Genomic DNA, 115343 nt, shown 5'->3' with positions numbered 1-115343 from the left:
GTTCCCATGATTTTATTTACAGTAAAATACAGCACAACAGGTGCATCAAAAAGCTGATAATTTCTTAAATGTTGTGCCGCCATTTTTTCTTTTTCGCTTTTTTGAATCGCCAAAAGTCCATACAGCCCCCAACCATTTTCACGACGACGATCAATAAATGGAGAAATCCAAGTGGTTGGGTAGTATGAAAAGCTCGCAGTATGCTGTTCGGCAAGTTCTGGTCGGGTAAATAATTCGATTTGAGCAGCACATACACGGTCAATCATTTCTTGCCGTTTGTTACCAGTGACGACATATACTTTCCACGGCTGGGTATTTGCTCCTGATGGCGCACGACAGGCAACTTTTAAAATATCTTTAATAATAGATAAATCGATAGGTTTATCCAAAAATGCACGTACTGAATGACGGCTTGTAATTGCTTGATCTATCACTTGAACCTGTTCTAAAAACATAAAAGTCCTTTATTGGTCTAATTTTTCATCAAATAGACTATATACGATAGTCGTAGAGGCGTAATATTCATTTTTTGAAACTTTAGCTAAGCCCTAGATTATATAATGATTATAGAAATACTAATCTGAAAAAAGAATTGAAATTAAAGTATTATTCGATAAAACTGATTTAATAAAGGGGTTGAGTTACGCTAGATTACAAAGGTGTAAGAATTATACACAAATTGTTACTTTTGGGTTTTAACTTAGTTTCAACGCTTTCATAATTTAATAGCAAGCATATATGTGCAAAGTTTTTTTTATGTGGTGTTTGAGAAACTACTGAAGAAAACAAGAAAAATTGATTTTTTAGCAAAGTATTGGGGTTAAAAGATCAAATTGTACGGATGCACATCATAAATAAGGCTAGGAGTATTTCATGAGTCTATTCACAAATCGTAAGTCATTGATCGTCAAAAGTTTAGCATTAACAGTAACAGCTTTGATGGTAAATACAGCTCAAGCTGCTACTGACAGTCAAGAGATTCAACAATTACGCAATGAAGTTCAAGAATTAAAAGCACTTCTTCAACAGCAACAGCAGCAAGTAAGATTAGTTGAATCTAAAGTTCAAGCAGCGCCATCTTCTTCTTCAGTTGGCTTAAAGTCTAAGTCTGGTGCAGATATCAATATTTATGGTTTTGTTCGTGGTGATGCGAACTATATCATTGAAGGCGGTGATGACGACTTCAACAAAATCAGTTCAACCAATGGCGAAGCGAAAGATAAACTCCGTGCTACAGCAAAAACAACACGTATCGGTTTAGATTTTAATACACCAGTAGGCGATGCTAAAGTTGGTGGTAAAGTTGAAGTTGACTTTGCTGGTAATGGTGTAAATGAAAACCTTCGTATTCGTCATGCTTATTTAACCTATAACAACTGGTTATTTGGTCAAACAACATCTAACTTCCTATCTAGCCATGCGCCAGAAATGATTGACTTTGCAACTAACGCAGGTGGCGGTACTACACGTATTCCACAAGTACGTTATGCATACAATTTGGCACCGACTACAAAATTATTAGTTGCTGCTGAAGAGGGTAATAGTACTGGAGTTACAGGTACAGCAGTTAAATATAGTCTTCCTGTGTTAACAGGTAAAATTACACAATCATATGCTGATGGCAACGGTAATGCATCTGCACGTGTTTTAGTGGAAAACTATAAAGATAACAATGTTGGCAAAGACAAGACTGGTTGGGGTGTTGCAGTTGGTACAGACTTTAAAGTTGCTGATCCTTTAAAACTTTTTGCTGATGCATCTTATGTGGTTGGCAATAGCAACTACTTATACGGAAGTAACAATGCATATTCTGTGGTAAATGGTGATATTGAACAGAATGAATTCACTGCGCTTCAAGTGGGTGGGACATATAAAATCTTACCTAACTTACGTTCAACTTTAGCGTATGGTGCATTGTTTGCTGACAACGGTACAGATTTTGCCAAAGCAAACCAAACTGCAAATGAAAAAATTCAACAAGCTTGGTTAAACGTGATCTATTCTCCAGCGAAACCGATTGATTTAGGTATCGAGTATATCAACGGTAAGCGTGAAACTTTCGCGGGTCAATCTTATAAAGATAACCGTGTAGGTTTAATGGCGAAATACAATTTCTAATTCCAACTTAGAAATTTATTGATCCAAAAAGCCGAGGAATGATCCTCGGTTTTTTAATGTCTGAGTATTCATGTCAAAAATAATCATCAAATCAATATCATTTCAAATAATGAATAATATTGTAAAAACATAAGACATTTGCTTAAAAAAATGCATAATTAACCCACTTTTTTTCTATGTTCATATTATCGTATAAATAAATGACCTGTTTTGGCCTGTTCTTGTAAAGCGAATGACTTATGAGGACTGTATTTCTCATTGTTTGATGAAATGATCTTTTATCAATAATAGGAGTAACATCATGACCATTTTCTTTTCTAAATTTTTGCAGCATTGCAATTCTGTTTATATCTAATCGCTAATGTATTTATCGCGATAAGCCTTTTTGATTTTCAATGTTGAAAATCTGCGTTTTATTTTAATTTTTTGTTGTATATATCAGGCAATTAGGTAATCACTGAATCTGAGTGATTTTAAGTCTGATACTATGGAATAGCATTTCTATATCTATACAACAAAAAATCTAGCCAAAGAATGGACAATTACTTATGGAATTTTCTTTTAATGCCTTCTATACGTTGATTGCAGCGGTCATCGTATTGTTATTGGGTCGTTTCCTGGTCAATAAGATTGATTTTCTCCGTAAATATAATATTCCAGAACCTGTTGCTGGGGGACTTGTTGCCGCAATTTTATCTTTACTCATTCATAATTTCTGGGGCTATAGCATTACCACAAGTAGTGAATTGCAAACCAGTTTCATGTTGGTATTTTTCGCTTCAATTGGTTTAAGTGCAAATTTTGCAAAATTAAAAGAAGGCGGTTTTGGTTTAGTCGTTTTTTTAATTTGTGTTGCCTCATTTATTGTCGTACAAGACTTTGTTGGGATTGGGTTGGCAACAGCCATGGGTCTAGACCCGCTGATTGGTTTGATTGCAGGTTCAATTACCCTCACAGGTGGACATGGTACAGCAGGTGCTTGGGGTGAGATTTTAGAAACCCAGCATGGTATTCAAGGTGCATTAGCATTGGGTATGGCAAGTGCAACCTTTGGTTTAATTATTGGTGGGATCATCGGTGGTCCATTGGCCAAGCTACTGATTAACCGTTATCAGTTATCTAATCCAAAGACACAAAAAGAAGTGGATGAGACCAATCAGCAAGCTGTTTCTGATCTTGGTGAATATGTTCCCTTTGAATATCCACATCAAGTCCGTTTGATTACGGCAGATAATGCGATTACAACATTGGGGCTTTTTGCAGCATGTTTGGCTTTTGCTGAATTTATGACAGGTTACAGTAAAGGACAATGGTTTGAGCTGCCAACATTTGTTTGGGCGCTCGCTGGCGGTGTTATTCTTCGAAATGTGCTTGAAGGCATTTTAAGAGTTAAAATGTTTGATCGTGCGATCGATGTGTTTGGTAATGCAGCACTGTCACTTTATCTAGCAATGGCTTTACTTTCATTAAAACTTTGGCAGTTAGCAGATTTAGCCGGGCCATTGGTGATTATTTTGAGTGCACAAACATTAACGATGGCTTTATATGCTGCTTTCGTGACATTCCGTGTAATGGGGAAAAATTACGATGCAGCGGTATTGGCTGCAGGGCATTGTGGTTTTGGTATGGGTGCAACACCAACAGCTGTTGCAAATATGCAGGCCATTACCAATATGTACGGTCCTTCACATAAAGCATTTTTGATTGTTCCGCTTTGTGGTGCTTTTTTTGTCGACTTGATTAATGCAACAGTGATTCAATTAATTCTAAAATTTATCGCTTAATCTTTAGATTTAAAAAGCCAGTGATATCACTGGCTTTTTAAATGAAATTCAGCAAGGCATAATGAATAAATAAAAGACTAGGAATACTGATAAAAATTGAAATTTTAAGTTTTAAACTCAATAGCATTAAACAGGCTGTGAGAATATCTAATGGATTGCCCATGGTTTTTTGTAGCATGGGGACGATCACAGACAGGATAAATCCAACAACTACGGCATTGATGAGCATTACAGAATTTTCAATATAACGATTCTCAAGTTGCTTAGACCAGTAAGGCAAAGCTAAAAAAACAAAGAAAAAAGAAGGTAGAAAGATCAACAGTGTTGTTATGGCAGCATTAACAATGGGAAAAGCTGTAAGGGGTAAATATGCACCAAGATAACTGGCAAAGCTAAACAGTGGTCCTGGCATAAATTGCGCAAGTGTGTAGCCTAATTCAAAATCTTGTTTACTGATTAGCCCTGTATTGACAAGGTCTTGGTGCAGCATAGGAAGAACCACATGGCCACCACCAAAGACCAAAGCGCCTGTTTTATAAAAACTAAAACTGGCTTGAAAGAACAGCTTGTTGGAAAAAAGCATTGCCAAGCACAAGGCGAAAAAGATTGAAATAAAGCCAATCAACCAGATTGAATGAAGACGATGAGCGGTTGGTAAGGTATTAAAATTTATATGTTGTTTTTCGATAGCAAGATCATTTGAATCCTTTTGAATATATACAAATCGCGTCATTAAAACGGCTAAACAACCAGTACCGAGAATAATCACAAGTTGTATCCAAGCATTGGAAAACAGCAGGAGCAACCCAGTACTAACAAGCATTAAGGCAAAATGTAGTTTGGTTTTACAATAGCTTTTAAACATCTGTAAAAAAGCAAAGACAATAATTGCCAAGATGATTGAGTGGATTGTTGAAAATAAGGTTAAATTAAAAACTGGATGTTGCTGAATGAATCGTGCTAAGCCAAACATTAGCAAGGCTGAAGGAAAGGTAAACCCAATCCAAGCCACAATTGCACCTAAATGTCGATGTTGTAAATAGCCGATAGCCATACCCATTTGACTACTACTTGGGCCTGGGAGTAGTTGGGTAAGTGCAAGCAGTTGAGCATATTGCTGCTCATTTAACCAATGCTTTTTCTTTACAAAAACCTGTTTAAAGTACACTAAATGTGCGGCTGGACCACCAAAGCTGCTACAGCCTAATTTTAAAAAAATCCAAAAAATTTCAAAAAGTGTGGGCATATTTTTAGGATTATTTTAGACACTGATTTTTATAATCTAATCGAAAATCATGACAGAATAAATAAATACAACAGCAAATCATTGCAAATTATGCTTAGATACATGCGAATTTAGATTGTGTCATGATCTGAGAGTATATGTCATTGTTAAATAAAACCTTAGCTGCTTTGTTTTGTGGTTTATTGCTAACTGCATGCGCACATTCACCCGAAAAAAAATCTCAAGCCAGTAGCTTAGCAACCCAACAGGTTTTAGAAGCCACTTCACGATTGGACAATACTTTTTATCAATACAAACAATTGTCAAAGAAAAAGCCTGTGATTGCTTTGGTTTTAGGCAGTGGGGGCGCGCGTGGTTATGCCCACATTGGTGTAATCGAGGTGCTGGAACAACATGGTATTAAGCCTGATTTTATTGTTGGCACAAGTGCGGGAAGTATCGTTGGTTCAATTTATGCCAGTGGGAAATCGCCTGAACAATTACGTCAAATTGCACTCAATATGAAAGTGGGTGATGTACGCGATTTTAAAATTGGGATGAAAGGTTTTTTTGACGGGCAAAAAGTTGAGGATTATGTCAATAAGCAAATCGATCAAATGCCTTTGGAAAAGATGAAGATCCCGATGTATGTGGTCGCTACAGAATTACAAAATGGTGAAAAAACAATTTTTAATTATGGCAATACTGGGCAAGCTGTAAGAGCTTCTGTATCTATTCCAAGTATGTTTATTCCCACAAAAATTAAAGGTAAGGAATATGTTGACGGTGGCTTGGTTAGCCCAGTACCCGTGAATATCGCCAAAGAATTAGGTGCAGATATCGTGATTGCAGTGGATATATTGGCACAACCTGTTAATACTGAAACCACGAATGTCTGGGGGCTGTTTAACCAAAATATCAATATCATGCAAAATCGATTAGCAGCAGAAGAATTAAAAAATGCAGATATTGTGATTCAGCCAGATTTACGCGAAAAAGCGCATATTTTTGATGTAAAAGGCCGTCAGGATACCATGCAAGCCGGAATCGATGCTGCCAATCAACGTATGCATGATCTAGATGTAGTTATTGCCAGTAAGAAAAGTCTTGAAACTGCTCAGCAGCAATATCAAGTTCAAAACTAAGATCAATCGTAATAGATCCATTTAAAAATATTATACTTTTATCACTGTATGATTATTTGAATAAGGATGATGTGCTATAGCGGTCATCTGTTTATTTAAATCTATGATGATTAAATTTGTTATGGGTACAAAGTAAGAATTGTGACACTATCCCATACCATTCTTGGAATCATCCCTGTAAACATTGATCATTGTTATCAAATTCAACACCAATTATCGGATCAGCAAAGACTTAGATATGGCAAGATTGCAGCGCGAATATTGTAAAGAATAGAAAATGATTGATAAACCAATAAGATATACATCAAATAAATGACTATAGTCATAATCATAAATTGAGAGAATGGTCAATTGCCGAATTAAACATGTTTTTTAGCTGAAAAGATATATAATAATAGACTTAAATCTCCTGCCAAAATAGAGTCTAGAATACGATGTCTCCATTAGATCAAATGATCCCAGCTACAGATGACCAGTCAGAATTAACCATGTCCGTTTTGATGACCCCAGATATGGCCAACTTTTCAGGTAATGTACACGGTGGAACCATCCTTAAGTTGCTTGATCAAGTCGCTTATGCATGTGCAAGTCGTTATTCAGGTAGCTATGTTGTGACACTTTCAGTCGATAAAGTGAATTTCAAAGAGCCAATTCATGTGGGTGAAATGGTCAGCTTCCTTGCCAGTGTCAACCATGTTGGTCGTACCTCCATGGAAATCGGGATTCGTGTTGAAGCACAAAATATCCAAAAACGTACAGTACGCCATACCAACAGTTGCTATTTCACCATGGTGGCCGTAGATGAAAATGGTAAGCCACAGCAAATTCCAGCTTTAAATCTGGATAATGATTGGAAACGCTGTCGTTTTGAAGCGGCTGAACAACGTAAAGTGGCACGTTTACAAGAAAATCATCATCCTTCTTGCAGTATTTATAAAAAAGCTTCAAATGGTTAATTAATTGCATTGCCCCCTCGTTACCAATGAGGGGGCGCTTAAAGATAATCTCAAAATTTAAATGAAATGTAGTCAGCGTGATAGGACCTTTTTGACAGCACTAAGCTTAAGGTATAGACGCTTAAACATAAATTCAAACGATAAGAATTTGATAAAGACAGAGCAGTACTTTTAATTGACTTTGTTAAGAACACGTCCATCTACAGTCATGCTCCATGTCCCATTGGCAGTTTGTTGCGGTGCTTGAGAAACTTTAAACTCAGTTGAAAGTGGTCCAATGCCAGCACTAAAGTTATTGCCTTCAAATTTAGAAATTGGGGCAGATACAGATGAACTTGAATTAGGTTGTTTATTGCTATATTCAACGCGGCCTTCAGGTGTAATCATCAAATTTACACTGCCATCCTCACTTTGCCATGTGCCTGAGTAGTTTTGCTTATCTGTCGGTAACGGTTTGCTACATGCAACAAGTAGGTTGCTGATGACGCCTAAACCGATCAGTTTTTTTAACATTTTAAATTCCTCGTTAGTCTTGATATGTCAGGTTTTAATTATAAATTTATCAATTTTACAAACTGATTTAAGTGCAAAATAGTATAGCTGAATTATTCAATAATTCGAATTAGAAAAGCACTCAGGGGGCATAATGGGCGTATGTACGAGTTATCTTAAAGATTAAAGATCAGAAAAATAATGTTGTTATGATGATTTTAATTTTTTTTTAAAGTGCAATTTATATAAAAAATATTCTAAATTATTGGTTTGGATCAATCGCGATACTGTGGGTAACCACATATAATCTTTTCTGTAATTTAGCGCATTTATAAAAGGATGGAATTTATTTTTTAGAAAGGAAGCACTTTGCTTTTGCATATAAATTAATCATTCTTAGTGATATTTTGATTATACTCAAAGCACGATAAAAATGGATTTAAAAACAATGAAACTTTATACCAATGCTCATTCTCGTGGAAATACCATTTTACCTTTATTAAAAGAATTAGATATCGAAGATCAAGTCGAAATTATTCAAGTGGATTATAAAGACTTGAATCAGCCTGAATATTTGGTACTGAATCCGATGGCTAAGATTCCTTTTTTAGTGGATCAAGGTTCTGTCATTTCTGAGACGTCTGCAATCTTTGCGTATTTAGCAGACAAATATATTGAGAAAGGTTTAGCACCCGCATTGAATGATCCTAAGCGTGGAGAATATTTAAAATGGTTATTCTTTTGCCACGGACCTTTGACTGAGTTTATGGATATTAAAAGCTTAGGTATTTCAACAGAACAAATTCAGGAACGGAGAAGAAGTCTAGGCTTTGGTACAGAAGAAACAATTTATAACTTTATTAAAGTTGGGCTAAAGCAAGCAAATCCTTATTTGCTGGGGCATCAAATTTCTGCGGCAGATTTGTTTTTAGCATACTGGCTGATCTTCGCCATCTCTTTTAAAATTGTGCCATATCTAGACGAATTTAAGCCGTTTATTCAGTTGATTCAACAGCGTGATACCGTAAAAGGTGTCGCTTGGATTCAGGCAGTTTAGCGGAGTTTGTTCAAGGATGAATATGGTTTAAAAATGGATTTTAAATTTATCTAGATGATTCAGAATAGTGATAATTTAAATATTATTGGTTGTTTTACCGATAAAGTAGCTGCTGAAAAATACATTTATGATCATCAGCTTAAGTGAATAACATCAGAAAAAATAAAAAGACTAAATCGCAGCATGATCTAGTCTTTTTATTCAGATCGTCTTTTCAGACAACCCAATTGCTAACTCGGGAGGAGTATTAAATCTTATTGACCTGCTTGAGGAGCAGAAGTCGCTGGAGCTTCAGCAGCGCTTTCAGTCGCAGGTTGAGCTGAAGGTTGACCAGCAGCTTGAGTATCTTCAGCTGCAGCTGGTTGTTCTTGAGTTGATACAACAACTTGTTCAGCTTCTGTTGCAGCTGTATCAGTAGCAGCAAAAGTTGAGAAAGCAGTGAAAGCAAGTGTAGTAGCTAAAAGTGTTTTAACGAGTTTCATTTTGGCATCCTTAATTCATTGAATTGATCGTATAACGACCTGTGAGAGCGTCAGTTGTTAAATGCGTTGCTGATCACAGGGAGTAGTGTCATGCTAAGTGCAGATGAAAAAATGGGCAACCTAAGCAACAAAGCGTAACAGACAGGTTTACATGTTTAAAACAAATCATTGTATTATGTTGCTTTTTTGTGACTCATTGACTTTTACCAAGAGGTAAAAATGTATGTAAATATGAAAAGTTGATTAAAAAATACACTCTATTGTTACTTACAATTAACATTCACGATGCAATCTTTATGAATGTTGTATTGGAGTTTTGGATTGTTTTTGTAATTTTAATTTAAAAAATAGATTTAAAACCTGAAACTATTGGCACATTTTCAGTAATAATAAGAAGCGTCGCGATAACCATCAATTTCTTTCATTTAATCTGCTGAGTCGATCCTTTGAAGATTTTAAGCCAAAAAACAGTCAAAACTCATATTATTTCTGGTTTTTTAGGGGCTGGAAAGACCACCTTATTACAGCATTTGCTTCAACAGAAGCCAGAAAATGAAACGTGGGCGGTTCTGATGAATGAGTTTGGGCAGATTGGTGTAGATCAGCAATTGTTACCACAAGACTCAGGCTATGAAGTAAAAGAATTACTTGGTGGTTGTTTATGTTGCGCAGGACAATTGCCTATGCAAATTGCCTTGTCTCGATTGATTTATGATAAACAACCCGATCGACTATTTATAGAACCCACAGGCTTAGGTCATCCCGCTCAACTTTTGGCACAATTGACTGAACCGCAATGGCAAGCGCAAATTGATATGCGTGCATTGGTGACAGTAATTGATGGGAGTCGCTTACATGATTCTGAATGGGTGAATCAAGAGCTTTATCAAGATCAGTTAAAAGCTGCACAAATTGTTGTGGTTTCACATGCAGATACTATGTCTGCGTCTGATCATGAGGTATTAAACCAGTTTAAAAATGGGTGGTGTTTCAAAAAGTATGCTGACATTAAATGAAGCCATTATTGATGTAAAAAAAGGTTAAGTCGAAAGCTTTAAAATGGTTTTCAATCTTTTTTGAAAAATTACAACTCCTTCTAAAACCGCGCCTAATTCGATGCCTTATTTTGCAATTATTACCTTCAATACCTACAGTAAAAAATTTACCAATACTTTGCTTGCAGTTTTTAAAAGCAGTTATGAAACTGTCCCAATGATCACTTGCAATTCGGGTGTAGTGAATACCTAATTGTTTAAGCTTTGTCTTCAATCGTTGAACTGTAGCTAAGTCTCTTTTACCCCAAACATAAGCAACAATCTCACCTGTTTCTCGATGGTAGGCGTAAATAAGCCATTGTTTATTATTTTTATTTCCCACAAAAGTCCAAAACTCATCAACTTCAAGAGACTCATAATGACTTTGTTTAGGCTGAATTTGGTAGGTCGATTCGGTTAAAGTACGTAAAACTTTACCGATACTGATTCGCTCAACTTCAGCGATATCTCGTATACCACTACCTCTGACCATCAACTGTAATATTTTTCGAGTAATGCCTGAATTACATCCTAGATAGCTCAGAGCATGGTCACCAATAAACTGACGTTTACAGTCTTTGCACTGATAGTTTTGTTTCCCATCTACTTTGATGCCATTTTTCTTTATACTGTCACTGAGGCAGGTTGGACATTTGATTTCTAGAGTTATTCGCATTTCTCTATTTTATCAAAATTCAACCTGCTTTGTTTCAGCATACTTTTTGAAACACCACCTAAAAATGATTACTTTGCTTATATTCAAACTTGGGTATTGGCAGAGCAGGGTAATCTTGATATTCAACAGCTGGATCTATCCCATCAAGGGGTTGAGAGAAAAGTTGTACCGCTGATCCAAGTGCAAAAGCAATTTAACCCCGATGAAGTACTGCCTGTGGTTAAACAATTGCCTTATCACTATGTTGAAACGGCTAATGGATATACTGTGGCAGGTTGGAAATTTTCAAAGCGTTGGCTATTCGATTTTTATGACTTGTTAGATGTCTTGTGTGAGCAAAAAGACTGGTTGCGGATCAAAGGGATATTCAATACCAATCAAGGTTGGATGACATTTAATTTTAATCCCGAAAATTTGAATTATAAATCGGGTGAAGAAAGCTTGGATAATCGGATTGAACTCATTAGCCAGCACAATCGTGATTGGGAAAGTTTAGAAACGGCTTTGTTGAATTGTCGAATTGATCAGGCGGAAAAAACGCAGTAATCCTTTTGAAAATCTTATAGACTGTGCGCCATATTTAAGAACTTTTTGGAACTTTCATGGCATTAAAAGCAACAATTTATAAGGCTGATCTCAATATTGCCAATATGGATGTGCATCAATATGGTGATTATCAATTCACGATGGCATTACATCCGTCTGAAACGATTGAACGCTTAATGGTGCGTGTATTGGCATATGCTCGTTTTGCAGATGAACGTTTGGAATTTACCAAAGATTTATTTGAAACTGATGAACCTGCTTTATGGGAAAAGGATTTAACCGGACAGTTGATTAAATGGATTGAAGTTGGTTTGCCTGACGAAGACAAAGTTAAAAAAGCGGCAGCGCGTTGTAAAGAAGTGGCTGTCATCGCCTATGGTTCAGCCGTTGCAGAATGGTATAAAAGAAGTTCTAAACTCAAAACCTTGTCAAATGTTCAGGTATGGCAATTGTCTGAGGCGACGACAACTGCAATTCAAGCTTTATGTCAACGCACCATGCAATTGCAATTAAATGTTATGGATGGTGAGTGGACCTTGATTGGTGATGATGCTCAAGCTGTGATTGAATGGACTCAGTTACAGTAATCATTGTTGCTCAATAAAAATTGACAAGAAAAGCAAGCGAATCGCTTGCTTTTTTTTGCTCAAATTTCGTATACCTAGAGTGATAAAAATAGTTATGTAGAAAATCAATGAATAATGACATCTACCATTTACTGATGGCTTTGGCGATTGGTGCGATTATTGGTGCAGAGCGTGAGTATCGCAGTAAGTCCGCAGGGTTACGTACCATGATTATGGTAAGTTTAGCATCCTGCTTATTCACCATACTTTCAATTAAAATTGGGGTACAAAATCCTGATCGTTTGGCAGCAAATATTCTGACGGGTTTGGGGTTTTTAGGTGCTGGGGTTATTTTTAAAGATGATAACCGAATTTCAGGGATTACCACTGCAACAACAATTTGGATGGTGGCTGCATTAGGTATGGCCGCTGGTGCAGGTTATGAATATTTAGCATTTGTTGGAACGCTACTGGTACTGGTTGTTTTAGTATTTCTCGTCTATTTTCAAGAAAAAATTGAAGCGATTCATCAAGCGCGTAATTACAGGATTTTATGTGATTATCAGCAAGAGACCTTAGATAAATATGAAGAATTGTTTAAGCAATACAATATGAAAATTTTACGTGGTGTACAAAATAAAACTGAAAAACAGATTGTTGGGCGCTGGGTGTTAATTGGATCTGCACAAAATCATAAAAAACTCACAAACTATTTGCTTTTAGATCAAGAGATTAAAGAGTTAAGTTTCTAAAACAAGAAAAAAGTGTGGTTGATTTATTCAATCTTTTATTCATCAAATTTTCAGCTTAGCGATTTAATCTAAGCAATTGTATAAAGTATTGGAGTAAACCGATGCGAGATCCTTATGAACGTGTTATCCATTTTAATCAGTCGCGAGATGAGCGATTTCTAGCAATTAAATATAAATTAATGGCGAGTAGTGCTTTCCGTTTTTTCCGTGGTTCATGTCATTTATATTATGAAGATTTGGCAAGCCAGCAAACATGGAAAGATCAAACCATCACTTGGATTTGTGGTGATTTGCATGTCGAAAATTTTGGCAGTTATCGTAGTCGACATCAGGTGGTTTATTTTGATTTAAATGATTTTGACGAGGCGATTTTGGCCCATCCAACGTGGGATGTGTCGCGTTTTATTTGTAGTATATTTTTAGCTGGTAAAGAGCTGAATATCGGCGACGATGATTTAAAAACGATTGCAGCACAACTGCTAGATGAGTATTTAAATGCACTTCGTATAGGGAAAGCTTATGCAGTAGAAAAAGAAACCGTCGATGGTATTTTAAAGAAATATATTGCAACCGTTTCTGAACGTGATCCTGTGGCATTTATTGAAGCGCGTTGTTCTTTAGATAAAACAAGTGATCGACGCTATTTGGTGATTGATCAGAAAAAATATTTTAAAATAGAATCAAAAAGCTTATATACGGGGCTGATAAAAACATTTTCTGAGAATTTACAAAAACTCAATACGAAAAATCAATCAAATTTTCAAGTATTAGATGTCGCAGTACGCATTGCGGGAACAGGAAGTATCGGTTTAAATCGCTATGTATTTTTAGTTTATGATCGTGAAAATAAAACCTATACGTTATTCGATATGAAACAGGCCCAAGCTTGCTCTCTAAGCTTGTCTCCATTTCTAAAAATAGAGCAACCAGAATGGGATGATCAAGCGCAACGCATTCAATTCATCCAAACACTCATGCAGTACCAAATCCCGGCTCAGTTATCACGGCTAGACTTTCAAGGACAAGCGTATATTGTCAAAGCATTACAACCCGAACAAGATAAAATTGATTTTAAACAGTGTGTAGATAAACCTAAAAAATTTACCGATGCCTGCTATAACATGGCCCGATTAATTGCTTATGCTCAATTGCGTTCGGCAGGGCGTAAAGGTTCTTCAACAGCAGATGAATTAATCAATTTTGCAGAACAAGCAGAACTTTGGAAAACGCAATTGTTGAAATACACGTATAATTACGCCCAACAAGTTGAGCAAGATTATCAAAGTTTTTGTAAAAGTTATGCTGAATATCGTACTGAACAAAAGACAGTGATGAGTAAAGCTTTGCACAAACCCGAATGATGAATAGGAATAATGTATGTCAAATGAATTAGAAATTATCGACTTAAAAGTTGGTGAAGGTAAAGAAGCGGTAAAAGGTGCTTTGATTACAACTCATTATACTGGCTGGTTGGAAGACGGAACCAAATTCGATTCTTCAATTGATCGTGGCAATTACTTTGAAACAGTGATTGGAACAGGGCGTGTAATCAAGGGCTGGGATCAAGGCATTATGGGGATGAAGGTGGGCGGTAAACGTAAATTGATCGTTCCTGCACATTTGGCGTATGGCGAGCGTAAAATGGGCAAAATTATTCCAGCAAATTCTAATCTGATTTTTGAAATTGAACTTTTTGATGTCAAAACCCGTGATTAAATCTGCGAAATGTCTGAGCTAATTTAGCCCTCAACATGGACGCAAAAATAGAGATCAATTGATCTCTATTTTTTATGTCTAATGAAGCATCTATTGACTACACTGTCTTGTGTTAGTGATGTTGAGAGAGTCTTCTTGATTTCTGTATATATTACTCAGATAAAAGTATCATTCGAATCCGACTTTATGCGCTTATTATTTAGCTAATAGTGTGATTTTAAACACAATCGTTTTATTTTTTTGTTTATTATTTGCTCAATACTTAACAATCATCTACAATACTTTTGTCTTAAAAGTGTTTAAATGTCATAAATAAATAATTCTGCTCAGAGTTATTTTTTAAGGTTCGTTTCAGTTTTATTCTTTTAAATCATCGTTGTAAAACCTCTGGCTCAATTCGTCTTGAAAAAGGATTTTAGTATTTCAATATTGATGTACTACGGACGGATTCAGATTTAAAACAATGATGATCGAGTATTTAAATATATGCTAAGCCGTTACTTTTCTCCTTCAGCGATGATATGCGTAACACTATTGTTTTCGTCCTTTTATAATAGTGCAATGGCAGAAGTAGACCAAGTTGCTACTGAAACTCCAATCGAGCATGAATTACCTAAAATTGATTTAAATACGCTGACGATTATTGGTTATCATGAAATTACGCCGAACCATGATGCAGTGATTCCAGACTATGCTGTGACCACGAAACAGTTTGAGCTGCATTTAGATTGGCTACAAAAAAATGGCTATAATTTTGTCAATGTAGACCAGATTATTAAAGCCAACGAAGGTAAATATAAACTACCCACCAAACCTGTATTGTTGACTGTAGATGATGGTTATCAATCTTTTTATCAATATGCATATCCGGTCATTAAACAACGTAAAATTCCTGTTGTACTCGCTGTCGTTGGCTCATGGTTAGAACCTAAAGCCAACGAAATGGTCCAATTTGGAGATGAAAAATTAGCACGTAAAAAACTTTTGACTTGGGATGAACTTAAAACCATGCAAAAGAGTGGCTATGTAGAAATTGGTAGCCACAGTTATAATTTACATCGTGGTATTTTAGGCAATCCTCAGGGCAACTCTGAGCCTGCCGCTGTCACACGCGAATACGATCCAAAAAGTAAAACCTATGAATCTGACAAAGTCTATGCAGATCGTATTTTTAGTGATTTGAAAAAAAATAATAAATTATTGCAATCGCATGGTTTGAAAGCACCACGTGTGATGGTGTGGCCATATGGTCGTTATAATATGGAAGCAGTTGCTTTGGCTAAAAAAGTCGGTATGCCGATTACCATTAGCTTAGATGATGGTCCAGACCATATTGAAAAATCCTTAGGTCATTTGAACCGTATTCTTGTCGAAGGCAATATGACCACGGATTCATTGGCACAAGAAATTCAAAGCCGTCAGATGAACTTTACTGACAATAACCGCCCACAAAAAGTCATGCATGTGGATTTAGACTATATCTATGATCCAGATGAAGCACAGCAAGAGAAAAACTTAGGTCATCTGTTAGACCGTATTCGTGAAATGAATGTCACCACGGTATTCTTACAGGCGTTCGCTGATCCTGATGCCAATGGTTCTGCTGATATGGTGTATTTCCCAAATCGTTATCTGCCAATGCGTGCAGATTTGTTTAACCGTGTTGCATGGCAGATTCAAACGCGTACTCATGTGAGTCGTTTATATGCGTGGATGCCTTTGTTGGCTTGGGACTTACCTGCTTCAAATCCTGCGTCTAAAGATGTGGTGGTGACCCAGCAAGCCAAAGACAGCGATCATTTAAATATGGGATATCATCGTTTAAGCCCATATTCACCAGAAGCACGTAAAGTAATTGAAGGCCTATATCAGGATTTAGCAAAATCGACGACGTTTGATGGTATCTTGTTCCATGATGATGCAACACTTTCAGATTATGAAGATGCTAGTCCAGAAGCGATTAAAGCCTATCAAAAAATTGGTTTACCAGCCGATTTAGAAGAAATTCGTAATGATGATGCAAAATTGCAAAAATGGACTGATTTTAAAACCAAGACCATTGATAATTTTGCAATGGATTTGGCGCAAAAAGCACGTTATTACCAACCATTCTTACTGACTGCACGTAACTTATATGCTCAAGTTGCACTTTCAGCATATTCGGAAAACTGGTATGCCCAGTCTTTAGAACAATCGATTAAAAATTATGACTTTACTGCAATTATGGCAATGCCGTATATGGAACAGGCGCCAGATGCAACTAAGTTTTATAAAGATTTAGTACAAAACGTGAAGAAACAACCCAATGGGATTAAAAAGACGATTTTTGAGTTACAAGCAGTGAACTGGCGTAATAATCAAAAGATTCCAACCTCGGAAATTGCTCAAACAATTCAGTCTTTGTATCAACAAGGTGTGATGCATGTGGGTTACTACCCAGATGATCCAATAGAAGATCATCCAAATACTGCTGAAATGCGTAAAGTATTTGATTCTAAACCACAACGATTGGTTCCTTAAGGTCTGATATGAGTGCATTTCAACACCTGTGGCAATCCGTATTAAACTTTATCTTCTATTATCCATTATTTATGTCGTATCTATGGATGATAGGCGCTTTAATTTTCTATTGGAAAGAACGTAAAGAGCCGCCATATACTCAACCGCCAACATTGGAAGAATATCCTTTAGTTGCTGTGCTTGTGCCGTGTTTTAACGAACAAGACAATGCGGATGAGACCATTAGTCATGCATTGAAGTTGAATTATCCAAACTTTGAAGTCATTGCGATTAATGATGGGAGTTCTGACAATACTGCAGAAATCTTAAATGCGTTGGCATTGAAGTATGACAAGCTTCGCGTTGTACATTTGGCTGAAAACCAAGGTAAAGCCATGGCTTTACAAGCGGGTAGTTTGCTTACCGATGCTGAGTTTTTAATTGGTATTGACGGTGATGCGTTACTTGATCCATATGCTGCACAGTGGATGATTCGTCATTTTCTCAATAATCCTACCGTTGCAGCGGTGACAGGTAATCCGCGTATTCGTACTCGTTCGACTTTGCTTGGACGGATTCAAGTTGGCGAATTTTCTTCAATTGTCGGTATGATTAAACGTGCACAACGTACTTTTGGTCGTTTATTTACAGTTTCTGGTGTGATTACTGCATTTCGTAAAAGTGCTGTACATGAGGTGGGCTATTGGTCACCAAACATGTTGACAGAAGATATTGATATTACTTGGAAATTGCATCGCGCGGGTTGGGAAGTAAAGTTTGAACCGAATGCCTTGGTTTGGATTTTAATGCCAGAAACCTTTGATGGTCTATGGAAACAACGCTTACGTTGGGCTATGGGTGGCGCTCAAGTTTTAATTAAGAATTTTGATGTATTATTTAAACCGAAGCTGAATTTTCTATGGCCTTTGATTATTGAGCTGATCCTTACCTTAGTCTGGTCATATTTAATGCTGATTATGGTGATTTTCTGGATTTTGCATTTGCTGCTACCGTATGCAGGATTCCCTGCAATGAGTTCTCCATTATTACCGATGGGAACAGGTATTTTACTCGGTACAACTTGTTTACTGCAGTTCGCAATCAGTAAGTGGATGGATAGTCGTTACGAATCGAGTTTAGTGAAAAACTACTATTGGATGATTTGGTATCCCTTTGTATTTTGGTTGATTACAGTAACGGCAAGTATTGTTGCATTTCCAAAAGTTCTTTTACGTGGAGAAAGTAAAAGAGCACGTTGGGTTAGCCCAGATCGTGGTATGCGACATGATGACTAACATTTTAGTCAGAATAAGTTTTGAGATACGAATATGAAAACAAACTCTTTAATTATTGATGTACGTAAGCAGTTACCGTGGCATCGTCGTTATTTCTCCACGACAATGACGGCTATGCTGTGGGCATTTTGGTTACTGCTTTGGAGACCTATTGTCATCTTAGTGGGATATCTTTCACTTGAGAAACCGCAACTGGTACATTATTTCTTTAATGCTTTTGCAAAAGCCTTAGAAAGCGGATTATTTGCGTTGATTGCTTGTGCGATTTCTTTGTGGTTATGGAGTAACTTTGTTCCAGCGAAGACCAAAAAGGAAGCAGAAGCTAAATCTACACAAGAATATGCCGAGCATTTCAATCTGAATGTGGATGATCTTATACATTCTCGTCAGCAAAAAATCGCTACAGTTCATCATGATGCTGATGGTCGCATCACATATATTGACTAATGGCTTAGTCAGCAAAAGTCCCACAGGTTGGGGCTTTTGTTTTCACAGGGAAACATAGATGTCCGCAAAAATAAACTCGGCAGAAAGTATTCGAGGTTTAGCTTGTTTAGCTGTCGTATTTTCTCATCTTGCAATGAGTTTTTTTCCATTTTTACATCATTTTGATCCTAATGAGAAAACAGATTTGGCTTGGGTGTATGCCATACATCATTTGCCTTTTGGTTTTCTCTACTCAGGTGATGCAGCTGTTTTTGTATTTTTTGTCTTAAGTGGCTTTGTGCTCAGTTATGCGATTTTAAAAAGCCCTCAACAATTTCATGCAAAAATTAACAATATGATGATTAAACGCTATCCACGTTTAATGATTCCAGCACTGACGTCATGTGTCATCATTTGGTTGGTCCTTAAAGTCATCCATATTGATAGTAGTCATGTGGGGGCTTGGCTACATGCGTTTGCGATACAAGATTTTAGTTTTAGACATGCAGTATATGAAGGAACTATAGGCGCATTTTTATTCTCAGAAAGTGATATAAACTGGGTGTTATGGACGATGACGATTGAGCTTATGGGCTCATTTGCATTATTTTTTCTACTCTATTTGTATCATTATAAACATATTACTTTTTGGCTAGGCTCACTTTTAATTCCTTGTCTTGCATTTTTTTGGCGAGGGCAAGGCTTTAGTTTTGGGATTTCCAGTTTTATTATTGGTATCTATATTTATCTGTATGCCAAACCACTTTCAAATGTGGTAGCTATTCCTATGCTATTGATTGGCCTATATTTGGCGGGTGCACATAATACCAGTGCAGCCTATAGCTGGGTTCATCATATTTTAGGGGAGAATACTTATGATTATAGTAATTTCATCGCTGGGATTTTAATTGTTTATAGTGTATTGATGAGTCCATTACTGTCTAAAGGCTTAGATCACCCGATTTTAGTCTGGTTAGGAAAGTTATCTTTTTCTATTTATCTATTACATCTAATGATGCTGTATTTAATCTGTATTCCACTATTTAACTTATTTTTAAGTTGGCATTGGAGTTATTCTCTCGCTGTAATCTGCTCAGGGCTAACTGCGATTGCAGTCACTTTGGTTGCTGCAAATTTTTATAGTGATTATGTCGATCAGTTGGCTATTAAGGTCAGTAATAAAATTGCTGACAAGGTTTTAAATTAGTCCTTTAAAAACTCGCATACAATTTGCAAATATTGTTTACAATTTAAGATGTATTGAGTTGTTTTTTAGACATTAAAAAATTGATAAATATCGTGATTTAATCAAGTATGGGCGACTCATTTTTAGCATGGATCGCTTATATGCATCTGTTCAAATCCATTGTTATTTCATTGATCGCAATGAGCGTTCAATTTACTCAAGCAGCCCCATTAAATGCTCAGCAAGCATTGACTGATGCACCGCCAATGAGTTTGTTTGAATCGTGGAATACACCCATTGAGCCCTTTAAAATTTTTAATCATGTCTATTATGTCGGTACTGAAAATTTATCTTCGGTACTGTTTGATACGGGTGATGGTTTGGTTTTAATTGATAGTGGGATTGATCAGTCGGCAGTGCAGATTAAAGCCAATATTGAAAAATTGGGGTTTAAAATCACAGATGTAAAATACCTACTTAATAGTCATGCGCGTCTAGATCAAGCTGGTGGGTTTGCCAAATTAAAACAATGGAGTGGTGCTCAATTGGTCGCAAGTGCTGCCAATGCCGAAATGCTAGAAAATGGCGGCGTGACTGATTTCGCTTTAGGTAAGCAATTGCCTTTTCCATCTGTAGCTGTAGATATCATCATCAAAGATGGGCAACAGTTAAAGCTCGGTCGTCAAATTTTTACAGCACATGCGACGCCAGGCCATTTACCAGGTGCAACCTCTTGGACAACAGATATCCGTTATCACTTTAAAAATTATAAAGTCATCTATGCCGACAGTTTATTTACGGGCGGTTATTATTTGTTAAACAATAACAATTATCCAAATCTAGTTTCAGACATACGTCACACATTTAAAACTTTGGATGCAATCCATGCAGATATTTTTCTTGCCAATAAAGCGGATCGTTTCCATATGAAGCAGAAATTAGCCAAATTGAATGCGGGTGATAAAAAAGCATTTATTGATCAGACGGGTTTACAAAACTATGTAGCGAAGGGGAGAATTGAATTTGAACAACAATTACAGCAGCAACAACGCTTAGCGCAGTTTAAAACATTGCAATAATTACTTTAAAATAAAACATGCTATATGCGTTATATAGCGTGTTTTTTGCCGCTACGTGTTACCTTGCGAAACGATGTTTCTCATTATTTAGAATGACTAAATTTCATATTTCCTGCCTAGTATCGCCTAAAAAACACACGTAGTCGCAAACGTAGACGAATTGTCAACAGACCCTAGTAGAATTCAGATAAAACTGATCATTTATTTTTAAATGATATATAACAGATAACGGCTTATCCTAAAATATAGAAAATTGAAATGAAAATACAATATATCAAACAGTTATTATTCATTTGTAGTGTCGTGATCACGTCATCTATATATGCACAAGAATTTCAACAACTCAATATTCAAACGCAGCTTGCAAAACAATGCCATCAAGATGATGAAGACATATTTTCACCTCAAACTTATCAATTGCGCTCGACAAAAGTCGTATTAAAAACTTATTCCTGTGCCAGTAAAAAGCAAGATCGAGAACAATATTATTCGGCCTATGGGATACAATTGAGCGCTAAAAAATCATTATATTTAGTCGATCAACAGGTGGATGCAAGTGGTTATGTTGGTGTTAAATCTGAGCAAGTGGATGCAGATACCATTGTATTTGACAGTATGTATGAACGTGGCGGTGATTTAGTGATTGTGTGGATGCCAGATTTACAACAAATCTATCATGTGAAAGTTCATTATATGGCTTCAGATGAAGGTGGGGTAAAGCTGTATCGTAAAAATGATCAGATTTTTATTCAGAAAATTGCTTTAAAAGCGCTTAAAGATGATCAACCGATATATAAAAATATAGGAAAACCCGTAATACTCAAAAAGGTGCTAGGCAAAGGGATCGTATTTGCTTCAGGTGATCTAAAAGCATTACAAAATTAAAATAAGAGATCTGGTTGATCTATATAAAGAAAACAATTGTTACGTTTAAGCTGGGTATCTCTAGTGAGATAGTTATACAATTTACTGGGTAAACTATTAAAAAAACAATCAAAATACTCAGCTTTAAACTTAGCTCATGAGTCTGAACTGGGGCGTATTATATGCTTGAGATTACGCTATGTTGAAATTTATTCTGGTGCTATTATTTTTGATCACGCTATATGTGCTATGGCGATGGGTTGCTAAACAAAAAATTAATGCAGCTTTTGAAGAACAACGACAAGCATTATCTCAATTGGTTCAAAATCCTCAAGAAGAGCATGAACTGCCCGAAAAAACTAAGCTGATTAAACAGATGATTGCAGAAGAGCGACAAAAGGCGGGTTCAGCCCCAGTAAAAGAGGCAATAAGCACTACAGTTCAAGTAGAGCAGCCGACCGTACTTGAGGAGCAACATAGCCCCGCCAAGCCGGTCACTGATGAAGACCAACGTTTATTTGATGCAGCGGCGCAACTGTTTTTTGAACAAGCTTTACAGACCAAAGATTTTTCTCAAGCAGGGCATATTCAACATGATGTACTTAGTAAAATGCCAATGAATACCCAAAGTCAGATCGGTTCTTTTGATTTTGGCGAATGGTCTATTTTTTGGAGCTATCATGAACAATCACTTGAATACTATGTCGGACGTTATGGGGTGTTCTATGCGCATGTTGATCATCAAGGCATAGAACATAAAGCCGAATTTAAAGATCGTTATTGATTTTCAATTAGACTGCTGAACTCTTTTAGTCGAAATGTTGTGGAATTGATTTCACAATCTAAATGTGCAAATCCTGATGCCAATCCCAAAGCACCATAAGTAAGACTTCCCATGAGTTCATTACATTGAGCATCACGATAATTAAGCCAAGCTTTTTGTGATTTTTCTAGTAATAACTTGTTGTTATCATCGTATTGCAGATAAATGCGATCATATAGCTCAGGGTCTGTTGGCATTTCATAAACGGCTTGCGTTGTAGGTTAAAATTGAGCAGGCAAGGCATGAAACGAAGAGAATAGCGAGACTATTTTCAAGTTTCATAACGGAGGCTGAGATAATTTTACCCACAACCCTGAGCAAGAACAAAGCACTGCTTTGTTTGCAGCGCAAGGCGCAGCGGGGGACTAGCGTGTTTTTTGCCGCTACGTCGTTACCTTGCGAAACAGTGTTTCTCATCATTTAGAATGACTAAATTTCATATTTCGTGCCTAGTTCCGCCTAAAAAACACACGTAGTCGCAAACGTAGACGAATTGTCAACAGACCCTATTATTTTCGCTTTATCTGTTTTTAATTGCTGCTGCATACATTGATAAGCTTGTCGTTGATCTTGCTGATTGCATTGCGCATAAGCGGTATTGAATAGGCTCATAAAAAGCAAAGCTAAAAAACTATATTTGATCTTTTTTATCATTTAATATTCTCAAAGAAATTGCAAATCAGTCAAGTATTATAGGGCGAGTTGTTGAGAAATTCGCGCTTTGACTTGATTTAAATAGAACAGGTCATTATTCAGTCGATACATTAAAATCGCACCCTCATAATCGGCCACACTTATTTTTGCCAAAATTTGTGCATCGGCTTGATCCATTTTTTGTTGAAATAATTGATACAAGGCATTTTGCCAATCTTGGAAAATTTCACGGATTTTTTCCAAGACTTCTAAAGAAATATGGCTTGCCTCTAAGGACAATATCCCAACTAAACAGCCTTTTATTTCATAACTAAAAAAATGAACAGCTTTATCATGGATGATTTGAAATTGTTGATTTGCATCCACAACAGCAAAATCTTCGAGTTTAAACAAGGATTGATTTAAATAAAGATGGGTGTGCGCTAAGATCTGCATCAGTAAGGCTTGTTTGTTGGGATAATAATAATAAAACGATGCTTTACTGAGTCCACATGCTTTTGCCAACATCTCCATACTTGTCCCTGCATAACCATGTGCTTTAAATTGCAAAGCGCAGGTATTTAACATATGTTCAGGCGTAAGTTTTTGTGGGCGCATAGATGACCTTGCTGCTTATGGAGTTAAAATTAATCGTGGATGAATGTCTCGAAAGTATTTAACATTTTATCCCAAATTGGCTCCGAACCTTGACGAAAATAGCCCATATGTCCAATCTGTTTTAAACCAAACTCGTCTGCAGCTATGTTGATAAAGTGCATGGGCGCATTTTTATAATGTTGCATAAAAGCATAACGAGAATTTGGCAATGCCCAATCATCATCTAAAGCGGCCACTGCATAAATCGGCGTTTTAATCTGGGCATATTGTTCATGCAAATTTTGTTGCTCAGGATCTGCAAAAAAGTAAGTGGGATTTTTACACCATCTACGCCATTGTTGGTAGACCCCTCTAGGTAAATCTGCACCCATATTGAGTTTACTCCAAGGTAAGTAACCTGTAATCGCCACCATAGGTGGAAAGATAATGTTCCAAATTACCTGAACTTTAATTTTTTCTTTCAATGGCATATAGCCATGCCAGCCAGCACCTGTGCCAAAACAATACATTGCACTTACCTTGTCGTGATTCGGTGTCAAGCCTAAAGCTTGTCCGCCGTAAGAATGTCCAACTAAAAATAGGGGCGTGTCTTGTTTAAAACTGTAGTCAATTGCACCTGCTAAATCTAATTTTCCCCAATCCAGATATGACATTTTAAAACCTTTTAATTGCCGTGGCGCAGATTTGGCCACGCCACGATAATCAAAAGTGAGTACTTGATAACCCAATTGTGCAGCATATTCAGCGAAGCGGCGATAAAATGCTTGTGGGACACCTGTTGCACTAGAGACAACTATAGTTGCTTTGATTGTATTGACTGGCGTGTAAAGTACGCCAGCCAATACATAACCATCCAGTGCCTTAAAGCTGATGGCTTGGCTGGTAAAACTTTTGCCATTCAAGTGTTGGACTTCAGTTGAGTACTTTAAATTTTGCATGATTGTTCCCACAGTTATTAGATTATCGCCGTATATCACTATGATTGGTTTACTTGCCTTTAAACTGTGGTGCTCGACGTTCAATCATTGCTCTTACACCTTCTTGCGCATCTTCTGAGGCAAGTAAAGGGCTAAGTAGATTTTGTAGATTTGCAAATGCGACTTCAGGACTTTGTAAAAAGGCTTGATGTGCCGAATGCAGTGCCGCTTGGACGGCAAGTGGTGCAGCATTGGTAATACGTTCAGCCAGCTCTATGGCACGCGTTAACTGTTGGTTATCCTCAACAACCTCAGTGACTAAGTTCATTTCATAGGCTGTTTGTGCATAAAATAAATCACCAGTTAACACATATTTCATGGCTTTTGCCCAGCCAGCGGCTTGGACGAAACGTACTGTTGCACCACCAAACGGTAAGATACCGCGCTGTACTTCAATTTGGGTAAATTGAGTATTTTCATTGGCGACAACGATGTCAGAATTCAACATCAATTCAATACCAGCGGTATAACAATAGCCTTGTACTGCGGTCACCAATGGTTTAGTTCTTTGACGTCCAACAGTTCCCCAAGGATTCACAATATCATCGCTAAAATTAAAAACACCATCGGCTAATTTTGGTTGTAACTCAACCAAGTCCAATCCTGCGGTAAAATGATCGCCATGTGCAAAGACCACCGCACAGCGTAGTTCTGGATTATTTTCATATTCAGTTAAAGCCAGTGATAGGTCGTGAATCATATGACTATCAAAAGCATTGCGTTTATCTGCACGATCTAAGCCAATTAAAAAAATATGACCACGAATTTCACGACTGACTTTTCCTTGTAGATTTGACATTTGTTGTTCTCTCATTGGTTGTTTTATAGGTTTTTAAACGATCGTTAGAAAACTGTCAATCATTTTAGAATGACTGAACCGTTTACATTGGTATAGCATATTTAAGGCATTAAAGAATTGCTGCATTGTGTATGTTATTTGGCGCTATGGGGGAATGCCTATGCTTTTTATTATGAATTTAATAAGATTTAAAAATGTGCTCATACACTTAAATGCCCAGCTAAATTTATCACTGGGCATTTAATTTAAAGAGATTTAAACTTGAAGAATTACTTTTTAAATTTGGTTAAAAGCTTTTGCATCGGTAATTTATCACTGGCATACCCATAAATTGCAGCAAAAGGTAAGGCTGTGCGAGCAAGATAGGCGACACGCCATAAACCACCATGATTAGCGCCTTCCATCATTAATTCTAATGGATGACCCATCTCAGTTTCTGGATTTGCAACAGACTTCGGATTTCTTAAGTCATGAATCCAAAGCGCTGCCATAATTGAATTGGTGGTTTCAGGGCGGAATGCTTCTACATCAAACAAACTTGCACCGTTAAACGCAGCTTTAAGCAACGGATTCTTGGTGACCGAATGTGTCGTTGTGGATGGTGCAATATTGATACTGACATGTTGCCCTTGATGTCGTGCTAAAGTTGCACGCCACTGTTGGATACGTTTTGCCAAGGCATAATTAGGGCCTTGTTCAACCACCAGACAATCAGCAATCCCATAGAATTTACCATTGTCAGAGCGAATCAATTGTTGATCATGGTGCTTAAAGAATTGCTTTAAGGAAAGGGTTGCAATCCCTTTGCTGAGTACAGTTTCAAATTTTGATCTATGTTTGAACTTTTTGTTTGAACCTTCAATCACTTCTTCAGGTACTGCATAAACATCTGTAGGCGTACACATATACATCAGTGATGAATCATTCTTGTGTTCACTGACATGGCTCATAATCGTGTCCATTGCCATCGACACACGCACATGTTTTTCACCATCCAAATAAGCAATTGAGGCCAAATCTAACTTGTGTGGATTATCACAAAGCCATTGTGTAATTTCTGGAATTTGGGTCAGTAAATTTGCACCAAGTTTGCTTTTTAATTCGTCAATATCATGGGTGTTGAGGATTTTTTGAAAACTAGGTGCATACAGTGTGGCATTGCCATTTTCAATGATTTTAAGAATTCTCTCCCAAACGCGTTCATTGGGTAGATCAACGGCAACAATATTGGCTTTCCATTTCGATAACCATGTTAATGGGCCTGCCTCTGAAGCTGCGCCAAATAAAACTAAGGTACGATCCGATAAATCAAACCATTCGGGATGAGCAATCACTTCTCTGAGCGCATCTGCATGGCTGGCTTCAATAATGCCAGTATCTTGCCACTTTTGAATTTGCTGATATAGCGCTTCGCCTTGTAGTTTTTGCCCGTGATAGGGTACAAACCATTCAACGTCATCATTTGAATGACCTTTAAAACTAACACTTTGAATCTTGTCTAGTACTGGAACTGTACCAATATCTTTTAAAGAATAGCGTTGCCCATCTCTAAAGAAATCAAAGCTGTGTTGGGCTTTGTGCAAGCCTTGTTTGGCAATAGTGATGGCGTTATGACTTGAACGAATTCCATGTTCGACCAATGCCTTAAAATAAACTGGATAATTTTTACGCCAGTTTTTTTCATCTAAAGCTTGCTGTGCGCTGAGATGATCAACCAAGGAAAGTGCTTCCGCAATGATTTCTTTACCGACTTGCGAGCTGCTACTTTTTTGAGTCTTTGAATGAACTGGAAACTGTAAACCGTCAATTGAACTGGACATGCAAAATATCTCGTTTTATTTCATCATTAATATACAGATGTATACATTATCCATGCCATATTCAATATTTGGGTGGCATTTTCTGACAAAATTTAGATAAATTGGTCGTATAAATTGAATAAATTAGTGCTAAAAATGTCTTAAATTAAGCTTAGTATTTCATTTATAAAAAGTTTCATTGGTGTCATTTTGTGCGTTTTAAAGCGCGATTTGTTGATAAGCTAAAATGCAGTAAATATCAATTTGTGTATGATTTATATTCATTTATTACGCGAATATTTTATGTTGAAATTTGCGTAGGTTATATTTTTTACATCTTTTTAAGTTAATTCCGACAATTTTAGTTGATTTTCACTCATTCAGCCTCATCTTCAGTTAAAATACCGACTTCAGCTTGAGGATAGAGTTATGTCGACTGAGAACACCAATACTGCGGTTGCAGAAGAAATTCCAAATTTATTGATTACTCCCAATGCGCAAGAGTATTTAAAAGATCTTTTGGAGAAGCAAAATACTCCAGGAATTGGCGTTCGTGTATTTGTTGAAAATCCAGGTACTCCACGTGCTGAATGTTGTATGGCATACAGTGCACCTGATGAAATTGCTCCAACAGATTACAAACAAGATTATCCTGATTTTCCAGCATTTATTGATACACCGTCGATTCCATATTTGAAAGATGCGGTAATTGATTACAACAAAGACCGTTTTGGTGGACAGCTTACTTTCCGTGCACCTAACTCGAAAGTACCACGTGTTGGTCCAGATGCGTCTATGGAAGAACGAATTACTTATATTCTTCAGGCAGAGATCAATCCTGGATTGGCAGGGCATGGTGGAAACTGTGCACTGGTAGAAGTGGTTGAAGATGAAGAACATGGTTTAACTGCGGTATTAAAATTCGGTGGTGGCTGTCAAGGCTGTTCTGCGATTGATGTAACGTTAAAACAAGGTGTAGAAACTACACTTAAAGAGCATATTCCTGAACTCGGACGTGTGGTCGATCAGACTGACCATAGTCAAGCAGAAGGTGCGTACTTCAAATAATCTGTATATCAATGTAGATATTTGACTGTTCTTTAAAACCTCCGAATTTCGGAGGTTTTTTTATGGATATCGTATAACTAAACGTAAATTTTTAAATCTTAATAAACTTAAATGAAGCTTAAAAAATAGAATAAAAACTTAAAGATAGATCTAAAAATGCCTAAATATTAAACGAATGGTTAATAAAAATGAGAATAATTCTTAATATTGTTTATAATGCTGTGGTGTTTTTATTACACATTGTATCTAAATCTTCATTGTCTATTCATTCTTAGCCTCTTTGGAATACCTTATGTCAACTAACCGTATCATCCAATCTGCGTTATCTCTCTCCATTATCACCGTTATGATGGGAACTGCCTATGCCGCAGAATCACCAGAAAACTCGAATAAAACCAATCCACAGTCTACAGAGTCAACCAAATTAGAGACGATTGTTGTCACTGCAAGTGGCTTTGAGCAAGAGGTGAAACAAGCAGCAGCATCTATTTCAGTTTTAACGCAAGAAGACATTAATAAAAAAGCATATAGAGATATAACGGATGCACTTAAAGATGTTCCTGGGGTCGTCGTCACAGGTGGTGGAAGTTCAAGTGATATTAGTATCCGTGGTATGGGAAGTGCTTATACAGTTTTTTTGATTGATGGCAAGAAGTTGAATACACGTTCAGTTCGACCAAATAGTGATAACTCGGGTATTGAGCAAGGTTGGATGCCAAGTATTGAAAGTATTGAACGCATCGAAGTGATCCGTGGTCCGATGTCAGGCTTATATGGTTCAGATGCCATGGGCGGTGTGATTAATATTATTACTAAAAAAGTTGCAGATACTTGGACAAGCTCGGTTAAATTGGATACGACACTACAAGAAAATAGAGATTCTGGGGATATCCATCAAGCAAACCTATATGTTTCTGGTCCTTTAATCCGTAATTTACTTGGCTTAAAGGCGAATGGAACATTCTCACAACGCAATGAAGATGACATTATTGGTGGCTATAATAAGCAACGTATACGTGCAGGTGGCGCAACACTGAGCTTGACGCCAAGTTCTGAACATACCATTGATTTAGAATATCAGCGATCCATTCAAAACCGTGATCAAACGGTAGGTAAAACAATCGCCAATGTACCAGGGCGCAACACTGAGCTTGACGCCAAGTTCTGAACATACCATTGATTTAGAATATCAGCGATCCATTCAAAACCGTGATCAAACGGTAGGTAAAACAATCGCCAATGTACCAGGGCGCAATGGTAAACTCCCAACAGACTCATATACAGATTATTATCGTACCGAATATAGTTTGACTCATCGTGGTGAAATTGGCGATTTAAAGACACATTCTTATATTCAACGTGAGGAAAATGAAAATCCATCCCGTAGTATGGAAGCAATCAATACAACGTTTAATACTTTAAACCAAATCAATCTGGGTTCTCATGCTTTGAGCTTCGGCGGAAGTTATTTAAAAGAAGAGCTTGAGGATTTTGGCAATCAGTTAGTTGTTGGTGGCTCAAAATTAACCAACTTAGATCGTTATAGCTGGGCATTATTTGCTGAGGATGCATGGAATATTGTAGAGCCATTCACGGTAACGGCTTCATTACGCTATGACAAAGATGAAAAATTTGGTGATCATTTTAGCCCGAAAGTCTATGGTGTTTGGACCTTGAATGATAATTGGATTGTTAAAGGTGGGGTATCAACAGGTTATAAAACTCCAGCATTACGTGCCACTGTTGCAGGGTGGGGACAGGCAACAGGTGGTGGTCAGTCGAGTGGTATGATTGTCGGTAATCCAGATTTAAAACCAGAAACAAGTATCAATTATGAAGCATCGATTAACTGGGATAATAATGACAATTTAGATGCTGGTTTTACCGTATTTAATAGTGAGTTTAAAGATAAAATTACTGAAATTCGCACCTGTCAAGGTGACTCTGGAACTATGGGATGTCCTTGGTTAGGTCAACAATTCGATTTTGTCAGTCAACGTATCAATGTCGATAAAGCAAATATGCGTGGTATAGAGGCGACGCTGGGTTGGGCAATCACGCCAGATGTTCGTTGGGCAACAAATTATACATTTACGGATACTGAACAAAAGAGTGGTGCATTTAAAGGTAAGCCATTAAATGAAATGCCGAAACATATGTTTAATACCACATTCGATTGGCAAACAAATGATCAAGTTGGAATGTGGAGCCGTTTAAATGTAAGAAGTAAAACTTCTGACTATTTAAGCCGTACGTCGATGGGGAAAGGTAGACCAGCGTATGCAATGATTGATGTTGGTCTAAACTATAAACCTTCCAATGTGTTACAGTTCAATGCTGGTATTTATAACTTATTTGATAAAAGCATAGACACTGCGACTTATAATTATGTATTGGATGGCCGCCGTTACAATTTGGGTCTAATTTATAAATTCTAAAGCTTAATTAAATTGCATTAAATCTGTTTAATCATGAAAAAGGCGCTTTATGCGCCTTTTTCAATATTGAGAATATTTAACGTTTCATCTGAATAATAAAATTTTTCCAGATAAATCCGTGCACGGTTTTTTAAGTGTTGAGAAGCAATCATCTGTTGAATAACAGGTTCAAGTAACTGTTGTAATTCATTTTGAATCAATGCTTCATCAATATTGATATCACTTAAAATTAAATCAAAAGGGCGTTCTTCATTACGCACATACCAAGTCAGTACACCATCATGCACTTGTTTCTTTAAATAATCTGTTTGGCGAATATGTTCCCATATTTCATGACCCATAGCTACAGTTTTAGGTAGGTCGTTAATTTCAACATAATTACGCAACACAGCAATCGGTATTTTTTTAATTTTATGCCATAAATTGGCTTGAAAATGATAAAGCTTATTGTCATCAAACTGTTGGTTAATGACTTGTTCACTCAATTGACTAATTTTAATAATATTTTTTTGCAGATAATGCTTAACTGTATCGTCTAAATTCGTGTCGGTAACCGATTCTAAAACTGATTTTCCCATTTTCATAAAACGGCCCACACCGGGGACTTTTTTATTCATGACTGAATTATCAATATAGTCTTGAATAGAGTGATGGATCAGTTGGGTTAACATGCTTGAAAAGGCTGGATTATTGACAACACGTTTGATCAAGGCTTGGCGATGCCCCGATTTACTTGCGACATATTGTGCGATTTTATCAATCGTGGTGACTGGAATAATATCTTCAATTAACGTTTCATCATTACTTGGATGAATTAAAGCAAAACGAATATGTTCAGCAATTTGCTCAATGAGAAAGTTGTTTGCAGGTGTTGCTAAAATTTGCTTTGACAATAAATCATGAATTTGTGCAAAAGACCAAATTTGTTTTAAAGGCTGTTTTCTAAACCAGTGATAAAATTCAGTAAACTCAATTTTAATCGTATCAGCCTGTGAAAATTCTTGATCTAAAAAGCCAAGTTGGGCTTCGATCAATTGTTCAATAAGTTGATTTTTCATTTTTTGAACTCAATTTGTCCATGTGTTTGATCAGACAATGGGTTTTGCAAAGGTTGTACTTTGTTTAAAAAGCTTAAATAGTAATCCGCAACTCGTTCAGGTGCTTCAAGTAATGGCATGTGCCCAACACGTTGTAGAATAATTGGTGTTTCAGGGCGTTTTAATACCGATTTTAATTCATTTGCAACATCCGCATTTACAATCTGATCTTGTTCTCCCCAAAGGATCAGGGTGGGTGCTTCAATGTTTTTTAACATCGTGGTAAAAGTTGAAGGGGTATAGAGTCGATTGAGTGCGTCAATTTGATTGATGATTTTGGCTGTGTCTTGAGATTTTGCAATGAATAATTTTTCTTGTTCATCTTTAATCACACGGGCAGTAAAAGGGGGATTAAACATCACCTTTTTCATCACAAAATCTAAATCACCTTTTTGTGTGATTAATAATTGTTTGAGATAGATCGGATTTCTTAAATAATTGGTATTTGTTGATTTAAAAATACCCCCAGTGCTCATCAGAAATAAGCTTTTCGTATCAAATGGATACTGTGAGGCATAAAACATTGCGATGGTTCCACCTAATGAATGCCCTGCAATATTTAAATTATCTTGGATATGTGCAGCTTCAATAAAGCGTCTAAGTTGCTCAGTTACATTGGGTACAGATAAATCAAAATTGGCTGGAACTTGGGTACTTCCTGCTGAAGGCAAGTCTGGAATAATCACATGGTAATATGGGGTCAATGACTGCGCGATATCATTCCATGTATCACGGCTGCTGGCTAGACCATGAATCAGTAAAACAGTTGGCTTATCTTTAGAACCGCCTTCACTATAAGACCAAATAACATCACCCACACGCAATGTTTTAGACGTTAATCCTGCCCAAGCACGTTCTTCTTGTACAATTTTTAAATAATCCACATATTCTGGTGTGGCAGCAGTTGCATTGTTGTGACTACCTAAAAACAATACACCGATCGCAGTCAAACTTAACAATATGCTGTTTAAAAAATGAAGAATTTTTTTATGGGCCAGTTCAGACATGCATAGGGTTCCGAGTAAAAGACTAGGCATTATATAAAGTAAAAATATTATTCATGATCATAATTTTTTCAACATTTGCCGAGAAAGTCTTATTTGTAAGTTTTTTGCCATAGTTTCAGTGTTCAACTCAACTAATATAGAGATTATTTTGTATTTTAGTTAAACAATTTTAATTAAACTGTGAATTATATCTATGTATTTTTAAAAATTAGGCCCTTAACCGCTCCATAACAAAAATTGTAACAGAGTTTATTTTTAGTCAGTGACTTTCACATTTTGCGGCATTAAAATAATCACACTCTCCACACAATGGAACAAAGGACATGCTAACTGCTCAAGAAGCTTTAGAACGATTAAAACAGGGTAATGAACGTTTTGCACATGGTGAAACCAATCTGACTAAATTTTTGACGCATCAGCAACGATCTGAAATGATGGACAGCCAAGAGCCATTTGCCATTATTTTAGGTTGTTCAGACTCTCGTGTTCCGGCAGAAATGGTTTTTGACCAAGGTTTCGGTGATTTATTTGTGATTCGTGTTGCAGGTAATATTGTTGCACCGTCGCAAGTGGGCAGTGTGGAATTTGCCGCAGATAGTTTTGGCTGTCCCTTGGTTGTTGTTTTAGGGCATAGCCATTGTGGTGCGATTCATTCAACGATTGAAGCGTTGAAGAACCCGAATACACCACCTTCTGCAAATCTTATGTCAATTGTAAACCGTGTGCGTCCTTCAGTTGAAATTTTAATGCAAACTGAGTTGAAAGATGACTTAGAAAAGCTATCAATGCATGCAGTAAAATCAAATGTTTTTGCTTCAGTTAATCAATTACGCCATGGTTCAGCCGTATTAGAAAACTTAATTGCTAAAGGTAAATTAAAAGTTGTTGGTGCTGAATATTCTTTGGAAACGGGCGAAGTTTCTTTTTATGATTTTTAATGTTTGAAATTGTCATCATAAAAAAATCCCACTTTAAGTGGGATTTTTTTATCGGTATAGACTCTTAGAATCTATAACCAATTTTTAAACCATAAGCGATTGCATTGTTATCTTTAAACTCTGCAACATAAGTATCGCCACCTGATTGAGCACCTGTTTGTGCTTTTGCATCACCTAACCAGAAGTATTTAACACCACCAGCGATGAACGTTGCAGGCGTAGGGCTATATTGGACACCTAAGCCCACATTCCAATAACCTTCTGTAGGGCCTAAAGTTGAAACAGGGTTACCCGCACCAGAGTCCCAGCCTACTGCAACAGTTCCTGACCATAGGTCATTGATTTTACGACCAACACCCGCTGTCACTGTATATTGATCATCAGAATATTCAACTAGGTTAAAACCATTTGGACGGTTAACTAGACCACCGATTGCTTGAGAAACTTTACCAAATTTTAACGGTTGGATTGAGAAGTCTTTCCAATTTACCCAACGTAGGTTTGCAAAAGCAATGGTATTTGCCATGATCCCTGTTTGTAAATCGATGTTAACAGACTGTGGCGTTGTAATTGTCGTTTTACCGTTGGCAGCAGCAATTGCTTTTGCCGCAGCAGTACCAGTATCACCAAGTAATGCTAATGCACCAAGTGTAGGAATCGATTCATTAATATTCACATCATGATCAATTTCAGAACGATAAGTTACCGATGCTTTTAATGCAATATCTGGAATCTGATATGCAGCACCCGCTAACCAACCCACGCCGCCAGTTTCTTTGATATTTGCATCATAGCCATTATATAAGCTATATGCTTGACCACGCAGACTAACATTCCCTTTAATGGTTTGGTAAACACCACCACCATAGAAGTTTAAGTTAGCAATGGGTTGAAAACCAAAAATCATTGAAATATTTTGGGTATCGACTTTAACTTTGGTGTTGCCCTTACCGAGTGTACTATTTGCTCCTGCAATACCTTGATCAATTCTGCCTGTAACAACATTTTTTACTGCAGCATCAATACCTGCTTTATATGTAGCGTCAGTACCATATCTAGTCAATGAGTCTCGAAGTGCCTGTTGACCATTTGCCGTGGTTAAGTCAACACCTTGAGCTTGCAGGAATCCACCAACGCGTTGTTGTGCAGTCATTGCATTAAATGTGGAGTCAATCGTACTGTTGCGCAGAGCGGTTAATCGATCTAGAGGCAATACAGTATCGTGATCAGATGAAACGAAAGCATTTTCACCAGAATATGCAGCATCTGCACCAAATGGTTTGTCATATAAAAGACCAAATGAAACTTGATCTGTTAGTTGTAATTTAATCGCTGCTGATGGAAAGTAATAATCATCTCCCATATCATTGATTTCACGATATGGTTTAGGCGTATCTCCCGCTTCTCGACCTTCAACAGTTGGGTCTAAAACTGAAATACCAGCTTCAAAATAATTATTAGGTTGAAGGAATGCCGAAATAGATTGGCCTGAGCGATCCATTGCTGCGGCAAAAACACCAGTCATTGGCAAACTTGCAGCAATTATCGCGATTGATAAATGTTTTAATTTCATTTTAATTTTTCCCTAATATAATAAAATGAATACTTTGAAGTACTTAAGTTTTGAATGAGAAATAATTTTGATACTTAAATATACAACTCAAAGTTACTTCTATTTACAAAATAACATATAAAAAATAAGAGTAAATACTCTAGGGTATGAATTAGTGAAAAAAAAATGAACTATGTAGTTTAGTTTGCAGAGAGAGAATGTAGAAAAAAATATAAAGATGAGATTATTTATAGAGATATTGAAAAAAATTAAACTGAAAATAATAAAATATAGATATTTTAGGACTTGATGGGCTGCATAAAATATAACCAGATGGTCAAAATAAAGCTGATTTTATTCGGCAATATAAAGTGGTCAAGATTAAATCTTTGTAAAGATAAAAACTCACTTTTTATTCTTGTTCAATTGTGCGCCCTGCGGGACTTGAACCCACGTCTGTCGCTTAGGAGGCAACTGCTCTATCCAGTTAAGCTAAGGGCACAATAAGCAAATAATTTACCGTATATGCATATGAAAAAAAAGCTATTATCGAAATAATAGCTTTGTGTTAGATTTATTTTTCTTCAGTCTTTATTTCATTTGGATTTAAAATATCAAACAGGACTAACATCAGGGTAATCCATACAGGAATCATCAATACAGACTCTTTAAATCCTTGATCCCACATGATATATAAAACGATACCAATAAAAATAATCACCACAAAATTACTAACAGGTGCCCAAAGTGCAGGGTACTTACTGGTTTGATTGGTCAAACGTAGAGCACGCTTAAACTTCAAATGCGTGAGTGTAATCATTAACCAGTTTAAAACTAAAGCACCAACCACCACATACATCAAATGACTTAAGGCATCTTCTGGTAAATAATAATTTAAAGGTACACAACCCAAAATTAAAAATGCAGAAAGTAATACGGATGGAATTGGTACACCGTGTTTATTGGTTTTGGTAAAAATTTTAGGTGCATTGCCTTGCTTTGCTAAACCATAAAGCATACGGCTATTGGCATACATCCCACTGTTATAAACAGATAATGCAGCAGTTAAGATAATAAAGTTAACCAGATGAGCTGCCCATGCAATCCCAATCATACTAAAGACCATAACGAATGGACTTTTATCTAAACCACCAAAATTTAACTGGTTCCAAGGCACCAAAGACAACAGAATAATCATTGAACCTACGTAAAAGATAAGGATACGTGGCACAACTTGATTAATCGCTTTAGGAATAGTTTTTTCTGGGTCTTTGGCTTCGGCCGCAGCCATACCAACTAATTCAATACCACCAAAACCAAACATAAGGAAAGCCAGCATATAGAATAAGCCGTCAAATCCATTTGGAAAAAAGCCACCATGAGACCATAAGTTTGAAAAAGCGATCCCTGAACTTACATCTGCGGTCAGAACCAAATAAATACCAAATACAATCATTGCAACAATAGCAGTGACTTTAATGATGGATAACCAAAATTCGGATTCACCGTAAAATTTCACATTTCCTAAGTTGACCAGTGTAATCACAACGAAGAAAAACAGTACAGACACCCAGTTTGGAATTTCAGGCCACCAATAATTGATGTATTTGCCGACCGCAGTTAATTCTGTCATTGCAACTAGGATGTACAGCATCCAATAGTTCCAACCGGTTAAAAAACCAGGAAATTTACCCCAATATTTATTGGCAAAATGGCTAAAAGAACCGGCAACGGGTTCATGTACAATCATTTCCCCAAGCTGACGCATAATTAAAAAAACGATCAAACCACCAATGGCATAACCCAAAATAATGGATGGCCCAGCTTTTTCGATCACATGTGCTGAACCTAAGAATAATCCTGTACCAATTGCACCGCCCATGGCAATCAATTGGATATGACGATTCTTAAGTCCACGCTGTAATTGTGTAGACTCGTTGCTCAATGTGTACAACTCTATTTATGCGAATTTAATTATTGTAATAGATTGGTTACTTTTAGCCTAGTATGCGATAGATGTATGGAAAGGAACTGTGAGGTCAAAAAATAATATATTGAATTTTTTTATTCATTTTCAATGAAATAAGATTAATTGTAAATTTTCAAAGCAAACTAAATCTGTTTAATATTTAAGCTTTATGCCAAGATTTATTTAAGACTTAAGTCAATCTGTCAGTATTTTACTCAAAAAAAGGGTAGTATAAAACTGAATGAAGATTCATTATTTTAGACAACAAAGAGAATTGAAAGGAATACGATAAAATGAGCGCTGCACCACAAATCAAAATCCCAGCAACCTATATGCGTGGTGGTACCAGTAAAGGTGTCTTCTTTAAACTCGATGATTTGCCTGAACGTGCACAAATAGCGGGGCAATCCCGCGATCAGTTATTACTCCGTGTGATTGGTAGTCCAGATCCATATGGAAAACAGATTGATGGGATGGGCGGGGCGACTTCAAGTACCAGTAAAACAGTTATTTTAGCCAAGAGTTCACAAGCAAATCATGATGTTGATTATCTGTTTGGGCAAGTGTCTATTGATAAAGCATTTGTAGATTGGAGTGGCAACTGCGGTAATTTAACCGCTGCTGTCGGTTCATTTGCAATCAGTAATGGTTTGGTTGCAGCTGATCGGATTCCAGAAAATGGTATTTGTACAGTTCGTATTTGGCAAGCCAATATTCATAAAACAATTATTGCCCATGTGCCTATTACTCAGGGACAAGTTCAAGAAACGGGTGATTTTGAATTGGATGGTGTCACTTTTCCAGCGGCAGAAGTTCAAATTGAATTTTTAGATCCTGCTGATGACGGGGAGGATGGTGGAGCAATGTTCCCTACGGGAAATGTTGTAGACAGCTTAGAGGTTCCTGAAATTGGTACATTTCAAGCAACTTTGATCAATGCAGGTATTCCTACAATTTTCTTAAATGCCGAAGAGCTTGGATACAACGGAACTGAATTACAAGACGATATTAACAGTGATGTAGCAGCATTAGCGCGCTTTGAAAAAATCCGTGCTTATGGTGCGGTAAAAATGGGCTTAATCCAAGACATCAATGAAGCGGCTAATCGTCAACATACCCCAAAAGTGGCATTTGTATCCAAACCTAAAAGCTATACTTCTTCTAGTGGTAAACAGGTGAGTGAAATCGATACAGATTTATTGGTGCGTGCATTATCGATGGGTAAATTACATCATGCCATGATGGGAACAGCTGCGGTCGCGATTGGAACAGCTGCAGCAATTCCAAATACCTTGGTGAATTTGGCTGCCGGAGGCGGTGAACGGGAAGCAGTACGCTTTGGACATCCTTCTGGAACACTTCGCGTGGGTGCACAAGCTCTAAATGAAAAAGGGCAATGGGTTGTTAAGAAAGCCATCATGAGTCGTAGTGCACGTGTATTGATGGAGGGTTGGGTTCGAGTGCCAGCAGATAGTTTTTAATCGTTTTTATCTGCTTTCAAATAGCATTTAAGTGATTTGATCGTTGAAATTTTTAGAACCTTGCATCTGCAAGGTTTATTTTTTGTGATTTACATCAATAAAAGTACTAATTTTGTATTGTGTGTGGCAAAATAGTTACAGTATTTTATCATACTTACTTTATGTGATAGCAATTCTGATGATTTGCTGTTGTAAAAAATTAATACATTAAATGCTGATTTCAATAGATTAAAAATTTATTGGCTTCGAGGTGGCGTATGGAACAAGAGTCTAAAAAACTACGAGATAGCCTTGAAGACATCAAAGTTTTTGAATATTTACAAGATATTGATAAATTGCATCTGGTTTCTTTTATTTCACAAATTCCTTTACCCATCGCTTTATTTGATCAGGAAGCGCGGTTTTTAGGGGTAAATCAAAAATTTGCTGATATTTATGAAAGTGATGCATTGTACTTGTTTGATAAGTTACTCAATACATTTTCGACCGTTGTTTATGCACATTTTAATGAGGCAATGCGTTATTTCTCAAAAAATAAAAATTATTTTGAACAAGAATTCTACGTCAAAGGAAAATTTTATCTTTCTTATTTTAAAGCAATACGTAACCAATATGATGAGATTGAAACAGTGGTAGTCGTATGTTCGGATATAACGCGTTTGAAGCGCCGTGAAAATGTACTTTTGCAAAATAATAAAAAATTGCACGATCATCTCTATTTAGATTTTGTCACAGGCTTACAGAATGCTTTTGCTTTTGAGCATTATTTAGATAAAGTCTGGCAAAAAAGTCGTGACTCGCATTTGTCTTTTCTTAAAATTGATTTGGATAATTTTAAACGATTTAATCAACTCAATAGTTATACTGCAGGTGATGAGGTTCTAATACAGCTCGGTTCTGTATTAAATGAAGCGATTGCTCAAACTGAAGAAGCAGAAATTTTTCGCTTAAATTCAGCAAGCTTTGTTATTGTGATTGAACATCTAACCGAGTGGGCAGTGGTGACGCTTGCGGAACGGCTTAAATTTGCAGTCACCAATGAAAAGATATTGTTTGGTAGTAATAATGAATATCTTACTGCATCTATCGGAATCTATCATTTAGATCCACACAATCAGCCAACTGAGGTGGATGTCTTACAAAAATTAGAGTTTGCAGTACGTTCTGCCAAAGAAAAAGGCCGAAACTCACTGTTTTTATTAAAAAATGAAATATAGATGCCTTGCACTTATTCAAATGATTGCGTTGGAATTAAAGGATGAGAATTATAGTGACTCATAGTAGAATGTTCTGACTCACCCAATTTACCAATGTATCTAAAACTACTGATTTTAGTTTTAGCGATTCGTACAAACCGAGGCAGATGTGACTTCTATTCCCAATGTTAATGCAGAAATTTTAAAACGAGCGCAAGTGCAAATTCAGCAAGATTTACAAGCTGCTTTAGATGCTTTTTCATTGCCAGAGCCATTAAAATCTGCAGTGCATCATACGGTGATGTTAGGTGGAAAACGAGTTAGACCTGCTTTAAGTTATGCAACTGCACAATTAAAACAAAATAATCCGAATTTTGCAGCCGTGCGTAGAGCTGCGGTTGCGATTGAGTTTATTCATTGCTATTCATTGGCACATGATGACTTGCCATGTATGGACAATGACTTGTTACGTCGCGGACAGCCAACCTGTCATGTGGCTTTTGGTGAAGATACAGCGCTATTGGCAGGTGATATTTTACAATCGATGGCATTTGAGGTATTAGGAAGCCGTCTATTCGATCAAGGTCAAGCTGTTGAACAGGGTATTATTCTTAAACAGATGCAAATCTTAGCCACAGCAAGTTCAAAAATGGTATGTGGTCAGGTTTTAGATTTACAGGCTGAAGGCAAACATGTTGATCAAGCACAGTTAGAAAATATCCATCGCAATAAAACAGGGGCTTTAATCCAAGCTGCAATTATGCTGTCTGCCGTGACAGTTTTTTCAGGTACAGATCAAGCCATTCCACAATTGCGTCAATATGGTCAAGCGATTGGTTTAGCATTTCAAGTACAAGATGATATTTTAGATGTGGTGTCTGACACTGAATCTTTGGGCAAAACTGCGGGCAAAGATCAACAAGTAGATAAGTCGACCTATCCTGCCTTAATGGGCTTAGAAAATGCCAAAATTTATGCGCAACAATTACATGACCAGGCATTTAAAGCTTTAGCGTATTTTGGTGAGGATGCACAGGAATTGAATCAAATTTCGCAATTTTTGTTGGCAAGAAAAAGCTAATTTAATAGAGATCAAATATTTTTTCCATGATGGATGTCACTGAGTCAATTTCCGCTTCGGGGATATAAATTTCAATATCACTGGAATTATTCCATCTGAACGAATTAACCAACAGCTTTAGGGTTAATCGTCCGTTTTCAAATGAATATTCGATGTCTCTGGTTTTAAATCCATATATTTGATCAGTATATTCAATGTAAATACTGCTTGGACATTCTAGTTCATCCCGACATAGGGTTATATATCTCGGTGGGTCATCCTCGAACCAAAAGGTAATAGAGCAAAGCCCATCATCTTCAAACTCTTCATCTTTCTGTATTTTATATAATTTCATTTTAATATCGATCTTTAAATCTCGAATGCAGATGCAAAGAGAGGATTTTTAGTAGCGTGAAATTTAACTATAGATGACGGAAAAAAAAGGATCAATTGTTCAACCTTAAAACTTAAGCGGCATTTTTAAAAATAAAAAAATAGGCAACCCATCGGCTGCCTATTTTTTAACGATTTTTACCGCGCTAAATTAGTTTCTACCCATCACACCGCGAATAGTATTCATAATATCTGCTGGGAGCACAACAGTTTTGGCATTATTCGATTTGGCCATGTCTTGCATTGCTTTGACATATTGCTCACCGAGTAAGTAGGCAACAGGGATTTCTTTATCACCCACAGCAGAGGTCACCATTTCAATGGCACGCTGTGAAGATTCAGCCAATACAACCTGAGCTTCCGCATCACGGCGAGAGGCTTCTAAACGCCCATCCGCTTCTAAAATAGCGGCCTGTTTTTCACCATCTGCTTTGGTCACAGTTGCACGACGTTGACGTTCCGCAGCAGCTTGGGCTTCCATCGCTGATTGCATGGTGTGTGATGGTTGAATATCTTGAATTTCCACGGTTTTTAGTGTGATACCCCAGTCTGAGATATCATCAGAAATCGCCGCTTTTAATTTCGCTTTGATATGATCACGTGATGACAATGCATCATCTAGATCCATTTCACCGACGATTGAACGGAGTGAAGTTTGTACCAAATTTTGAATTGCCCAAGTGTAGTTTTCAATACCATACACCGCTTTTTCTGGTGTGGTTAAATTGATATAAGCCACAGCATTCATCACCAATACCGCGTTATCACGGGTGATGACTTCTTGTGATGGGATATCTAAAACAATATCTTTAGTGGTGACTTTATAAGCTACTTCATCCACATACGGAATGACAAAGTTTAAACCTGGACTTAGTGTGGTGTGATATTTACCTAAACGTTGTACGATCCATTTATAACCCTGAGGAACAATACGCACGCCTTTGAAAATGGTCACAGCCACAAACAGAAATAAGACTAAAACAACAATAGAACCAAAACCCATTTAATTTTCCTCTTTATTCTTCATTATTAAGATGATGAATGTAGTTGTACCACTAAATCATTACCTAAAATATCAGTCACACGTACACGGTCACCTACTTGTACAGGCGATAAAGTACGGCAATTCCATTCATCAGAACCCAAAACAGGCATTGGAAAACGAACACGAATTTGATCATGGCTAAGCCCAATTTGAATGACCATACCCGTTTGACCAATGGTTGCTTCACGAGAAAGCCCAGCTTTGGTTTTATCTACAGATAGAGGTTTAATGAATTTAAACCACGCCACAGTACAAATGATGGATAAGATAATCCAGCATACGACTTGCAGGGTGAAACTCATACTTGGAAATAACCACAACAAAATACTGACCACAACTGCAGCGATACCAAACCATAAAGCAGCAAACGCTGGTAACACCAGTTCAGATAGAATCAGCAATATGCCAAGTACAAACCAATGCCACGGTTCAAAAATAAAGTTCATACATCTACTCTAGTGATTATCATTGATATAGATGACGGATCATCTATATCAATGTAGCAGATCATTTAAGTGATGCATATAAAAACGTGATTATTCTCGTTTTCAATCATGCTTGATGATATGAACCCTTTTGCGCTATTAAAATTTTGCTCGTGGTGCAGGTTTTAATGCAGCAGGTGTTTTCTTAAAGTTATTGATTGCAGTTTGAATGGCGATGATTTTGCCTTGGGCTGCTTTTTCACCTTCTAAAATTGCTTGGTTACTGGACTTAAGATCAAGCGTGCCTAAGTGCCCAACTTTAGGTTGAATCACAATATTGGCCTGAGCTAACTCATTGTTAATACTTTGTTGTCCCATGATATTAATGGTTTGATCCAATAAGCCCCACATATTCATCGGTTGGCTACCACTTGGACGTGCAGAAATATCGACCGCAATCACGATATCTGCCCCCATATCACGTGCAGTTTGGACCGGAATTGGACTAACTAAGCCGCCATCAACATATTTGGTATTGCCAATGGTTGCGGGTACAAAAACATTGGGAATACTGCAAGAAGCACGAACTGCTTGGCCTGCATTCCCTTTAATAAATTCTGCTTTTTTACCATTGTCTAAGCGTGTAGCAACTGCTGCAAAACGGATTGGAAATTGTTCAATCGGTTTATTGGCAACATTACGATTGACATAATCTTGTAGTTTTTGACCAAGAACAATACCTTGGCTATTTAAGGTTAAATCACGCAAATCAGATTCTTTCAATTGCTGTGCAATTTGCTGCATTTGATAGGGGGTTTTACCGCTGGCATAGATACTGCCGACAAAACTTCCAGCACTGGTTCCAGTCACAATTTTAGGTTTGATCCCATGAGATTCTAAAACCTTGAGCACACCAATATGAGCGAAACCTTTTGCACCGCCGCCACCTAAAGCAATCGCAATAACAGGCTCACGTGCTTTAATTGCCGTGGTCTGAGTTGGTGTTTTGGTGGTTTTGTCACAGCCAACAAGGGCTAGACCCAATAAGCCTATAAAACCGAGTTGTTTAAAACGCATGGGGGTATTACTTTTGATCAAAATATATGTTGCACATCTGAACAGATTGTCTCTGTTTTTTCTAGCCATTTTTCAATAGTTTTTGTAAAGGGATCGATAATAATTTAGGCCTTTTAGGTGAAAAGTTACCTTTAAAACGCGATAAAATTTCTGCTAAATCTTGCTCATAATCTCCAGAAGGTTGCAAAGTACCCAAACAGTGAATTCGCTTTTTCTCGTAATCGAGCGAAAAAATTGCAATCGGTATATTGGCGCCCATTGCAATATGATAAAAACCACTTTTAATTTTTTCCGCTTTTTTCCGGGTACCTTCAGGTGCGATTGCAATCCAAATTTTATCTTGTTGTTGTATAACCTTAACAATCTGTTGAGTGAGTCCATGCGGTGAATCACGATGCACAGGAATCACGCCAATCCATTCAAAAAGTGCTTTGAGTGGTGGTTTAAACAAGCTATCTTTGCCAAAAATTGTGACTTTAACACCAATACCTAACATGGCGAGGAAAGCATATAAACCATCATAATTCGAAGTGTGTGGTGCAATAAATACCACTGCTTTGGGTAAGTTGGGAAATTCACCTTCAAATCCCCAGCCTTGAACTAAGTAAAGGTTTTTAAAGATGTTACGACTGGTGCTTGTACCACGTTGGGGCACTTGATCTGGTATGATCGGAAAGTTTTGTGACATTGTGTTTTTATATGACTGCTCTTGTATTGATTTTAGTTTTTGCTTAATAGTAACTATCTGCAAAATGCAAATATTACAAAATTCGTAGATTAAAGCAATACATACAAGATCTAATTAGGCCCATTTATATTGACATCGTTCGAGCTTAGATTACATGCGAAACACCTATTTGTTGTTATTTTCACTGTATTGGGCGCAAGGTTTACCTGTTGGTTTTATGACCCATGCTTTACCAGTGATTTTACGTTCACAAGGGGTGTCTTTGGCCCATATCGGTGGCTTTGGATTACTCATGGCACCTTGGGCAATTAAAATTTTATGGGCGCCTTTTGTGGATAGCTTTGGACATCGTTCCAAAGGGCATTATCGAAGTTGGATTATTCCAACCCAAGTTTTAACCATTGCTATCCTGAGCATTTTATCTTTTTTACCGATTCAATCCCTGAATGAACCGATTTATTTATTATTGTTTTTTATGGCGTTGCTCTGTATGAACAGTATTGGTGCAACCCAAGATATCGCGACGGATGGTTTAGCGGTGAGTATTTTAAAAGGGGATCAGCAACATATCGGGAATATGTTTCAAGTCATTGGTTCTCGTTTAGGATTTATTGTTGGGGGCGGGGCAATTTTATGGGCAATGGACTGGCTAAGTTGGCAAAATACATTTTTGATTTTGGCTGGCATTGTGGCATTAAATACAATTCCTATCTGGTTTTATCAAGAACCAGAACACTTGAAAAAGGCTGCTTCACCACATTTACAGAATCAAGCTGCAAAGCACTTTATTGAAAAATTTAAAACCTACTTAAGCTACTTTTTTGCCAATAAAAAATTAAGAACGTGGTTCTTTGTGCTTTGTACCATCAAAATAACCGATGGCTTTACTGGTCCCATTACCAAGCCTTTGTTGGTTGATCTTAACTTAAGTCTTTCTCAAATCGGCATTTATATCACGATGTTGGGGGCATTTTCTGCATTATTCGGTGCAGGTTTGGCCAGTTTATTGCTAAAAAAACTAAAGCGTCACCAAGCCTTAATCTTATTTTCTATTTTGAAATTGATCAGTTTAGCGGGATTCGTATGGTTAGCAGCTCAATATGAACAATCGCACTTTGTAGCGCCGTGGTTAATTTATTTGATCAACGCTTTAGAAGATATGTGTGCTGCAATGCTTCTAGTCGTGATCTTAACTTTAGTAATGCAATATAGTCGTCATGAACATGCAGGTACAGATTTCACTTTTCAGGTCTCTGTTATGGCAACAATCAGTGGGTTACTGTATACATTAAGTGGCGTGATTGGCGATCAATTGGGATATTTAAATTTTTTAAGTTTGATTTTAGTGATTGGTATTTTTTGCCTAATTCCGATTATGTATTGGATTAAAAATATACAATATACATAATATTGTGGGCTTGGGTTTGATAATGAGTATAATTACTATTGAGTATGTGGTGCGATGATTAGTGGTTTTTTGATTGAATGAAATAGATTAAATAATTTTTCTTAGGGATAGTTAAGATTATAATATATTGTCATGATGTAAAATAAATTGTTTGATTAGTGCGGTTTGACTTAATACATGAATCTCTTTGATTTAATGTGATTTTACCTTTATTTTTTAATAAAAGCTTGATGTGTTTTACATTGATTGGAAAATAAAAAATTACTTTTTCGTCATTTTTTTACGTATAGAAAGCAATTCGTGTATTATTCTTTTGTTGGATTTAGAATAACTTTAGCTCCAAATTATTAACTTTAAATGAATTATTTTGAATGGAATAAGCAGTATTATAATCTACGGGCTATAAAATAATACTCATTTTTTTTGTGGATGCTTTATTTGATTTTAATTTTCTCAGATTATGAGAAATAGAAAGGCGATTACAATTAAGATCAGTGGTGCAATATGCTTGGGAAAGTGCTTTTTAAGTTCAGTTTAAGCTTCATTTTTTAACTTAACACCATTGAAAAGAGTATCACCACAGTAATGTCTAACTTAATACAGCGTATAAAACGACGTGAAGTCTCCATTTCCCTGACTGCTTTTAATTTTATTGTCGCAGTGTGGTTAGGCTTGTGCCTAAATTTTAGTTTTTTAAATAAAGTTCAGTCTCTAACGCCTTATCAGGGAGTTAAAGCACAACTTTTTCTGATTGCGACAGCTTTTGTACTGGTTGCTTTATATAATCTGTTATTGCAAATTTTAGATTGGAAATGGACAGCAAAATTTTTTGCAATTGTCTTGGTCTTCATCGGTGGCTTTAGTGCTTATTTTGTTAACTCATTGGGTGTCGTGATTTCGCCTGATCAAATTCAGAATATGGTACAAACAGATCCTGGTGAAGTAACAGACTTACTTTCTTTACAATTTTTTATTTGGACACTGGGTTTTGTTATTTTACCCATCATTTTGATTCTATGGATAAAAATTAAACCAGAAAAAATTGGCAAAGTACTGTTATTTAAAAGCCTAAATATTGCGGGCTCTTTCGCTGTTATAGCAGCATTATTATTTGTTTTCTATGTGGATTATGCTGCTATATTTCGTGAGCATCGTGACTTAAAAGGCATGATCTCTCCACAAAATACAGTGGCTTCAACACTGTCTTATTTCCATAAAAAAACACCGAAAAAGAATCTACCTTTGATTCGTTATGGTGAAGATGCACATTTAGTCAACGATGCGACTTTACAACATAAACCTAAACTGATGGTTTTGGTGGTTGGTGAAACCGCACGTGCAGAGAGTTTTTCTTTAAATGGTTATGCAAAGAATACCAATCCTGAATTGTCAAAGCAGGCTGATCTAATTAATTTTTCTCAAGTCAGCTCTTGTGGTACCGCAACCGCAGTTTCAGTACCTTGTATGTTCTCAGGCATGCCGCGTAAAGATTATGATGAGCAACTTGCCAGTCATCGAGAAGGTTTGCTGGATATTGCACAACGTGCAGGCTATAAGGTGACATGGATTGATAATAACTCAGGCTGCAAGGGGACTTGTGATCGTGTTGAGAAATTTGTTATCCCTCAAGATTTAGAGAAAAAATGGTGCCAAGGTGGCGAATGCCAAGATGGTATTTTGGTAGACAGCTTAAACCTATATTTAAGTCAATTACCAAAAGATGATAAGCAACCACATTTGATCGTATTACATCAAATGGGAAGTCATGGACCTGCATATTATAAACGCGCACCTGAACAATTTAAAAAATTCAAACCGACTTGTGAAACCAATGCGATACAAGGCTGTTCATCGACTGAATTGATTAATACCTATGATAATTCGATTGTCTATACAGACCATATTTTAAATCAATTGATTGAAACTTTGAAACAGCAAGAAAACTATCGTGCAGGGTTCTGGTATTTATCTGACCATGGTGAGTCTACAGGTGAACGTGGTATGTATTTACATGGTGCGCCTTATGCGATTGCACCTACTCAACAGACCCATGTACCTATGCTGATGTGGTTTTCAGATGCATGGAAATCTGCAGCTGCAAAACAAATCAATTGTTTAAATCAACAAAAAGGGGCAACATTGAGTCAAGATAATTTATTTCCAAGTCTTTTGAGTTTGCTAAATGTCCAGACTCAAGTCATAGATCAAAAAAATAATATGTTGCAGCAATGTGCTGTACAAAGCTGATTGAAAGGATATAAACCATGACCAAAATTTTGATGATAGAAGATGATTTTATGATTGCAGAATCATCTAAAACATTGTTGAAATATCAAGGCTTTGATGTGGAATGGGTGAATAATGGTTTAGATGGCCTAAAGCTTATTTCGGAGAAACAATTTGATTTGGTCTTACTTGATTTAGGCTTGCCTATGATGGATGGGATGCAGGTCTTAAAACAAATTCGCCAGCGTTCGAGTTTGCCTGTTCTGATTATTTCAGCACGTGATCAATTGCAAAATCGTGTTGAAGGCTTAAATCAAGGCGCAGATGATTATTTGATTAAGCCCTATGAGTTTGATGAACTGGTGGCTCGTATCCATGCATTATTACGTCGCACAGGTGATACAGCGAAAGAAGTAACAGGAAGTGCTTCAAATCTGTTAAAAAATGGTGAAATTGTTTTAGATGTTGAACAGCATATTGCCACAATTAGAGGCGAAACGGTGGAGTTATCAAACCGTGAATGGGCGATTCTCATTCCGTTAATGACCCATCCCAATAAAATATTTTCTAAATCTAATTTAGAAGATAAATTGTATGCTTTTGATAGCGAAATCAACAGCAATACAATTGAAGTCTATGTGCACCATATCCGATCGAAATTGGGTAAAGATATTATTCGTACAATTCGTGGGTTAGGTTATCGTTTGGGGCAACCACAAAAAGCGGAATGATATGGAAACTGCATTTTCCTTAAGAAAGCGTTTAATTCGTTATACGTCTATTTTTAGTATCTTACTTGGTTGTGTGTTGGTTTTTTCAGCATATAAAATTTCTTTAGAAGAGATCAATGAAATTTTAGATGCTCAGATGGTCTATCTGGCAGAGCGGGTGGAGTTAAATCCACGCCCCATTGAAAGTCATTTTGATATCCACAAACGCTATCATGAAGAAGATCTATTCATAGATGTTTGGGCATATGCTGAACCTAAACAAGCCCAAAATACGCCGCATCATGTCATTGTTGAGCCTAAGCAAAAAGCGGGTTTTTATAGTCAAGAAACAGCACACGGCATATGGATTACCTACATTCTACCAACTGCAAATTATCAGATTCAAATCAGCCAGCAGGAAAAAGTCAGAGAGCATTTGGCTTTAGAGCTTGCTGGTAGCATGTTTCTTCCATATTTACTGATCATTCCATTTGCTTTGTTGGGGTTGGTTTATATTATTCGTCGCAGTTTAAAACCACTTGAAGACTTTAAATCTGAACTGGCAAAACGTGATTCAAACTCCTTGATCGCAATTCAAAATGCCCACTATCCAGAAGAATTGCTGCCGACGATCCATGAAATGAATCATTTGTTTGAGCGAATTTCTGTTGCTCAACAAGAACAGCGACAATTTGTGGCAGATGCTGCACATGAGTTACGCACCCCCATCACTGCATTGAATCTGCAAACTAAAATTTTGATGAGTCAGTTTCCTGAAGAGGAAAATCTACAAAATTTAAGCAAAGGTTTGGCACGGATGCAGCATTTGGTTACGCAACTGCTTGCCTTAGCAAAGCAAGATTCTTCATTAAGTCATGAAGTTCAAGTGACTCAATTTAAGTTGAATGATGTGGCACTCAATTGTGTTGAACAGTTGATGAATCTTGCGATGGAAAAAGATATCGATCTTGGCTTTGTGCGTAATGAAACAGTGATTTTAAAAAGTGTAGAACATAGTCTTCATTCAATCATTTTTAATTTAATTGATAACGCAATAAAATATACCCCTGTTTCAGGCATGATAAATATATCAGTCTTTGAAGATGTTCATGATTTTGCTTATGTTTTGATTGAAGACAGTGGTTTAGGAATTGACCCAGAGATGTACGATAAAGTCTTAAAACGCTTTTATCGCGTACACCATCACTTAGAAGTGGGTAGTGGTTTGGGATTGTCGATCGTGGATAAAGCCATTCAACATTTAGGTGGTGAACTGTCTTTATCCCGTAGTGAAGAATTAGGCGGACTCAGTGTCTTGGTCAAAATCCCAATCCAGTGTGATATTAAAACAGAGAAGTGAGATGCTTGGAAAATGAATGATTCCATTTCTACATTAATGGAAGTGGTTCATTTTTCTTCATATATTGAAAAAATTCTAAACATTTTTGCATTCTACGACCATCACTGCCAAGTTTACCCAAATTAAAGTTTGCAACCCAATTGAGTTTATTGCCTATACGGCAAATTTCGTTGTATTTTGATTTACTTGGATAAATTTCTCCAATAAAAATATCGCAAGCTTGAGCAAGCTCATCATCATTAAAACGGAATGCTGTTGAGAAAATAAAACATAACCAATCTCGAATTTGGCAGGTTTCTAAGTCCAGCACTTCACCGGGATCTGTTTCAAAGTCGATAAAAGTAAATGTTTTGTCCTTATTGACTAAAATATTTCGTGCAAATGCTTCGCTTAAATAACTGTCTTTGTGATGTACAGCTTGAATGGCAAAGATTGCTTCACGATAAAATTCGAGTTTTTTAGCTGTATTTCCTTCCATTTGTGCCAATGCCTGATCAAGTTGCATGACATCTTCACCTTGATCAGCAGCATCTTCAATCAATAGACCTTGTGAACAATTGGCTAAAATTTGTGGTGTTGGAATACCTAATGAATTTAATTCTGTCAGACGATGAACTTCACAATAAATCGATTTACTACCACCATAATTTGGAATAGGGGTGAGTGCTTCAATATTGAGTATACGTGCAACCCATTTTAATGGGACATAAATCCAAGCTGAGTGGCGTTCAGAGGCTTTTTTAAGCCACACTTTGCCATCACCCAACTGATAAGACTGAATGTTTTGGTCTTGAATTTTAAGCGAATTGCGGAGAAATTTAGAAAAATTACTCATATTTTGCACGTATAAGATTACTAAATTAATTCAAGTATAAACAAAATATAAAAAATTGTAAAAATTAAGATTTCTTTAATAATTTAATATTTAAATTCTGACAAAAATGTAATACTTTGAGTGACGCATATAACGATATATCACTTGATTTGGTATTTTAGATTGGAATAAAAAGTAGATCAGCGCTTAAATAAGCGACAATGACGAGTAATTTATTTTTAAATGTCTAATAGATGATTGCTTTTGTAAAAGTAAGCTTTGGAATGATTTTTAAATGTGGCTAAGCTCTATCAAGCATGAAACTTTTATCATGACATCGAAATTAACTGTATGAAGATCAAGTTTGCAATGTCACGTTTTACGTTTAAAGTTTTAATCACTTTGTGTAGGCGATGCTTCACGCTAGAAACACCACCTTTGTTTCATCGATATTTAAAACGATGTCAGTATTGAATGCTCATTTTGACGCATACAAGAAGCTTATTTTTAGAATCGCATTTTTAATAAAGATAATAGTATATGGCTGAATATTTTGGATCGTTAGGTTGTAAATTTTTTATAAAAAATACGATAAATAATTAAATTAAAAGTGAAAATAATCCAGCCTGTCCAAAGGTTATGGCTAAGAAAATGCGCACCACGCATCATTTGCCCCCAACCCGTAATCAAACCAAGCACCAGACCTAAGACTAAGAAAAGATAAGCAATTTTAGAATTTGACTGTCTAAATACAAAAAAGCCGGTGAGCAGTGAAAAACCTGTACTGGCATGGCCACCCGGAAAACAATGTCCATTGCTTGCAGAAAAATCCCAAACATAGCCTAAAGCAGTTGGTTCTGTCATGGACCAAGGACAGGCATGTGCTGAGTGGGATTTGAAAATACCAATCAGTGCAGTGGATAAAACACTAATAAAAAATAAATAGCCCAATTGCCATTGATAGGTTTTTAATTTTGCAACTTTAAAAGACGCAATCCATGAAATTAGGACTGCAATATAAAAGGCAATGACAATATGTTTAAGTAGCTTGTGATTAATTTCAATAAGAAACCAATTGTTCTTGAGTGGGAAATGACCAGTGCTATCTATCCACGGCTGGATAAAATACATATCGATTGCACCGCCAACAGGAAAGACAAAGAACAATATTAAAAATAATATTCCTAACAATAAACTGTTATTTATGAAAAATTTATTTGTATCGGAATAGGGCATGAGGCGAGTTACTCAATATAATCGTTTTAATCTGCGCTTATTAGAAAAAAACAACCTTAAATTAGACTTAATTGTTGAATAATGAGCAGTCTTATTATTGGGCAGTGATACAGAAGAAAATATCTATGATTATTTTAAGATAGCTATTTTGAATCATTGTCTTTAAGGTAGAGTGATTCTAGTTTAAAATTTTATCGTGAAAATTATTTTATTGTCATTTCTAGACTATAAAAAAGCGGCTTTTCAGCCGCAAAATGTATAAAATTAAAATCAGACCTTGTAAAATCTTAAAACATTGCATCTTCAGAGTTTGCAGAAATCTTGTGAATCGATAAATCTGCACCACGAAACTCTTCTTCTTGTGTTAAACGAATCCCCATCGTGGCTTTAAGCATACCATATACGGCAAATCCACCTGCTAAAGCCAGTAAAATGGCAAGTAGCGTACCTATCAGCTGAGACATCAAAGATATTCCGCCAATTCCTCCCAACCACTGCTGACCAAATAGACCCACAGCAATACCACCAAATGCACCACAAACCCCATGTAAAGGCCAAACTCCGAGTACATCATCAATCTTGAGTTTATTTTGTGTATAGGTAAACAGTTTAACAAACAGAAAACCTGCACAGATACCAATAAATAAAGCGCCAATTGGGTGAACCACATCAGAACCTGCACAGATTGCCACTAAACCTGCTAAGGGACCATTATGTAAAAAACCAGGGTCTTCTTTTCCAAAGAAATTTGCTGAAAGTGTGCCGCCTACCATTGCCATGAGTGAGTTCATGGCAACTAAACCTGAGATTGCATCTAAGCGTTGAGCACTCATGACATTAAAGCCAAACCAGCCCACAATTAAGATCCAAGAACCGAGTGCTAAGAAAGGAATAGAAGAGGGTGGATGTGCACTGACACGACCATCCTTTTTATAGCGGCCATTACGCGCACCGAGTAGTAATACTGCTGCAAGCGCAATCCAGCCGCCCATCGCATGGACCACAACAGAGCCAGCAAAATCATGGAAGCTTGCACCAAACGTATCTGCTAACCACTTTTGTAGGCCGAGATTTCCATTCCATGCGATCCCTTCAAAAAAAGGATAAACCAGCGCTACAATAAACAGGGTTGCAATGGCTTGAGAACGCATTTTGGCACGTTCTGCAATGCCACCAGAAACAATGGCGGGAATTGCTGCAGCAAAGGTCAAAAGGAAAAAACAACGCATCAAATTGTAGCCATGCTCAGTTGAAAGCGTAGCACCTGTATGAAAAAAATGTTGGCCATAGGCAATGTAATAACCGACAAAGAAGTAGGCGATTGCTGAGATTGAAAAATCAGTAATGATTTTACTGAGTGCATTGACTTGATTTTTATGGCGAACTGTTCCCAGCTCTAAAAAAGCAAAGCCTGCATGCATAGCGAGTACAAGCACTGCGCCAAGCAAGAGAAAGAGTAGATCAACGTTTTGCATATACGATTCTTTTTGGTGCTATTTGTCACAAATTGGTTCAAGTATAACCAACGATTTGAATCCGTGAAGTGTTTGGCTGTATGAAAAAATAGATCAACAATTTCAAAATATTATTAAGACTCGATATAAAGCAAAAGTATGCACTAAATTGGAATTTGTGCACTAACTTGATGCAATAAGATATTCTGACTTATTTTTAAGATACTGATAATTATTGATTTTTATTTATTGTATTTCATCTTAAACCTAGGCTGTCAAATTTTAATCTAAAAATAAACCGATAAAATGATTGAGTTAAAATTAAAAAATAACTTAATGATCAATTTTTGGAAACACTCAGACTGCAAGCTTGATTTTTGTATTCGAAACGGTTTCTTTGAAATTTTTGACCGTTCCATTTATACACAGCAAAGCATTTACTTGAGTCATTGATGGCAATATCTGGCCAACCATGCTTTCCTAAAGTTGATAGAAACTCAGGCGTCCCATGACTGTTAAATATTCTCACCCATTGTTTATTGGTCTGTTGGGTAACAATATAAAATCCAATTCCTGTGTTTGCATAGCAGCCGACACCACCATCGACTACAACAGCATCAGGACGACCATCTTTATTGAGGTCACCATAATAGGAGATATTGCCAAGGCTACAGCGGCTTTCCCAGCCAAGATTGGTTTTTTGAAACTTTGCGCTTTTAAAAATTTGTGTTGCCGTTTCATCAGGGACTTGCGGAGCCGCAGCATAATTAAGCGAGGCCAAAAATAGTGATAGAACACCACTGCTGAATATTATTATATTTTTCATCATCATATCGGTTTTTTGTGATTGAATTAACATTATTTTAAAAATATGTATTTTTATCAAGCTTTTGTTGTCATGCTATTGTATTCATCTTCTGGTTTAATCAGCAGCTTAGGGAGATTTAACTTATATCATTATAAATTTCAAATGCTTGGTGTATTGCTGTGTGTTTTAATGAGTTGTAAATAAATGTTTAATATAAAATCAATTTGCGATTAAACGATCAATGAAGTGTATAAAAATGATGGTGTCTAAAACATATTGCAATTTTTTAGTGTATTTGATGGCGTTCTTTGGTTTCTGTCTTTTTACTGAAGTAGTGAGTGCGCAGTCCAACCAATATAAAATCTATAAATCTAAACTGTTACAGTGTGGAGAAGCAACTTTTCAAGTTATTTCACAATGTGATGATTCTAATGAAAGTGCAGAGTCAGGTAGTGCAGGTCCTTTTCGAGCATCATGTTTAACTAGTCAATTAGCGGTAAACTGGAAAGGTCAGCAAAAGATACTGAATTTTCCCATGGCAACAACACAGCAGAAGGAAATATTAGCAAGCAAAGGCTATGTTTTAAAACCTGAGATCAAAGTAGGGGATTGGTCGCCACAGAGTTTAGCTTGTGGTCAAGCGGCTGGTATTTCGGGGCATTTTGTGGTGATTAATCAGGCAACCACCAACGATATTAATCAAGAGTATCACGGCAAAGGTTCATTGAGTGATGAACCCGTTTTACTGAATTTAAACGGGACTTTTACCAGTGAAACACTTAAAGCAAAAATCTATGCTTTATTAAAGCAAGACCAAGTGAAGATTTCTAAAGTGATTGGGGCAAATGCGATTTTTGCGGATGAAAAATAGATTTAACAGAGATAAATCCGTTTAATTTTGCCATCTGTTAAGAAGAAAGCAGATGCAGCACAGGTTTCCTCGAGGACATTGACTGAAACACCATCACCTTTAAACTTTAAATAATGTTTAGGGTCAATCTGTTCGTTAGCAAGAATATCGCCATTTTCACCAAAGCGATATTCTTCATCGACATAGATATTTGTTTTAGGTGCGACTTCGAACTTAGCAAAAATATCTAAATCATCACCTTCTTCATTATTTTGATAGTAATAAACTTTATCGCTGTCCGAAATACGGAATTCAAACAGATATTTCATGCCTTTTTTATTGGGATTTTTTAAAACTTGGAAGGCATCTCGTTTTCCATCTCCATCAAAATCGATGAGTAATGGCTTTTTGAGATATGCCGTATCGACTGAATAACCTTGAGGGAGTGGTGTTGGATTATTGACGAGGTAGTCTGGCTCTGGATGAGCAGCAATCTCAATAGGTTCTGCTTTGGTATGTGCTTGTTGTGGTGTTTCTTGTTTGGTTGGCTTGCTTTCAGTTGATGTGTTGGGTTTCTCATGACAGCCAATGAGAAAAATAAGGGTGATGCATAATAAAATTTTGTTTTTCATAGAGTTTGAATCATTCAATGATTTTGAATGTTGAAGATTCTATCTTAAAAATTGATTTTTTGATGCTGAATGTCCTAAATTGGAGATATAGTCGTGTGTTTTATATATGCCAGTTTGCTGTCTTATATTGATTCATCATCACAATGGGGAATATTTTGAACACATCAAATTCTGATCAAGCTTTGTTTGTCGTGATTACAGGGGGTACACGTGGAATTGGTTTTGCTTTAGCAGAAGCTTTTTTAAAGTTAGGTTGGTCTGTGATGATTTCGGCACGAAATGCAGTGCAGTTAAATCAAGTTGTTGCAGATTTTGCGCAACGCTATGCACCAAATAGAATTTATGGGGTGACCTGTGATGTGGCTCAATATGAAGATTTACAAAATTTATGGGAAGAAACAGTTTTAAGGTTTGGTCAGGTCGATGTTTGGATTAACAATGCCGGTACCTGTAACGCAGCAAGGGCATTTACCGAAATTGCTAGCTCAGATTTGGAAAGTGTAATCAAAACCAATGTACTTGGAACAATGTTGGGCTCTCAAGTGGCTTTAAAAGGAATGATGCAGCAAGGTTTTGGGCAAATTTTTAATATGGAAGGTTGGGGCAGTCGTGGTGAGTGGAGTGCGGGGATGACGCCTTATGCAACCAGTAAACGAGCAGTTGCTTATCTGAATCATGCTTTAAATAAAGAAACCAAGAATAGTGATATTTTGATTGGGACACTCAGCCCCGGAATGGTGGCAACGGATTTATTGATTTCTTCTTGGCAACAAGGTGAAGTTAAAAATTGGCATAAAATGAAATGGTTATTTATGTTTGTGATTGACCCACCTGAGCAAGTGTGTGGTTATTTGGCGCAACGCATCAGTAAGAATAAGAAGAGCAATGCGCGTATTGTCTGGATGACACCATGGCGTTTGTTACTTCGTTTTTTCCAACCTTATTATTGGAAAAGAAATCCTGTAGAGGGGACGGCTTTAGATCAGCTTAAGGAATAGTAATTTGGATTTAAATTTGGAGTTTGATTAGAAAAATAACAATGAAAAAGCTTAATTCAATATGACGCATTTATAAAATACAGAGTAGTGCGTGTATCTGTTATAGGAAAAAATAAAGGACTTGAACTTGGATAAGTATATTTCTTATAATCTAATAAGATTTGGTAGAAAATCTTAATAAAAATTTTACCAACATCACATCATGCTCTTCAGTTCAACAGCCTTTCATATAACCAGTAACTAGAGCATTTATAAATAGAGCATTCAGTGCTGAAAATATTTGAATAATTAAGGGGCTCTTATGTTTATTAAATACGGTTTAACAATAATTAGTCTATGCGCTACAACAATACTTTGGGCAGGATCAGATTGGGATTATCAAAACCCTAAAGATTGGGCAAGTGCAAATCAACAATACCAAGCGTGTGCAGGAATAAATCAATCTCCAATTGATATTCGAGATACGGTGACTGCGAATTTACCACCATTGGAATTTAATTATCACACTACAGCAAAGTCTGTGCAAAATATTGGTCATACGATGCAGATTGAGTTTAATCAAGGAGCAAGTTTAGTTTTAGATGGACAGACATTTTTACTGGAACAATTTCATGTACATAGTCCAAGTGAAAACAATATTAATGGCCAAAGCTATCCCATGGAATTACATTTAGTGCATGCTTCAGATAAAGGTGAATTGGCAGTTGTCGCATTAATGTTTCAACATGGATTGGAGAATGAAAAACTAAAACATATCTGGAATTCTTTGCCAAAAAAAGTGGGTGAAAGTAATCAGCTATATTCAAAAAATAAAGCAGACAGCTATTTACCCAATAACTTAGAGTATTACCGTTTTAATGGGTCTTTAACAACACCGCCGTGTTCAGAAGGAGTCCGATGGGTGGTGTTTAAGGAAATTCAGCAGGCGTCGAATGAGCAAATTGAGTCGTTTATGGAGTTAATGGGACATCCAAATAATCGCCCGATACAACCGATTGGCGCGCGGTTGATTTTGGAGTAATTCAGGGTAAAAAGTAGATCTTTTGATCTACTTTTTTAATTTTTTTTGTGGGGTTTTCTTAGAAAAAGTCTTTTATTTTCTGAGCATTAACGTTATTCGTTATTGGAATGATGATGTGTTAAATTAGACTGAGGCGGTGTTGGATGGTTTGCGGAATATCTATATTGAATTGAAAGACACCTCTCCCTAACCCTCTCCTGAAAGGAGAGGGAACCTCTTTGTGTATCAAATAACTATTAAACTCTCAAAGAGTGAGCTTCCATATTTTTGGGGGAAGATTGAGGTGGTGGAATTTATGCAAATATTTTAGTTACTTCTCTTTAACCCTCTCCTGAAAAGAGAGGAAACCTCTTTGTGTATCGAATAACTATTCAATTCTCAAAGAGTGTTTCTTCCACATTTTGGGGGGAAGATTGATGTGGTGGAATTTATGCAAATATTTTTAGTTACTTCTCTTTAACCCGCTGCTGAAAGGAGAGGGAGCTTCATTGTGTATCGAATAATTATTAAACTCTCAAAGAGTGTCTCTGCCACATTTTTGGGAAGATTGAGGTTGTGGAATGTTATGCACACATTTTTAGTCATTTCTCTTTAATTCTCTGTTGAAAGGAGAGAAACCTATTGTGTATCAAATAACGATAAAATTAGTAATGGAAGTCCCCTTTCCCCGTGGGAGAGGGCTAGGGTGAGGGTAATTCTTGAAAAATTAGAGTGTATCAATTCGCTTTATTTTGCTAACTGATCTTTAAGTTAAATGGATATGAAATTGTTGAATGCTGGTCAAAAAAACATCATCAATCGAATATTTCTAAATCACCTTTCATTATGAGCAAAATAAACTCTTCAAAACTATTACAAACCTTATTATGCGTATTACAGATTTCATAAATGCCGAATTCATTGCCATGTTCATCTAGTTTTACTGCATATGCAGTCATCCAGAGTAAGAATTCTGAAAAGACAAAACAATTTGCATGAGGAAAGTCTTCAGTCCCTTTTAAATCTTTTACAGGTCTAAATTCAGCTAAAGAAAAGAAAGAATAGCCCTCATCACCAAAATTGGCTTCACCTGTACCATTGAAGAAAATAAAATATTCTTTAAAAATTTGTGGAAGTTTAACTCCGTATTTTTGTTCAAATTTTAATGTTTCTAACAATGTAGTGGGTTGATTGATACATAAGTTTTGATTGATGAAGTGTTGTTTTAATTTTTGAATAACCATAATTATTTTACTCAAAAAAGAAGGAAGCTTAATTAAGCTTCCTTCTTTAGAGGCAAAATTGCAAGCTTCGCTTAAAGCGCTGCAATCTGCTCCATATTGGCTTTAATCTTGGCTAACTGATCCACAAACTCAGCAAGTTTAACCTTTTCACCTTCAACAACCGCAGCAGGTGCTTTAGCCACAAAGCCTTCATTTGCAAGTTTAGAGGCGATTTGGTCATGCTGTTTTTGAACTTTGTCTAAGTCTTTTTGCAAGCGAGCAAGTTCAGCTTTTGGATCAATCAAGCCTTTCATTGGTACAAATACGGACACATGACCCACAACAGAAGATGAAGACAACGGTGGTTGTTCAGCATCGGTTAAGAAGGTAATGCTTTCAACTTTAGCCAAAGCTTTAAACAATGGTTCAATACGTGCAATTTGTGCTTTTTCAGCATCAGTCGCGTTTTGAAGCAATACAGGTAATAAACGTGCATTACCTAAGCCCATTTCGCCACGAATATTACGTACAGCGCCAATTAAGCCTTGTAGCCCAAGCATATCTGCTTCAGCCTGTTCATTGATACGTTCAGGGTTAGGAACAGGGTATGGCGCAAGCATGATGGTTTCACCACCAATACCAATCATTGGTGCAAGGGTCTGCCAAATTTCTTCAGTTAAGAATGGCATGATTGGATGTGCAAGACGTAAAGACGCTTCCATTACAGAAAGAAGGACACGACGAACTTCTGCTTTACGCTCAGCCGATACGTTTTCATCATTCAGTACTGGTTTGGTCAGTTCAACATACCAGTCACAGTATTCATTCCAGATGAACTCATAAATCGCTTGAGCAGCCAAATCTAAACGGTAGGTTGCAAACGCTTGTTGAACGGCAGCTTCCGCTTTTTGTAAACGGCTGACAATCCATTGTTCAGGAAGTTCCCAAAGATCTTGACGGATTTCCTGACCAATTGGCTGTTGTTCACAGTTCATCATCACGAAACGGGTTGCGTTCCAGATTTTGTTGGCAAAGTTACGATAGCCTTCAACACGTTTCATGTCGAACTTAATGTCACGGCCTGTATTGGCAAGTGCACAGAAAGTAAAACGAACCGCATCTGTACCGTAAGCTTGAATACCTTCAGGGAATTCTTTACGTGTAGATTTCTCAATTTTGGGTGCATCTTTAGGATTCATTAAACCAGTGGTACGTTTTTGTACTAAGGTTTCAAGATCTACACCATCAATTAAATCTAATGGGTCAAGTACGTTGCCTTTAGATTTAGACATTTTTTGACCTTCACCGTCACGAACCAAACCATGTACATACACGGTTTTAAATGGAACTTGCGGTGTGCCATCTTCATTTTTCATGAAGTGCATAGTCATCATGATCATTCGGGCAACCCAGAAGAAAATGATGTCAAAACCTGTTACCAATACATCCGTTGGGTGGAATGTATTTAAGAAATAGTTTTCTTTATCTTTTACTTCATCACCGGTCCAACCCAGTGTAGAGAATGTCCAAAGACCTGAAGAGAACCATGTATCCAGTACATCTTCATCTTGGTTTAATTCAACATCAGCAGCGATATTGTTTTTCGCACGAACTTCTTCTTCAGAACGACCAACATAGATATTGCCTTCAGCATCGTACCAAGCAGGGATACGGTGACCCCACCACAATTGACGAGAAATACACCAGTCTTGAATGTTGTTCATCCAAGCCATATACATATTGCTGTATTGTTCAGGCACAAATTTGATATCGCCGTCTTTTACTGCTTTGATTGCAGGCTCTGCAAGAGGCGCAATTTTAACATACCATTGGTCGGTCAATAATGGTTCAATGATCACACCTGAACGGTCACCACGTGGTGGTTTCAGCGTATACGGTTGAATTTGGTCTAACCAACCTTCAGCTTCAGCTTGTGCAACCAATTTTTTACGTGCAGCAAAGCGCTCTAAACCAATATAGTCAGCTGGTGCTGGGATGGTTTTAGAAATCGCTTCGCCAGCTTTTGCGATAAACTCAAAATCAGCTAAAACTTCGGCATTTTTGTTGAAAATGTTGATGATTGCGAGTTCACAACGTTTGCCCACTTCATAGTCATTGAAGTCATGTGCAGGGGTGATTTTTACACAGCCTGTACCAAATTCTTTATCGACATATTCATCTTTAACAATCGCAACTGCACGACCCGTAATAGGTAGGATAATATTTTTACCAACAAGGTGTGCATAACGTTCGTCATCTGGAGCAACTGCAACAGCAGTATCCCCCAGTAATGTTTCTGGACGTGTGGTTGCAACCACTAAATAATCATGACCGTCTTGAGTACGTAGTGACTTATCTTCAAAGAAGTATTTGAAGTGCCACAATGAACCTTGTTCTTCTTTATCTGATTCAACTTCTAAGTCAGAAAGTGCAGTTTGTAGTTTAGGGTCCCAGTTTACCAAGCGTTTGCCACGGTAAATCAAACCTTGTTCATGCAGTTTTACAAATACTTCTTTAACCGCATTTGAAAGGCCATCATCCATGGTGAAACGTTCACGTGACCAATCTACAGATGAGCCAAGGCGACGAATTTGACGGGTAATTGTGCCGCCAGATTGTTCTTTCCATTCCCAAATTTTGTCGATGAACTTTTCACGCCCTAAGTCATGACGACTAATGTCTTGAGCTGCCAATTGACGCTCAACCACCATTTGCGTTGCAATACCTGCATGGTCAGTACCTGGTTGCCATAAGGTATTTTTACCAGACATACGGTTGTAACGCGTCAAGGCATCCATGATGGCATTGTTAAAACCATGACCCATGTGCAAGCTACCCGTGACGTTCGGTGGCGGAATCATGATACAGAATGAATCGCCTTTACGAGACGGTTGGAAATAACCTTTCTCTTCCCAAGTCTTGTACCATTTTTTCTCGATCTCGGTAGGATCGTAGGTTGTAGCAATATTTTGCGCTGAATCAGTCATAGTAAAAACAGATCAAAAGTAAGTAAAAAATTGCATTCATTGTAGCAAATATTCATTAGGAATGTTGATTCCTGTTATGGCATATTTACCTTGAATTAAATGCAGCAATCAAAACATGAAAATACAAGATGCATTTGTTGTTGTTATTAATCTTAAATATGACAAATGTTGGATATTGTGGAGTTTTAACTGAGTCATATTTACAAATGCGTGTTTTAGATATTTGATTTATTGAGAGTATTTGTGATTGATATTCAACAAATAGCAGCAGTTAAAGACAATGCAAGATATTTCAAGTTTTGCTAAGATCAAAATTGAATAGGACAAAACAACAAAAGGACAGATAACAATGCAGTATAAAATCGATTTATTGATTAAACAGCAGACGTACCAAGAGTTAAAAAGCATTACCCAAAGTTTAAATCATGGCGAAAAAAGTGATCTGGCAAAACAATTAGGTAATGTCTTTACGGAAATGTCATGCCAAGTGCTAGATCAAGTCTTTGGTGCTTTGCTTGAAGAGCAGCGGAATAATTCTGCACTAGATGCGAATGGTCAGAAGAAACTCAAAGAAGCAGAGCAAATTTTTACGCAGATTGAAGGGGCTTTTAAAAAATATATGCCGTGGTCGATTTCGTTGTTTAGTAATGATCGTTTAAAACCTGTGGCAAATCATATTCTTAAAAAGTTTGAAGATTCCGATGCAAGCCAAGTGGTGATGTACTACCAATTAGACAGTCATCTAGGTAAAGAAGCGACCAGTAATATTCAAAAGGTCATTCAAGGGGATACCAGTGCTTTGCCTGTGACACTAAAAAATTTGGTTAAAATTATTGACCTCGGTGTCTCAGAGTTTATTCGGGATCCTAAGACTTTGTTAAAATTTAACTTTGTGGTCGATAAAACCTTAAATGGTGTGATCAATATGATCACCAGTACAGGCTATAAGCGCTTAGAAAAAGTTGGTGATGAATACAATCCTCGCAATGTCGAAAAGGCGCAACATTATGCAGCGCACTTTAAAAAGTTTTTAGTTGAGGCTTAATCTCTAAAAAGGGAGGTTTGATTGATTTGGTGCGTCACGTGGTCTAATATTTATTCACCATATTCAAGAGCATAATAAAATGGAAAGCTTAGAAGGAAAGGTGGTTTGGATTACAGGCGCATCTTCAGGGATTGGTAAAGCCTTGGCTGCTGAATGTGCTTTACAAGGTGCACAAGTGGTTTTAAGCGCAAGACGTTTAGAAGAACTTGAAAAAGTTCGTATAAGTCTGCTTAACCCAGATCATCATATTTCCGTGGCAATGGATATTACTGATGAAGCGCAAGTACGCCATGCCTATGAACAAGTCTTAGATGAAAAAGGGCGTATTGATTGGTTGATCAACAATGCGGGCTTAAGCCAAAGAGCATTGATTGCAGATACCAGTATGCAAACTGAACGTGCAATTATGGAAATTGATTACTTTTCTCAAGTGTTTTTGACCAAATTGGTTTTACCAACCTTTTTAGCTCAAAAATCTGGGCGAATTGCGTATATTTCTAGTGTTGCAGGCTTATTGGGGACGCAATATCGTGCATCTTACTCTGCAGCAAAAGCAGCGATTCATATGTGGGCAAATAGTTTACGCGCAGAAGTGGCACAAGATGGTGTTAATGTTTCTGTAATTTTCCCTGGTTTTGTGAAAACCAACGTATCTTTCAATGCTTTAAATGGTGCTGGGAAAGCACAAGCGCATCAGGATGAAGCCATTGAAAATGGTTTAGAAGCCGATGATTTTGCGCAGAAAACGGTTTCTGCTTTATTAAAAGGTCAAGAATATATTGTTGTGGGTGGGCGTAAAGAAAAATTGGGTGTGTTGGTTTCTCGCCTATCACCATCGACACTTTATAAAATGATTCGCAAGATGAAAGTAAAGTGATTAAAAATTAACAACTTTTGTATGTATTGATAAGGCGTTTATATATTGTATAAGCGCTTTTTCTTAATATATTCCGTCTCTATCGATAAGCACAAAAAACCATGTTAAACCTCATGAAAATAATATTTAAAATCATCAGTCTACAATTTATATTGATCAGTGCAGTTTATGCAAATATTTGTGATGATACTCAAGTTGTTGCGCAAATATTAAAGCAGGCAAAAATTGTAAAGGTTGAACAAGCTTTAATCGACTGTAAACTCGATCCGGTCGATAATTCAAATATGATCATGGCTTATGCGCAATGGATTGCTGTAAAAGGAAATGCAGAAGAAGGGGATTATGCTTTAAATTTATTTAAGTTTAATCCAAAAAATTTAAAGCTCGTTTATCACTATGTTGTTGCAGAACCTATGGTTTCGGATGCAATTAGCTTAAACTCAATCCAACTCGATACTGCAAATTATAAAGTCACTGATTCAAATCGAGCTTTGGGTCTAAGATTAAATTACTCAGGTCACTCACAACTCTTTCCTTTTTCTATGCAAGTGTTAAATTTATATGACTTAAAAAATAAAAAGCAAATCTTAGATAGTCTGATAGTTGAACGTTATCGGGCAGAAACGGATATGCAGTGTAATGCAGATATTGAAGAACGCGCTTCAACCTTAGTGATGCAGTCAACCCAAACCAAGAAATATACGGATATTTTGGTCAATAGCAAAATTAAACGCTACCAAATGCAAGTGATAAACGAGGATTGCCAAGAAGTTAATCATCAATTATCGCAACAACGGTTTGTCTTAAAATTTGATGGGAAAAAATATCAATTTGCTAAAAGTTTTAAAGATGAATATCAGTACTGATAGGCAATATAAGCAGTTGGATAGTAATGCTGAATATTAAACATTCATCTTCTGGTTAGCGAGCTAAAAGTTAGTCGTGAGCTAAAAGATGAATGCTTTTAAAATAACAGGGTATTTAATGGCTATAAATGAAATATTTAATGTGTTTTATTGAAGTAGTTTAATAACAATTCAGCATTTTTGCCCCTTAATTGCCATGACATACAGCGTACTCCACCGCCCATATGGCACACTTGTGCAGAGTAAATTGGAATGACAGTTCGTTTGGTTAGACGACGAATTTGCTGTAATGCCAGTGCATCTTGTTTAATACCAAATTGCGGAAAATAAATACGCTCAGGCGTAACCAGCATATTGGTATATAAACCACAAGCTGAACCAAATTTCTCATCATAAATTTCACTACAATCATAAGGTGTGGTGATTTCATGAATTTTGATATCTGGAATACCGCGTTTTAAATCAATTTTTAACTGTTTGGCGTAGTCGGGGTCTTCAGGATAGGTGTTAATCACTAACGTATTCTGATCTATAAAGCTTACCACGCCATCCGCATGTTCTAAACCACCTTGTTCATCCGCTTCAATAAATGCAATATGTTTAGCACCTGTCAAACGGATCAGTTGTGCTCTAGCTTGGGTTTCGGTTAAATGATTGTCAGCTAAGAACTTGGTGCTTAACACAACATTACCATAACCATCTTCAACCCAATTACCACCATCATTGAGCAGTTGGGTCTGGGTAAATTTTAAACCAGCCTTTTGGCTATAGGCTTTAAAGTCTGCTTGAACATCATCAGAAATGGCTTGAGCTTTTTTTGCTCCACCTTGGCCTGCTGCGGTATACCGAAAAAGAACAGGTTGATTGGGATTGGCACTGCTAAAATCACGCATCCAAATATCTTGCATAGGCGCGATGGTGACATGCTGTTTACCCAGTACTTTGACATAATCAGGGTAAAGTTGTTGATCGGTTAAGATCACCACATTGTCACCATTTTGGATAATTTTCTTTGCATAATCGACATGAAAATCAAAGATATCATCGATTTTTTCTGCATAGTATTTATCCTGACTTTGTGGTGAAGCCAATACAATCAATTCTGCATTTATTGTGAATGGAAGCATAGACAGTAATCCGATACTTATTTTAAGTGCTAAAGCTTTCATGATATCTAACCTGTTCATGAAGTTAAGATTCTTTCATTTTTGTTATGATCAAGGTATTTCATGATTTTTACATCACCAGAATACAAAATCAAACCGTCCAACAAAGATTGTGTATTCTAATGAAAAAATCATGATGATTATTTAAAAAGAGGAGGGAGATTAAGTTGCTGTTCCATAGGCGAAGACTTCAACCATTCCACCTTGCATACCGAGTTCTGTGGTACTTAAACGTAAGCCCATAATATGCGTAGCTCCAATATTTTCAGCTTCCTGTTTTAATCTAACAATCGCCTCTCGACGTGCGCGATCGACGACACTCTCATAGGTGGTTAAACGACCACCAAAGAAGTTCTGAATTTGCGCAATAATATATTTAAAATAATCATGCGAAATCACCACATTACTACTGATAAGTTGCCCTTGCTTTTCAGAGACTTGGAACTTATTGGTATCAATCCGAATATGGGCAAGCCGTTGTTCATTGTCTGTCAATTCTTTTAAATGCTTTTGTTCGATAAAACGTCCAAAACCCCAGCCAATAAAAAACAGAACCAGTGTGAGCCCAATTTTAAAAATTAAACCATCCATCTTTTTCGCCTATTTTGAAAATGGGTCAGGAAGTTGAGTTGTGGTCGGTTCAACAATGACCGCAGTACCATAGACAAAAAGTTCTGATGCACCTTGCGCAATATTAGAGGTGGAAAAACGGATTCCAACAATTGCATTGGCACCTAAACCATGTGCTTTTTCAATCATACGATTCATGGCTTCTTGGCGCGATTCTTCTAATAACTCGGTATAGCCTTTGAGTTCACCACCGACAATATTTTTTAGACCAGCCATAAAGTCACGTCCAACATGTTTACTACGGACGGTACTTCCATAAACGACATCAAGCTGTTGCTTTATGACATGTGCTGGAACAGTTTCTAAATTACTGAGTTTCATTTTAAATATTCATTGATGATGTCTTGCTTCAAACATAGGAAATTATCCATCAAAAAGCAATAAAAAAAGCCCACCGAAGTGAGCTTTGATCATCAAACTGAGATTAACTGACTTTTTTATCTTTTGAATGATATTTCAATTCAGATGAAGAGGCCGGTTGTGCAATTTGATCCGCAGTGTTGGCTTTTAGACCACCACCAAGGGTTTTATAAACCTCTACCTGATTGTTTAAGTTCGCTTGCTCTAATAGCAATAAACCTTGTTCAGCAGAGTAAGAAGTACGTTGAGCATCTAAAACAGTTAAGTAACTATCAATACCAGCACGGAAGCGGGCATTTGAAAGTTTATAGGTTGTATTGGTTGCATCAACTAAACGTTTTTGAGCAGAAAGACGATCACCAATATTTTGGCGAGTCGCTAATGCATCATTGACTTCACGGAAAGCAGATTGAATTGATTTTTCATAGTCAGATAACGCAATTTGTTGATCTGTTTCTGAAATCTTAATGTTCGCTTTACGTGTGCCCCAATCCCATAACGGAATATCAAGACTAGGACCTAAAGACCAAACGAAAGCACCTGATTTAAATAAATCACTTAAATCAGTAGATGCATAACCTGCAGTACCCGTCAAACTGATGGTTGGGAATAAGCGCGCTTTCGCAGCACCGATATTCGCACCAGCAGCAGAAAGTTGGTATTCAGCCGCTTTGACGTCTGGACGGTTGTTCAGCAAGTCACTTGGTAAACCTGATGCGAACGCAGCATTTGAAGTAATACGCGTTACACGTTGTGTTGGCAATAAGTTGTCTGGAACTGATTGTCCAACAAGTAGATTTAGCAAGTTCTGAGCTTGTGCAATTTGAGTCTTATAATTGGCAACATCATTACGTGCAGTTTCAACAGAAATCTGAGCCTGACGAACAGGCACTTCACTGTCAATACCGACATCAAAACGTTTTTTGTTGAGGTTATAAGAGTCAAGCTGCGCTTTTAATGTTTGATCAGCGAGCTTAAGTTGTGCACTGGCAAAAGAGTAATTTAGCCAAGCTTGTGCAACTTGACTAATTAAGCTGATTTGCGTTGCATCACGCGCACTTGCAGTCGATAAATAAGTATCAAGCGCATTGTCTTTTAAACTTTTTACTCGACCCCAGAAGTCTAACTCATAAGCAGTTACACCAAGCCCAACATTATAACGTGTTTGAGCACCTACACCTTGATCCTGACGTAATAGACCACCACTTGCACCAATCGTTGGTAGCTGATTGTTTTCAGTGATTTGATAGGCTTGTTGAGCACGTTGAATGTTCAATGTTGCTGTACGTAAATCACGGTTATTGGCTAAAGCAAGATCAAGTACTTGAAGTAAGCGTTGATCTGCAAAAAACTCTTTATAACCTTGTTCAGCAATAGATGTACCACCGTTATTTTGAATATAACCAGTTGGTATGTTCGCCTGAGCTACGGGTTCTGGGCCACGCATGCTTTGACACGCTGTCAAAGCAAGCGCAAGTGCAGATACCGCAATGCTACGACCTGAAATAGACCATACTTTTTGCATCACGATTTATGCTCCTGAATATTTTGATTTTTAGGTTTGTACTTAAAGATACTACGAATCCATACGAAGAACACAGGAATAAAGAAGATACCTAAAAGTGTTGAGCTAATTACACCACCCAATACACCATAACCGACTGAGTGTTGGCTACCAGCACCAGCACCGCTTGATAAAGCAAGTGGCAATACACCGAAACCGAACGCTAAGGTTGTCATGATAATTGGACGTAAACGCATTTTTGCAGCATGCAATGTCGCTTCAAACAATTCTTCGCCTTGTTCTTGCAACTCTTTTGCAAACTCTACAATCAAAATCGCATTTTTTGCAGACAAACCGATGACTGCAACGATCGCGACTTGGAAGTAGATGTTAAATGATAAGTTAGGATCACCTTTGATGACCATGCCCAACCAAGTTAAGGTAAATGCACCAATAACACCTAATGGTACGACCAGCAATACTGAAACTGGAATTGACCAACTTTCATATAAAGCTGAAAGGCAAAGGAACACGATAAGCAATGAAAGAATTAAAAGCGGAACAGTTTGACTGCCAGATTCACGTTCTTCTAAAGACAGACCCGTCCATTCATAGTCGAAACCTGTTAAGCCCATAGATGGTAACTTACCAATAATTTCTTCCATAGCAAGCATCGCATCTCCCGAACTTACGCCCGGTGCTGGTGTACCTTGAATGTTTGCAGAAGCTACACCGTTATAACGCTCGAGACGAGGTGAACCATAAGTCCATTGGCCTGTTGCAAATGCAGAGAATGGAACCATAGTGCCGCTATTGTTACGTACATACCATTTGTTTAAGTCTTCAGGCATCATGCGAGCGCTTGATTCGCCTTGAACATAAACTTTTTTCACACGACCACGGTCAACGAAGTCATTGATATAAGAACCACCCCAAGCCATGCTCATGGTCGAATTAATATCTGCAATACTAACCCCCATTGCACCAGCTTGCGCTTGGTCAACATTGATTTGATATTGAGGGGTATCTTCTTGTCCATTTGGACGAACACCAGCAAGACGTTTGTCTTGAGAAGCCATACCTAAAACAGCATTACGCGCAGCAACCAATTTCTCATGGCCTTGACCACTAGCATCTTTTAATTGGATGTCAAAACCTGATGAAACACCTAATTCTGGCATTGCTGGTAATTGCAATGGCATGATGTAAGATGCATCTTTGACAATCATATTCAGTGCCATACCACGTTGGATAATGGCGCCAATTTGTGATTCAGGTGTGGTACGTTCACTCCAGTCTTTCAACTTCATAAATGCTAAACCAGCATTTTGCCCAACCCCAGTAAACGAGAAACCAGAAACTGTAAATATAGTATCTACGTTTGCTTTTTCCTTGTTTAAGAAGTAATCGGTCATGGTCGTGATGACTTTATCTGTCCGTTCAAGGCTGGCACTTGGTGGTAACTGAACCAATGTCATAACCATCCCTTGGTCTTCTTCTGGTAGGAAAGAAGAGGGGAGCATTTTATACAGTCCGACTAAGGCAACAATTACCGCAACGTAGATCACACCAGAGAAGATCTTATGATGGGTCATACGATTGACACCACCTTGGTATTTCTCAGCTACTTTATCAAAGCTACGGTTAAACCAACGGAAGAAACGCGCAAAAATGTTATTGCTTGGTTCTTGATTTGGATCATGCTGTTTTAACAATGTTGCACAAAGCGCAGGAGTAAAAGTTAAAGCAACGATTAATGATAAAACCATTGCAGTAACGAGCGTGATCGAGAACTGACGGTAAATTACCCCTGTAGTACCACCGAAGAATGCCATTGGCACAAATACGGCAGTCAATACGCTGGTAATACCTACCAAAGCACCTGAAATTTGTTTCATCGACTTTTCAGTGGCTTCAACTGGACCCGTATGCTCTTCTTGCATCACCCGTTCCACGTTCTCAACCACAACGATGGCATCATCGACCAATAGACCAATTGCCAGTACCATGGCGAACATGGTTAAGGTATTGATTGAGAAGCCGAAAATATTAATAACTGCAAATGTCCCCAGTACAACCACAGGAACTGCCATTGTTGGGATAATCGTTGCGCGCCAGTTCTGTAAGAACAAGAACATCACAAAGAATACAAGAACGATTGCTTCAATTAACGTGTGTACCACACTTTCAATTGAAAGTTTGATAAATGGTGTGGTGTCATAAGCAAGCTTATCTTTCAGACCATCTGGGTAGTTTTTACGGAGTTCACTGAGGCGTTTTTCTACAGCAGCGGCTGTATCAAGTGCATTTGCACCTGTTGCCAATTTAATCGCTACACCGCCAGCAGGCTTACCATTAAATTTAGAATCAAATTGGTAGTTATCTGAGCCGAGTTCTACACGTGCAACATCACTTAAACGAACCTGAGCACCCGAAGCGGTATTTTTCAGGAAAATATTTTTAAACTGTTCAGGTGTCGTCAACATGCTTTGTGCATTGACAGTCGCATTGAGGACTTGACCTTGTACCGCTGGAGCACCACCCAATTGACCTACAGCCACTTGTGAGTTTTGCGCACGAATGGCAGCAGCAATGTCACTTGGTGTAACTTGCAAACTGGTCATTTTAGCTGGGTCTAGCCAGATACGCATTGCATATTGACCACCAAAGACTTGAATTTCACCTACGCCTGCAACACGACTGAGTGGTTCAGAAATATTTGAGTTTACATAGTCTTTAATGTCAGCGCCAGAAAGGCTGCCATCTGGTGAATAAAATGCAAGTACTTGCATAAAACTCGCGCCAGATTTGGTCACTTTTATCCCTTGACGTTGTACATCTTCAGGTAACAGTGCAGTCGCTGATTGTAATTTGTTCTGTACTTGAACCTGTGCAATGTCTGGATCAATACCTTGTTCAAAATTCAGGTTGATTGATGCTTGACCATTACCCGCACTATTTGATGAGATATAACGTAAACCATCTAGACCATTCATTTGTTGTTCAATGATCTGAGTTACCGTGTTCTCAACAGTTTGTGCAGAAGCGCCAGGATAAGTTGCAGAAATTGTCACCACAGGCGGAGCAATTGTTGGATACTGAGCAACAGGCATTTTTGTCAGCGTCAGAATACCCGCCAACATAATTACCAGTGCAATCACCCACGCAAAAATGGGGCGATGAATAAAAAATTGAGCCATATTCGTCTACCCCTTATGCATTTGAAGTAGCTTTTTGTTCACTAGATTTATTTTGTTGAACAGGTTGTGCTGCTGTACCTGGTTTAGCACCTGCTTGTGGTGCAGCCGCTTGAGGCTGATACGGTTTAGCAACCACAGCTTGTTCTGGTTTTACTTTGGCAATACCATCAACAATCACTTTATCGCCAGTATTTAGGCCTTGAGTGACAATCCAATCTTTACCTTGAACACCTACAGTTGTTACAGGACGGCTTTCGACTACACCTTTAGCATTTACAATCATCGCGATTGCTTGGCCAGTTGGGGTACGTGTAATTGCTGCTTGTGGAACTAAGTAAGCATTTGGAATTACGCCTTGTACGATCTGCGCATTGGCAAACATACCTGGCAATAATAAATGATTAGGATTTGAGAAGACTGCACGTAAAGTCACAGAACCAGTGCTTGGATCTACACTAGCATCAGAAAATGCAAGGTTTCCTTCCACACTGTAGAAGCTACCATCTTCAAGTTTTAAACGAACTTTGGTGTTATTGCTACGATCAATACTACCTTGACTTAACTGTTGACGTAGACGTAATAACTCAGCACTTGATTGGCTGATGTCTACATAAATTGGGTCAAGTTGCTGAATTGTAACCAAAGCATTGGCTTGGTTTGCAGTCACCAAAGCACCGGCAGTAACTGAAGAACGACCAGATTGACCTGAAATAGGTGAACGAACAGTCGAATAACCTAGGTCAATTTGTGCATTTTTAACAGAAGCATTTGACGCTGCAATATCTGCTTCAGCAAGTTTGATTTGTGCAAGCAAATCATCAAATTCTTGCTTAGAAACAGCATTGATGCCGACAAGTTGACGATAACGATTTGCTTTAACCTGCAAGGCATTTAAGTTTGCTTGCTGACGTACTAAAGCTGCTTTTGCACTGTCTAAGTTTGCACGATTGATGCTCGAGTCAATCTCATAAAGAGGTTGTCCTTCACGAACAAAACTACCTTCCGTAAACAAACGTTTTAAAATCACACCATTTGTTTGTGGGCGAACATCAGAGATTTGATACGCTGAAGTACGACCCGAAAGTTCAACAGTTTGTTCTACGCTTTGTGGCTGAGCAACAATGACACCAACTTCAGTCGGCGGCATTTTTTGGGCAGCACCACCAGCTTGTTGTGCTGATTTAGGATCTTTGCTGCAGCCTACAAGTGCAATACTTGTTGCGAGAGCACAAGCAGTAAGGGCAGGAGCCCAAAGCTTTGCCGACATCATTATTCCACCTCGTTTAGATTCTTATCTAAAAATAATTTGTTCTGTCTTAACGTTTCTCGTGACAGTATGAGCCATAAAATTGCAGCCCATATGACACCTATACTCCATCCAGTGAGTACATCAGTTGGGAAATGTGCCCCTAGATAAATTCTAGAGCCCCCCATGCTTAGAAACCATAAAAAGCCCCCCAAGCTAATCCATTTAACTTGGCGATGCTTTTGAAATATAAACATAATCGAACAGCATACAATCGCTGCATAAATGCTGTGAGCACTAGGAAATGAAGCACCATAGGTTTGCACCATTTGGTAGATTTCATCGGGTCTAGGACGATTGACCAGATATTTGAGTATCCAACCAATTGCCGCAGCACCGAGCAGTCCAATACTGATCATCAGCACATTTGCATATTGTTTTAGGCGTATGAAATATAAATTACATAGCCCTGCAATCACGATCATTGACGGTAAGCCGCCCAGATAGGATAGGGTGAGTGCTAGACCATTTAAGACATCTAAACGGTGTGAACTCATCCATACAACGCTTGAAAAATCAAACTGTTGTACCTGGTTAATGTTTAAACCAACACTCCCAATAAGTAAACCTATACAGCCAATAAGGAGCAATACGTAAGGCATAAGTTAACCTAGAGTATATAATTGCGTACGTTAAGTTTATTTAATCAACCGAAGTGTACTAGCCAGTACACTTTTTTTCAAGTGAGTAAATTTAGGTAATTTATACTAATTTCTTTTTGTGAAATATTTAACAATTTGCACAAAAAATAACAAAAATCCTAGTGATTTAGTTTGCTTTGTGAGTTTGCCTCATCTTCAAGTTGTAAGGGTTGTTTTGGCGGCCAAAAGAAATCTAAAGGACGGGTAGAAAAATGGGTAAATATAAGTTTTGCCAATGGTTTCCATTGTGAAAAACGAACTTGTCTTGCTCTGAGTGCCACAATAATGGTAAGCGTGAAGCTGACAAATAAGTTGGTCAAACCAATACACAACACGCCAAGGAAAGACACAATGATGAGGCCAATATCAGGTGAACCATTGATGGTCATTAAGCCTTGAATAAAGTTGGCAGCAGCAAACGCAATATGGCGAATATCTAAAGGTAAACCTAAAATAAAACCAATGGTTCCCATACTTCCAAGCATGATCCCAAAGATAAAATTACCCGCTAAAGCACCTAAGTTTCGCTCGATATAGTCTGCCAACTTGTCCAGTCGGGCTTGTCCCATCATTTTTTTCAATTTTACGTGAGCTTTTAAGCGAGGGCCGACTTTTCGATAGACTGACATATTGTCAAAATATCCAGCGATTAATCCCGATAAAAATAAACAAACACCGGCAATTGCTGCATGAGGAATTGCCAATGAGGTAAATGGATTTAGACTGGCGAGTAAGGTTGTGGCTTTAGCATGCGTCAAAAGTGGTTCATGCATTGACAGCTGCCATAGATAGGTAATTAATGCGGCAGTAGGAATCGCAATCGAAATATTTCCCAGAATTGCAATAAACTGAGTCCGGATAATATTAATAATCAGTCCGGCAAGTTCAGCAATCTGTGCCGTTTTTGAACCTTTTTGGTGCTGAACTGTTGATGCAAGTGCGGCCGCCGTCATCGCAGGCTGTTTGGTTGCTACAGTAAAGTGCAAAACATGGATCAGGATAAAACCCAACGAGTAATTCATACTGTAGAGAAAGGCATGCAAAAATGGCGCAAGGACTAAGCGTGCAGTCAGTATTTTCAGGGTTGCCATGGTTGCAATAATCGCACCTGCACCTGCAGCTGCTTTATACATACCAAAGAAACCTTTCTTATCGGTACTTACATAATGTTCGCCTGTCTTACTGGCATTTTCAGTGACTTGTAGTGCGATTAACTCACTGTTGGTTTTAAGCAAATCACGCACACTGGTTTCACTATAGTGTGCATTGACTAAGTCAGTGAGCAATTCACCGCAGAGCTGATAACGAATCTGATCATCTTCGACCAGAAGATTGAGTAAGAGTTCGATTCGATCAATACATTGTTCTAGTAGCGAGAGTAAATAAGTCAGGCTTAAACTCACCCCAATCCGCTTGATTGCTCGACGAATTTTCTGTACCACATCACGACATTGTTCAATCATGACCAACGCTTGGTCTGCATCGGGAGGAATACCCACAGCAAACTCATCTTCATCGCGATGTTGCTTTTTATACGCTTCTATAAACTCAACAATTTCACGGTTTTGAACTAAAAAAGGCGATTCATATTCTTGAAGTTCGGGGTAGGCATTGATAAATTCAGGATATAAGCCAATACCACTGATTCGATAGGAAAGCACAGTAATGGCTTTGACAATATCGCGTTTAATTCCCAATTTATCGTTTTTATAACGATGACCTTGATTGAGTAATCGGAACAATTGTTCCCATTTCTTTTCACTGATATTTTCCAGCCAATATTTATCACTACGTTGGTGAAACACTTTGCCAACCAAATCTTTGAGATCTGATTCGTCTGTCAATAAAGGTAGAAAATGTGCGCCAATACGTTGTCCAAGCTGATTCCAAAAGCCGTCTAAAGATAAAATCCCACTATCTGCATACAATCCTGCTTGTTTATAGTGATTGACCAGCTTGAGTAAATAACCTTGAAATGCAGAAGATGCATTGGGTGTAGTGAGCAGTGCTTGAATTAAAGCATCAAATTTATTTTGACTTTCTTCTAAATTGTGGCTGTCACTGGGTCTGATACGATTGATTAACTCAATTAATATATCAGGATTGGGAACAACTTTTATGCCGTCGAGTTGTTCCTGCATAAGGAGGAAAAGATCATTAAATTGTATATGCATAAGCCTTGTTAAATTTTATTGAATTCGATGTAAGGCAAGTTGCGCTAAATTATACAATGCCTGGCGATACTCAGATTCAGGCAATTGGTTCAAAGCTTGAATCGCAGCTTGAGTTTCTTCTGTGGCACGGCGACTACAATAATCTAAAGCACCTGAGGTCTGCACAATTTCAATTACACGATCCAAATCGCTTGTTCCACCAGTTGCGATACTTTTACGGATAATCTCGTGCTCTTCACCCTGGGTATTTGCTAAGGCAGAGATTAAAGGTAAAGTGGGCTTACCTTCCATTAAATCATCACCAATATTTTTACCTAATGTTTCAGCATCAGAGGTATAGTCTAAAATATCATCAATAATTTGAAAGGCATTGCCAAAATGACCTGCAAATAAACGTAATGGTTCACGATACTCAGGTTTCCCTGCAATGATTGCAGCACCTTCAGTTGCAAGCTCAAATAAACGAGAAGTTTTACCGTGAATAATATCTAAATAAGTTTGTTCAGTCGTTTCGGGTTGATGCTGTGCTTGAAGCTGTAACACTTCACCTTCGGCAATTTCACAAGTGCCCGTCGAAAAGTCTTTGAGCAAGATCATATTGTCGAGATCAACCAGAAGATCAAAAGCCCGAGAAATCAGAAAATCACCCACCAACACAGCAGTTTGGTTGTTCCAAGTTGCGTTCGCAGTTGGACGACCACGACGTAAACCAGATTCATCTACAACATCATCATGTACCAAGGTTGCGGTATGTAGCATTTCAATGATTGCTGCCAGTTTGCGATAAGGGTCCATCTGTAGATCTGTTGCACCACATGCTTTTGCTGCAAGTAGGCACATGATTGGACGCATGCGTTTACCGCCAGCTTCAACAACATGTTTACTGACGGCCATCACTAAAGCAACTTTTGAGGTAATCCCTTCATTAATAAACTTGTCCATTGCAGCAAAGTCGGTTGCAACTGGAGCGAGAATATCTTGCTTAAAGTCGATGGTCATCGGGTGGGAGCCTCATGCAAATGCGTTATAAGTTGCTAGTGTAACAATTAACATGTCTGAATGTTGCTTTTGAAAGCAGACATCGTGCCTGAATCTTAATGATTTGTTCTTTCTTTGTCCAAAGATGAATAAAGCATTGAACATTCAATCGATCATTCTTTTGAGCTACATAGTAGCGGATTTGTTTTAAAAATCTATTTCAATTTTAGCTGTATCTTAAAAAAAAATTCATATTATCAAAGGGGAAATCTTAAAAAAACCATTATATGTAGATTATTTTCTATACAATGATAATATTTGCTGGAAATGACTTGTTGTTTAATTCATTATCACTTAAAATCTTTGCCCTTGAATAACCCCCAGTGGCGTTCGTCTTAAGATCGATATATTCCTTTATCGGCACGACGACACGGGTAAGTTGGAGTACATTATGTACGCAGTAATCCAAAGCGGTGGTAAACAGCACCGTGTTGTTGAGGGTGAAACCCTTAAAGTAGAATTGTTGAAAGCTGAAACTGGCGCGACTATTACATTTGATGATGTATTAATGGTTGTGAATGGCGAAAGCATTCAAATCGGTGCTCCAGTTGTAGCTGGCGCAAAAGTAACTGCAGAAGTGGTTGGTCACGGTCGTCATGACAAAATTCGTATTGTTAAAATGCGTCGTCGTAAGCACTACCGTAAACAACAAGGTCACCGTCAATGGTTTACCGAGTTGAAAATTACTACGATCGCAGGTTAATCACTAGGAGTATATAGACATGGCAACTAAAAAAGCCGGTGGTTCGACCAAAAACGGTCGTGATTCGAATCCTAAAATGTTAGGTGTTAAAATGTACGGTGGTCAAGCTGTGACTGCTGGTAACATTATCGTTCGTCAACGTGGTACAGAATTCCACGCGGGTACAAATGTTGGTATGGGTCGTGACCATACTTTATTTGCTACTGCTGACGGCGTAATCAAATTTGAAGTGAAAGGTCAATTTGGCCGTCGCTATGTATCTGTTGAAGCGTAAGCTTTAAGAGTGCAAAAAAGCCCGCTTTATTGCGGGTTTTTTTATCAGTTTTTTTTAGCATTAAACAAAAAATCATCTTCATCATGATGAATAATTTTCAACATATTGCACCAATAACAATACAAAACTTCTTATTTTCTCAATTATTACTGACTCAATTTGGTTTAAGATAAGCAATCTAATAAATTACATTCTGTGCCAAATATTATTTGAATATTTTAATTGAGGTGCAGACATAGAAAAGGTGAACATATGAATATGCTTCGTAAAACGATGGGTGCAGTGGCTATAAGTGCAGCGCTGTTTGCACCTGTAATGAGCACAACAGTTTTTGCAGCAACTGCTGCTTCGGAGCAACAAGCAACCGCAAATCTGGTTAAACAACTCAGTGGTGTAAAAAGCTTTACTGCAAATTTTGAGCAAACCACAAAAGCGACTCAAACAGGTAAAGTTGCACAGAAAAAGGGTTTAACCGCTCAGCATATGAATCAAACCTTTAAAGGTACAATGAAGGTTGAGCGTCCTGGTAAATTCTATTGGGAAACCACGACACCCGCAAAACAGACTATTGTGACCGCAGGTCGTACAGTGTGGATTTATGATCCTGACTTACAGCAGGCTGTACGCCAAAGTTTAGATGAACAGGTGGCCAATACACCAGCATTATTACTCAGTGGTAATACTGAGCAAATTCAAAAGGCTTATCGTATTACTCAGCCTAATGCAGGTAAAACTTACTATACCTTGTATCCAAAACAAAAAGATGGTGCTTTCCAAAGCTTGACGATTAGTTTTGGGGCGAAAAATGCACCGACTTTAATGATCTTGCAAGATTCTTTAGGTCAAACAACCACTGTGCGTTTTAACAATGTACAGGTCAATGCCGCTATTCCTGCATCTACCTTTAATTTTGTGCCGCCTAAAGGCACAGACATTATTGATCAATAAACGATTTTGATTGAATAGAAGAGCAACCGTAAGGTTGCTTTTTTTATGCCGATTAAACAGAACAGAGCAATAGACTTAGCCATGTTGATCAGGCGAAGGATGAATGTCTTTCAAGGAATACGGTAGCTTTCAATACAAGATTATTCTATGCTCAAACAAGGGTTTGAATATAAAAACTGAGATGCTATATGTATCGCAAAACACAATTGAAACTCAAACATTACCCAAAGATGACTGCGCAAAAGTCATTTTTGAATGTTTTGAGACAAAAGTTAATCAGCATGATTGGGCGATTTTTAAGACGGCATCGTCGTGATAAAGAAGTCAATCTTTATCACAAAAAGCTTTACCAGCCAGTTGAAGAAATTATCACAACCACCTTAAAAATATCAGGAATTATCCCACCGCATTTAAATGGTTTATTGTTAAGAATTGGCTCAAATCCGATTGATGTCGCAAAGCCGACATTATTTGAATGGTATCTTGGTCATGGAATGATTCACGCGCTCAAATTACAAGCGGGTAAAGCAATCTGGTTTAAAAGCAGTATGCTGGCCACAGATACGGTGCAGCAATATAAACAACAACCAGCAATAGGCGGCTTTCGCCGTGGTGCACATGATGTTGTAAATACCAACATTTTTAAACATGCAGGAAAACTTTGGGCGGTGATTGAAGCTGGCGCGTTTCCAATCTGCTTAGATGATGAGCTAAATGCAGAACGTTATCAGTTGTTTAATAGTGATGCTGATTTACCGTTTACCGCACATCCTCGTAAAGATATTAAAACAGGGCACTTACATGCGATTAGTTATGATGCTTTAGATCGTAAAAATGCCTATTACCAAGTGATTGATCAGCATGGCGATTTAATTCATGTCACGCAAATTTTATTACAACATGGTCCCATGATTCATGATTGTCTCATTACACAACAAGAAGTTTTGGTTTTTGATTTTCCGCTTACTTTTTCAATGACTCGATTATTGCATGGTGCAAGTGTTCCCTATCAATGGAATAAACAGCATCCAGCACGCATTGGGATATTGCCTAAATATGCAAATGCTGAACAGATTCAGTGGATTGAGCTTGAACCATGTTTTGTTTTTCATGCAGCAAATGCTTTTCGTGATCATGAAAATAGAATTATTTTAGATGTTTTGGTACATCAGGACGATTTTGAACATTCCCAACACGCAGCTTATGAATTGCAACATGCACAGTTAGAACGTTGGCGCATTGATTTAAGCTTACAAACGCTACATAGAACTGTACTCGACTCTCGAATTCAAGAATTTCCGAAAATTGATGCGCGTTTTACTGGGGTTGCATATCGCTATTTATACACTTTGGGTTTTGCTGAAACTGCATTGTTCAATTGTTTATATATTTATGATTTAGAAATGCAAACATCTGTGAGTTATGATTTTGGTACGCAGTGGGCAATTGGTGAAGTCACTTTTGTGGCTGAGCATGAACACAGTGTAGAAGGGCAGGGTTATTTGATGGCCTATTTACATCATGTGGAGGGAGAAGCGGCCAAAGCTGTTATTTTAAAAGTAAATGGACTAGAAATAGCTGAGCAGGCTGAAATTGATTTGGGGGTACATATACCCCTGGGGTTTCATTGTAATTGGGTTGAGAACCATGCAAATGTAGATTTCAATCAAAATAATGATGTTGGCGTTAATTTGAATAAAAGAGTTAGCACATAGGCTTAAACAACAAAATTTCAATAATTAACAATTATGAATATTAATTTAAAGGTTCTGGTTTTATGATAGGGCTATTACTAAATATGCTTTAAAGATATAGAAATGAAAGTAAATTTTAAAAGTGGTCTGATTTTTTTATCTCTTTTATCCAGTATGCTCATGGTTAGCGCATGCCAAGAAAAGCCAGCACCTCAAGCAGAACAAGCTGCAACCACAACTCAACACGCACAAATACCGCTGATTCAAGCCAAAGTTGAACGCGTCAATGTGGTAAAAAAACAGTTTTGTGATGAAGATGGTTGTACGCAATATGATTTGCAAACTGTTAAAAGTAATGTGCCTTGGCTAGATGAGTATTTTCTAAATCGTATTAAAAAAGATGTCCCTGGGGCATTTGAGAAAGATCAAAATCATGCTCAAGCTGAAAGTGAAGCACAATCTTCACCTAAAGGTTTAAATCAAAATTCAATTTATGTTCGTTTTATTTCACAACAAAATAATTTAGCCACTTTTGTGATCCAGACTTATACCTATGCAGCAGGTGCTGCTCATGGGATGTATCACAATGAATATGTGACATTCGATTTAAGCACGCAAAAGCGCCTCGCCCTAACTGATATTTTAAAACCAAACGTCGAAGCAAAAGTTGCTGAACAGCTTTATGATGCCAATGCGAATTGGTTGATTCAAAAAGATATTACGCGTGATAAATTGCAGTTAAGTGATAACTATTATTATGGTGTAAATGGTCTGGTTTTTGTTTATCCATTATATGAACTTACCTCTTATGCAGAAGGTATGCCTGAGTTAAAACTGCCGTATCAAGTGGCAAAAGATTTGATTAAAGCTGAGTATTTACCAAGTCTACCTCAAGTCGAAGCGACTGTAGAAAAACCTGTTACACCTTAATTGTCTTCAAATCATACAATTCATGTATGTCTAATGCTCTGTCACTGTATTTTTTACAGTGAAGAGCTTACACTATAGTCAGTTTTTTTCTTACCCTTTAGATTGACTATGATCGACCCGAAATTAATCAGAAATAATATCGAGGCTGTAAACTTAGCCTTAGCCAAACGTGGTGTACAACTCAACGTTGAAGAATGGGCATCACTAGAAGCTCGCCGTAAAGAAATTCAGTCTAGAACTGAAAACTTACAGGCAGAGCGTAATTCGGGTGCGAAACAAGTTGGTCAAATCAAAAAATCTGGTGGCGATGCTTCAGAAATCATGGCACGTATGGGTGCGATTGGTGATGAGATTAAAGCCGCTGAAGTTGAATTGAATGAACTTCAAGCTGAATTAGAAGCAAAACTACTCTCGATCCCAAACATGCCACATGAGTCTGTACCAGAAGGGAAAGATGAAAGTGATAATGTTGAAGTTTTAAAGTGGGGCACACCACGTCAATTTGATTTCGAAATCAAAGACCATACTGACCTTGGCGAAATGATGGGTGGGTTGGAGTTTGAAACTGCAACCAAGTTAACGGGCACACGTTTCAGCGTATTGAAAGGTCCATTGGCGCGTTTACAACGTGCATTGACCCAGTTCATGCTGGATACCCATACCTTGAAAAATGGTTATACCGAAGCTTATGTCCCTTATCTTGTTAATGCAGACTCATTGCGTGGTACAGGTCAACTGCCTAAATTTGAAGAAGATTTGTTTAAATTACAAGGCGAAAAAGAATACTATTTGATTCCAACCGCTGAAGTTCCAGTGACGAACTTTGTCCGTAATGAAATCATTGATGCTGACCGTTTACCGTTGAAATATACTGCGCATACACCATGTTTCCGTAGTGAGGCAGGTTCTTATGGTCGTGATACGCGTGGTTTGATCCGTCAACACCAATTCGACAAAGTTGAAATGGTTCAAATCGTAAAACCTGAAGACTCAATGGATGCTTTGGAAGCATTGACAGGTCATGCGGAAGGAATCTTACAAGCTTTAGGCTTACCATATCGTAAAATCGTTTTATGTGGTGGCGATATGGGCTTTGGTGCGTGTAAAACTTATGATTTAGAAGTTTGGGTGCCAAGCCAAGATACATATCGTGAGATTTCTTCATGTTCAAATATGGGCGATTTCCAAGCACGTCGTATGATGGCGCGTTATCGTGCAGACCAAAAGAAAACTGAGCTAGTACATACTTTGAATGGTTCAGGTTTGGCTGTCGGTCGTACTTTATTGGCTGTGATGGAAAACTACCAACGTGCCGATGGCTCTATTGAAGTGCCAGAAGTGTTACGCCTGTACATGGCTGGTGCAACATTCATCGACTAAATGTCGAAAACTCGATATTTGGTTCAGTTTTGTGCATAAATATTGCTTAGTACAATCAGATTTGAACTTTTGAGGAACACTGTGGAAATTTTCCCAATTTCATTAAAACTACAAGGGCAACCTTGTCTGATTGTGGGTGGTGGGCATATTGCTTACCGCAAAGCAGTATTACTTGCAAAAGCAGGTGCAGTGATTCATGTGGTTGCACCTGATATAGAGCAAAATCTTTTAGATATTGTCCATTCAACCCATGGGCAATATCATGCAGATAAATTTGATCGTCAAATTAGCCTAAGTAGCTATCGTTTGGTGATTGCTGCAACCAATGATAAAGCTGTCAATCAAGCTGTTTTTGAAGCTTGTGAAGATTTAAATGTGTTGGTCAACAGTGTTGATGATCCTCCACATTGTCGCTTTATGGTGCCGGCGATCATTGATCGTTCACCAATGGTGGTTTCAATTGCCACCAATGGTGCTTCTCCTGTTTTATCTCGCCAAATTCGTACCCAGCTTGAAGCGTCTATTCCACATGGAATGGGTAAACTTGCTGATTTTTCTGGGAAATGGCGTAAAGCAGTTAAAGAACAGATTACTAATCCTGATGAACGTCGAATATTTTGGGAAGATTTATATGCCAGCCCTTTAAAAGAGCAGGTGTTTAATGACAATCTCATAGAGGCGGATCGTCTAATTGAACAAGCTTTAACAAAATGGCAAAAACCAAAAGGTGAAGTTTATTTGGTGGGTGCAGGGCCAGGTGATCCAGAGCTGTTAACCTTAAAAGCACTTAGATTGATGCAGCAAGCGGATGTGGTGATTTATGATCGCTTAGTGTCCCCCGCGATTTTAGAATTGTGTCGTCGTGATGCTGAAAAAATCTATGTGGGTAAAGCACGTTCAAATCATTCTGTGCCACAAGATGGGATTAATGCATTACTGGTCAAATATGCCACTGAAGGCAAACGTGTCTGCCGTCTAAAAGGTGGTGATCCATTTATTTTTGGTCGCGGTGGTGAAGAAATTCAAGAGCTTTTTGCAGCCAATATTACGTTCCAAGTTGTTCCGGGCATTACCGCCGCATCAGGGTGCTCAGCTTATGCTGGGATTCCGCTTACACATCGTGATTATGCACAAAGCGTCCGTTTTTTGACGGGACATTTAAAAGAAGGTTCACCAGAGCTACCTTGGAATGAGCTGGTTTATGAAAATCAGACATTGGTTTTATATATGGGCTTGGTGGGACTAGAAAAAATTTGTGAAAATCTAATATCACATGGTCAACGTCCAAATATGCCCGTGGCTTTGATCTCCAAAGGGACAACCCCGGATCAAAAGGTGGTGGTTGGAACTTTGGCAGATATTGCATCAAAAGTGGAAGAAAACCATATTCAAGCGCCTACTTTGACCATTATTGGTGAAGTGGTGAGTTTACGCGAACAGTTACAGTGGCAATAATATCTGCCTAAATTTTTCTTTAAAAAACAGACATGGTCTTTTTTAAAGGACTTAGGTTGTATTCTGATAAGTAGAGATCTCCCGTGATTCATGTTGTTTTATACGAGCCTGAAATTCCTGCAAATACAGGGAATATCATTCGTTTATGTGCCAATACAGGTGCACAATTACATTTAGTCAAGCCTTTAGGTTTTGAACTGGATGATAAAAAGTTGCGCCGTGCAGGATTGGATTATCATGAATGGGCGCATATGAAAGTTTGGGAAAATTTTGCTGAATGTTTGGCACATTTAAAGGTGCAGGGGATTGATCTTGATGCGATTTATCCTTTAACAACCAAAGGCACTGAAACACCACATACCTCAGATTTAAACCGACCTGTGGCTTTATTGATGGGGCCAGAAACACGTGGTTTACCGGAAGATGTTCGTATGATGTTCCCTCAGGCGCATTGGATTCGTTTACCTATGGCACCGAATTCACGTAGTCTGAATTTATCGAATGCCACCGCAGTAATTCTATATGAAGCATGGCGTCAGCAAGGATTTAAAGAATTAAAATAAAAATCATAACCCATCGCATAGATGGGTTTTTACTCTTATTAATTTAGAATTTCCTTTTTGGAAGGAGCAATGTGGTTATGGTTGTATAAGCGATCTCATCCGATTGGGATTTGCCTTTAAAATCAGTAATCCGAATATTTATCTTAATTTTTTGCCCTTTCTTTGCTGTATATCGAGTGTTTAAGAAGAAGCTATTCTCTATAACTGTTTCTAAATAGTGTTGACAACCCGTATCTGCTCGACCAGAAACCTGTGCTTTTTTTACAAGGCCTTTAAAAGAAATAAGGTACGTTTCACTTTTAAATCGGCCATCACCAAATCTGTCAACAAGAAATGTATTTGTAGAGGTATTCTCTAAAAGCTTCACCACCAAATCACAAGAGTTTTCATAAGAAGCAAACGCACGATGGCTGCATAGGGTTAGGATAAAGAGGAATAGTATTTTCATTATTTTTTCCCGTTTAACATGTTTTATTTATAAGATGTTAAGTGTATTGCATCAGGTGAAATTTTTAGCTGAGTGCACGATGACTTATAGCATTGGAATTGATGATTTATGCAAAAGTAATGACTCTTTGCTGCTTAAATTGTATCAAAGTGTCTTTGTACAAGGATCACAGTGTGTATTGGACTGATTTCATAGCAGAGCTGACTAATTATTTATCGGGTCCTAAATAGGTCGCCGTTTCAGATTTCGGTATACCTTTATAATCTGTGATTAAGATATTCAGTTTAATTTTTTGTCCTTTTTTAAATTCAGAGCGATTCGGGAAATCGCTTAAATTTTCTTCTAAGACTTTGCCGATATAGTGTTGACAACCACTATCTGCTCGGCCAGCAGCTTGCGCTTTTTTTACAATACCTTTTATGTTGAGCGTTGTTTCCTCAACTTCACCTAAGCCATCTTTATTGATATATAGCGTACGTGTAGACGCGTTTTCTAAAAGTTTAACCTCTAAATCACAAGAATTTTCATAGGACGCAAAAGCACTATGGCTGAGGATTGCTAGGATAAAGAGCAGTGGAATTTTCATTATTTTTTCCCCTTTGCTGTGTTTTATTCAAATGATGCTGAGCTGATATCATGCTTACAACATAGCGAGCTGAGTATAAGTCATATTTAAAGTGTTGAGGTTTAGGCTTCCTGCAACAGTGCTGGCTCATTTTTTGCTTGAATGGCGTCAAATTGTTTTTGAGCACGAATGACATGTTGCACATTGCCTTCAGCCCAGAGCTTAAATGATAAAGCAGTTTGAGCAAACTCAAAGCCTAGAGAGGTTAATGCATATTCAACACGAATCACATTGTTTTCATGAATTGTACGGGTGATAAATCCATCTCTTTCCAGAATTTTTAATTTCTGAGAAAGCACTTTAGGTGAGATGCCTGTTAAGTTTTTTTTCAGTTCATTGAAGTGTTGAGAGTGCTGATGAAGTCGATAAATAATCATCAAAATCCACTTATCTGCAAATTTTTCAAAAAAAGATCGTGCCGGGCAGTTTGGATGAAAAATATTAAAATTGAATGCATTAGTCATCAATCTATACCTCAATTTGGAAAATTATAACCAAGAAATGACCAGTTACCACGTAGTAACTAATTGATACTAGATTTCAAAAGTATATCATAAATTAATCAGGTCAATACAACTTCTGCTGATTGATAGCGTTGATCGACCCTTTTATATTTATGAGCGTGGTTTTAATGAAAATAACAGATGCGGTCGTTTTTATTACGGGTGCAAATCGTGGTCTAGGTTTAGCACTTGCCCAGCAAGCGATACAATGTGGTGCCAAGAAAGTTTATGCAGGAATGCGTAATCTTCAAGGTTTTAATCAACAGGGTATTATTCCGATTGTTGTAGATGTCACAGATCCCGTATCTATTAAGAAAGCTGTTGCAGAATGTGGTGATGTCAATCTATTAATCAACAATGCAGGTATTGCACGCTTAAATGAAAACCCTGTAGACGCAAATATTGCAGCAGTGACACGGACGGTTTTAGACACCAATCTTTATGGTGTGATCAATACGACTCAGCAATTCTCTCCAATTTTAGCAAGCCATGCTGAAAGTTATATCGTTAATATTTTATCGGATGTGTCTTGGGAACCCAGCACGATGTTAGCCAGTTATGCGATTTCTAAAGCAGCAGCATGGTCATTTACCAATTCAACTCGACAATGGTTAGCAAAAGCCAATGTTCATGTGATGGGGGTACATGTTGGTTTTATCGACACAGATTTAACTCAATCACTCGATATTGCCAAAATTTCTCCACATACAGTGGCGCAACACGTATTTGATGGAATTCAACAAAATGCCTTTGAAGTGTTGGTTGGGGAATCTACCCAACAACTCAAACAAGGTCTAACTGCAACCCCTCCAAGTTATATCAAACATTAATATACCTATCATCTCAATCAGAGGACTTATCATGTCAAAAATCGCTGTTGTTTATCATTCAGGTTATGGTCATACCAAAGTCATTGCAGAAACTTTTGCCAATGAAATTCAGGCAACGCTCATCGAAGTGGATCAAGAGGGCAATATTCAAGATCAGGATTGGGACACTTTAGATGCCGCAGATGCAATCGTATTTGGTGCACCAACTTATATGGGCGGTGTGCCTTGGCAATTTAAAAAATTTGCAGATGCATCTTCTAAGCGTTGGTTTACTCGTGCATGGGCAGACAAGGTTTTCGGTGGTTTTACCAACAGCGCAAGTTTAAATGGCGATAAGCAAGTCACGTTAATTTCTTTACATACCTTGGCTTCACAACATGGTGGTATTTGGGTCAGTCTTGGTTTGGCACCATCAAACACTAAAAGCGCTACACGTCAGGATGTGAACAGCTTAGGCGGTTCTGTAGGTTTATTGGTTCAATCACCTGCTGATGCCAGTACAGATGAGATTCCAAGCGGTGATTTAGAGACTGCAAAACAATATGCAAAACGAATCAAAGCGATTACGGAAAAATTTATTGCAGCATAATTGCAGTTGATATGATTAAAATAAGAAAGGCGCATAAAGCGCCTTTCTTATTTGATTACACCCACAATAATCAATTATTCATGTTCATTGTGTTGTGGTGCAGGGTAGCGGAAACCACGAGTTTTATAGGCTAAATAGGCAACACCTAATACAGCCCATGCAAGCCCGAGTTTTAATGCCATTTCATCAATTTCTAACCACATCAAGAATACGCTGGCAAAACCAAGAGACGGAATCACCACATAATTGATGATTTCTTTCAGTGATTTTGTTCTGCCGTCACGTAAGGCGTAACGTGAAATCACAGAGAAATTCACAAAACTAAATGCAGTTAAAGCACCAAAGCTAATTAAGTTGACAATATGTTCAAGGTCAAGAAAACCCGCAGATAACGCAACAACACCGACAATCAAAATATTATAAGTTGGGGTATGTAATTTTGGACTAATATGACCAAAAATCTTTTTGTTAATGACGCCATCACGACCCATTACATACATCAAACGGGATACCCCAGCGTGTGCAGAAATACCAGAAGCCAGTACAGCAATGACCGCAAAATACAATACTAACTTTTTAAATGCGATGCCTGTAATTGCCGTTAGAATGGTTGCATTGCCAAGTGCTTCAAGCATCACAGGTTGAGATTCATCCAGCGGATTAAAGTAAAGATTGGCATTACTTGGGAAAAATAGCTGAATAAAATAGGTACTAAAAATAAAGATAATACCCGCGATCAACGCTGTAGAGAAAATTGCTTTTGGCAAGGTTTTTTCAGCATCTTTGGTTTCTTCTGCAAGGGATGATAACGCATCAAAACCTGTGAAAGAGAAACAAAGAATCGTTGCACCACCGATTAATGCACCAATTGCCGTCATTTCACTCCAGAATGGAGCAAGTGACCATAATTCAGCTTTATCTGGGTTTAAGGTGCCATCTGCGTAAATGCCCTGAGTTAACAGTAAGTAAACTTCATAAACAAAATAGAAGATGATCGCAAGTTGCACCACAACAATGGTGCTGTTAAATCGAGCAACAAAACGTGAACCAAACAAGTTGATCACAGTCATAATTGCCGTCAGTGCAATGACCCAGATCCAGTTATTCACATCTGGGAATAAGGCTCTTAAGTAAATATCAGCCAAAATAATGTTGACGAGTGGAGATAATAAATAATCTAACCAAGAAGACCAGCCAACCATAAAGCCGACATTTGGGTGAATCGATTTTTGCGCATAGGTATAAGCAGACCCTGACGAAGGGTAGCGCTTGATCATATGACCATAACTGATAGAGGTCAGAAGGATGGCAACAAGCGCAAAAATATAAGAAGTTGGAACATGTCCATGGCTTCCGTCTGACACTAAACCAAAGGTATCAAATAAGGTAAGTGGCTGAATATACGCTAGACCAATAATGATAATATGCCACAGCACAAGATTTTTTTTCAGTTTTGCTGTGGATTGAGTCCCAGAGATATCTGTCAACGGCGTTATCCTCTTAATCGTTGATCAAGGATCAGTCATATTTATAAGGATCGTTTGAGACGAACGATCCCCCCTAAGAATAAAACAAAAGTGCGCCAATCTACTCTAAAAGGTCACATTTGTCAGTAACTTTGTTGGCTTTTTTAGCAGAAAACGTGCCATCTTGATCAAAAAATAAGTGACTGCCCATTCTGCAAGATAAAAGCCCGATGTTTAGATAAACATCAGGCTATTTACTATCGAGGGCTGTCAACATTTCATCTGTGGATGACATCACTGCAAACATAGACTTAGTGCCAATAGTTCCCTCTATATTGTCGCAATTTTAGACAATTACCAAGCTTTTTCTAAGATTGACTTTAAATCTTTAAAGGTTGCTTCTTTCGGATTGAAAATAATTGAGCCGTCATTGAGTGCTTTTTCGGCAACTTCATCCAGCTGTGCTTGAGTAACTTTACCTGTTTCACTCAAGGTACGTGGAAGCTTAGTCAAATGATAGACACGATCACGCATAGTGTTTAACGTCTCTATGGCCTTATCCGCACGCTGGTTTGCAGGGGTCTGTGCGTAAATATCAGCACCAGCAAGTGGCAATAATAGATCGGCAATCTTGTCACCATTCACTTCCTTGTTGTATTCCAAAACATAAGGAAGAAAGAGATTCATACATAAGCCATGAGGCAAATGCGCAACTGCACCTAAAGCATGACCAAGAGAATGCACAATACCAACCATCGAGTTAGAAAATGCAATGCCTGCCATTGTTGAGGCTTGAGCAAGTTCTAAGCGACCTGTTGCATCACTAGGGTGATCCAGTACATCAAATAAGCTTGTACTGATCTTTTTGATGGCAGCTGTTGCATACGCATCTGAAATTGGATTGGCTGCGATACAGGTATAGGCTTCTACAGCATGTGTCATGGCATCCATCGCTGTCATTGCTGTTAGATGTGGCGGCAATGTTTGGGTCATACGCGGATCGAGAATCGCCGCATGTGGCATTAGGTAATTCGAGGCAAATGCCATTTTCACATTTTTTTGATTGTCTGATACGACCGCAGCCAAGGTTACTTCTGAGCCTGTACCTGACGTGGTAGGAATCACAAAAAAAGGTTTAAGTGGGCGAGGGAGGTTGTGTGCACCTGAATACTTAAGTAAATCATCGCCACCCTCAGAGACTAAAATATTGGCTGTTTTAGAGGTATCAATAACCGAACCGCCACCCACAGCAATAATCGCATCACAGTTATTTTCACGATACGCTTGTGCTGCGGCACGAACTGTTTCAAGGCTTGAATCAGGTGGAACATCATCAAAAATAATGCCAATTTCAATATCAGTAGATTCAAATGCAGCTTCAATAGGTGCTAAAAGGTGATTGGCACGTACACCTTTATCGGTGATGATCATTGGGCGTTTAGCGCCTAATGATGCAAGTTCGAAAGGAATATGTTCGAGTGCAGCATGACCAGCAATCACTTTTACAGGACAGAAAAATTCGTAATATGGTTTAGCCATGTGTTAAGCACTCCCTTTTAAATATGATTGGGCAACTTTAAGATAGATATTTGCAGCGCCCGCTAATTTTTCTTTTAAACTTAATTCTGATGGATATTCTTTTACCGCGAGTTCAGCAACCAGTTTAGGTAAAATTAATGCTTCCATTTTATTCAGACAACGCACTAAACGGATGGCATGTGCCACATCTCCATCTGCGATCATACGGTCATTTGCAAAAGCTTGAGCTGTACTTTCCTGAAATGAAAAGACTAAAAAAGCATGATGAACATGTTTGAAAATAATCGATAGATCAGGCTTAACATCTAAAGATTTAACCAGTTCAAGCTGCTTGTTTTGATTGACTCTGGCAATAAATGAAGCGCCGTTTGGAAAAACTTTCATTGATAATGTAAAACCAACAGGGAGTACAGATACTTCATGTTTAATTTCATCATCAACTTGACTCGCCATGACCAAACCTCTGCCAATCACATCCATCATGAGTTTGACATAGGCTTGTTCTAAAGCGGGTTTGATAGATTTACTTGAAATCACTCGTTAGTCCCTTATATAAAATTGTACTTTTGTTTTAGAGTAATTACTCTAATTTGTTTTCAGATAAAAATAAAGCAATTTATTTGTGAATGACTTCATGGTCATTTGATTTTTTGTCGATGACTTCAATATCACTAAAGTACCCACTCTGTTGAAAATACTCAATCACATCTTTTGATAGTTGCTTGTAATCAGGATAATTTTTAATCAAATCGCAGACACGGACCATTTCTAAACCTGCATAACCACATGGGTTAATGGTATGGAAGCCATCTAAGTTACAATCAATATTTAATGCTAACCCGTGATAACTACGTCCTCTGCGGATTTTAAAGCCCAGTGAACCAATTTTACGTTCGTTGACATAAACACCTGGTGCATCAGCTTTGGCATAGGCATCGACATCATATTTCTTGAGCAGATTTATCATTAAGTTCTCTGCATAAGTGACCAATGTACGCACATTCCATTTCAAGCGATTTAAATCAAACATGAAATAAATCACCATTTGACCAGGACCATGCCAGGTAACTTGTCCACCACGATCTGATTGAACAACAGGGATATCACTGTGCGTTAAAATATGTTCAGGTTTGCCTGCTTGCCCCTGAGTCAGTACGTCAGGATGTTGCAAGATCCAAAGCTGATCTGGAGAATTTTCATCACGTTGTTCAGTAAAAGATTTCATTTCCTGAAAACGCTCGGCATAAGGCGTTAAGTCTTGATATTGACGAATAATCAGATGTGGTTTTAGAACAGCATCGTTCACAGACAAGTGCCCTTAAAATATAGAAATCGCTTTAATTATAAAGAAATTTAGTTTGGAAAAGTGAAAGCAATTGCTGATCATTTGCAAATAAGCCAGCAGGGCATATTCCCCGATAAAATCAGGGTGCAAAAAAAACACGCCATTGTGGCGTGTTTTTTAATTCATTTCAGCATTACAAGGCAGTACGAATATGTTCGCAAGCAGCAAGGTCAGCATACAAGGCATGCACTTGCTCAAGCTCTTCAAAACGTAATTGAGCCGTAATCGAATGATATTTACCAGTACGTGATGGTTGTACAACAAGTGTCGCTTCATTAAATTCAGGGAAATGTTTTACCAAAATTTCAACTACAGCACCACGTAATTCTTCACCCGCATTACCAATCAATTTAATTGGGTAATCCATTGGAAAAACCCAAAGATCTTCTTGTAATTCGCGAGATGGAGTGCGGTCTAACATTTTTTCACCTCTAATTTATCAACAATGCCTGCATAAGTGCAGGCATTGTGTTTCTCTTAAATACTTAATGGGGTTACTCGATTGATTTTCAAGTCCCGAAAGTATTCATAGATTGAACAAATTCAACTTAGTCATTTTCAAGGAACGAACGTAAGTGTTCTGAACGCGAAGGATGACGAAGTTTACGTAAAGCTTTGGCTTCAATCTGACGAATACGTTCACGGGTTACATCAAACTGTTTACCTACTTCTTCCAAAGTATGGTCAGTCGGCATGTCGATACCAAAACGCATTTTTAAGACTTTTGCTTCACGTTCAGTTAAGTTTTCAAGTACTTCACGTGTTGCTTCTTTTAAGCCTTCTGAAGTCGCAGCATCTACTGGTGAAGTGATGTTGCTGTCTTCAATGAAATCACCAAGATGAGAATCTTCATCATCACCAATTGGCGTTTCCATAGAAATTGGCTCTTTAGCAATCTTAAGCACCTTACGAACTTTAACTTCGTCCATTTCTAGACGTTCACCTAATTCTTCAGGAGTCGGTTCACGACCCATTTCTTGAAGTAATTGGCGAGAGACACGGTTGATCTTGTTAATCGTTTCGATCATATGTACAGGGATACGAATTGTACGTGCTTGGTCCGCGATTGAACGAGTAATCGCCTGACGAATCCACCATGTTGCATAGGTCGAGAACTTATAACCACGACGGTATTCAAACTTGTCTACCGCTTTCATCAAACCAATGTTACCTTCTTGAATTAAATCCAAGAATTGTAAACCACGGTTTGTGTATTTTTTCGCAATTGAAATTACCAAACGTAAGTTGGCTTCAACCATTTCTTTCTTGGCACGGCGAGCTTTGGCTTCACCAATCGCCATACGTTTAGAAATGTCTTTAATTTCTTTTACATTTAGATCAAGGTCTTTTTCAATATCAGCAATCTTTTGTTGGAATGCCAATACATCTGGACGAACTTTTTCTAAATAGCCTTTTAGTTCAGCAGGTGCTTTTGCAATTTGTTCATCTAACCAAGCAGGATTTGATTCTTGACCTGGGAATGATGTACGGAACTGTGTACGATCCATACGACCACGACGAACTGCATAACGCATCACTTCACGTTCAGAGGTACGAATTTGTTCGTGCGTACCACGAATTATTTCTGAAATGATGTCAAATAAACGCGGTGTAAATTTAAACATCATAAACACAGTAGCCAGTGCTTCCATTGCCTCAGTACCTTGAGTACTGTTACGGCCATGTTGCGCAATTGCAACTTTTGCACTGTTCCAAACTGCTTCTAGCTCTTCAAAACGCGCTTTCGCAATTTCAGGATCTGGACCAGATTCGCCTTCAGAATCGTCATCACTTTCAGACTCTTCTTCTTCGTCTTCATCATCCAACTTCACTTCTTTAGTCGGCTTTGCAGAAGTATCTTCTTCTTCAACGATAACTTCAGCTTCGTCTTCTAAAACTTCTGGAATCACTTCGTCAGATTCAGGATCTAAATAACCTGATAAAATATCGGCAAGGCGACGTTCGCCAGTTTCATAATCTTTATATTCTTGTAAAACAACTTCTACAGCATTTGGCCAGTATGCAATTGAATGTAGAACGTCACGAATACCTTCTTCAATACGTTTGGCAATACTAATTTCGCCTTCACGTGTTAAAAGTTCAACGGTACCCATTTCACGCATATACATACGTACTGGGTCAGTGGTACGACCTGGCTCATTTTCTACAGAGGCAAGTACTGCAGCAGCTTCTTCTTCTGCAACTTCATCGCCAGCTTCGCTATTCCCTTCGAACATTGCATCGTCAGTTTCAGGTGCACGTTCATGAACTGGAATACCAACGTCTTGAAGCATTTGGATAATGTCTTCAATCTGTTCGCTTTCGGTGATCGAGTCTGGGAGATGATCGTTAACCTCAGCGTAGGTTAAGTAACCTTGTTCTTTGCCTCGGCTAATAAGAGCCGCTACTTGGGAAGTAGGGGAATGCATTTCGCTCATCTTTACTCTCTTCTCGTTGAATCTGTGGCAATGAAAAACCGTGCGTAATCGCACAATCTGTTAAAATATATCTTTGAATAGCTCGCATATTCCATCGGAAGAAATCAGCATAAAACTGTCCGATAAAATATTCAGAATTTAAATTCAATCAAATAGGTGGGGGTGAAATTGTTATTTTCAAGATCATCCCGTGCGATTTCTATTCAGAAAATGTCATAAAATAGTAAGACGCAGGGTGGATTATATCATTACATAAAATAGGGCCCGAAAAAAGCCCAAATTCGCATTTAAATGTAAAAAAAACGGAAAAAACTTGACAAGTTTTCTGAAGACAGATAAATAGCGCCTAGACCCATTCACTTTTTTTCATTATGAGGTAGTTTTAGTGTCTTCTACAGATTTTGAACTAGATGATAACTACGGTGATGATGATGTTAGTTTCGATGAGTCATCAAGCAAAATTAGCGCCAAAGAATCTTTAGAAAAGCGACGTTTGATCGATGATTTACTTGCTCAACGTCGTTTAGAAAAAGATTTAAAAGATTTTGATTATGACATTGATGATGACGATGATTTTGATGACGAAGATTAAAAATTCATTGGGCATGGCGTGGGAAAATGCTATGCTTAAATCTGATACAAATTTACTGGAAACAAAATGAGTGCTTTAGATTTAGACCTACTGAGTGATTATCTAGATGGTGACCAAAATGAATTTGGTCTAGATTTCGCAGCGACTCATGGTTTCTTGTGCGCAATTGCGGTTGGTCCTACTTTTGATAAATGGCTTGATGAGCTATTTGATAATAATCAAAAGAAAGTTCCAGCAGAAATCATTGTACAAATCAAAGCATGGCTTGAAGCGATTCGTCAAAACTTAGCCAATGAAGAAGGAATTACATTTCCTTTTGAAATTGAAGAAGCTGATGTTGAATCAAGCTTAGGCGACTGGAGTGTTGGCTTTGTTGATGCAATGTTCCTGAATGAAGAAGCTTGGTTTGCACCAGAATATGAAGATCAAGTTGTTGATCTCACACTACCAATGATGGTGTTCAGTGGTATTGATGATGAAGATCCTCAAATGGAATCTTTCCGCCGCAACGGCCAGTTAATGGACGAGATTGCTGAAGAAATTCCTGAAAATCTAAATGAAATTTATTTGATGTACCACACACCAAATTAATTTGCGCGTATAAAAAAAGCATGCTCACTGAAAAGTGGCATGCTTTTTTTTGTTGGTGATTTACGCCAATAGTTAAAACCGTGCAAATAATAGGCTACAACCTAAAATAAACAGTAAAAGGCCAATCACACGATTGATCACCACTTGGCGATCTAAAATTTTATTTCGTATGCTGGGATGTGCACAAAATAAGGCAATCAAGCCAAACCAAACAAAATGACTCAACGAAATAAACGCACCATAAGCAAAAAGCTGAATGGTCGAATTTCCTGTAGAAGTCATCAGCTGAGCAAATAAACTGATTACAAATAAAGTTGTTTTGGGATTTAGGCTATTGGTTAAAAAACCATGTTTAAACGCTTGCCAGCTACTGATACCAACACCAATTTCATCCAGTTTTATTTTTGCCTGCGTGAATGTTTTATAGCCAAGATAAATTAAATAAGCAGCGCCAATATATTGAATTGTTTGTAAAAGATAGGGCATATGATTTTTTAAAAAACCCAGGCCAAGTAGGCTATAACCCACATGTATCCAAACACCGCAAGCAATACCTAAAGCAGTGCTTATTCCAATATTTCGACCATATAAATAACTGTTTCGTGTCACGATAGCAAAATCAGCGCCAGGACTTATTACTGCCAAGCAGGTGATTAAGATCACAGCAATCATTTCATTCACTCATGTATCCTTTTTTACACAGTTTTAATTATTTTTATATTTTTCATATATTTGTATTAGGTTAAAGCGATAATATTTTGATGAAATGCATGATTTTTTGGAATGTATAGTGCTTGCCGTTGAATTCACTCAAATTTCTCAATCGCTCGGAAGTTTTGCTCACATCGAATGTGTGGTGATTTTTTACGATCGCTGTGGTGTATTGATTAATATTGGGTGATTTCTATACAGTGATGTTATTTATAGTATGGTGATCGTGTTTCAATTGGTCGGCATTGGTGAAACGGGGAGTATAAGAAAATATAAACAATAGGCTTCTTTTATAAATCCTGTTAAAACCCATAAATCAACAGATGGTGCCTCTCATCCTAGCTTTTCCTCAGCGAGAAGGAACTATCAAGCTTCATTTCGCATGATCATTTTGATTTATGAACGCTCTAATGTCTTTGTAGTTATTTTTAGAGTTCGCTGATTATTTGTCAGACAGCTAATGTTAAGAACATAGAGCTTGGCCAAGCAAACACAAATTTGTCTGCTTGACTCAATGCACACAAATCTCAATGTACACAAATAGTGTGTTTTAACTGAATGCTGGGAGCATAATAATTTTTAGCGTGCTTTTGATTTTTTATAGAAAAAATAAGCAACTAAAATTAAGACAATGGTAATGATCACATAGCCCACGCGACTAAAAATTTGTTGCATGAGTTCTATATTGTTTCCAAAATAATAACCGACACATGCAAGAAAAGTGGTCCAGATAATTGTCCCTACGCTGCTATACAGCATAAATTTCCAAAAGGGCATATGACTCATGCCTGCAGGGATACTAATCAAAGAACGAACTGCGGGAACCATTCGTCCAAAGAAAACCACGCGATGTCCATATTTTTCAAACCAATCTAAAGCTTTTTTGACATCTTCTGATTTGATAAAAAGGTATTTACCGTAGCGGTCAACCCAATTAAAAATGCTTTGATTTGGGATTTTTCGACCCACCCAATACAACAATGCTGCTGCAACCAGTGAACCGATGCTTCCTGCGATAATCACACCTGATAATAATAATTGACCTTTAGATGCAGCAAACCCAGCTGATGGCATAATCACTTCTGAGGGAATCGGCGGAAAGACATTGTCTAAAAACATCAAAAGAGCAATACCGAAGTAACCAAGTTGCTCCATGATCGAAATAATCCAATCAGTCATTTTATATATAAAAATAGGGCGTTATAAACATGGTATGGTTTTCATTTATCAAAATATAGTGAGAATTTGTTGTGTTGTTAAAATATCTAAATAAAAACCGCAGCCAATAAGCTGCGGTTGAGTGAAGCATTTTAAAATTGATTGAGATTAAAGACGTTTGCGTTTTGCAGCAGTAATTTGTGATTGACGCATACGGAAACCTTCTTTTTGTTTCTCAGATGTTTTATCAATACAATATTTGCAAGAAACACCATGTTCATAACTTGGTAAATCGGCTTCTTCAGGAACAAGTGGCCAACCACATGCATGACATTTAATATTTTCGCCTTCTTCCATACCATGCGTCACCGCAGTACGGCCATCAAATACGAAACATTCACCTTCCCACATACTTTCATCAGCAGGGGTTTCTTCAAGGTATTTTAAAATACCGCCTTTAAGGTGATACACCTCGTTAAAACCTTCTTGAAGCAGTAATGAGGTTGATTTTTCACAACGAATACCGCCTGTACAGAACATCGCAATTTTCTTATCTTTATGCTGTTCAAGTTCTTTTTTTACGTATTCTGGAAATTCACGAAAGGTTTCTGTTTTAGGATCAATCGCGCCTTTGAAGGTACCCGCTTTATATTCATAATCATTACGTGTATCAATCAAAATCACGTCATCACGCGCAATCAGTTCGTTCCATTGTTTTGGATCAAGATAATGTCCAACAAGATCACGAGGTTTCACCTCTACACCTAAAGTTACGATTTCGTTCTTTAGCTTAATCTTCATTTTACGGAATGGCTTTTCATCACTATGTGATTCTTTATATTCCATGCTATTAAAGCCTTCATTCAATAAGAATTGATGAATGACATCAATCGCTTGACGATCGCCAGCAACAGTTCCGTTAATTCCTTCACCTGCAATAATGAGAGTACCGCAAAGGTTGATGGTTTTTACCAAGTCTAAAAGACGTTGTTGAAGATCAGCAGGATCTTGAACTTCTTTGAATTGATAAAGTGCTGCAACAACCCAACCAGAGGTCGCTTGCTGTTCTACAGGTGCAAGCTGTTCTACAGTAGCGTTCATGGAGTACTCCAAATATTTAAGATAGAATAAAATTTAAGGCGCATATTTTAGCGTGATTTACATGAATATGCGAGAAAACCCTAGTCTTTGTAGTGTTTTTTTATTCCCTGAAAAAAATATGGGTTTTTATACTAAATATAGTGCTTTAAAATATTTTATATACCATATATAGTATTGCGAAATGATTATTTCGTGCCGAAAAAGTGTGTCACATCGTTGATGTAAGGAGTAAATTTTGAGTAACGAACGTCGGATACCCACCTTAACGCCATGCGCTGGTCGTTGTTCAACGGTATTTGGTGATTCTGTTTGTCGTGGTTGCCGTCGTTTTAATCATGAAGTGATTCAATGGAATACATATGATTCAGCGCAACGTTTAGCTGTTTGGAAGAGGCTGGATGCACAGCTCGATCAAATTTTAATTCCGATGCTACCTTTTGCAGATTTAAGACATATTGAAGGTTTTATTTTGGGTAAACGTATACGAGTGATGGATTCTGCTTCTAAAGGGCGCAAGTTGTATCATGCATTAAAAATTTGTGAAAAAAATAAACATCTCGCAGAAGAGAGTGGTTTGGGAATTCAAGCGAAGCAGGTAAAACCGCTTTGGGATGAGTTTGAACGTCGTGTATTGGCCTTGGCCAATGCAAGTTATGATTTTGCATGGTTACGTGCAGATGGTATTCGTCAAAGTATTTTACATTTGGAAGATGTTTAAACTTATTTCTTCAATGATTTATTATTCATCAGCTTGATACTTTTGGCTATTTAATTTTAATCAGTGTCACTTATAAAAAATTAAAACAAAAACTGACGCTGTCATTTCATCGCACTTTAACCAAAAATACCTAATCAAGATTAAAAAGCCAGTCCATAGATTTGAACTGGCTTTTTAACTCTGTCTAAATATTAATGACTTAAAATATTTTCTTAGACATTGTGTTTTAAACGATACTGAACCAATTCTTCAATGGTAATCAGCGTTAAATGATGCGTTTGTGCATATGCTAAAACTTGAATGCCTGAAGCCATTGTTCCATCAGGATTGGTCACTTCACATAACACACCAGCGGGTTTTAAACCAGCTAAACGTGCCAAATCAATAGAACCTTCTGTATGTCCACGACGGGTTAATACACCACCATTACGACCACGCAATGGAAAAACATGACCAGGGCGATTCAGATCACTTGCGACAGCACCTGTTTTAATTGCAGCATGAATAGTGGTGGTACGGTCTTTTGCAGAAACGCCTGTTGTTACACCTTGTGCTGCTTCGATGGTAATGGTAAAAGCCGTTTTAAATTGACTTGAATTGTCCTGAACCATCGGTGGGAGTTCAAGGTGATCTGCTAGATCATCGGTAATGGTTAAGCAGACAATACCTGAACCATCACGAATCATACGTGCCATGGTTTCAACATTGAGGGTTTCTGCTGCAACAATTAAATCTGCTTCATTTTCACGATCAAAATCGTCCATGACCAAAACAGGTTTGCCTTGGCGCATATCTTCGATTGCTTGTTCGATACGTTGGTCTGCAGGGGATAGTGCAGAAAAGAAAATTTCGGGTTGAATTAAACTAGACATTGAAACGCTCTCGTAAAGTTAAAATACGGTTGAACATTTCAGGACATTTGAAATAGTGGCGTTACAAAACCTTTTCCAATAGCGAATATTGAAATTTTTAAGCTGTGACGTCGTCTTCTTTCATCCGGACTATACCGTCGGCTTTGGCATTTCACCAAATCTGCGAATCACGATTAAGCGTGATAAGCTCGTGGGCTGTTGGCTCAGGATTGAAAATCCGTCCAATTTACCACCGGTGGGGAATTACACCCCGCCCTGAAGCGATGTGCATTTATTATAGACACTTTTTTACTAAATGGATGCTTTTTTTTAGAATGATCAGTACTATAGATAGAACAATAGTTGCTATAGAAAATAATTAAACTTATACATTTAAAAGAATATTTGTGGTCATAGTGATCAACAAATAACAAAGCATAAAATAAGGAGACTCAGCTTGATCACGATTCAGCAAGATGTCTATTCATGGCGTAATGATGACTTTGTTAAACACTTACAGGTTTTAGGATGTGCTCTAATTGCAGTCAGTATTTTATATCTGACTGCTGCAAATTGGTTTATGTTGCCTCAGTTTTTTCAATTGGCAATTCCACAACTTTTTTTGTTACTCAGTGCTGTAACAAGTATTTTTTTAGTTCAGCATGATTATTTAGTCCAGTGTTTGCATACAATAAGTGGCTTGATGATTGGTTTAAGTTTGGCTGTCATTGGTCAAATTTATCAAACAGGGGCAGATAGTTATTTACTATTTTTAATCTGGTCTATTTTATTACTGCCGTGGTTGTATCGTCCGAATATTGGTGTTTTTACATTGCTCTGTATTGTCAGCCAACTCACTTTATTTTTGTTTTTTAAACAAACATTTTGGGCTGATGAATATCCTGTCACATTTTTATTTAGCTTAAATCTCCTTTCATTATTTCAGTTTTATTTTTGTCTTCGTTGTTATCAAAAGCTGCGTTATCTCTTTGTCTTATGGTTTGGCATTCTTTCAATTTGGCATATGGTGCTATTTTTATATGGAGACAGTAATTTAGCATTCGCCACAGCCATGATTTTTACATGGACAGACCTTAAGATCGCTTATTTAATATCATCATTTTTTCTACTTTCTGTCGCATTAACTTATTTTTATCGAAAAAGAGATCAGTTATGTAGTGTGCTTTCAGCAGTAGGTTTAGGGATTACGTTTACGCTGGTGATTTTCAAATGGATGAATAGTCTGTTTCGTGAATCCGAAGTGCTCGGATTATTTTTAATTGCACTGGTGGTTTTCGCTTGGTTTGCATTGATTACTTTTTTATTGATTAAGTTTATCCCACAAAACAAATTTAACAATATTCCTATCGCAGTGGGTGCATGGATTGCAGGTGTTTTATTGGCATCATTGATGCTGGCATTTTGGGGGAATTTCTCCTTGATCATGGGGGCAGTTTTTGTGGTATTGGCTGCCTTTATTTTAAGAAGTAAACAAGCTTTATTTTTAAGGCAGTTTGCTTATTGTATATGGGTCGCAGGGCAACATGCTGTGATTTTCCACACGGTTGAATTAACTGACCAATTCTTTCCAATTTTCTTTATTCAATTTGCCATGCTGTGTCTTAGTTATTTTATTCGCAGCCATTGGTTCTTTATTATTATCCAACTATTTGCCTTGTATTTATCAGGTATTGCGTTGATTTGGGATTTAAACGTTCTGCTTGGATTACATCGTTTTGTTGAAAGTTTTTCATTTCTGGTCTTGCTAAGTTATGGGTTTTATCTGGTAATGATTTGGGTGCATGGTATTCAACCCAGTCAATATCAACGCAGTTTAGCATTGGCGAGTTTATTGATTATTCTTTCATCCTTGGGTTTCTATACACTATTTGGAAAATATGAATTAGAGAAAATGAGATACCTTCCTATTCTCAACTTGGGGCTGCCTATTTTGTGGTTGGCTTTGTTTATGCTGTTGAGGATTCGCAATCAATTTAGCTTGATTGCTCAATTGATTTTATTGGCTTTTGCTGCAGTACTGATATTTTATGGCTATTTTGAAATTTTTATTTGTATCGCCATACTTTCATGGGCATTGTCACAGCACGATAAGATTGTCTATGGTTTCGCTTTAGTGACTTTGGCGTTAACCTTATGCTTTATTTACTACGCGTTGAATGTTAGCTTCCTCGTTAAAAGTCTAAGTATTTTTAGCTCAGGATTAATTTTGTTGATACTGACTTGGGTGCTACATAAATTCCAATCAAAAGAGGGAGTAAATACATGAAAAAATTCATTCCTCTTTGTCTTGCTTTAATCTGTATTGTTCTTTTTCTAGGCATCATTTTTAAGAATGAACAGCATCTGAAGAATAGTCAGAGTATATATGTCCACTTACAACCTGTTGATCCACGTTCATTAATACAAGGTGATTATATGGTGCTGAGTTATCAACTTTACTTTGCACCGCAAAAACTAAATCAGGGCGATCAGAACAATGTAGATCCAAGTGATAGTGATGAAAATCATATTTTTTCGGGGCATTATTTTGATCAAGTGATTGAAAATAAGCCTTAGGTTACGGCTTATGTTGAATTGGATCAACAGAAAAAGGTGGCACATACTTATTTTGAAAAACCTAAAGATGCGCAAACTGTAAAACTGATTTTGAAGAACCCGGATAATCGACATAGAACACTTTATCCTGCATCCAATAGCTTTTTATTTGCAGAAGGTTTAGCTGAATGTTATCAGCAAGCAAAGTATGCTGAGTTTAAGGTGGATCAGCAGGGCAATGCGATTCTTGCATCTTTACGAGGAGAGCATTTACAAGATCTGGAATGTGAGAATAAACAACGTTGGCGTGATGGATTTCGTTCTGAAAGAACTGAATAATTGAAGTCCAAATTATTCACTATAACGGATACTTGCTAAGGCAACATTGAATAATATGCATGAAATAAGTGCTTTGAATAAATGGTGGATTAAGTCAGTTTGAATTTAGTCTTATTGGTTTTCATAGCCATAATATGTATGGATAGTCGTTGTGAAAAATAACCAGATCAAATTTTCCCATATGATTATTTTTCTAATACTATTTATTTTTGTTTTATCTACATTTTATTCAGGTAGCTTGAATAAGTCATATTCAAATAGTCCAGAAATAGTCAATTTTAGAGGAATTAAAAATAAGTATTTTATCCAATATTCTCCAGAATTTACTCCATCATTGATTAGGCCTGGCAACGCATCTGCTTCAATACGGATACATCGAGATAATTTGTCTAGTGAAGAAATGACACGGATACAACAACAACTTGTCTCTGATGGCTGGAGAAGAATAAAGGATGAAGGTAGATATTTTCAATATTGTTTAAATAAAACACAAATATTAAATATTGGATCTCCTGTCACTTTGAAAAAGAGAAGTGGTGAAATTATTGAGAATGATAAGGTTAACTCATGGATTATTAGTCTGTATTATAATGATAATGGTGTAAATAGCTGTTATTGAAAATAATTAAGTGAAATAGACATAAAAAACCCGCAACATTGCGGGTCTTGAATCATCTGTGTGCAATTATGCAACTTGAACAGGGATACAGTTTGCTGTGTGATTTACTGTATTGTCTGGATTTGCATATACAAGACGTGGTTTATGCGCATCCGCTTCAGCATTGGTAAAATCACCAAATGTGGCAATAATCATTAAATCACCAACATCAGCTTGAAGTGCAGCGCCACCATTGACTGAAATGATGCCCGAACCTTCTTCGCCACGAATCGCATAGGTTGTAAAGCGCTTACCATTAGTCACGTTCCACATATGAATTTCTTCATATTCACGGATACCAGCTAAATCCAAAAGAATACCGTCGATTGCACAAGAACCTTCATAATGTAATTCTGCTTGTGTAACAACACAACGATGGATTTTTGCTTTTAATAAACGAGATAGCATGATTTGCGTCTCCAGAGTAGCCCTTACAATTGTTATCTTGTGTTGAATCAACAATTTTCAATGGGGGGATGCATTTGAAAGCGCATTTTGCTCTTAAAAATGAATCATGGCAAGAAAAATTGTTGAACAAAGAACATAAAATTTAGGTTTAAATTATGCTTTATAAGCATTGATTTGATTCATTGCTTGCTGAATCTCACCATTAACCAATAATTTTGTTTTGCCTAAAGCATGGTGTATTGCATCATCCATTAAAGTCTGTTCACTGCTTGGTGCTTTACCAAGTACATGTCCTGAAACTTTTTCTTTAGCGCCGGGATGACCAATGCCAATACGTAAGCGATGAAAATTAGAACCAATATGAGGAACAATGTCACGTAGACCATTGTGACCACCATGTCCACCGCCAGTTTTTAAACGAATGACGCCCGGATTCATATCCAGTTCATCATGAGCGATGAGAATTTCTTCTGGTTTAATTTGGTAGAATTTTGCAAAGGGAACAACACTTTGACCAGAAAGGTTCATAAATGTTGTGGGCAATAGTAGACGAACATCTTGTCCTTCAATATTACCGCGACCACTGATTCCTTTGTACTTTGAATCAGTTTTTAATGTAATACCATATTGTTCTGCAAGGCGTTCGACGAACCAAAAGCCTGCATTATGGCGGGTTTGGGCATATTCAGAACCTGGATTACCCAAACCAATAATCAGTGAAAGTTTACTCACTCATTTACACCATTTAACACTTATGCGCGTTTAAAGTCAGCGTGCATTGGTGTGTTTTTAGCTGGGTGACGTTGTAAAGCTTGGATTTTAACGCTTTCAACTTTACCTTCGATGTTAAGATCGATAACTTCTTCAAAGAAAGAGTTATTTTCTAAAGCTTTAACAAGCTCGCGAAGTTCTAAAGTAACCGCTACAGGTTCAGCAGAACCACCATAGATGATTGCTGGAACTTTATTTTGAAGACGAAGGCGGCGGCTCGAACCTTTCCCTTGAACTGCTTCTTCACGTGCTACTGCATTTAATACGAAGTTTGCCATGATGACATTTCCTCATTGAGTGTAATTGACTGAACTTTCGACCAGCCCAGTGATATAAAGCCCTACCAAAGAGTAGGGCTTTGAAAATTTGGCGCTATTATAGATAAGAATCGAACATTGCGCTAATAGATTCTTCGTTGTTAATACGACGAATTGTTTCAGCAACCATACTTGCTACTGAAACTTGGCGAATCTTACCAAGTTTTAATGCTTCATCTGAAAGTGGAATTGTGTCAGTAACAACCAATTCATCAATTACAGATTTGCTTAAATTTTCGAGTGCTTTACCTGATAGTACAGGGTGCGTTGCATAAGCAACCACTTTACGAGCACCAAAAGTTTTAAGTGCGTCGGCAGCTTTACACAAAGTACCAGCTGTATCAACCATGTCATCAACAATCACACAGTCACGATCACGTACATCACCAATCAAATGCATCACTTGTGATTCATTAGCTTTTTGACGACGTTTATCAATGATTGCAAGGTCGATATCACCCATTTGTTTTGCAACAGCACGTGCACGAACTACACCACCAACGTCAGGTGAAACCACCATCAAGTTATGATGTTGTTGTTGACGTAAGTCAGCAAGCAAAGCAGGCGTACCGTAGATGTTATCTACAGGAATATCAAAGAAACCTTGGATTTGGTCAGCATGCAAGTCGATCATTACAACACGGTCAATACCCACAGTGGTGAGCATGTCTGCTACAACTTTTGCAGTAATTGGAACACGAGTTGAACGAGGACGACGGTCTTGGCGTGCATAACCGAAGTATGGAATTACAGCAGTAATACGACCAGCACTTGCACGACGCAAAGCATCTGCCATTACTAAGATTTCCATAAGGTTATCATTCGTAGGGGCACAAGTGGGCTGTACGATAAACACGTCTTTACCACGCACATTTTCAGTAATTTCGACAGTGATTTCACCATCAGAAAATTTACCTACAGCAGCAGCTCCCAGAGGGATGTGCAAATGGCTAACGACTTTTTGGGCGAATTGTGGATGCGCAGTTCCACTAAAAACGACAAGATTGGGCATGAAGCACCCTTGGCGGTTGGCAGATTTGAATTAGATGGCAGGGGCGGCTGGATTCGAACCAACGGATGCCGAGATCAAAACCCGGTGCCTTACCACTTGGCGACGCCCCTAATGCGGCAGAATTTTAGTGTTTTTGTATGTCTCTGTCAAGGTAAATCAACATTAAATACAAATTACTACGTTCTGTCTTTTTTGAGAAAATGGCAGGGGCGGCTGGATTCGAACCAACGGATGCCGAGATCAAAACCCGGTGCCTTACCACTTGGCGACGCCCCTAATTTGATGTTGTATTTAATGGCAGGGGCGGCTGGATTCGAACCAACGGATGCCGAGATCAAAACCCGGTGCCTTACCACTTGGCGACGCCCCTAAAATACAACGATCTACAGATGAAAAATGATGGCAGGGGCGGCTGGATTCGAACCAACGGATGCCGAGATCAAAACCCGGTGCCTTACCACTTGGCGACGCCCCTATCATTACACTGTAAAATGAGTGAGTGGTGATTCATTCAAACTGTTGACCAAATAGGCTTTGCAGGGTGAATGATTTAAAACATCATCAATCTTCATTTGTTCAGTGACTTCAACAAAAACACAAGCACCTGTACCTGTAAGCTTTGCTGTACCGAACTGATCTAAATACTGCATTGCTTCATCAACTTCAGGATATAAATTTCTTGCCAGTGGCTCAAAATCATTTCTAAAATTGGATGGCTTTAGCTGATAGGCGCAAAATTTAGTAGGCTTCGTATCTCTTGTCAATGTTTTTTGCGAAAAAAGTCGTTGAGTGCTGATAAAACAATCAGGTTTTAACACAATGTATTGTTTTTGATCTAAGTCTATGAATGTTAAGTGTTCACCTATACCTTCCGCCCAAGCATTACGACCATGAACAAAGATTGGAACATCTGCACCCAATTTAACCCCAAGCTCAGCCAGTTGTTCAGTATTTAAACCACATTGCCAAAGTTGATTGACCACAATCAATGTGGTGGCTGCATTGGAAGAACCACCACCTAGACCTGCACCCATTGGAATATTCTTTTCGATACGAATTTTTAAACCAGTCGGCTGTGTAGCATAAGGTTTTAAAATTTGAATCGCTTTATAGATCAGATTATGTTCCAAATCGACGTTACTCAAACCTTCAAGACTGATTTCAGGTTGAGAATGTTCTGTTTGGGTGAATTCTAACCAGTCATACAAATCAATCAGCTGAAAAATACTTTGCAACTCGTGATAGCCATTTTCACGGCGACCTGTGATATGCAAAAACAAATTCAATTTTGCTGGAGAGGGAACACGAATCATAGATTTCATTGTCTAAGGTATAGATTTAGCGGTTTTGAATCACCATTGTAATACGATTTTCCTGACCAGATTCAAGTTGTTGTTTTAAAATCAGCTTATTGGGCAAGCTCGCTTGATTATTATAACTAAAATCTACAGTCCAGCCATCTTCAATGATTTGAGCAATACGTTGAGTATTATCTCGGGTGATTTGTGCATTTTCAGTGGCAGGATAAGCTTGAACCCAATCGACAATATGGGTAATAGGTGCAGTCCAGCCTGTGGCTTTTTCAAGCAGCTCTTCTGGTGTTTCAGCCGAAATCGAACCTGTTTTAGCGCTATTGAGGGTAACTTCTCCAGATTTTCCTTCAATAATGGTTTTACCAATACCTAAGATTCCATTCAACTGGATGTTAAAGTCTTGTTGGTCTTGTGTCCATGTGTAGAACGCACTGCCAGACTGTTTCGGTGTTTTTACCCCAATTTTCCCTTCAAGATTAAATTGATTTGACGGTTTTTGCTGGGGCGTTGTGGCATCTGTCTGTGCTGTAAGCGTAGGTGTGGTTTGTACTGGTTTTACGACTTGTTGACAACCTGTGAGGGTAAAAGCGGTTACAGCAGTTAGGGTGCAAAAGATCTGTGGAATGTGACGCATACAAGTCATTAACTCTTTTTAATATGTTGCGGTAATATTAATGAATCTAATTGATTTAATTGAGGATCATTTGGATGATTTTGTTTGAGTTGTTGTAACACTTCATTAAATTGAGCTAAGGCACCTTGCATATACAACGATTTTGCATATCGAATACCAATGTTTACACTATGACTCAAATTATAAGCTTTCGATAAAATGTTCGAGGCGGCATCAAAATCATTTTGCAAGAATGTGATATATCCCAGCGTATCTAAAATCGAGGCCTGATCTGGCGCAGAATCTAAGGCATGTTCAGCATACTTTCGCGCTTCATCTAGACGTCTATTTTGTAGTGCAAGCGTATAGGCATAAGCATTTAAATAAGCAGGATTATTTGGCTCTAAAGTTAAGAGTTGTTTCAATGCTTTATCAAGTAAATCACGATCCTCAAATGGATCAAGAAGCAGTATTTCTGAATAGAGAATTTCAGGATCATCAGGCAAGTTCTTCACTGCTTCCGTGAGTAATCTCAGCGCTGCTTTTTTATTGCCCATGCGTTTTAAAATCTCGGCTTGAGCCTGATATAAGAAACTTGCATGTTGTGGATAATTGACACGTTCTTGGGTTAAAAACCGCAAAGCATCATTCATCTTGTCTTGTCTTTCAAAAATCGAGACCAGATTACGGCGTGAAACCGTATATAAGTTCCCATCAACCAAACGATAATAGGCTTTTGCCGTTTCATCATTTTGCTTTCGTTCAGCATTTACTGCCAAATAAAAATAAGCTTCGTTTTGATAACGTGACGAGTAGCGTAACTCCACTAAATACTGTTCAGCTTGATCCAGCTTTTTTAAATCAATCGCAGTTAAACCTGCAATAAATAGAGCCTCTTCAGCATCTGGCCAAGCTTGGATAATCGATTCTAATTTGCTTAAGGCCAATTCAGATTGATGAATCTTGATCAGATATTTGACTTCTGCCAGACGGATATCATAGTTGTACTTGTTTTTACGACTGCTTCGATCATACCAATTTAAAGTCGCTTCTTGGTCACCCAAAGCCTCTAATAAATTGGCTTTCATCAGAATAAAGCCAGTCACTTTTGAACGTTTTTTTAACGCCTTATTGACGGTTTTTAAGGCTTGCTCGATTTCATCGTTTTGCGCTTCCAAACCGGCTATTAGAATTAAAACAGAAGGGTTGTTTTTTTCTTTACTTGCTCTCAGAGTATTGAGCAGATTTTGACGATCTACTTCTGATTCTGGTGCAATTCCTTCTAAAATCTTTTCTAAATCAGCGTTGGGGTCAATATTGAGAATACTGTCCAGAGTCTCCGCTGCAAGTTCATATTCATGTGATTTGAGCGCGATATGCGCCAAATAAAATTTTGCAGGAACGTCCTCAGGTTCTTGTACAACCCAATGGGTGGCAATGTCTAAAGCTGCTTTTAAATCGTTTTGTTCAATTGCAACATTCAAGGCACGTTGCTTAATGGTGGTTGAATTACTACGAATTGCGAGCACAGTATAATTGTGTAAAGCAGTTGCAGTATCATTATAAGCCAATGAAAATTCAGCAATAATACTTTGTTTTAATGCATTAGTATTATATTTAGCATGATAAAATTCTCCAGATGCTCTAATATGAGCACTAGAAGCCATGCTACCAACCAGTAAGAATGTGGTAGAATATTGCTTAATTGTCATGCCGCTTAAGCGGTTGTTTATTTGACGCAATTTTTCCGAATCCAAGTATGCTTTTTATGACACCGTTATTGCACAATAGCACAAATTTAGCGAAATGATGATCTGATATGTCTTTCTTTGCATTGGGTGTCAACCATCAAACTGCTTCTGTTGAGCTACGTGAGCAAATCGCTTTTAATCCAGAACGATTAAAAGATTTATTTGCCGTAGAAAGCCTTCGCCAAAATTTGAATGATATGGTGGTGGTGTCAACATGTAACCGCACTGAAGTCTATGCCATGGCTGAAAATGCCGATATGGTATTAAATTGGCTCGCCCAAACCAATGGTATTGATGTAAAGCAATTGTCAAATCATGTATATCGTTATGAAAATACCGATGCTGTTTCGCACTTAATGCGGGTTGCCAGTGGTTTAGACTCATTGATGCTGGGTGAACCGCAAATTCTTGGGCAGGTTAAAACAGCACTATCAATCGCAAAAGATGCTGAAATCGTCTCGCAAAATCTGAATCAAATATTTGAATATGCTTTTTATGCAGCCAAACGTGTACGTTCTGAAACGGCAGTCGGCAGTCATGCTGTCTCAATGGGATATGCTGTTGCTCAACTCGCATTACAAGTGTTTAGTAAGCCTGAACAGCTTACAGTCATGGTGGTTGCCGCAGGTGAAATGAACAGCTTGGTGGCAAAACACTTGGCTGAAATGGGCGTTGCAAAAATCCTGATTTGTAATCGAAGCCGTGAACGGGCAGAGAAATTAGCACAAGAAATAGCGCATCGTGTTGAAGTGGAGATTATTCCATTTGATGAACTCACTACTCAGCTTTATCGTGCGGATGTAATTTCCAGTTGTACAGGCAGTTTGCATCAAGTGATTGCTTATGCAGATGTGAAATTCGCTTTAAAAAAACGTCGTTATCAACAAATGCTTATGGTCGATTTAGCTGTACCTCGTGATATAGATCCAAAAGTTGAAAGTTTGGATGGTGTGTATTTATACGGTGTGGATGATCTACAAAGTGTAATTGATGAAAATTTAGCACAACGACGTCAAGCTGCGGTTGAAGCAGAGGTTATGGTCAATCAACTGGTAACTCAGTTGGTGACACAGCAAAAAGTAAAAGATGCTGGTGGGACGATTCAACAGTTTCGTGAGCACGGTGAGGAACAACGCCAGATGGAGTTGTCGCATGCCTTAGAGCGTATTCAGGCAGGTGAGGATACGCAACATGTACTTGAGGATTTTGCACATCGCTTGACACAAAAGTTATTGCATCCATCATCAATTTTGTTACGCCAAGCAGCACAGGATGAAGATCCTTCACATTTTGAATGGATGAAAGAAAATATTCAGGATATTTTTGAACAAGAAAGAAAACCAAAAGCAAAGTGATTATTTTTTAAAACGAATGTGATTTAATGTTTTTTGCTTCACCAGCTATTATTGGTGTATATATTAGTGCCATCAAATTAGAATAATGAAATGAAGGCAATTAAAATGCTTAAAACTTTATATATATTCATATTATTGTGTTTGTCAGTAGAATGTTTTGCAAAGCCTGTAAAAGACAGTGATGTATTATTGAACCAAGCCATCAAGGATCTACATAGCCTCTCTACGCAGGGTGGAATTATGGGGGTAATTGATTCCGTTGATCGATGCTATAAGAATCCCAAAAAACCTAAACTATATTGCTTTTATCTAGATTATTCAGGGCGGATATTTGATGCACTTATGGTCGAGAGTATAAATGCACACTCAGATTCTAATTACCCCACCAACGCGTTTTTTAGTGATGAAAACTTTCAAAAACGTATATTTATAAACCTATATAAGCCTTATGACTCTTCAATGGAAGAGGCCAATAGCCATATGAATTTTTTGTATTTCAAAATACTTGATAAGCTCAATGAAGCGTTTATAGAAAATTAATGATGTACCAACTTTAAACTAATTTGTTTAGTCAGTTCATTGAGTTGTTTACGTAAATTACGTGATTCACTCAATGAGGTTGGTGCTTTAAGCTTTAATTTTAAATATTTCTCTTGCAAGGCCAAAGAGTAATCTGAAGCCAATTTATCTGCCATTTCAGGCGCTTCAGCCAAAGCCTGGATATTGGTACGTTGTATGATTTCAGAGAGTTCCAAATGATAAGCACCACATGCACCTAAAATATAATAGGTTGCAAGTTCCTGATCATCTGGTAGATCGTCAAAGACACGGTCAAATACCGCTAAGATTTGCGCCAATAACTCATCTGGTTGAATCAATGCACGTAATACTTCAAAGTGAATATATAAAAACGGATGTTGCATTAAAATCGCAACAGCAAAGTCTTCATCTTTCGTGCGAATATTAAAAGACAATGAGGCATCTAAGCTGACTTGAGGCTGCCATTTTCGATTAAAACCTAACTTTTCTTTAAAAAATTGTCTTAATAAATAGCGGTAAGAACCTTGTTTAGGCAATAATTCAGTCAGTTGATTGAGTTCAGCCATCACCTGACTTTTACCTTCAGGTGTAGCAACATCATAATTTTGACTCAATAAAGCAAAGACGAAATCCGATAATAAAGGGGATTGTTGCCATATCCGTTGAAACGTTTCAAAACCTTCTTTACGAATCAACGAATCTGGGTCATGTTCTTTGGGTAGAACAAAAAATTTAAGTTCACGGCCATCATTCAATAACGGTAGAGCAATTTCTAAGGTTCGACGTGCTGCTTTTTGTCCAGCGGCATCACCATCAAATGCAATCGTGATTTGATTGTTCTGCTTAAATAAAATAGTTAAATGATCTGCATTGCTGGCCGTACCTAATGTTGCTGTCGCACCAGAAATCCCGTTTTGTTGTAAGGCGATCACATCCATATAGCCTTCAACCATGAGCCAATTTTGCGCACGGTCTTTCCGACCTTCATACAAGCCGTAAAGCAGTTGATTTTTATGGAAGACTTCAGAATCAGGTGAGTTAATATATTTCGGTTTGATTTCGTCATTCAATGCACGACCACCGAAACCTACAACACGACCTTTGTTGTCTCGAATCGGGAAAATCACCCGATCACGCAACAAATCGAAGTCACGACCACTATCACTGGTACGAATCAGACCCAGTAGTTTTAAACCTTCAATATCTTGTGGGAAAGCTTTTTCTAAATGTTGCCAATCTTCTGGTGCATAGCCTAAGCGCCAATATTGGATTGTTTCGGCGCTTAAACCACGATGTTTAAAATAATTCTGCGCCACTTTACTGTTTGGTAATTGGCGTTCATAAAACTGCGCAATATTTTCTAACAGATCATAAAGGTTGCCATCTTGAGGGAGCTGATCAAAACCTACTGAGTCAAACTGGGTTGGATCGAAATGCTCAGGATCTGGATATTGGCTAAAGGCTTCAAAAGGGTCAATTTCTAGTGGCTGAACAGAATCTATTTTTTGCTCAGTGGGTTTAGAATCGACTACTTTATTTTCTACAGCCTTCACTGCTGGCTTAGGCTTGGATACTTCACGTTTATACGACAGTTTTTTATTGTCATGATTGTCTTTGGGAAGTTCGACACCTGCATGGCTGGAGAGTTCTTTCATGACATCGACAAAGTTTCGATTATCAATATCCATTAAGAAGCGAATGGCATTACCATTTGCCTGACAGCCAAAGCAGTGATAATACTGTTTATCACGGTAGACATGAAAAGAGGGTGACTTTTCCTGATGAAAAGGGCAACAGCCTGAATAGGTGCGACCAGTTTTTTTCAATTTCACACGTTGACCAATCAGATCGACAATATCTGTGCGATCCAAAATTTGATCTATCGTGTGCTGAGGAATAGCCATAAATTTAATGTCATATATCGTTTAAACCAATTTAAAGTTTAACGTAGTTTTGAGTCTAAAAATATCTATGAATAAAAAAGACGGGTAAAAACCCGTCTTGATTTGTCGCAATCAATATTTATTTACGTTGTCCATCATACAAACTTTCATCTGCACGTGCTGGCTCTTTAGACACTTCACGATTTGGACGATCAAGTAAGCCAAAACTCACTTTATTTAACAAGCTTGATTTTTGTTCTGCTTGATCAGACATTTCAGAACTCGCTTCTTGTGATACTTCTGCTTTATCACCACGACCTAAAATACCTAATGTTGCACGGTTCCACCAACTTGCTTCTTTACGTGCTGCGCGTATATTCACTTCACCATTAGATTTAACAAGGTTTGGATAGTTTTGCTTAAGCACGCCAATGTACTGTTGTGATGTTTCTTTATCGCCCAACTTGTCATAACCATATGCCATTGTTGCTAAGGCTTCAGGAACTTGAGGTGTTTGAGGATAGTGTTCAATCACCCATTGTGAACGTTCAATCGCAGCCAAATACGCTTTACGTTTAATATTGAAACGTGCCGTATTCATTTCACTTTCAGCCAATTCTTGACCGATGTATTTCATTCGTTGTGCGGCATCAACTGAATATTGGCTTGAAGGATAGCGACGAATTAAGTCGACAAAATTTTGATAGGCAATTTTTAAATAACCTACATCACGATGTGCTTGTTTTAATGAGGTATAGCGAAGCAAACTGTCATAATTTTGCTCCATATTGGCTACGCCACGGACATAGTAGGCATAATCTAAATTCGGATGTTGAGGATTTAAACGAATAAAACGATCTGCCAGTGCAATTGTGCCTTCA

At 37.7% G+C, this 115343-nt stretch carries 104 protein-coding genes, 5 tRNA genes, 5 pseudogenes and 1 riboswitch (2 of these 115 running past the window's edge); of the genes and pseudogenes, 53 read left to right on the top strand and 61 right to left on the bottom strand.

Annotation, left to right across the window (positions count from 1 at the left end; translation table 11 throughout):
• Positions 1-455, bottom strand: partial view of a nitroreductase gene (locus L3V46_RS17250; protein WP_239046356.1) — the 5' portion only. It extends 250 nt beyond the left edge of the window; only the first 455 of its 705 coding nucleotides appear in the window; it begins with the start codon at positions 453-455; its stop codon lies beyond the left edge, outside the window.
• A gap of 418 nt (positions 456-873) precedes the next feature.
• On the opposite strand from L3V46_RS17250, the gene L3V46_RS17245 reads away from it, so the two are divergent.
• Complete coding sequence (locus L3V46_RS17245) at positions 874-2118, top strand: DcaP family trimeric outer membrane transporter (RefSeq protein WP_034610928.1); 1245 nt, start codon at positions 874-876, stop codon at positions 2116-2118.
• Positions 2119-2666: 548 nt separating this feature from the next.
• The gene (gene gltS, locus L3V46_RS17240) at positions 2667-3902 is read left to right on the top strand and encodes a sodium/glutamate symporter (protein ID WP_004819437.1); all 1236 of its coding nucleotides are present in this window, start codon (positions 2667-2669) and stop codon (positions 3900-3902) included.
• Between the two features lie 37 nt (positions 3903-3939).
• On the opposite strand, the gene chrA is transcribed toward gltS, so the two are convergent.
• Entirely contained in the window at positions 3940-5148 is a 1209-nt protein-coding gene (gene chrA / locus L3V46_RS17235; protein WP_004819439.1) for a chromate efflux transporter, read from the bottom strand.
• 254 nt (positions 5149-5402) lie between these two features.
• Here chrA and L3V46_RS17230 point away from each other — a divergent pair.
• Together L3V46_RS17230 and L3V46_RS17225 are read left to right on the top strand one after the other, a co-directional pair.
• Positions 5403-6272 (top strand): annotated as a pseudogene (locus L3V46_RS17230) (patatin-like phospholipase family protein); the annotation flags it as partial.
• 434 nt (positions 6273-6706) lie between these two features.
• Complete coding sequence (locus L3V46_RS17225; RefSeq protein ID WP_004722691.1) at positions 6707-7228, top strand: acyl-CoA thioesterase; 522 nt, start codon at positions 6707-6709, stop codon at positions 7226-7228.
• 171 nt (positions 7229-7399) lie between these two features.
• Here the strand turns inward: L3V46_RS17225 and L3V46_RS17220 are convergent, their stop codons facing one another.
• The gene (locus tag L3V46_RS17220) at positions 7400-7741 is read right to left on the bottom strand and encodes a hypothetical protein (protein WP_239046355.1); all 342 of its coding nucleotides are present in this window, start codon (positions 7739-7741) and stop codon (positions 7400-7402) included.
• 427 nt (positions 7742-8168) lie between these two features.
• Between L3V46_RS17220 and L3V46_RS17215 the strand changes: the two genes are divergently transcribed.
• On the top strand, positions 8169-8777 hold the full coding sequence (locus L3V46_RS17215; protein WP_239046354.1) for a glutathione S-transferase family protein: 609 nt from the start codon (positions 8169-8171) through the stop codon (positions 8775-8777).
• 254 nt (positions 8778-9031) lie between these two features.
• Here L3V46_RS17215 and L3V46_RS17210 read toward each other — a convergent pair whose 3' ends face one another.
• Positions 9032-9259, bottom strand: a complete 228-nt coding sequence (locus L3V46_RS17210) for a hypothetical protein (protein WP_239046353.1) — start codon at positions 9257-9259, stop codon at positions 9032-9034.
• Positions 9260-9705: 446 nt separating this feature from the next.
• On the opposite strand from L3V46_RS17210, the pseudogene L3V46_RS17205 reads away from it, so the two are divergent.
• Positions 9706-10203 (top strand): annotated as a pseudogene (locus tag L3V46_RS17205) (GTP-binding protein); the annotation flags it as partial.
• Positions 10204-10267: 64 nt separating this feature from the next.
• On the opposite strand, the gene L3V46_RS17200 reads toward L3V46_RS17205, so the two are convergent.
• Entirely contained in the window at positions 10268-10969 is a 702-nt protein-coding gene (locus tag L3V46_RS17200; RefSeq protein WP_001223318.1) for an IS1-like element ISPa14 family transposase, read from the bottom strand.
• 60 nt (positions 10970-11029) lie between these two features.
• On the opposite strand from L3V46_RS17200, the pseudogene L3V46_RS17195 reads away from it, so the two are divergent.
• From L3V46_RS17195 to L3V46_RS17140, 12 genes and pseudogenes are all read left to right on the top strand, one after another.
• Positions 11030-11515, top strand: a pseudogene (locus L3V46_RS17195) (GTP-binding protein); the annotation flags it as partial.
• Positions 11516-11571: 56 nt separating this feature from the next.
• The gene (locus L3V46_RS17190; RefSeq protein WP_004722682.1) at positions 11572-12102 is read left to right on the top strand and encodes a YaeQ family protein; all 531 of its coding nucleotides are present in this window, start codon (positions 11572-11574) and stop codon (positions 12100-12102) included.
• A 107-nt stretch (positions 12103-12209) separates the two neighbouring features.
• A complete protein-coding gene (locus L3V46_RS17185) occupies positions 12210-12833 on the top strand; it encodes an MgtC/SapB family protein (RefSeq protein WP_004819450.1) in 624 nt (207 codons plus the stop codon).
• Between the two features lie 101 nt (positions 12834-12934).
• Complete coding sequence (locus L3V46_RS17180; RefSeq protein ID WP_034610912.1) at positions 12935-14194, top strand: DUF2252 family protein; 1260 nt, start codon at positions 12935-12937, stop codon at positions 14192-14194.
• Positions 14195-14210: 16 nt separating this feature from the next.
• A complete protein-coding gene (locus L3V46_RS17175; RefSeq protein ID WP_004722677.1) occupies positions 14211-14549 on the top strand; it encodes an FKBP-type peptidyl-prolyl cis-trans isomerase in 339 nt (112 codons plus the stop codon).
• Between the two features lie 561 nt (positions 14550-15110).
• Positions 15111-17069 carry a poly-beta-1,6-N-acetyl-D-glucosamine N-deacetylase PgaB gene (gene pgaB / locus L3V46_RS17170; protein WP_227504209.1) on the top strand — a complete coding sequence of 653 codons (1959 nt, stop codon included), beginning with the start codon at positions 15111-15113 and terminating at the stop codon, positions 17067-17069.
• Between the two features lie 8 nt (positions 17070-17077).
• A complete protein-coding gene (gene pgaC / locus L3V46_RS17165) occupies positions 17078-18343 on the top strand; it encodes a poly-beta-1,6-N-acetyl-D-glucosamine synthase (protein ID WP_004819456.1) in 1266 nt (421 codons plus the stop codon).
• A gap of 33 nt (positions 18344-18376) precedes the next feature.
• Entirely contained in the window at positions 18377-18790 is a 414-nt protein-coding gene (gene pgaD, locus L3V46_RS17160) for a poly-beta-1,6-N-acetyl-D-glucosamine biosynthesis protein PgaD (RefSeq protein ID WP_004819458.1), read from the top strand.
• A 58-nt stretch (positions 18791-18848) separates the two neighbouring features.
• Complete coding sequence (locus tag L3V46_RS17155; RefSeq protein WP_239046352.1) at positions 18849-19976, top strand: acyltransferase; 1128 nt, start codon at positions 18849-18851, stop codon at positions 19974-19976.
• Positions 19977-20116: 140 nt separating this feature from the next.
• A complete protein-coding gene (locus L3V46_RS17150; RefSeq protein WP_239046351.1) occupies positions 20117-21034 on the top strand; it encodes an HARLDQ motif MBL-fold protein in 918 nt (305 codons plus the stop codon).
• A 258-nt stretch (positions 21035-21292) separates the two neighbouring features.
• Positions 21293-21919 (top strand): hypothetical protein, encoded by a 627-nt coding sequence (locus L3V46_RS17145; protein ID WP_239046350.1) that lies wholly within the window; start codon positions 21293-21295, stop codon positions 21917-21919.
• A 178-nt stretch (positions 21920-22097) separates the two neighbouring features.
• A complete protein-coding gene (locus L3V46_RS17140; protein WP_239046349.1) occupies positions 22098-22682 on the top strand; it encodes a hypothetical protein in 585 nt (194 codons plus the stop codon).
• On the opposite strand, the gene L3V46_RS17135 is transcribed toward L3V46_RS17140, so the two are convergent.
• The 5 genes from L3V46_RS17135 to L3V46_RS17115 form a co-directional block, all read right to left on the bottom strand.
• A complete protein-coding gene (locus L3V46_RS17135) occupies positions 22676-22918 on the bottom strand; it encodes a lysozyme inhibitor LprI family protein (RefSeq protein WP_239046348.1) in 243 nt (80 codons plus the stop codon). The genes L3V46_RS17140 and L3V46_RS17135 overlap by 7 nt on opposite strands.
• Before the next feature lie 493 nt (positions 22919-23411).
• Positions 23412-23972 carry a TetR/AcrR family transcriptional regulator gene (locus L3V46_RS17130; protein ID WP_239046347.1) on the bottom strand — a complete coding sequence of 187 codons (561 nt, stop codon included), beginning with the start codon at positions 23970-23972 and terminating at the stop codon, positions 23412-23414.
• 29 nt (positions 23973-24001) lie between these two features.
• Complete coding sequence (locus tag L3V46_RS17125; protein ID WP_239046346.1) at positions 24002-24910, bottom strand: alpha/beta fold hydrolase; 909 nt, start codon at positions 24908-24910, stop codon at positions 24002-24004.
• 49 nt (positions 24911-24959) lie between these two features.
• A complete protein-coding gene (locus tag L3V46_RS17120; protein WP_004819473.1) occupies positions 24960-25748 on the bottom strand; it encodes a crotonase/enoyl-CoA hydratase family protein in 789 nt (262 codons plus the stop codon).
• Positions 25749-26017: 269 nt separating this feature from the next.
• The gene (locus L3V46_RS17115) at positions 26018-27568 is read right to left on the bottom strand and encodes a hypothetical protein (protein WP_239046345.1); all 1551 of its coding nucleotides are present in this window, start codon (positions 27566-27568) and stop codon (positions 26018-26020) included.
• 408 nt (positions 27569-27976) lie between these two features.
• Between L3V46_RS17115 and nfuA the strand changes: the two genes are divergently transcribed.
• The 3 genes and pseudogenes from nfuA to L3V46_RS17100 all read left to right on the top strand — a co-directional run.
• Complete coding sequence (nfuA, locus tag L3V46_RS17110; protein WP_004819478.1) at positions 27977-28615, top strand: Fe-S biogenesis protein NfuA; 639 nt, start codon at positions 27977-27979, stop codon at positions 28613-28615.
• Between the two features lie 292 nt (positions 28616-28907).
• Positions 28908-29783 (top strand): TonB-dependent receptor plug domain-containing protein, encoded by an 876-nt coding sequence (locus tag L3V46_RS17105; protein ID WP_343212660.1) that lies wholly within the window; start codon positions 28908-28910, stop codon positions 29781-29783.
• Positions 29752-31053 (top strand): annotated as a pseudogene (locus tag L3V46_RS17100) (TonB-dependent receptor); the annotation flags it as partial. The gene L3V46_RS17105 and the pseudogene L3V46_RS17100, both read left to right, overlap by 32 nt.
• A gap of 47 nt (positions 31054-31100) precedes the next feature.
• Here L3V46_RS17100 and L3V46_RS17095 read toward each other — a convergent pair.
• Positions 31101-32111: a hypothetical protein gene (locus L3V46_RS17095; protein ID WP_239046344.1), complete on the bottom strand. Its 1011-nt coding sequence runs from the start codon at positions 32109-32111 to the stop codon at positions 31101-31103.
• Complete coding sequence (locus tag L3V46_RS17090; protein WP_096733379.1) at positions 32108-33157, bottom strand: alpha/beta hydrolase; 1050 nt, start codon at positions 33155-33157, stop codon at positions 32108-32110. Before L3V46_RS17090 ends, L3V46_RS17095 begins: the two co-directional genes overlap by 4 nt.
• A 323-nt stretch (positions 33158-33480) precedes the next feature.
• Here L3V46_RS17090 and L3V46_RS17085 point away from each other — a divergent pair, with 323 nt between their 5' ends.
• Positions 33481-34095, top strand: a complete 615-nt coding sequence (locus tag L3V46_RS17085; protein WP_004722639.1) for a carbonic anhydrase — start codon at positions 33481-33483, stop codon at positions 34093-34095.
• Positions 34096-34159: 64 nt separating this feature from the next.
• On the opposite strand, the gene L3V46_RS17080 is transcribed toward L3V46_RS17085, so the two are convergent.
• The 3 genes from L3V46_RS17080 to L3V46_RS17070 all read right to left on the bottom strand — a co-directional run bounded on the left by L3V46_RS17080 (position 34160) and on the right by L3V46_RS17070 (position 37592).
• Complete coding sequence (locus L3V46_RS17080; RefSeq protein WP_209826718.1) at positions 34160-35668, bottom strand: long-chain fatty acid transporter; 1509 nt, start codon at positions 35666-35668, stop codon at positions 34160-34162.
• Positions 35669-36076: 408 nt separating this feature from the next.
• Positions 36077-36149: transfer RNA gene (locus L3V46_RS17075), tRNA-Arg, on the bottom strand.
• Positions 36150-36221: 72 nt separating this feature from the next.
• On the bottom strand, positions 36222-37592 hold the full coding sequence (locus L3V46_RS17070) for an amino acid permease (protein WP_034616126.1): 1371 nt from the start codon (positions 37590-37592) through the stop codon (positions 36222-36224).
• Positions 37593-37909: 317 nt separating this feature from the next.
• Here L3V46_RS17070 and prpF point away from each other — a divergent pair, with 317 nt between their 5' ends.
• The 3 genes from prpF to L3V46_RS17055 all read left to right on the top strand — a co-directional run bounded on the left by prpF (position 37910) and on the right by L3V46_RS17055 (position 41374).
• The gene (gene prpF / locus L3V46_RS17065) at positions 37910-39097 is read left to right on the top strand and encodes a 2-methylaconitate cis-trans isomerase PrpF (protein ID WP_034616129.1); all 1188 of its coding nucleotides are present in this window, start codon (positions 37910-37912) and stop codon (positions 39095-39097) included.
• A gap of 257 nt (positions 39098-39354) precedes the next feature.
• Positions 39355-40314, top strand: coding sequence for a diguanylate cyclase (locus tag L3V46_RS17060; protein WP_034616133.1), 960 nt, complete (start codon positions 39355-39357; stop codon positions 40312-40314).
• A gap of 148 nt (positions 40315-40462) precedes the next feature.
• On the top strand, positions 40463-41374 hold the full coding sequence (locus L3V46_RS17055) for a farnesyl diphosphate synthase (protein ID WP_004819495.1): 912 nt from the start codon (positions 40463-40465) through the stop codon (positions 41372-41374).
• A gap of 523 nt (positions 41375-41897) precedes the next feature.
• Here the strand turns inward: L3V46_RS17055 and L3V46_RS17050 are convergent.
• The 4 genes from L3V46_RS17050 to L3V46_RS17035 form a co-directional block, all read right to left on the bottom strand.
• Entirely contained in the window at positions 41898-42749 is an 852-nt protein-coding gene (locus L3V46_RS17050) for an SPFH domain-containing protein (RefSeq protein ID WP_004722624.1), read from the bottom strand.
• 26 nt (positions 42750-42775) lie between these two features.
• Positions 42776-43237 carry an NfeD family protein gene (locus L3V46_RS17045; RefSeq protein WP_004819499.1) on the bottom strand — a complete coding sequence of 154 codons (462 nt, stop codon included), beginning with the start codon at positions 43235-43237 and terminating at the stop codon, positions 42776-42778.
• Between the two features lie 138 nt (positions 43238-43375).
• Positions 43376-44293: a patatin-like phospholipase family protein gene (locus L3V46_RS17040; protein ID WP_004819500.1), complete on the bottom strand. Its 918-nt coding sequence runs from the start codon at positions 44291-44293 to the stop codon at positions 43376-43378.
• 61 nt (positions 44294-44354) lie between these two features.
• Positions 44355-44981 (bottom strand): 1-acyl-sn-glycerol-3-phosphate acyltransferase, encoded by a 627-nt coding sequence (locus L3V46_RS17035; RefSeq protein ID WP_239046343.1) that lies wholly within the window; start codon positions 44979-44981, stop codon positions 44355-44357.
• A 154-nt stretch (positions 44982-45135) separates the two neighbouring features.
• Here L3V46_RS17035 and L3V46_RS17030 point away from each other — a divergent pair, with 154 nt between their 5' ends.
• The 4 genes from L3V46_RS17030 (at position 45136) to L3V46_RS17015 (ending at position 50685) form a co-directional block, all read left to right on the top strand.
• Positions 45136-46389 carry an MFS transporter gene (locus L3V46_RS17030; protein WP_239046342.1) on the top strand — a complete coding sequence of 418 codons (1254 nt, stop codon included), beginning with the start codon at positions 45136-45138 and terminating at the stop codon, positions 46387-46389.
• Positions 46390-46974: 585 nt separating this feature from the next.
• Positions 46975-48636 (top strand): phosphoethanolamine--lipid A transferase, encoded by a 1662-nt coding sequence (locus tag L3V46_RS17025; protein ID WP_239046341.1) that lies wholly within the window; start codon positions 46975-46977, stop codon positions 48634-48636.
• Positions 48637-48653: 17 nt separating this feature from the next.
• The gene (locus L3V46_RS17020; RefSeq protein WP_004819508.1) at positions 48654-49346 is read left to right on the top strand and encodes a DNA-binding response regulator PmrA; all 693 of its coding nucleotides are present in this window, start codon (positions 48654-48656) and stop codon (positions 49344-49346) included.
• A gap of 1 nt (position 49347) precedes the next feature.
• A complete protein-coding gene (locus tag L3V46_RS17015) occupies positions 49348-50685 on the top strand; it encodes an ATP-binding protein (protein WP_034616156.1) in 1338 nt (445 codons plus the stop codon).
• 28 nt (positions 50686-50713) lie between these two features.
• On the opposite strand, the gene L3V46_RS17010 is transcribed toward L3V46_RS17015, so the two are convergent.
• From L3V46_RS17010 to L3V46_RS16995, 4 genes are all read right to left on the bottom strand, one after another.
• The gene (locus L3V46_RS17010; RefSeq protein ID WP_239046340.1) at positions 50714-51520 is read right to left on the bottom strand and encodes a lipopolysaccharide kinase InaA family protein; all 807 of its coding nucleotides are present in this window, start codon (positions 51518-51520) and stop codon (positions 50714-50716) included.
• Between the two features lie 540 nt (positions 51521-52060).
• Positions 52061-52735 carry a phosphatase PAP2 family protein gene (locus L3V46_RS17005; protein WP_239046339.1) on the bottom strand — a complete coding sequence of 225 codons (675 nt, stop codon included), beginning with the start codon at positions 52733-52735 and terminating at the stop codon, positions 52061-52063.
• Positions 52736-53022: 287 nt separating this feature from the next.
• Positions 53023-54210 carry an ammonium transporter gene (locus tag L3V46_RS17000; RefSeq protein ID WP_239046338.1) on the bottom strand — a complete coding sequence of 396 codons (1188 nt, stop codon included), beginning with the start codon at positions 54208-54210 and terminating at the stop codon, positions 53023-53025.
• 319 nt (positions 54211-54529) lie between these two features.
• Positions 54530-55075, bottom strand: coding sequence for a hypothetical protein (locus L3V46_RS16995; RefSeq protein ID WP_239046337.1), 546 nt, complete (start codon positions 55073-55075; stop codon positions 54530-54532).
• A gap of 220 nt (positions 55076-55295) precedes the next feature.
• Between L3V46_RS16995 and L3V46_RS16990 the strand changes: the two genes are divergently transcribed.
• On the top strand, positions 55296-55868 hold the full coding sequence (locus L3V46_RS16990) for a hypothetical protein (RefSeq protein WP_239046789.1): 573 nt from the start codon (positions 55296-55298) through the stop codon (positions 55866-55868).
• Between the two features lie 2 nt (positions 55869-55870).
• On the opposite strand, the gene L3V46_RS16985 is transcribed toward L3V46_RS16990, so the two are convergent.
• Positions 55871-56479, bottom strand: coding sequence for a hypothetical protein (locus L3V46_RS16985; protein ID WP_239046336.1), 609 nt, complete (start codon positions 56477-56479; stop codon positions 55871-55873).
• 143 nt (positions 56480-56622) lie between these two features.
• Here L3V46_RS16985 and L3V46_RS16980 point away from each other — a divergent pair, with 143 nt between their 5' ends.
• Positions 56623-57477, top strand: a complete 855-nt coding sequence (locus L3V46_RS16980) for an SDR family oxidoreductase (RefSeq protein ID WP_239046335.1) — start codon at positions 56623-56625, stop codon at positions 57475-57477.
• Positions 57478-57778: 301 nt separating this feature from the next.
• Positions 57779-58498 (top strand): carbonic anhydrase family protein, encoded by a 720-nt coding sequence (locus L3V46_RS16975; RefSeq protein WP_239046334.1) that lies wholly within the window; start codon positions 57779-57781, stop codon positions 58496-58498.
• 794 nt (positions 58499-59292) lie between these two features.
• Here L3V46_RS16975 and L3V46_RS16970 read toward each other — a convergent pair.
• On the bottom strand, positions 59293-59721 hold the full coding sequence (locus L3V46_RS16970) for an SMI1/KNR4 family protein (RefSeq protein ID WP_239046333.1): 429 nt from the start codon (positions 59719-59721) through the stop codon (positions 59293-59295).
• A 71-nt stretch (positions 59722-59792) separates the two neighbouring features.
• Positions 59793-62687 carry a valine--tRNA ligase gene (locus L3V46_RS16965; protein ID WP_239046332.1) on the bottom strand — a complete coding sequence of 965 codons (2895 nt, stop codon included), beginning with the start codon at positions 62685-62687 and terminating at the stop codon, positions 59793-59795.
• A 349-nt stretch (positions 62688-63036) separates the two neighbouring features.
• Between L3V46_RS16965 and L3V46_RS16960 the strand changes: the two genes are divergently transcribed.
• The 3 genes from L3V46_RS16960 to L3V46_RS16950 all read left to right on the top strand — a co-directional run bounded on the left by L3V46_RS16960 (position 63037) and on the right by L3V46_RS16950 (position 65475).
• On the top strand, positions 63037-63732 hold the full coding sequence (locus L3V46_RS16960) for a hypothetical protein (RefSeq protein ID WP_239046331.1): 696 nt from the start codon (positions 63037-63039) through the stop codon (positions 63730-63732).
• Between the two features lie 79 nt (positions 63733-63811).
• Entirely contained in the window at positions 63812-64609 is a 798-nt protein-coding gene (locus tag L3V46_RS16955; protein WP_151801273.1) for an SDR family NAD(P)-dependent oxidoreductase, read from the top strand.
• Positions 64610-64710: 101 nt separating this feature from the next.
• The gene (locus L3V46_RS16950) at positions 64711-65475 is read left to right on the top strand and encodes a hypothetical protein (RefSeq protein ID WP_343212658.1); all 765 of its coding nucleotides are present in this window, start codon (positions 64711-64713) and stop codon (positions 65473-65475) included.
• 137 nt (positions 65476-65612) lie between these two features.
• Here L3V46_RS16950 and L3V46_RS16945 read toward each other — a convergent pair whose 3' ends face one another.
• The 9 genes from L3V46_RS16945 to sdsA all read right to left on the bottom strand — a co-directional run bounded on the left by L3V46_RS16945 (position 65613) and on the right by sdsA (position 77455).
• Positions 65613-66644 (bottom strand): agmatine deiminase family protein, encoded by a 1032-nt coding sequence (locus L3V46_RS16945; protein WP_239046329.1) that lies wholly within the window; start codon positions 66642-66644, stop codon positions 65613-65615.
• Positions 66645-66803: 159 nt separating this feature from the next.
• Positions 66804-67232, bottom strand: coding sequence for a heavy metal-binding domain-containing protein (locus L3V46_RS16940; protein ID WP_239046328.1), 429 nt, complete (start codon positions 67230-67232; stop codon positions 66804-66806).
• 9 nt (positions 67233-67241) lie between these two features.
• Positions 67242-67592, bottom strand: a complete 351-nt coding sequence (locus tag L3V46_RS16935) for a YbjQ family protein (RefSeq protein ID WP_004819546.1) — start codon at positions 67590-67592, stop codon at positions 67242-67244.
• A 103-nt stretch (positions 67593-67695) separates the two neighbouring features.
• Positions 67696-69156 (bottom strand): multidrug efflux RND transporter AdeIJK outer membrane channel subunit AdeK, encoded by a 1461-nt coding sequence (gene adeK, locus L3V46_RS16930; protein ID WP_004722574.1) that lies wholly within the window; start codon positions 69154-69156, stop codon positions 67696-67698.
• Positions 69156-72335 carry a multidrug efflux RND transporter permease subunit AdeJ gene (adeJ, locus tag L3V46_RS16925; protein ID WP_034615665.1) on the bottom strand — a complete coding sequence of 1060 codons (3180 nt, stop codon included), beginning with the start codon at positions 72333-72335 and terminating at the stop codon, positions 69156-69158. The genes adeK and adeJ overlap by 1 nt, the downstream gene beginning before the upstream one ends.
• Positions 72336-72348: 13 nt before the next feature.
• Positions 72349-73605 (bottom strand): efflux RND transporter periplasmic adaptor subunit, encoded by a 1257-nt coding sequence (locus L3V46_RS16920; RefSeq protein WP_004819551.1) that lies wholly within the window; start codon positions 73603-73605, stop codon positions 72349-72351.
• Entirely contained in the window at positions 73605-74243 is a 639-nt protein-coding gene (locus tag L3V46_RS16915; protein ID WP_239046327.1) for a phosphatase PAP2 family protein, read from the bottom strand. The genes L3V46_RS16920 and L3V46_RS16915 overlap by 1 nt, the downstream gene beginning before the upstream one ends.
• Positions 74244-74401: 158 nt before the next feature.
• Positions 74402-76456 (bottom strand): site-specific recombinase, encoded by a 2055-nt coding sequence (locus L3V46_RS16910; protein ID WP_239046326.1) that lies wholly within the window; start codon positions 76454-76456, stop codon positions 74402-74404.
• Positions 76457-76471: 15 nt separating this feature from the next.
• The gene (gene sdsA / locus L3V46_RS16905; protein WP_096733407.1) at positions 76472-77455 is read right to left on the bottom strand and encodes an All-trans-nonaprenyl-diphosphate synthase; all 984 of its coding nucleotides are present in this window, start codon (positions 77453-77455) and stop codon (positions 76472-76474) included.
• 430 nt (positions 77456-77885) lie between these two features.
• Between sdsA and rplU the strand changes: the two genes are divergently transcribed.
• From rplU to L3V46_RS16865, 8 genes are all read left to right on the top strand, one after another.
• On the top strand, positions 77886-78197 hold the full coding sequence (gene rplU, locus L3V46_RS16900) for a 50S ribosomal protein L21 (RefSeq protein WP_004722561.1): 312 nt from the start codon (positions 77886-77888) through the stop codon (positions 78195-78197).
• 19 nt (positions 78198-78216) lie between these two features.
• Positions 78217-78471, top strand: a complete 255-nt coding sequence (gene rpmA, locus L3V46_RS16895; RefSeq protein WP_004722560.1) for a 50S ribosomal protein L27 — start codon at positions 78217-78219, stop codon at positions 78469-78471.
• 252 nt (positions 78472-78723) lie between these two features.
• Complete coding sequence (gene lolA / locus L3V46_RS16890) at positions 78724-79419, top strand: outer membrane lipoprotein chaperone LolA (protein ID WP_004722558.1); 696 nt, start codon at positions 78724-78726, stop codon at positions 79417-79419.
• A gap of 188 nt (positions 79420-79607) precedes the next feature.
• The gene (locus L3V46_RS16885; protein ID WP_239046325.1) at positions 79608-81134 is read left to right on the top strand and encodes a carotenoid oxygenase family protein; all 1527 of its coding nucleotides are present in this window, start codon (positions 79608-79610) and stop codon (positions 81132-81134) included.
• Between the two features lie 102 nt (positions 81135-81236).
• Positions 81237-82043: an RsiV family protein gene (locus L3V46_RS16880; RefSeq protein ID WP_239046324.1), complete on the top strand. Its 807-nt coding sequence runs from the start codon at positions 81237-81239 to the stop codon at positions 82041-82043.
• Positions 82044-82151: 108 nt separating this feature from the next.
• On the top strand, positions 82152-83423 hold the full coding sequence (gene serS, locus L3V46_RS16875) for a serine--tRNA ligase (RefSeq protein WP_239046323.1): 1272 nt from the start codon (positions 82152-82154) through the stop codon (positions 83421-83423).
• Positions 83424-83504: 81 nt separating this feature from the next.
• Positions 83505-84878 (top strand): siroheme synthase CysG, encoded by a 1374-nt coding sequence (cysG, locus tag L3V46_RS16870; RefSeq protein ID WP_239046322.1) that lies wholly within the window; start codon positions 83505-83507, stop codon positions 84876-84878.
• An 83-nt stretch (positions 84879-84961) separates the two neighbouring features.
• Positions 84962-85441, top strand: a complete 480-nt coding sequence (locus tag L3V46_RS16865) for a tRNA (cytidine(34)-2'-O)-methyltransferase (RefSeq protein WP_239046321.1) — start codon at positions 84962-84964, stop codon at positions 85439-85441.
• A gap of 43 nt (positions 85442-85484) precedes the next feature.
• On the opposite strand, the gene L3V46_RS16860 is transcribed toward L3V46_RS16865, so the two are convergent.
• The 3 genes from L3V46_RS16860 to L3V46_RS16850 form a co-directional block, all read right to left on the bottom strand.
• Positions 85485-85889 carry a hypothetical protein gene (locus tag L3V46_RS16860; RefSeq protein ID WP_239046320.1) on the bottom strand — a complete coding sequence of 135 codons (405 nt, stop codon included), beginning with the start codon at positions 85887-85889 and terminating at the stop codon, positions 85485-85487.
• A gap of 208 nt (positions 85890-86097) precedes the next feature.
• A complete protein-coding gene (locus L3V46_RS16855; RefSeq protein ID WP_239046319.1) occupies positions 86098-86475 on the bottom strand; it encodes a hypothetical protein in 378 nt (125 codons plus the stop codon).
• A gap of 101 nt (positions 86476-86576) precedes the next feature.
• Positions 86577-86978 (bottom strand): helix-turn-helix domain-containing protein, encoded by a 402-nt coding sequence (locus L3V46_RS16850; protein WP_239046318.1) that lies wholly within the window; start codon positions 86976-86978, stop codon positions 86577-86579.
• A gap of 167 nt (positions 86979-87145) precedes the next feature.
• On the opposite strand from L3V46_RS16850, the gene L3V46_RS16845 reads away from it, so the two are divergent.
• Together L3V46_RS16845 and L3V46_RS16840 are read left to right on the top strand one after the other, a co-directional pair.
• Entirely contained in the window at positions 87146-87847 is a 702-nt protein-coding gene (locus L3V46_RS16845; protein WP_239046317.1) for an SDR family NAD(P)-dependent oxidoreductase, read from the top strand.
• Between the two features lie 31 nt (positions 87848-87878).
• Entirely contained in the window at positions 87879-88436 is a 558-nt protein-coding gene (locus L3V46_RS16840; RefSeq protein ID WP_034615631.1) for a flavodoxin family protein, read from the top strand.
• A gap of 74 nt (positions 88437-88510) precedes the next feature.
• Here L3V46_RS16840 and L3V46_RS16835 read toward each other — a convergent pair whose 3' ends face one another.
• From L3V46_RS16835 to rpoD, 6 genes are all read right to left on the bottom strand, one after another.
• Positions 88511-89923: an APC family permease gene (locus tag L3V46_RS16835; protein WP_004722537.1), complete on the bottom strand. Its 1413-nt coding sequence runs from the start codon at positions 89921-89923 to the stop codon at positions 88511-88513.
• Between the two features lie 333 nt (positions 89924-90256).
• Complete coding sequence (locus L3V46_RS16830) at positions 90257-91441, bottom strand: iron-containing alcohol dehydrogenase (RefSeq protein ID WP_004722536.1); 1185 nt, start codon at positions 91439-91441, stop codon at positions 90257-90259.
• 3 nt (positions 91442-91444) lie between these two features.
• The gene (locus tag L3V46_RS16825) at positions 91445-91978 is read right to left on the bottom strand and encodes a hypothetical protein (protein ID WP_004819586.1); all 534 of its coding nucleotides are present in this window, start codon (positions 91976-91978) and stop codon (positions 91445-91447) included.
• Positions 91979-92057: 79 nt separating this feature from the next.
• The gene (gene lipB, locus L3V46_RS16820; RefSeq protein ID WP_239046316.1) at positions 92058-92747 is read right to left on the bottom strand and encodes a lipoyl(octanoyl) transferase LipB; all 690 of its coding nucleotides are present in this window, start codon (positions 92745-92747) and stop codon (positions 92058-92060) included.
• A 172-nt stretch (positions 92748-92919) separates the two neighbouring features.
• Complete coding sequence (locus L3V46_RS16815; RefSeq protein WP_004722529.1) at positions 92920-93207, bottom strand: DUF493 domain-containing protein; 288 nt, start codon at positions 93205-93207, stop codon at positions 92920-92922.
• 127 nt (positions 93208-93334) lie between these two features.
• Positions 93335-95278, bottom strand: a complete 1944-nt coding sequence (gene rpoD / locus L3V46_RS16810) for an RNA polymerase sigma factor RpoD (protein WP_343212657.1) — start codon at positions 95276-95278, stop codon at positions 93335-93337.
• A 331-nt stretch (positions 95279-95609) separates the two neighbouring features.
• Here rpoD and L3V46_RS16805 point away from each other — a divergent pair, with 331 nt between their 5' ends.
• Both L3V46_RS16805 and L3V46_RS16800 read left to right on the top strand, forming a co-directional pair.
• Positions 95610-95816 (top strand): hypothetical protein, encoded by a 207-nt coding sequence (locus L3V46_RS16805; protein WP_004722524.1) that lies wholly within the window; start codon positions 95610-95612, stop codon positions 95814-95816.
• A gap of 66 nt (positions 95817-95882) precedes the next feature.
• The gene (locus tag L3V46_RS16800; RefSeq protein WP_004722523.1) at positions 95883-96407 is read left to right on the top strand and encodes a YecA family protein; all 525 of its coding nucleotides are present in this window, start codon (positions 95883-95885) and stop codon (positions 96405-96407) included.
• Between the two features lie 72 nt (positions 96408-96479).
• On the opposite strand, the gene L3V46_RS16795 is transcribed toward L3V46_RS16800, so the two are convergent.
• The 3 genes from L3V46_RS16795 to L3V46_RS16785 all read right to left on the bottom strand — a co-directional run bounded on the left by L3V46_RS16795 (position 96480) and on the right by L3V46_RS16785 (position 99377).
• Positions 96480-97088 (bottom strand): LysE family transporter, encoded by a 609-nt coding sequence (locus L3V46_RS16795; RefSeq protein WP_239046314.1) that lies wholly within the window; start codon positions 97086-97088, stop codon positions 96480-96482.
• A 609-nt stretch (positions 97089-97697) separates the two neighbouring features.
• Complete coding sequence (locus L3V46_RS16790) at positions 97698-98273, bottom strand: DedA family protein (protein ID WP_034615618.1); 576 nt, start codon at positions 98271-98273, stop codon at positions 97698-97700.
• A gap of 171 nt (positions 98274-98444) precedes the next feature.
• Complete coding sequence (locus tag L3V46_RS16785; protein WP_034618212.1) at positions 98445-99377, bottom strand: rhodanese-related sulfurtransferase; 933 nt, start codon at positions 99375-99377, stop codon at positions 98445-98447.
• A 235-nt stretch (positions 99378-99612) separates the two neighbouring features.
• Here L3V46_RS16785 and L3V46_RS16780 point away from each other — a divergent pair, with 235 nt between their 5' ends.
• Positions 99613-100095, top strand: coding sequence for a DUF1289 domain-containing protein (locus L3V46_RS16780; RefSeq protein WP_004722515.1), 483 nt, complete (start codon positions 99613-99615; stop codon positions 100093-100095).
• 212 nt (positions 100096-100307) lie between these two features.
• On the opposite strand, the gene ribB is transcribed toward L3V46_RS16780, so the two are convergent.
• Positions 100308-100967, bottom strand: coding sequence for a 3,4-dihydroxy-2-butanone-4-phosphate synthase (gene ribB / locus L3V46_RS16775; RefSeq protein ID WP_004819596.1), 660 nt, complete (start codon positions 100965-100967; stop codon positions 100308-100310).
• A gap of 108 nt (positions 100968-101075) precedes the next feature.
• A riboswitch (FMN riboswitch) is annotated at positions 101076-101233 on the bottom strand.
• A 170-nt stretch (positions 101234-101403) separates the two neighbouring features.
• Between ribB and L3V46_RS16770 the strand changes: the two genes are divergently transcribed.
• The 3 genes and pseudogenes from L3V46_RS16770 (at position 101404) to L3V46_RS16760 (ending at position 104460) form a co-directional block, all read left to right on the top strand.
• Positions 101404-103233, top strand: a complete 1830-nt coding sequence (locus L3V46_RS16770) for a DUF2157 domain-containing protein (protein WP_239046313.1) — start codon at positions 101404-101406, stop codon at positions 103231-103233.
• Positions 103230-103841, top strand: a pseudogene (locus L3V46_RS16765) (GDYXXLXY domain-containing protein). The gene L3V46_RS16770 and the pseudogene L3V46_RS16765 overlap by 4 nt, the downstream one beginning before the upstream one ends.
• A gap of 151 nt (positions 103842-103992) precedes the next feature.
• Positions 103993-104460 (top strand): hypothetical protein, encoded by a 468-nt coding sequence (locus L3V46_RS16760; protein WP_239046312.1) that lies wholly within the window; start codon positions 103993-103995, stop codon positions 104458-104460.
• A gap of 66 nt (positions 104461-104526) precedes the next feature.
• Here L3V46_RS16760 and panD read toward each other — a convergent pair whose 3' ends face one another.
• The 11 genes from panD to L3V46_RS16705 all read right to left on the bottom strand — a co-directional run bounded on the left by panD (position 104527) and on the right by L3V46_RS16705 (position 110675).
• Entirely contained in the window at positions 104527-104907 is a 381-nt protein-coding gene (gene panD / locus L3V46_RS16755) for an aspartate 1-decarboxylase (RefSeq protein WP_004722504.1), read from the bottom strand.
• 153 nt (positions 104908-105060) lie between these two features.
• Entirely contained in the window at positions 105061-105639 is a 579-nt protein-coding gene (pth, locus tag L3V46_RS16750) for an aminoacyl-tRNA hydrolase (protein ID WP_004722502.1), read from the bottom strand.
• Between the two features lie 20 nt (positions 105640-105659).
• Complete coding sequence (gene rplY / locus L3V46_RS16745) at positions 105660-105956, bottom strand: 50S ribosomal protein L25 (RefSeq protein WP_004722499.1); 297 nt, start codon at positions 105954-105956, stop codon at positions 105660-105662.
• A 97-nt stretch (positions 105957-106053) separates the two neighbouring features.
• The gene (locus L3V46_RS16740; RefSeq protein ID WP_004722497.1) at positions 106054-107007 is read right to left on the bottom strand and encodes a ribose-phosphate pyrophosphokinase; all 954 of its coding nucleotides are present in this window, start codon (positions 107005-107007) and stop codon (positions 106054-106056) included.
• A gap of 35 nt (positions 107008-107042) precedes the next feature.
• Positions 107043-107117 (bottom strand) — tRNA-Gln (locus L3V46_RS16735).
• Between the two features lie 91 nt (positions 107118-107208).
• Positions 107209-107283: transfer RNA gene (locus L3V46_RS16730), tRNA-Gln, on the bottom strand.
• A gap of 19 nt (positions 107284-107302) precedes the next feature.
• A tRNA-Gln gene (locus L3V46_RS16725) sits at positions 107303-107377 on the bottom strand.
• Between the two features lie 30 nt (positions 107378-107407).
• Positions 107408-107482, bottom strand: a tRNA-Gln gene (locus L3V46_RS16720).
• Between the two features lie 4 nt (positions 107483-107486).
• The gene (ispE, locus tag L3V46_RS16715) at positions 107487-108320 is read right to left on the bottom strand and encodes a 4-(cytidine 5'-diphospho)-2-C-methyl-D-erythritol kinase (protein ID WP_239046311.1); all 834 of its coding nucleotides are present in this window, start codon (positions 108318-108320) and stop codon (positions 107487-107489) included.
• Positions 108321-108345: 25 nt separating this feature from the next.
• Positions 108346-108954 (bottom strand): lipoprotein insertase outer membrane protein LolB, encoded by a 609-nt coding sequence (lolB, locus tag L3V46_RS16710; protein WP_239046310.1) that lies wholly within the window; start codon positions 108952-108954, stop codon positions 108346-108348.
• 8 nt (positions 108955-108962) lie between these two features.
• Positions 108963-110675 carry a tetratricopeptide repeat protein gene (locus L3V46_RS16705; protein WP_205622319.1) on the bottom strand — a complete coding sequence of 571 codons (1713 nt, stop codon included), beginning with the start codon at positions 110673-110675 and terminating at the stop codon, positions 108963-108965.
• Between the two features lie 77 nt (positions 110676-110752).
• Between L3V46_RS16705 and hemA the strand changes: the two genes are divergently transcribed.
• Both hemA and L3V46_RS16695 read left to right on the top strand, forming a co-directional pair.
• Positions 110753-112039 (top strand): glutamyl-tRNA reductase, encoded by a 1287-nt coding sequence (gene hemA, locus L3V46_RS16700; protein ID WP_004819618.1) that lies wholly within the window; start codon positions 110753-110755, stop codon positions 112037-112039.
• Between the two features lie 90 nt (positions 112040-112129).
• Positions 112130-112579, top strand: a complete 450-nt coding sequence (locus tag L3V46_RS16695; protein ID WP_239046309.1) for a hypothetical protein — start codon at positions 112130-112132, stop codon at positions 112577-112579.
• On the opposite strand, the gene L3V46_RS16690 is transcribed toward L3V46_RS16695, so the two are convergent.
• Complete coding sequence (locus tag L3V46_RS16690) at positions 112576-114483, bottom strand: CHC2 zinc finger domain-containing protein (protein ID WP_239046308.1); 1908 nt, start codon at positions 114481-114483, stop codon at positions 112576-112578. The genes L3V46_RS16695 and L3V46_RS16690 overlap by 4 nt on opposite strands.
• A gap of 118 nt (positions 114484-114601) precedes the next feature.
• Positions 114602-115343: the 3' portion of an outer membrane protein assembly factor BamD gene (locus tag L3V46_RS16685; protein WP_034617516.1), read on the bottom strand. The gene runs 281 nt beyond the window's last position; only the last 742 of its 1023 coding nucleotides appear in the window; the start codon falls outside the window, past its right edge; it ends in the stop codon at positions 114602-114604.

It is taken from the genome of Acinetobacter sp. AG3, assembly GCF_022343575.1.
GTDB classification, from domain to species: domain Bacteria; phylum Pseudomonadota; class Gammaproteobacteria; order Pseudomonadales; family Moraxellaceae; genus Acinetobacter; species Acinetobacter guillouiae.
This window is presented reverse-complemented; position numbering and strand designations above follow the sequence as displayed.

What these genes read in the sequence shown, in the direction of transcription:
- L3V46_RS17245 (WP_034610928.1), top strand. Translation starts at nt 874, where the DNA reads ATGAGTCTATTCACAAATCGTAAGTCATTGATCGTCAAAAGTTTAGCA.
- gltS (WP_004819437.1), top strand. Translation starts at nt 2,667, where the DNA reads ATGGAATTTTCTTTTAATGCCTTCTATACGTTGATTGCAGCGGTCATC.
- chrA (WP_004819439.1), bottom strand. Translation starts at nt 5,148, where the DNA reads ATGCCCACACTTTTTGAAATTTTTTGGATTTTTTTAAAATTAGGCTGT.
- L3V46_RS17225 (WP_004722691.1), top strand. Translation starts at nt 6,707, where the DNA reads ATGTCTCCATTAGATCAAATGATCCCAGCTACAGATGACCAGTCAGAA.
- L3V46_RS17220 (WP_239046355.1), bottom strand. Translation starts at nt 7,741, where the DNA reads ATGTTAAAAAAACTGATCGGTTTAGGCGTCATCAGCAACCTACTTGTT.
- L3V46_RS17215 (WP_239046354.1), top strand. Translation starts at nt 8,169, where the DNA reads ATGAAACTTTATACCAATGCTCATTCTCGTGGAAATACCATTTTACCT.
- L3V46_RS17210 (WP_239046353.1), bottom strand. Translation starts at nt 9,259, where the DNA reads ATGAAACTCGTTAAAACACTTTTAGCTACTACACTTGCTTTCACTGCT.
- L3V46_RS17200 (WP_001223318.1), bottom strand. Translation starts at nt 10,969, where the DNA reads ATGCGAATAACTCTAGAAATCAAATGTCCAACCTGCCTCAGTGACAGT.
- L3V46_RS17190 (WP_004722682.1), top strand. Translation starts at nt 11,572, where the DNA reads ATGGCATTAAAAGCAACAATTTATAAGGCTGATCTCAATATTGCCAAT.
- L3V46_RS17185 (WP_004819450.1), top strand. Translation starts at nt 12,210, where the DNA reads ATGAATAATGACATCTACCATTTACTGATGGCTTTGGCGATTGGTGCG.
- L3V46_RS17180 (WP_034610912.1), top strand. Translation starts at nt 12,935, where the DNA reads ATGCGAGATCCTTATGAACGTGTTATCCATTTTAATCAGTCGCGAGAT.
- L3V46_RS17175 (WP_004722677.1), top strand. Translation starts at nt 14,211, where the DNA reads ATGTCAAATGAATTAGAAATTATCGACTTAAAAGTTGGTGAAGGTAAA.
- pgaB (WP_227504209.1), top strand. Translation starts at nt 15,111, where the DNA reads ATGGCAGAAGTAGACCAAGTTGCTACTGAAACTCCAATCGAGCATGAA.
- pgaC (WP_004819456.1), top strand. Translation starts at nt 17,078, where the DNA reads ATGAGTGCATTTCAACACCTGTGGCAATCCGTATTAAACTTTATCTTC.
- pgaD (WP_004819458.1), top strand. Translation starts at nt 18,377, where the DNA reads ATGAAAACAAACTCTTTAATTATTGATGTACGTAAGCAGTTACCGTGG.
- L3V46_RS17155 (WP_239046352.1), top strand. Translation starts at nt 18,849, where the DNA reads ATGTCCGCAAAAATAAACTCGGCAGAAAGTATTCGAGGTTTAGCTTGT.
- L3V46_RS17150 (WP_239046351.1), top strand. Translation starts at nt 20,117, where the DNA reads ATGCATCTGTTCAAATCCATTGTTATTTCATTGATCGCAATGAGCGTT.
- L3V46_RS17145 (WP_239046350.1), top strand. Translation starts at nt 21,293, where the DNA reads ATGAAAATACAATATATCAAACAGTTATTATTCATTTGTAGTGTCGTG.
- L3V46_RS17140 (WP_239046349.1), top strand. Translation starts at nt 22,098, where the DNA reads ATGTTGAAATTTATTCTGGTGCTATTATTTTTGATCACGCTATATGTG.
- L3V46_RS17135 (WP_239046348.1), bottom strand. Translation starts at nt 22,918, where the DNA reads ATGCCAACAGACCCTGAGCTATATGATCGCATTTATCTGCAATACGAT.
- L3V46_RS17130 (WP_239046347.1), bottom strand. Translation starts at nt 23,972, where the DNA reads ATGCGCCCACAAAAACTTACGCCTGAACATATGTTAAATACCTGCGCT.
- L3V46_RS17125 (WP_239046346.1), bottom strand. Translation starts at nt 24,910, where the DNA reads ATGCAAAATTTAAAGTACTCAACTGAAGTCCAACACTTGAATGGCAAA.
- L3V46_RS17120 (WP_004819473.1), bottom strand. Translation starts at nt 25,748, where the DNA reads ATGTCAAATCTACAAGGAAAAGTCAGTCGTGAAATTCGTGGTCATATT.
- L3V46_RS17115 (WP_239046345.1), bottom strand. Translation starts at nt 27,568, where the DNA reads ATGTCCAGTTCAATTGACGGTTTACAGTTTCCAGTTCATTCAAAGACT.
- nfuA (WP_004819478.1), top strand. Translation starts at nt 27,977, where the DNA reads ATGTCGACTGAGAACACCAATACTGCGGTTGCAGAAGAAATTCCAAAT.
- L3V46_RS17105 (WP_343212660.1), top strand. Translation starts at nt 28,908, where the DNA reads ATGTCAACTAACCGTATCATCCAATCTGCGTTATCTCTCTCCATTATC.
- L3V46_RS17095 (WP_239046344.1), bottom strand. Translation starts at nt 32,111, where the DNA reads ATGAAAAATCAACTTATTGAACAATTGATCGAAGCCCAACTTGGCTTT.
- L3V46_RS17090 (WP_096733379.1), bottom strand. Translation starts at nt 33,157, where the DNA reads ATGTCTGAACTGGCCCATAAAAAAATTCTTCATTTTTTAAACAGCATA.
- L3V46_RS17085 (WP_004722639.1), top strand. Translation starts at nt 33,481, where the DNA reads ATGCTAACTGCTCAAGAAGCTTTAGAACGATTAAAACAGGGTAATGAA.
- L3V46_RS17080 (WP_209826718.1), bottom strand. Translation starts at nt 35,668, where the DNA reads ATGAAATTAAAACATTTATCAATCGCGATAATTGCTGCAAGTTTGCCA.
- prpF (WP_034616129.1), top strand. Translation starts at nt 37,910, where the DNA reads ATGAGCGCTGCACCACAAATCAAAATCCCAGCAACCTATATGCGTGGT.
- L3V46_RS17060 (WP_034616133.1), top strand. Translation starts at nt 39,355, where the DNA reads ATGGAACAAGAGTCTAAAAAACTACGAGATAGCCTTGAAGACATCAAA.
- L3V46_RS17050 (WP_004722624.1), bottom strand. Translation starts at nt 42,749, where the DNA reads ATGGGTTTTGGTTCTATTGTTGTTTTAGTCTTATTTCTGTTTGTGGCT.
- L3V46_RS17045 (WP_004819499.1), bottom strand. Translation starts at nt 43,237, where the DNA reads ATGAACTTTATTTTTGAACCGTGGCATTGGTTTGTACTTGGCATATTG.
- L3V46_RS17040 (WP_004819500.1), bottom strand. Translation starts at nt 44,293, where the DNA reads ATGCGTTTTAAACAACTCGGTTTTATAGGCTTATTGGGTCTAGCCCTT.
- L3V46_RS17035 (WP_239046343.1), bottom strand. Translation starts at nt 44,981, where the DNA reads ATGTCACAAAACTTTCCGATCATACCAGATCAAGTGCCCCAACGTGGT.
- L3V46_RS17030 (WP_239046342.1), top strand. Translation starts at nt 45,136, where the DNA reads ATGCGAAACACCTATTTGTTGTTATTTTCACTGTATTGGGCGCAAGGT.
- L3V46_RS17025 (WP_239046341.1), top strand. Translation starts at nt 46,975, where the DNA reads ATGTCTAACTTAATACAGCGTATAAAACGACGTGAAGTCTCCATTTCC.
- L3V46_RS17020 (WP_004819508.1), top strand. Translation starts at nt 48,654, where the DNA reads ATGACCAAAATTTTGATGATAGAAGATGATTTTATGATTGCAGAATCA.
- L3V46_RS17015 (WP_034616156.1), top strand. Translation starts at nt 49,348, where the DNA reads ATGGAAACTGCATTTTCCTTAAGAAAGCGTTTAATTCGTTATACGTCT.
- L3V46_RS17010 (WP_239046340.1), bottom strand. Translation starts at nt 51,520, where the DNA reads ATGAGTAATTTTTCTAAATTTCTCCGCAATTCGCTTAAAATTCAAGAC.
- L3V46_RS17005 (WP_239046339.1), bottom strand. Translation starts at nt 52,735, where the DNA reads ATGCCCTATTCCGATACAAATAAATTTTTCATAAATAACAGTTTATTG.
- L3V46_RS17000 (WP_239046338.1), bottom strand. Translation starts at nt 54,210, where the DNA reads ATGCAAAACGTTGATCTACTCTTTCTCTTGCTTGGCGCAGTGCTTGTA.
- L3V46_RS16990 (WP_239046789.1), top strand. Translation starts at nt 55,296, where the DNA reads ATGGCGTTCTTTGGTTTCTGTCTTTTTACTGAAGTAGTGAGTGCGCAG.
- L3V46_RS16985 (WP_239046336.1), bottom strand. Translation starts at nt 56,479, where the DNA reads ATGAAAAACAAAATTTTATTATGCATCACCCTTATTTTTCTCATTGGC.
- L3V46_RS16980 (WP_239046335.1), top strand. Translation starts at nt 56,623, where the DNA reads ATGGGGAATATTTTGAACACATCAAATTCTGATCAAGCTTTGTTTGTC.
- L3V46_RS16975 (WP_239046334.1), top strand. Translation starts at nt 57,779, where the DNA reads ATGTTTATTAAATACGGTTTAACAATAATTAGTCTATGCGCTACAACA.
- L3V46_RS16970 (WP_239046333.1), bottom strand. Translation starts at nt 59,721, where the DNA reads ATGGTTATTCAAAAATTAAAACAACACTTCATCAATCAAAACTTATGT.
- L3V46_RS16965 (WP_239046332.1), bottom strand. Translation starts at nt 62,687, where the DNA reads ATGACTGATTCAGCGCAAAATATTGCTACAACCTACGATCCTACCGAG.
- L3V46_RS16960 (WP_239046331.1), top strand. Translation starts at nt 63,037, where the DNA reads ATGCAGTATAAAATCGATTTATTGATTAAACAGCAGACGTACCAAGAG.
- L3V46_RS16955 (WP_151801273.1), top strand. Translation starts at nt 63,812, where the DNA reads ATGGAAAGCTTAGAAGGAAAGGTGGTTTGGATTACAGGCGCATCTTCA.
- L3V46_RS16950 (WP_343212658.1), top strand. Translation starts at nt 64,711, where the DNA reads ATGTTAAACCTCATGAAAATAATATTTAAAATCATCAGTCTACAATTT.
- L3V46_RS16945 (WP_239046329.1), bottom strand. Translation starts at nt 66,644, where the DNA reads ATGAAAGCTTTAGCACTTAAAATAAGTATCGGATTACTGTCTATGCTT.
- L3V46_RS16940 (WP_239046328.1), bottom strand. Translation starts at nt 67,232, where the DNA reads ATGGATGGTTTAATTTTTAAAATTGGGCTCACACTGGTTCTGTTTTTT.
- L3V46_RS16935 (WP_004819546.1), bottom strand. Translation starts at nt 67,592, where the DNA reads ATGAAACTCAGTAATTTAGAAACTGTTCCAGCACATGTCATAAAGCAA.
- adeK (WP_004722574.1), bottom strand. Translation starts at nt 69,156, where the DNA reads ATGCAAAAAGTATGGTCTATTTCAGGTCGTAGCATTGCGGTATCTGCA.
- adeJ (WP_034615665.1), bottom strand. Translation starts at nt 72,335, where the DNA reads ATGGCTCAATTTTTTATTCATCGCCCCATTTTTGCGTGGGTGATTGCA.
- L3V46_RS16920 (WP_004819551.1), bottom strand. Translation starts at nt 73,605, where the DNA reads ATGATGTCGGCAAAGCTTTGGGCTCCTGCCCTTACTGCTTGTGCTCTC.
- L3V46_RS16915 (WP_239046327.1), bottom strand. Translation starts at nt 74,243, where the DNA reads ATGCCTTACGTATTGCTCCTTATTGGCTGTATAGGTTTACTTATTGGG.
- L3V46_RS16910 (WP_239046326.1), bottom strand. Translation starts at nt 76,456, where the DNA reads ATGCATATACAATTTAATGATCTTTTCCTCCTTATGCAGGAACAACTC.
- sdsA (WP_096733407.1), bottom strand. Translation starts at nt 77,455, where the DNA reads ATGACCATCGACTTTAAGCAAGATATTCTCGCTCCAGTTGCAACCGAC.
- rplU (WP_004722561.1), top strand. Translation starts at nt 77,886, where the DNA reads ATGTACGCAGTAATCCAAAGCGGTGGTAAACAGCACCGTGTTGTTGAG.
- rpmA (WP_004722560.1), top strand. Translation starts at nt 78,217, where the DNA reads ATGGCAACTAAAAAAGCCGGTGGTTCGACCAAAAACGGTCGTGATTCG.
- lolA (WP_004722558.1), top strand. Translation starts at nt 78,724, where the DNA reads ATGAATATGCTTCGTAAAACGATGGGTGCAGTGGCTATAAGTGCAGCG.
- L3V46_RS16885 (WP_239046325.1), top strand. Translation starts at nt 79,608, where the DNA reads ATGTATCGCAAAACACAATTGAAACTCAAACATTACCCAAAGATGACT.
- L3V46_RS16880 (WP_239046324.1), top strand. Translation starts at nt 81,237, where the DNA reads ATGAAAGTAAATTTTAAAAGTGGTCTGATTTTTTTATCTCTTTTATCC.
- serS (WP_239046323.1), top strand. Translation starts at nt 82,152, where the DNA reads ATGATCGACCCGAAATTAATCAGAAATAATATCGAGGCTGTAAACTTA.
- L3V46_RS16860 (WP_239046320.1), bottom strand. Translation starts at nt 85,889, where the DNA reads ATGAAAATACTATTCCTCTTTATCCTAACCCTATGCAGCCATCGTGCG.
- L3V46_RS16855 (WP_239046319.1), bottom strand. Translation starts at nt 86,475, where the DNA reads ATGAAAATTCCACTGCTCTTTATCCTAGCAATCCTCAGCCATAGTGCT.
- L3V46_RS16850 (WP_239046318.1), bottom strand. Translation starts at nt 86,978, where the DNA reads ATGACTAATGCATTCAATTTTAATATTTTTCATCCAAACTGCCCGGCA.
- L3V46_RS16845 (WP_239046317.1), top strand. Translation starts at nt 87,146, where the DNA reads ATGAAAATAACAGATGCGGTCGTTTTTATTACGGGTGCAAATCGTGGT.
- L3V46_RS16840 (WP_034615631.1), top strand. Translation starts at nt 87,879, where the DNA reads ATGTCAAAAATCGCTGTTGTTTATCATTCAGGTTATGGTCATACCAAA.
- L3V46_RS16830 (WP_004722536.1), bottom strand. Translation starts at nt 91,441, where the DNA reads ATGGCTAAACCATATTACGAATTTTTCTGTCCTGTAAAAGTGATTGCT.
- L3V46_RS16815 (WP_004722529.1), bottom strand. Translation starts at nt 93,207, where the DNA reads ATGTTAGACCGCACTCCATCTCGCGAATTACAAGAAGATCTTTGGGTT.
- L3V46_RS16800 (WP_004722523.1), top strand. Translation starts at nt 95,883, where the DNA reads ATGAGTGCTTTAGATTTAGACCTACTGAGTGATTATCTAGATGGTGAC.
- L3V46_RS16790 (WP_034615618.1), bottom strand. Translation starts at nt 98,273, where the DNA reads ATGGAGCAACTTGGTTACTTCGGTATTGCTCTTTTGATGTTTTTAGAC.
- L3V46_RS16785 (WP_034618212.1), bottom strand. Translation starts at nt 99,377, where the DNA reads ATGAACGCTACTGTAGAACAGCTTGCACCTGTAGAACAGCAAGCGACC.
- ribB (WP_004819596.1), bottom strand. Translation starts at nt 100,967, where the DNA reads ATGTCTAGTTTAATTCAACCCGAAATTTTCTTTTCTGCACTATCCCCT.
- panD (WP_004722504.1), bottom strand. Translation starts at nt 104,907, where the DNA reads ATGCTATCTCGTTTATTAAAAGCAAAAATCCATCGTTGTGTTGTTACA.
- rplY (WP_004722499.1), bottom strand. Translation starts at nt 105,956, where the DNA reads ATGGCAAACTTCGTATTAAATGCAGTAGCACGTGAAGAAGCAGTTCAA.
- L3V46_RS16740 (WP_004722497.1), bottom strand. Translation starts at nt 107,007, where the DNA reads ATGCCCAATCTTGTCGTTTTTAGTGGAACTGCGCATCCACAATTCGCC.
- ispE (WP_239046311.1), bottom strand. Translation starts at nt 108,320, where the DNA reads ATGATTCGTGTTCCCTCTCCAGCAAAATTGAATTTGTTTTTGCATATC.
- lolB (WP_239046310.1), bottom strand. Translation starts at nt 108,954, where the DNA reads ATGCGTCACATTCCACAGATCTTTTGCACCCTAACTGCTGTAACCGCT.
- hemA (WP_004819618.1), top strand. Translation starts at nt 110,753, where the DNA reads ATGTCTTTCTTTGCATTGGGTGTCAACCATCAAACTGCTTCTGTTGAG.
- L3V46_RS16695 (WP_239046309.1), top strand. Translation starts at nt 112,130, where the DNA reads ATGAAGGCAATTAAAATGCTTAAAACTTTATATATATTCATATTATTG.
- L3V46_RS16690 (WP_239046308.1), bottom strand. Translation starts at nt 114,483, where the DNA reads ATGGCTATTCCTCAGCACACGATAGATCAAATTTTGGATCGCACAGAT.